Raw genomic sequence first — 115,343 nt, 5'->3', positions numbered from 1 at the left:
CTGCCATTAGTTGATATCATAATTGACGAACAACGCATTAATGACATCAGCTGGGCAACCGGCAAAACCTTACGCGATACCTTAAAAAACATGTCGCGCAATATGCTTAGGCCCAGGCCATGGTTTGAGCCAGGCGTGTGGGGCGGCCAATGGATAAAAGATAATATCGACGGTTTAAATACCGATGTGGTAAACTACGCCTGGTCCTTTGAACTTATTGCTCCCGAAAACGGCATCATCCTGCAATACCAGGATACCATGCTGGAGGTATCGTTAGATACCTTGTTTTTATACAACAGCAAAGCTATTTTGGGCAAAGCAGCCGAAAGATTTGGCGACGCCTTCCCTATCCGTTTCGACTTTTTGGATACTTTTGATGGCGGCAATCTTTCCCTGCAATGCCACCCTACCGTAGCCTATACCAAACAGAATTTTGGCGAAGATTTTACACAGGATGAAACCTATTACATACTCGACGCCAAGCCAGATGCCGAAGTTTATTTAGGCTTCCAGGAAAATATTGATAAACAAGCGTTCAAAACAGCTTTAGAAGATAGTTTTAAGAACAGCGAACCGGTGGAGATTGGTGATTATGTGCAGATCTTCCCGGCCAAAAAACATGACCTGTTCCTGATCCCTAACGGCACGGTACACTGCTCGGGCAAAAACAATATGGTACTGGAGATAAGCGCTACCCCCTATATCTTTACCTTTAAAATGTACGATTGGCTTCGCCCGGATTTGAACGGTAACCCGCGTACGTTGAATATCGACAGGGCATTTGAAAATTTAGACTTCGGCCGCAAAGGCGAAGTTGTTGCCGATACACTGATATCAAAACAAACCGTAGTAAAACGGGGTGACGACTGGCAGCTGATAAATCTGACCACCCATCCCGATCATTTTTACGCCGTGGAGCGGTTTGAATTTGACACCGCAATTGAAGAATACACCAATAACCAATGCCATGTACTAAGCCTTGTTGAGGGCGAAAGTATTACGGTAACAACCAATGGCCTGCAACAGGTAATTCACTACGCCGAAACCTTTATTATACCTGCCGATGCTGTTAAATACATGCTTAAAAACACAGGTAAAAATAAAGCCAAAGTAGTTAAAGCCTTTGTTAAGGACGAATGCTGCTAATACGAATACTATACTAAACCGATATATAACCAATTTTATGAGTAAGGAGCGCTTAAAATCTGTAAACAACAGGTCCACCTTGTTTTTGGTGGCTATTACTTTGGTGGCCACATTAGGGGGCTTGCTGTTTGGGTTTGATATGGCGGTAATATCGGGCGTGTTGCCCTTTGTTAAAAGCCAGTTCGCGCTTTCAGATGTTATCGAAGGATGGTTTGTATCATCGGCTTTAATAGGTTGTATTATTGGAGTAGCATTCTCTGGCGACTTAAGCGATCGCCTTGGCCGCAAAAAAATGCTGATGTTATCGGCTATACTGTTCCTGTTATCGGCTGTAGGTTCGGCATTATCATCCGGCTTTACTTTGCTGATTTTGGCCCGCATGCTTGGCGGCATGGGCGTTGGCGTAGCTTCTATTGTAGCACCGCTGTATATATCAGAAATAGCCCCTACAAATATCAGGGGGCGCCTGGTTACGTTTTACCAGTTAGCTATTACCGCGGGCATTTTGGTTGCCTATTTAACCAATTCGGGTTTGCTGAGCCTTTCGCTCCATTATAAAGGTGCCGGCCTGGGGCATGTTTTAAACCTGATACTGGTGAAAGAAGTATGGCGCAGTATGCTTGGTTTAGGTGTAATACCCGCCCTGTTGTTTTTTACCGGCCTTTGCTTTGTGCCCGAAAGCCCACGCTGGCTTATTCAAAAAGGAAAAACCCAGGAAGGCATCGTCATTTTAAACAAAATAAACGGCGGCGAAGCGGCTGAAAAAGATGCACTTCAAATCAAAAATATAAATGCGCAGGAGAAAGGATCGTATAAAGAAGTTTTTGCGCCAGCCATGCGTAAGCCTTTAATTATTGGTTTGTTGCTGCCTTTATTTTCGCAGTTCAGCGGCATCAACGCGGTTATTTACTACGGCCCCCGCATTTTAAGCGATGCAGGGATAAACATTACCAACGCGTTGTTAGGGCAAATCATTTTTGGTCTGGCCAACTTCATTTTCACCCTCATAGCCATCTGGAAGGTAGATAAAATGGGCCGCCGGCCTTTGTATATTGTGGGTGCTTTAGGCGCTACGGTTTGCTTGTTTTTTACCGGGGTTTGTTTTTATACCGGCGTTACCGATAGCATTATGCTGGTTGCAAGTATCATACTATTCCTGGCCTGCTTTGCGTTTTCTATCGGTCCGCTTAAGTTTGTGATCGCGTCTGAAATTTTTCCTACCAAAATACGCGGCCGGGCAATGGCCTTGAGCATCATGACCATGTGGGTAGCCGATACCATTGTTGGCCAGCTTACACCTATATTTTTAGGATCGATAGGTCCGGCGGTTACTTTTTGGTTCTTCTCGGCCTGCTGCCTGCTCTCCTTTTTTGTGGTTTACAAAATGGTGCCAGAAACCAAAGGCAAATCATTAGAAGAAGTGCAGGAGATTTGGGGCGGTCATTAGATGGCGAGGAAATTAATTTCAGACTTTGATAGTTCATTTTGGCTAAAGTCACCTTGCTTATTGTTTTTTTCCGCCCCATAAATGGGGACGGCAATGAATTTTCAAATGGTTTGCCAATCTGATTTTTAATTCATTGCCGTTTTGGCTTTAGCCAACGGTCAATGGCAGCAGCCCAAAAAGCCGGCTTTAGCCAAAAAAACGCGAAATTGGAATCTAAGAGCGATTTTCCTGCATTAATTAGCGGATTAATGTTGGGTTAACACTTCCTCCGTATCTTCGGCCTGTACAAAAACTACCGAATGAATAACTATCTAAAAACAATTGCTGTTGCCATCCCTGTATTATTTTGCAGCATATTATCACAGGCGCAGGTTGACAACATCATAAAGCAGCTCCATAACCCTAACGATAAAAATGTACTGGTTACCGCCCACCGTGGCGATTGGCGTAACGCGCCGGAAAACTCCCTGCGCGGATATCAGCTGGCCATTAACATGGGTGTTGACATTATCGAGGTAGACTTGAACAAAACCAGCGACGGTGTAATTGTAATTATGCACGATGGCACCATCGACAGAACAACAAACGGCAAAGGAAAACCATCTGATTATACCTTTGCCGAACTAAGAAAATTTCACCTTAAAAACGGCTTAGGCAGAGTAACCAACAACACCATCCCAACCTTAGAAGAAGTGATGCTGCTGGCCAAGGGCAAAGTTTTGGTAAACCTGGATAAAAGCCTGCCCTACTACGAAGAAGCTTACCAGATTTGCAAGAAAACCGGCACCCTAAACCAGGCCCTTTTCAAAGCCGAAGCCGCTTATCCCGAAGTAAGGAGCCGTTACCCAAAACTATTGGACAGTCTTACGTTTATGCCGGTAGTAAGCCTGGATAAGCCAGAAGCCGAACAAGTAATTAATGAATACCAAAAGCAAATTAAACCTGTAGCATTTGAGCTTATTTTTAAAAGCGATACCTCGCACGTATTGGTTAAAAATAGCTTTATACCGACACATGGTTCCAAAATATGGATCAACTCATTGTGGGCAAGCCTCAATGGCGGCCATGAGGATGATATGGCTGTTGAAGATGGCAACATCAAAGACAGCTGGGATTGGATCATTAACCACGGTGCCCGCATCATACAAACCGACCGGCCAAAAGAACTTTTAGCTTACCTGCGTATACGGAAACTGCATAATTAAAATTAAGTAAGCATGAGCATAACTACTCGTTCGGCTAATTTTAACTTGCTACCAAACTACATTGATTTTACTCATCATAATATTCTGCTAATCGCAGGAGAATAAGCGCGACAGCACTATTTTTTCTGGATCACAAAAAAGCTCCGTTCAACTTACATCGAACGGAGCTTTTTAACATCGGTGTGTGAAACGGTTGTTTAAGACGCTTTGGCCAGTTTATAACCTGGTTCAACTGTTAATGTACGTTTAACAGTTGGTACGCTGGCTTCTTCGTATTTGGCTTTCAATTTTTTAAATATCTCGAAACTAAAAGCATCCTGCATTGGCAAATTGTATTTAGCTATCGATGCAGGGTGTAATTGCAAACTTTCAGTCGGAACTTTTAAATCCATGTGATTAATATGCGTTAAGCCGGCTGCGATGTCTGTATCAAATACAACAAAGGTATCTATCAACCTGCCTTCGGCATCGGTATAGATCACTGATTCATGTTCATTAAAAGCTTTCATATTGGGAAGATATATTAACAATAACATCCACATCTACTAAAAGTTTTATATTAATAGTTAAAATATCTAAAAATAAATTTATACAATAGCGCTATTGTAAATATGTTATGATGATGTTGCCAAAGTGATAAAGTCGGCTATTTTTGCCTTTACCTAAAAATAAGCCCATGAAACGTACACTTTTGTTATCTGCATTGATCTTTTTGATGATTAACCTGAATGCGCAAACCAAAACGGATACGGTAAAAGAAGATTTTAAGGATGATTGGGCAGCGTTATCGCACTATAAAAAAGAGAATCAACAATTAGGAGACCCAAAACCAAGCGAAAAACGAGTAGTATTTTTAGGCAGTTCTATCTTTGAATTTTGGAAAATGAAAGTGCCGGAATTTTTTAAGAACCGCCCCTATCTTGACAGGGGCATTGCCGGGCAAATATCCCCGCAGTTATTAATCCGTTTCAGGCAGGATGTTATCGATCTGAAACCCAGGGCGGTGATCATTCTTGCAGGCAGTAATGATATTGCCGCTAATACCGGGCACGTGAGTAATGAAACTATTATGGATAATATAAAATCGATGGCCGAGTTAGCTAAACTACATGGCATTAAGGTTATTTTATGTGCATACCTGCCGGTTTTTGATTACCCTTGGCGCAAAGGTTTGAAACCTGCCGAAAAGATCATCTCACTAAATAAGCAAATTAAAGCATACGCGACAGCCAATAACTTTACCCTGTTAGATTACTTTACACCGCTTGCAGATGAGCGCAATGGCCAAAGACCCGAATTAACCATCGACGGTGTACACCCCAACGTTGCAGGCTATCAAATAATGGCTAAGGTTACCGAAGAAGCTATTGCCAAGGCATTGAAATAATATTTTTACAGCGTTTTAAACATTAAACGAATAATTTAAGCGGCATTTTTGTATATTAGGGCAAACAGCGGTTTTAACACTGCAATAAAAACTTTTACCTTAAAACTTACATCATGCCTAACCACCTTTCCCCCCTTGGTATCTTCCACACATCCATTAGTATTTTAGCAGTACTTACCGCATTGTATGCATTATTCCGTTCCGGCAAAATTGATCCTAAAACCGGCGCGGGTAAAACTTATGTAGCGTTAACATTGGTAGCTTGCCTTACAGCTTTCCCTATTATGAAAACCGGCCATTTTAGCGCGGGGCATGGTTTAGCTGTTATTGTTTTGCTATTATTACCTATCGGAGTTTTTGCCAAATCAATTGTTTTTTTTGGCCGGAAGGCAGAGCATATCCAAACCATTGTAATGTCGGCAACATTGTTTTTTTCCATGATTCCGGCTACTATTGAAACTTTAACCAGATTACCTATCTCCCACCCTTTGGCAGCCGGCCCTAATGATCCTATTGCCAAAACGGGACTGATGATATTGGTATTACTATTTGTAGTCGGGGTGCTTTATCAATTGATAAAACTTAAATCGAGGAAAAAGATAGTAACGCAATCAACAGTATCTTAAGCGATTGCACCATCCGTTTAAATGCCGGTTTTATTATGTGCTTTTTGCCATGATAGGCGCATTATATTTTTCGCCAAGTCGCAGGAAAAATACTTAATAAAGAGGGGTACCAATCAATATAGGATGATTAAACCGGGGTTATACTAATTAGCCGAGCGGTATTCCAACGGTGACTGACCCACTTTTTGCTTAAACAGCCTGGCAAAATGTTGCGGGTATTTAAAACCCAGGTCGTAAGCAATTTGGCTTACAGTTTTGCCCGTGTCAAAAATCCGTTCTTTGGCAATATCAATTAGTTTTGACTGGATGTATTCGGAAGCGGTTTTGCCGGTTTCCTTTTTCACCAGGTCACCAAAATAATTGGCCGAAAGATATAGTTCTTCCGCGCAATAGCCTACCGATGGCAAACCAATGGTTTGCGGCTTATCGGTTTCAAAGTAAGTGTTGAGGATTTTTTCAAATTTTTCGAGTATTCCACTATTCAAATGATCGCGGGTAATAAATTGCCTGTCGTAAAAGCGGACGCAATAATCAAGCAAAAGTTCGATATTGGCTACAATGAGCCGCTTGCTATGCTTATCGATAGACTGATCCAGTTCATCATCAATTTTGTTCATACAGTCCAGGATCGTATTCCTCTCTTTTTCGGATAAATGCAATCCTTCATTTGACTGGTAGCCGAAAAAACTATAGTCGGCAATATGTCTGCCAAGTGAAGTTCCATGAATCAAATCCGGATGAAAAACAAGGCCATGGCCTTTGGGCTGGTAAAATTCACCATTACTGTTCACACCTGCCACCTGGCCGGGAGCCATAAATACAAGCGTGCCTTCCTGGTAATCGTATGTATGTCTGCCATATACCATATCACCACATTTTACATCCTTCAAAAAGATGGTATAAAAGCCGAAATACATTTTATTGCCCTGCCGGGGTGCGGCCTTCGTGAAATCCACCACGCTTACCAAAGGGTGTTTAGTAATATTGTTATTGAAAGCGTTGTATTCGCTAATGGTATTAAACCTAAGCATCTCTCCCATATCCGGATCTTTTGTTACTCAAAATTAGCACTTTATATTACAACAGCTTACGATGATCAAGTGTATCGGTAAAAATGGTATAATCTTCCGTAATCTGTATCCTATTTGCTAACGCGATAGTTATGAACTTTGTACTATCGAATAAAAAAGTAAAAATGGAAATAGCAAAATTAAATAACGGTGTTGAAATGCCCATCCTTGGCTTTGGTGTATTCCAGGTTACCGATTTGGCTGAATGTGAAAGAAGTGTGATTGACGCGATTGAAACCGGTTACCGGTTAATTGATACCGCGGAGTCTTATATGAACGAGCAAGCCGTAGGTAACGCGATTAAAGCGAGCGGCGTAGCGAGAGAAGATCTTTTTATCACCACTAAATTATTTATCAAGTCCAATGGTTATGAAGGCGCTAAAAAGGCGTTCGAGAAATCGCTAAAAAAACTACAATTGGATTATCTTGATTTATATCTTATTCATCAACCTTATGGCGACGTGTACGGTGAGTGGCGGGCGTTGGAAGAATTGTATAAAGAGGGAAAGATCCGCGCGATTGGGATTAGCAATTTTCAACCAAACAGGTTGATGGATTTGATTATCCATAACGAAATTGTTCCGGCTGTAAACCAGGTAGAAACGCATCCTTTCCATCAGCAAATTGATACACAGCAATTCATGGTTGAAAATAATGTGCAGATTGAATCGTGGGGGCCATTTGCCGAAGGTAAGAACGGCATATTTACCAATGAACTGCTAAAAGGTATCGGTGAAAAGTATAACAAATCAATTGCGCAGGTGGTACTACGATGGCTTACACAACGCGGTGTTGTTGCTATCCCAAAATCGGTTAAAAAAGAGCGTATGGCAGAAAACCTGAACAGTATTGATTTTAAACTGACTGCTGAAGAAATAGAGCAAATTAAAACACTTGATACCAATGCCAGCAGCTTTTTTGATCATCGTGACCCGAAGATGGTGAAATGGCTGGGCGAACGTGAATTAAAAGATTAATTATTATCATCTATCTAAAACATGAAAACAAGACAATTAGGAAAAAGCGGCTTAGAAGTTTCAACACTGGGTTTCGGTTGCATGGGGCTAAGCTTCGGTTACGGTCCGGCAACTGATAAAAGTGAAGCCATCAAATTATTACATGCTGCCGTGGAACGCGGCGTAACCTTTTTTGATACCGCTGAAGCTTACGGCCCATTCGATAATGAAGAATTATTGGGAGAAGCCTTAGCACCTTATCGCGACCAGGTTGTCATCGCTACTAAATTCGGTTTCAAAGAAGGGAGGCCTGATTTGGGTACCGATAGCCGTCCCGAACGTATCCGTGAAGTAACGGAGGCGGCCTTGAAACGTTTACGTACCGACCGGATAGATCTACTTTACCAACACCGGGTAGACCCGAATATTCCAATAGAAGATGTGGCGGGCACCGTAAGGGATTTAATAGCCGAAGGTAAAGTGAAATATTTCGGCCTTTCGGAAGCAGGTGTGGATTCGATCAGGAAAGCACATGCCGTGCAACCTGTAGCAGCCCTTCAAAGCGAATATTCCTTATGGTGGCGCGAACCTGAAGCGGAGATTTTGCCAACGCTTGAAGAACTGGGTATAGGGTTTGTTCCTTTCAGTCCGCTGGGTAAAGGTTTTTTGACCGGGGCAATCAACGAGAATACCTCTTTCGACAAAACGGATTTTCGCAATACGGTGCCACGTTTTTCGGAAGAGAACAGAAAAGCAAACCAGGTATTAGTTGAGAAATTGACGCTGATCGCTGCTGCTAAAAGCGCGACACCTGCGCAGATCGCTTTGGCCTGGTTACTTGCACAAAAGCCTTGGATCGTACCAATTCCGGGGACTACTAAACTTCATCGTTTAGAGGAAAACCTCGGCGGGGCAAACATTTCTTTATGCGATGCCGATCTAAGTACCATACAAGCAGCTTTGAACGAAATTGAGATTTCCGGCCATCGCTATTCTGCCGATGCGCAAAAATTGCTTGGCCGCAAATAGCCACAAACTATTGGCGGGTTTAATTTCAGTTCGGCTATAATATCATAGAAGGTAAAAAAACACCCAATTTTTAAAACTTAAATATACAGATTATGAAAAAAACACTTATTACGCTTCTGCTACTTGTTTCTTGTATTCGCTTATGTTTTGCCCAGGCCAATTTACCCAGCGTGGCAAAAACTCCAACCAAAGAGGAACAGGAACTACTCGACCTTTCCAAAAACAAATGGACATGGATGGCCGACAAAAAAACAGACGAACTAAATACCCTGTTTACAGAAAAGTGCGTTTTTGTGCACATGGGCGGCAGTTGGGGTAAGACCCAGGAGCTGAATACGATTAAAGGCGGCTTTATCTGGTATAAACAAGCTGAAGTATATGGAGCATCTGTAAATGTTTTTGGAAATACAGCCATTTTATTAAATGACATTGACCTGTTGGCCGTAGTTGGAGGCAACGAGGTGGTTCACGCTTTTATGGTAACGGAGGTTTATTTAAAAGAGGATGGAAAATGGAAGATGGGTTCCCTAACTTTCTCAACATTGATTAGGCCGGTTAAAATGAAAACCAATATTCCTCAACCGGCGCAGCCACAACATTAATACCAAACTGTTCGACGTGTCGGACTGCGGTAAAAGTTGCCCTCTTACCCTGCATCATCGACAAGAGCAATAACATACTATTATTCAACCACTTAAAAATTATGTTATCAATCCGGCCCGGCTGTTCCCGTTACTATGTCCCCGGCGCGTTGATAATCGGCAAAGATTACTCCAGTTGTTGTGGTGATGCTTGATGTTAAGGTAAACGTTCTCGGGAAAGCGTCATCGCCAAATATCTTTTTGCCTTTGCCAAGTATTACCGGGTGGATGATGAGTGAAAGCTCATCTACTAAGTCGTGTTGCAAAAGTAATTGAACCAGTTCTGAACTGCCCCATATCTTAATATCAGCGTCGCCCGTATTTTTGAGCGCGCGGATGTCATCTACGTTTTGCAGGAATACGGTATTTTGCCAATCAGATTGGGTACGGGTGGTTGATAGTACATATTTGGTAACCTCATTAATACCCGGCCAGTAGGCCGTGTGTGCAGGCCAATAAGGTTCCCATATATCGAAGGTTTTACGACCGAGCAACAGGTCGGTGGGTTTCATTTTTTCCAGCATAGCTTTTCCAGACTCTTCATCACCAAAAGGTGCCACCCAGCCGCCGAACTCAAAACCGCCCGAAGTATCTTCCTGGGGGCCACCGGGTGCCTGCATAACCCCATCAAGAGAAATCATGGATATAACGATCAACTTTCTCATAGCTTTTTTTATTGCAATATCGGCATCATCAAACAATTATGGGCGGTGTAATTGCGACAAATGAAGATGGTGTATGCGATAATATGAGCGTATTAAACTAAAAACGAGGGACGCATACATCGACTGGAATACGATATTGTTGATATTCAGTTTGTGATCGATGTTTTCACCGTACCACCTTTCCTTTAACGACGGTATTTGGTTCGCCGGGTGAAAACGCCGGCCAAAATTTCATTTTTTTATTGTTAAAATAACACTTATTAATTTATTTTTCTTTTCTTTACTGCATAAACCAGTTTCCAATATGAAAAGAAATTTGCTCTCCTCGCTCGGCATTGCCGCGCTATGCCTTATTTCGGCGCGTGGTTATAGCCAAACCGCAACTTTAAGTATCAGTAACGATTCAAAAACAACCATCAGCAAACACATTTACGGTCAATTTGCCGAACACCTGGGCCATGGCATTTATGGTGGCTTTTGGGTTGATAAAACATTACCGGTGAAAAAGCAGGACCGCATTCGCCTTGATGTGGTTGACGCGCTTAAAAAAATAAAGATCCCCAACCTGCGGTGGCCGGGCGGCTGTTTTGCCGATGAGTACCACTGGCGCGATGGCATTGGCGCTACAGCATCGCGCCCCCGTATGGTAAATACCAACTGGGGTGGCGTTACGGAAGATAACAGCTTTGGCACCCACGAGTTTTTAGAACTTTGCGACCTGTTAAAGTGCGAACCCTATATTGCCGGCAACGTAGGCAGCGGTACGGTTGAAGAAATGTCGAAATGGATTGAATATCTTAACTCAAACAGTACCAGCACTGTTGTGCAGGAACGCGCTAAAAACGGCCATCCTGCGCCATACAAAGTAACTTTTTGGGGCGTGGGTAATGAAAGCTGGGGCTGTGGCGGCAATATGACACCAGAGTATTATACCGATCTGTTTAAACGCTATGCCGCTTTTGCTAAAGATTACCCCGGCGCGCACCTTAAAAAAATTGCCAGCGGCCCAAATGCTGATGATTACCGCTGGACAGAAGTATGTATGAAAAATATTCCCAACTGGATGATGTCGGGCTTATCAATGCATTATTATACCATCCCTACAGGTAACTGGGGTAAAAAAGGTTCGGCTACCGAGTTTAGCGAAAAAGAATATTTTGGCACCATGGTTAACTGCCTTAAAATGGAAGAACTGGTTACCAAACACTCGGCCATTATGGATAAATATGATCCTGAGAAAAAAGTGGCTTTAGTGGTTGATGAGTGGGGTGTTTGGACCGATCCTGAACCCGGCACTAATCCAGGTTTCCTGTATCAGCAAAACAGCCTGCGCGATGCTTTAATTGCGGGAACAACACTTAATATATTCAACAACCACAGTGATCGTGTACGCATGGCCGCCCTGGCCCAAACAGTAAACGTTTTACAATCATTAATATTAACCGATAAGGAAAAAATGGTGCTTACCCCAACCTATCATATTTTTGATATGTACAAAGTACACCAGGATGCCAAATACCTGCCCATCAAATTAGATGCTCCTAACTACGAGGTTGACGGTAAAAAGATAGAAGCTGTAAATGCCTCGGCCTCACAGGATGCCGAAGGCAAAGTACATATCTCGTTGGTAAACCTTGATTTGCATAACGCTATCACCATCACTACGGATGTAAAAGACGTAAAATGGAACGCGGTAAGCGGCCAGGTACTAACATCGGCCAATATTACTGATATCAACACTTTTGCCAATCCAAACAAACTACACCTGGTAAACTTTACCGGTGCTAAAAAAGATGGCGATAAACTGGTAGTTACCTTGCCGGCAAAATCGGTGGTTACGCTGGAGTTGAAGTAGTAGAGGCCCGGAGTTCCTTCCCACAACGTCATTGCGAGGCACGAAGCAATCCCCGTTTAGTAGAGCAGCCTTTTAGGTTCGCCCTGTATAGTTTGGGATTGCTTCGTACCTCGCAATGACGGGATTTTACAATAAAAGAATAAAGCCATTGTGATGCTTACAATGGCTTTATTCTTATCCCCCAAATATCCCTCAGCGCCCTCTTAGCCGCATGCCACCCGCACATGCCATGCACCCCGCCTCCTGGTGGTGTTGATGAGGAACATATATACAAACCTTTTGCTGATGTTTTATAGGGCGATGCCCGCAATACCGGGCGGGTAAACAGTTGCCCAAGGTCAATTACACCGCCGTTGATATCGCCGCCTATGTAGTTGGGGTTATATTCTTCTAACTGTTGGGTGTTAAAGGTGTGTTTAGCCAAAATGGTATCACGGAAACCGGGGGCGAAACGCTCAACCTGTCGCTCAATAATGCTGGTCATGTCCCTGGTTGATCCATTGGGTACGTGGCAATATGCCCAGGCTGTGTGTTTGCCTTCGGGGGCTCGGGTATTATCCAGCATACTTTGCTGGGCCAGCAGTACGTAAGGTTTATCGGGGTGACCGCCGTTCCAGATCAATTGCTCGCCATTGGCTATTTCATCAAAAGTGTTACCAAGGTGAACTGTACCCGCTTTTTTAACCGCTTCGGCTTTAAAAGAAATCGGGGCATCTAAGGCCCAATCAACCTTAAATACTCCTGCGCCGTAACGGTAACGCTCCAGCTGCCATTTGTAGATAGATGAAAATTTATGCCCGGCTATTTTTAACAGTTGCTTTGGTGTTACATCAAACAAAACAGCATGAGCGGATGGCAGCTGATTTAAATTCTCTACATAAAACCCGGTCTGGATTTTACCGCCGATCGAGGTAAAATATGATGATAAAGAATTAGCTATTTGCTGCGAGCCACCTTTGGGTACCGGCCATCCTTTCAAATGTCCCTGCGCCATCAGCACCAAAGCTATAGCTGATGTAGCCAGATTATCTAACGGTTGGATGGAATGTGCCGCCATACCGGCTATCAGGCCTTTGCCTTCCGTGGTTTTAAACTTTTTAGCCAGCATGGTTGATGCCGTTAGTGCCGGCAAACCAAACTGCGCCATCAATAAAGGGTGTTTTGGAAAATGCAGCGGGCCAAGTACATCGGCCGCTATCAGCGGCCAGTTTTTTACCACCGGCTTCATCAGGTTAAGATAAGCCTGTTCATCAGCACCAAGCAGCCGCGCCGTTTCTTCAACGGATTGAAGCAAAACAGCAGCCGTACCATCATCAAAGGGATGTGCGGCTGCTATTTCCGGATAAATATATTCGAGGCCATGCTGTTCAAGCGGCAAAGTTTCAAAAAATGGCGAAGCGGCGGCAAGCGGGTGAACGGCCGAGCATATATCGTGCTTAAACCCAGGCAGGGTAAGTTCGGCAGTACGCAGCCCTCCTCCTATCTCATTTTTACCTTCAATGAGCAAAACAGCTAAACCTTGTTGTTGCATTAAAATAGCGGCGGCTAACCCGTTGGGGCCTGCTCCAATTACAATGGCATCATAGTCGCGCTTTTCAAGCTTCATGTATAAGTTCAAGAGGTTTCTGTACCTCTAAGGTATTCAAATTAACAGTTTTTAAGGCTATCTGCTTTAATTTAAAACCTCGCCGGCATGCGTAGCAGCTGCAACTTCAATTAATTTACCGCTGCGCACGTCATACACGTAACCATAAATAGGAATATTACCGGCTACCAAAGGATGATGCCTGATGCGTTCTACATCTTCAACAACACTGGCTTCCAGGTTTCTGAAAGTAAGGAACGCGATATGATTGGCTTCGTCAGATCCGCCTTCTTCTTCGGTATTGCGCCAGCCGTGTTCATCAACTGTAGCGGTTGCCAAACTGGTTGATAATAAATCGCGGATAATGCTATCGGTAAACAATCCCATCCCGCAATCGGTATGGTGAATTACAAACCACTCCTTAGTCCCTAATAATTTATGAGAGATCACCAGCGACCGGATAGCATCATCGCTCGCGCGGCCACCGGCATTACGAATTACGTGTGCATCACCTTCTGCAAGGCCTGCATATTTTGCCGGGTCGAGCCGGGCATCCATACAGGTTAAAATGGCAAACTGACGCGCCGGCGGTATGGTTAATTCACCCTTATCGCCAAAATGCTTTACGTACTCGTTATTGGCCGCAAGTACCTGTTGATGTACCCGGGTCTTTACCTTTTCAAGTTCTAAAATTGTGTTTGACATAGCTTTACTTTTTAGATGTAGGGTAAATTGTGCCTAAGCAGATTTCCTGCTGTTGGTAATTAATGAAGACTCATAAACTGATGATATTACATCCTCAGCGTCAAAAGTTCCTAAAAAATCATAGTCGATATGATTATAGATCACCTGCTTATTGGCGTCAATAATATAAGTGGCCAACAAAGGCGCGTTCACATCAATACCCGAAAACCTGTTCCAAACCGGATCATGATCAGAGTAAACCCTAAAAGTTTGCGCTATATTTTTTTCCTCATCGTGATAAAAATTCAGCGTATAGCTATTTTCCCAGGCTTTTTTGGCCAACTCATCGGTACGTTCATCACTGATGATAAGCAAATTACCGCCATTGGCTTTTATTTCCTGTTGGATGTTGTTGAGTTGTTTTAACTGATCAAGCCCATGCTGGCCCCAGTGACGAGAATAAAAGGCGATAACCAGCGGCTTGTTAAGAAATTGTCTTAAAGACACCGGACCATGAGTTTGCGCGCCATTAAAAAATGACTGCCAGCGAGTGTAATCATTCAAAAATTTAAGATCGGGAATATAATTGCCGGCTTTAATAGGTTTAAGAGCCTTGTAAGGTTTAAAAGGGATATCGTTATCAGCAACAATTTCTGAAAGATCAAAAAACGGGTATTTATTATTGGTAGTTAACATGATGTATTTGGTAATGGTATGTGGATTATTTTTGGGGGCGATGACTAATACTCCGGCCTCAACAACGGCATAATCCATAAATTACCTGGCTGTAATGCAGCATCCAAAGCGCAGATGCCCTATTGGTTTTAGTTGACAGATAAAGGTTCATAAAATATATTAAATAACAAGGTCAGTAAACTTTTTGGTTGATTATAGGTTGGAGTAAGAGGTTACTCAACAACAGCAGCACATGCACATCATCCCTTTAAAATCATAGCGATTTAAAGTATTTTTTGATGTATATTTTGGCGTGCTTGTTAACATGTTTTTGATTTAATGAAACAAATATACTATGAAGTCTATAAACTTAGTATACTTTATTTAAAATATTTTTATTTTCAATGTAGAGACGCGAAATATTGCGTCTCTCGCAGGTAAATCGAACATGCATATTCGTCTTACAAGTGCACTCTGTATAGTTGGAGACGCAAAATTTTGCGTCTCTACAAAAAAAGAGCTCCCGACCAAATAGAACTATGAAGAAAACACCATATATCTTATTAACCGCACTTATCCTTTTAACCGCGTTTGGTTGTAAGCAAAACGCTACGCCAAACAAGCAATCAAAAGCCGATTCGCTGAAAAAGAAAGCCGCTAAAGAATGGACCAAAACTATCCCCGGTAGTTTTAGCGACCAAACGAAGGCTGTTTTTGACAGCTCGCAGCTGGTGGTCTTCCTAAAAAAATATCCCGACTTTGGCCCCTATGTTAAAGACATCAACCTTTTTTATAGTAAGCGCAAGTTTGCCTATGCCTGGTACGCCGATGGAAAATTAATTGAACAGGCGGGTAACCTTGCCGATAGGTTAAACAACCTGCAAAACGAAGGTGTATTTAAAGCCATCCCCTACCCAAAATCTTTAGACTCGTTAACTTTTGAGGCTGACCCAAAAGCAGCAAACCCTAAACCTAACATCAACACGGAATTGATGCTTACGGCGCAATACTTTGTATTTTCGAAATTAACTTTTCAGGGTATGAGCGATTCCACCAGCAAAGCAGTAAACTGGTTTTTGCCCAGGAAAAAGATCGCTTATGACGACTATCTGGATACGTTGCTAAAGCAAAAAGGCAAATCAGACAGTTCATTAACCGAACCTGTTTACCGGCAGTATGGTTTACTTAAAAACTTCCTGGCTAAATACCGGGCTTTGGATGCTAAAGAAAAGTGGACGGCAATTCCATCGGCAAAAGGGATTAAACCGGGCGATTCGTCGGCAGTAATTTCCAAACTCAAAACAAGGCTGTATAAATTAGGGGATTTTAAGGGCGATACCAGCAGTAAAGTATTCGATGCTGATTTACAAAATGCCTTAAAACAGTTTCAGCAGCGATATGGATTAGCAGTGGATGGACTGCCGGGACCGGGCACTATTGCCGAAATGAATGTACCCTTAAAAACCCGCATCAGGCAAATCATCGTAAACATGGAACGTTGCCGCTGGCTACCGGTTAGCCTGAGCACCGATTACCTTGCCGTAAATATTCCTGAATTTAAACTACATGTTTACCATGCCGATAGTTTGCTATGGAGTTGCAATGTGGTGGTTGGCCAAAAGGTACACCAAACGGTGATATTCTACGGGCAAATGCAGTATGTAGTATTTAGTCCGTACTGGAACTTGCCCGAGAGTATTGTACGCAATGAAGTGTTACCTGCCATGCGGCATAACCGCAATTATGTGAATGAGCATAATATGGTTATCACGGGAAAAGAGAATGGCTTGCCGGTGATCAAACAAAAACCGGGGCCTGCAAATTCATTGGGCCTGGTTAAGTTTTTGTTCCCCAACAGCTATAGTATTTACCTGCACGATACCCCGTCGAGATCATTATTCGGCGAATCCTCACGGGCTTTCAGTCACGGCTGCATCCGTGTTGGCGAACCGGCTAAACTGGCCTCCTTCCTACTCAAATATGATAGTACCTGGACCGCGGCTAAAATCAGCAAAGCCATGCACCTGGGTAAAGAGCAAACCGTAACTCTTAAACAAAAGGTGCCTGTATTTATTGCTTATTTTACCGCCTTTACCGATAGGAACAACCTATTGAATTTCCGTAAAGATATTTATGGCCGGGATGAGCAGCTGGCATCGATGATATTATCGGGGAATGGGAAGTATTAGGAAGCAAACAGATAGAATGCAAAAAACTATCGGCTTATTACGAGACAAAAACCAGACTTCCGAAGTTTTGAAAACTTCGGAAGTCTATCATTCGTCGATTACCTTCAAGTCTTTCGCCCGTCGATTACTTATAAATCCTCCCCATCGTATCATCATTAAAAATCACTTTCTTTAATTCTTCAATATCAATAGGTCCCTGGTGCCGGTAAACAACTTTACCATCGGGGTTAACCAGCATGGTGTAAGGCAAAGCGCCATCCCATTTGGGATCAACAGCCTCAATCATTTTGTATTTATCGTCGCCGGTGTACAGATAATTAGGGCCAGATGCTTGTTTGCTTTTAAGAAAGCTGATTGCTTTATCTTTACGGGCGGGATCATCAGCGCTGATACTTACAAACTCAAGGCCACGATCCCGGTATAGGTGCATTACGGTAACCAGGTCCGGAAATTCGGCGACGCAGGGACCGCACCAGGTAGCCCAAAGGTTGATGAGCCTCAGTTTGTCTGTTTTGTTTTTGATGAGGTTGGTAATACCGGCGGCATCGACTGTATCCAGCTTTACAGGTTCATTTGCCCAGGTGACGGCGGCTTTTTTGATCCAGTCCTGTTTTTCGGCCCATTTTATGGAGCAGCCAAAGGTTTTGGTAACCGGCGTAATTACTTCTTTGCCTGCCAGCAAGGCATCAATAGCGTTACGGGCATCCAATGATTTGGGTGTTTTGGCAGGATTTTCCATATCATCTATCCTGCCATTGTAGCGCAGTTTTCTGTTTTGATCAAAGATGAAAATATGAGGCGTAGCAACCGGGCCGTATTTGGTAGATGTAATTTCTGTTTCGCCATCATACAGGTATGGGAAGTTAAAATGACGGTCTTTGGCGCGGATTTTCATATCTTCAAATGAATCGCCCACATCGCTGTATCCCAATTCATCCAAACGCAGGGAGGCGGGGTTATTGGGGTTGATAGCTACCACGCTAACACCTTTGCCGGCATAATCATTGGTTAGTTTTATCAACCTATCCTCATAAGCCTGTGATGTGGGACAATGGTTACAGATGAAAACAATAGCCAGTATTTTAGCATCTTTAAAAGACTGCAACGTATAGTTTTTACCATTGATACCCGGCAAATTAAAATCGGGGGCCGCGCTGCCTGTGGCAAGCGTAGTACGGTTTATTTGTGCCGATGCCAAATGTGTTATACACAGCAGGCAGAACAATGAAAATATTTTCGGGATAGGTTTCATAATGTTTTGAATTGGTTATTCGTGCAAGGCAACGGCTAACAGGTACCACGCGGTATGAGGCAGCCATTGTTCGGCCCAGCGCCAGTCGTAATCTTTATGGATTTGGGCGTAGGATAAGTTAAAGTCGATATCATTTTCATCATTGAGGCCCGATGTAATACCGTTTACAATGCCGCCCGGCGCGTTGGTATACTCAAAAGTACCAAAGAAACCGTAGGCCGGGTTGTTGTGCCCGGTGCCTTGAAGCATACTGGCATCAAAAGGGTTTAAACCCAAAACCCAGTTAAGCTGATCGATAGCGAAACCTTCTAACTGATCATGGAATGGCTTATCATCTGTGAATAAGCCGGCTGCAAGGCGCGCGGCTGTGGCCATTGATGATAAGCGCGCGTTCTCTCCCTGCCACCATGGCGAAGCATCGCTACCCTGCGGGAAGAAAAACGACGTGCGCCTTTTACCCAACGTATCCTGCACCAGTTGGCGGCTGTAACCAAATGGGTTATTTACTTCACGCGTTAGCTTCAACTCAAATTCAAGCGAGCTTCTGATAGCTTTTTTAATATCCGCTTTCATTTTCTCGTCGGCGTAAGGATAATAATAAATAAGACTGGTAACAGGCAGACCCGCATCTGATGGATGGAAGAATGGCCTGTCCGTACTATCGGCCCGCCAGTAATTTTTATAATTGCTCCAAGATGATAACCTGCCTAATAGGTTATTGGCACGCTGGGTAGCGGCGGTTAAATATTCGGGCTTGTTGCTGGCTTTGTATAACTCAGTAGCGGCACTTAAGGCACAATAATCATCAAGGATATTTTCCTTCCCATCAAAAGTCATGAGTTTATTATTGGCCTCCAGAAATTTAAAAGCATTTTCGGCAGCCTGAAGGTATTGAGCGTTACTAAAATCGCCGCTGGCTTTTGAGGTTGAGGCCATAGCCAGCGCTGCTATAGCCATGCCGCCGCCCGAGCGGTAACTTGCCTGGTAGCGATGCCAATCGCTGTTTTGGGCGTCGTTTTTTAAGGTTTGATCTTTGGTTTGTTTGATACGATAAGAAGCGTCCTCGGCACGGATCACCCTATCCTTAGCCAGCTTACCCGGACCAGGCGCTGATACCGACCGGTAAAACGATCCGTTTTTAGCCTGCATTCTAACTAAATAATCGGCACCATAAATGGCTTCATCCAATACCCGGCGGTTGATCTGCCTGAAATCGGTAACGGTTTTTTTATTGAGCAATTCGTTGGTTTTAAACAGGCTCCAAACCACCAGGGGAATTTGCTGTGGGTTAAAATAAAGTGAAAAAGACAGGTGAGACAGGTGTTTACCGTAATCGCCGGTAGCATCGTACCAACCACCATGCGCGTCAATGGTATCTTTGGTAAGCCCGGCTAATAACAGGTGATGATCTGCCCTGTCAATTTCACCCGCGCTGCGTTGCCCTTTAAAGTAATAAACTACATCGCTCATGGTAGCCTGTTCCAATACGTTCTTACCAATTTTAAAAGGGTAAGAGGAAATCTTTTTACCCTGAACGTTTACCACGATTTTAAAAACGCCATCCGTATTAAAGGCGCTAAAATCAAGCGTGTAAAATTCCCGGCCTTTCCATCCCTTAACTTTGCCGCTGTAAATGGCTTTTGCATTATAAACTGTTTTATCAGCCTCATCTACCAATGTAAACGAATTGATGGAATACCGCTTATCAGTAACTATAATGGCTTTTTTTGCCTGTGTATCCTCATAACCTACCTGGTTGGTAACTACTTTTATATTTTGAGCCAAGCCCATGGCAGGCAGTAGCATCGCCATCAATAAAAACCTAAATGCGTTGTTCATCATATATCAGGAGCAATCAAAAATTGAAATACGTGTTAAGAAACTTAAAGATAGACGCGTTTTAAACTCAAACAAAAGTCATTATTATTATTTGGCGCTGCTATTTGAAAAGCACTACATTACCACTACCCATATCAATATTGCAAAGCCGTTTATCTGGATTAATGCGCCTTCGGTTTTAAACATACTATCAACTTATTATTTAAATGACGCAGTTGCCCGCTGTAGTGGTGCAATCCGGTGTTTTATTCATATTAAATGGCTATAATAAAACACTTTAAGTTTTAAGTAGTGGTGATGTAGGGCGCTCAAAATTCCTTTTGGTTCAACTTTGTAGCATACTTGTAAAGAATTATAAACCCAAAATAACCTTGCCCGACAGCGATGGATTTAAAAACCATCGCTGTCGGGCAAGGCCTCAATTACCGATATGAGAAAGTTCCTGATTGCCACACATGGTGCATTTGCACAGGGCATAAAATCGTCGTTGGAGATCATTACCGGCGAAACCGAAAACCTGTTCCTTATCGGGGCTTATTTAAACCAGGATATTTCTGTGGAGGATGAATTAATGCCCGTACTTAACGGCCTGTCGGAAGATGACGAGCTGATCATTTTTACCGATTTGCTGGGCGGTAGCGTTAATAATATTATGATAAGAGAAGCGCTGAGGCCAAACGTGCACCTTATATCCGGTTTTAACCTGCCCTTACTTATCGAAATTATTTTGTCCGATGCTGACACGCCTATCGAAGACGCCATTTCCGGCGCTATCATAAACGCCCGGGAGCAAATGGCCTACGTAAATAAACTCATAGAACTGCAACAACAAAACGATTTTGATAATGATTAAGCTTACCCGCATAGACGACCGGCTGGTACACGGCCAGGTTGCCTTTACCTGGACACCCGCCATCAGTGCCGATTGCCTGGTAGTGGCCAATGATAAAGTTGCCCAAGATGAGTTTATGAAAATGACGCTCGGTCTGGCCAAACCGGCATCAACCAGGCTTATTATTAAATCGCTTGCTGATGCTGCCACTTTTATCAACGATGCCAGGGCACAGCAAATGAAGATTTTGCTGATAGTAAACTCGGTAAAGGATGCCTCGGTTATGGCCAATACAATAGCCGAAATAAAATCCATAAACTTTGGCGGTATCCGCACAAAAGAAGATTCAAAGCCGATATCAAAAGCCATAGCCCTTACCGATGAAGATATCACCATTATTAAAGAAATGCTGGCCAATGGTTTGGAGCTTGAAGTTAGGCAGGTGCCTACTGATAAAAAAGTATTGATTGAAACTTTAATTTAAAACACTGCAAAGTGCTGCTAACATTTTTATTGCTCACGCTGATAGCCATATTTGGGCATTTTGAAGATTTTTTGGGAACAACTCTACTTAGCAGGCCGCTGGTATTAGGTCCGCTGGTTGGTTTGGTTTTGGGCGATGTAAGCCAGGGCGTCATGATTGGAGCCACGCTTGAACTAATTTTTATGGGGAACATAAAAGTTGGCGCTGCTATCCCCCCCGATATTATTACCGGCGGTGTATTGGGAACCGCGTTTGCCATACTTGCCCATAAAGGCCCTGCCATAGCGCTGGCCCTTGCTGTACCAATCTCTATTTTAGCCGAGTTGGTGATAAGCGCGCTATTTGTATTTAGGGCGGTATTCAATAAAAAGTTCAACCAATACGCCCAGGATGGTGATTATAAAAGCATTCAACGGTTGCACATTTTATCGGGCTTATTGAAACCGGTATTGATGGGCATTATTGTTTTTATCTCTTTAGAAGTGGGCGCAACAGCCATCAAATCTTTTTTAGATTTAATTCCCGCCTGGGTGCAATCGGGCTTGCAGGTGGCAGGTAATATGTTGCCCGCATTGGGTTTTGCGCTATTGATGAACCTGATGTTTAATAAAAAAGTAGCCCCTTATTTTTTCCTGGGCTTCATACTTGCCGCTTTTTTAAAGTTGCCTGTAATAGCTATTGGCGGGCTTGGAGTAATTATAGCATTAATAGTTACCCAAGCCCCGCCTAAATCTGCTGCCGCCAATGATGATTTCGATTTTGACGACGCACCAACAGAAGCTTTGCCTGTACAGAATCAACACAAATTGAGCAAAGGAATATTACGTGCCATATTTTTCAGGTCATTAACCTTAGAGGCCAATTTCAATTTTGAAACCTGGCAAAACACAGGATTTGCGTTTTCCATAATCCCGGCTTTAAAAAAACTGTACCACACCCAGGAAACTATGACATTGGCCCTGAAAAGGCATTTGCAATTATTTAACACCAGCCCCTATGGTTCAACTTTAATTATAGGCATTACGGCCGCCATGGAAGAGCAAAACACGACGGATGCCAATTTTGATGAAGATTCCATCAGTTCGGTAAAATTAGGTTTGATGGGACCGCTGGCAGGTGTTTTCGACTCTCTTTTTTGGGGTACTTTCAAAGTAATAGCCGCCGGGGTTGGTACATCGCTGGCCATTAAAGGCAATATTTTAGGGCCGATATTGTTCATGCTGATATTTAACATTCCGCATTTGCTACTTCGTTATCATCTCACATTTATAGGATATAACACGGGCACAAAATTTCTCCAAAACCTGGCTCAAAACAACGTGATGGACAGGCTAACCGCCGGCGCTTCCATTTTAGGGTTGATGGTGGTAGGTGCCATGCCCGCCACACTCATGAATATAAAAACGCCGCTAAGCATGGGAGGCGGGGCTTCATCGGTACAGGTACAGGTTATTTTAGACCAGGTTGTACCTGCCATTATCCCGCTCGCGCTTACCTTTTTGGTATTTTATTTTGTAAAAAAACAGGTTAAAACTACCTGGTTATTACTGGGCTTGCTGGCCCTGGGTTTTGCAGGCAGCATAATTCATTTATTTGTATGATAAACGGTATTGGTGTATCCGCGGGCATAGCCATAGGCAAGGCTTTTGTGTTGCACAGGCAGACAAATGCATTAACGGGTCTTTTATTAGCCGATGATTCGATGATTGCCGCTGAAATTGAAAAATTCGATATCGCGGTTACACAATCGCTCATCGAAGTAAATATCCTGATTGATAGCTATGATGAAACCAATGGTAGCGATGGCTTGGAAATACTGGAAGCCCATATTGAGTTGTTAAGCGATCCGCAGATTAAAGAGGACGTAGCTGAAAAAATATCGGCAGAAAAAAAGAATGTAAATGACGCCGTTATTGAAGTGATTGCAATTGCTGTAGTCATGTTTAACAGTATGGATGACGAGTATATGAAAGACCGCGCGGCGGATGTGCAGGATATCGGTCGGCGTATTTTAACCAATTTAAATTCTGCCGGCAAAGCAACGGGTCAAACCTACCCGCCAGACACCGTTATCATTGCTGCAGATTTAAGTCCCTCTGATACCATCAGTATGGATATTATGCGGGTTGTGGGTTTTGCTACGCAGATAGGGAGCAAAACTTCGCATGCGGCCATTGTTGCCAAATCGAGGGGAATTCCGGCCATTGTTGGGTGTGGAGCTGTATTGCAGGAAATTAACAATGGCGACCTGCTGATACTTGATGGCCAGACCGGCAAAATTTTAATTAATCCCGATAGCGAAACCCTTTTTGAGTACCAGTTAAAACGGGAAATTTGGCTGGTAGAAACAGCATTGCTAAAATCGCAAAAAGATAGGCTCGCCATTACTACCGATGGCACCACCATAAGCCTTTTTGCAAACATTGCCAATGCTCAGGACATGGAATTGGCGCATGATTTTGGAGCAGAAGGAAGCGGCTTACTACGTACCGAATTGTTGTTTATGGGGCGAGATTCGCTACCCGGTGAAGATGAACAATTTGAATTTTATAAAGCCGTAGTGCTAAAGGCAAAAAGCAAACCTGTAATTGTGCGCACGCTTGATATTGGCGGCGATAAACAACTCCCCTATTTTGATTTCCCTATTGAACAAAACCCTTTTTTAGGTTATCGTGCTATCAGGATTTGTTTAGATAGGCCGGAACTTTTCCTCACTCAACTAAAGGCCATTTTAAGAGCGAGCGCCTTTGGTAAACTAAAAATCATGTTCCCGATGATTGCCAATGTACAGGAGATTAGGGCTGCCAAGGTGATTCTAAACCAGGCTATTGAAGAACTCAACGAGGCCGGGATCGGTTTTGACCGCACAATAGAAATCGGTATCATGATAGAGATTCCCTCTGCCGCCGTAACTGCAGATCTGTTGGCCAAAGAAGTTGATTTTTTCAGCATCGGCACCAATGATCTTTGCCAGTATACTTTGGCGGTTGATAGGATGAATGAGAAGATCAGTAACCTGTATGATCCCTACAATCCCGGCGTACTCCGTTTGATAGATAATGTGATTAAACAGGCGCACAAAAACAATATTGAAGTTGGCATGTGCGGAGAACTTGCCGCCGACCCCGACGCTACCCTCCTGCTGATGGGTATGGGTTTAACCGAATTTTCTATGAGTGCCGCAGCTATCCCCCACATTAAAAACATCATCATTAATAACCATATGGCTTTGGCAAATCAAATTTACCAACAGGTTATGGCCATGGACAACTCTACCCTTATTAGCGCTTACTTAAAAGACACAACAGCATGATCAGCAAAGATTATATCATCAACGCGGCCGAGGGCATACATGCCCGGCCCGCTACCGCATTGGTAAAACTCACCAAAAGGTTTAAATCAACCATCAGCATGAAAAAGGGACCCCGTACGGTTAAAATCAACAGCCTGCTTAATATACTTTCGCTGGCGGCGAAGGGGGGCGATACCATTACCATTATTGTTGATGGCGAAGATGAAGTGGGCGCTTTGGTAGCTATCGACCTGTTTTTTCACGAAGAATTAAAACACTTATAATATTTATAATGAAAATCACGATCACCAAAAACGAGCGCGAATTTAACGAAACTGCTGCATGGCGTATTATTGGCCAGATGCTGGAAAAACCAACATCTGTAATAGGTCTTTCAACCGGGCAAACCACCATGGATATGCATCGCATTGTTTCTGATATTTACACCCAATATCCGTTTGACGTATCGCGCATCACCCTGTTTAACGTTGATGAATTAACCAACCTGCCACGCGAATATGCCGGTAGTTGCTATACCATGATTTTGAACCAGATTGCAGGCCCACTGGGGATACCCGATGAAAACTTTATTATGCCACCTACCATGAGCGATGATTTTGAGGCCGAAAGCCTGCTGTTTGAACAACGCCTTGCCGAACGCGGCGGTGCCGATTTGCAGATGCTGGGCATAGGCAGCAACGGCCACATAGGCATTAACCAGCCCGGTACGCCGCTTGAAAGCGAAACCTGGGTATCACCAATGGACCCAGACTTTGAGGCCCGTGTGCGCCGCGAAACGCAGGTACCTGATGATGTTGTTTTAGGCGGACTAACCCGGGGCATTAAAAACATTATGCATACGCGTAAACTTATCCTTATTGCCAAAGGCGCGCACAAAGCCAGTATTATTGAGCAAGCTATATTAGGCCCGGTGGGTACTGATATCCCCGCATCGGTAGTTCAGTTGCACCCTAATTGTGAAATTCTTTTAGATGCCGAAGCCGGGGCTTTGATTTATGAGCGGGCCAAGGCAAGGGGATTTAATTTTTAAGGCGTTGTTTTAAATCTAAAACAATCATCATTGCATGGTATGTCCCTGCGGTAAATCGCAAATCCAAACTTGCGAAGTTTTTAAAACTTTGCAAGTTTTTCATCGCTTTGTTATTTCAAATTTTCAGAGCCCCCGGTTTTATTGTTCGAAATTAGGGATATTTTTCACCAATCCCAGCCGTGCCATTCATCTATACATAAGCCCGGTTCACCGATAAACCTTTGCCTTATAGGGCATTCTTGATCACCTTTGAATCGTTGATCAGGCTACCGGGACATATCCTGTTCATAATGTTCTGTTTTTTTTATTAGGTTATAAGCGCCCTGTAGCAGTATAGGGCGCTTATTTATAAAGCAGGTAAAATAAAAAACAGGCAAACCTTATAGTAAAAGCGTAATTATTTTTGATTGATATCTTATTTGACGCCGTACTACTATATTTAATAAATTTTTTAACCAGATGATCGTTTCCAAAAAAGCAACCAACATATTCATACACGCTGCAGGTTGGCTGGTATTTTTTGGATTTCCGCTTTTATTCATGAATCGTACACAACAAAGCAGTAGCAGTACTTATGCGGTTATCCAGTCGCCGTACTACTGGTTGTTTTGTCTTACGTATATTTTCATGTTTTACTTTAATGCCTGGTTCCTGGTACCAAGGTTTGTATTCAAAAAAAACTATTTCGTTTACGGCCTTATTGTCTTGCTCTTATCGGGCTGCGTGTACTTTTTGCAGCCTTTTGATAACCTGCTGTTGCATAATCTGGCTAAAGAAAAACAAACAGCTACCGCAACTATCGGTCCGCAGCTGATACCCAACGCCGATAGCGGAACCGTAGGGCCAAAAAACCTGCCCTTTGGGCCCTTGCCTCATGAGGATTTGCGAATGCAGGACCCCAGCTTAAAAAAGCCGTCCAACCAAATCATTTTTATACACCAGTCGGGCAATATTGATATGGTGGGCTTGTTCATTTTTATCATTGTAATAGGTTTGGGTATAGCCATGAGCACAGTACAAAAATGGCAGCTTACCGAGCAAATGGTAATCAGGGCCGAAGCCGAAAAGGCCCATGCCGAGTTGTCGTTCCTTAAAGCGCAAATTAACCCACACTTTCTGTTCAATACGCTCAACAATATATACGCCTTATCGGTTACCGATAGCGAGCATACATCGGAAAGTATCATGAAACTCTCCAATATTATGCGTTATGTTACCGATGAAGTAACGGAGGATTTTGTTTTACTACAAAGCGAGGTTGATTGTATAAACGACTATATCGACCTGCAAAAACTTCGCCTTGGTAAAAAAACGACGCTCGATTTTACTGTATCCGGCGATATCAATCATCAAAAAGTACCGCCATTGGTATTGATGACGTTTATTGAAAACGTATTTAAATACGGTGTAAGTAAACATGAGGCATCCAATATTAATATTATCCTCCAAACATCACCCGGAAAAATCCTGTTCGCCTGCGAGAACACCATATTTGATAACCGCCCTGCAAGCGGTCGTAAAGGCATCGGTATTAGTAATACCCGCCGACGGCTTCAGCACATTTATCCCGGTAAGCACCGGCTCACCATTACACAGGATAATTCAACCTTCCGGGTAGAGTTAGAGATCGACATTTAAATTAAATCATGTTTTTTTAATAATAACGACGGGATAAAAACCTGCCGTATTGATAGTTAATGCTTTTTATTAAGCTTTTTATTTACTTAAATAATAGCAATATGCAGTTAAAATGTGTAGCCATTGATGATGAACCGCTGGCGCTGGAGATCATCAAAAAATATGTATCAGATTATCCCGCTCTAAAAATGGTAAACACCTTTGAAGATGCTATATCTGGTGCCGAGTATTTAAAACGTAACAAGGTAGATGTGCTTTTCCTGGATATTAATATGCCCGATATCAGTGGTGTAGATCTTGTGCGCTCGCTTGATGAAAAGCCCATGATCATATTCACCACAGCTTATAAAAAGTTTGCTTTTGAGGGCTTTGAGCTGGAAGCATTGGATTACCTTTTAAAACCCATCAACAGTAGTCGTTTTGGCGCGGCCATACATAAAGCCATTGACCACTACCAGTTTAAAAATACCGACCATACCGGTGAGGACGAATACATTTACGTACACTCAGAATACAGGGTTATCAAAATTGGCATCCGTGATATTGAATATATTGAAAGCATGCAGGATTACATTAAGATACACCTGTTAAGCGCAGAAAAACCTGTGCTCACGCTGATGTCATTAAAAAGCATGATAGAAAAGATTCCGGCTGCCCAGTTTATCCGCATTCACAGAAGCTTTGTGGTTGCCAAGGCCCAAATCAGATCGATATACAACCGCAAGGTTAAACTGCGTAACATTGAGCTGCCAGTAGGTACCAATTATGCCGATTTTATAAAAGACTGGGCAAAATAATGTATTAACCGGGTTCATCGGCACATTTAAGGTATTGAACGACACATTGTTTCAGGCGTACGGGAAATAGATCACCTTTATATTATTGAGAAAGAATCAAGAACCAAGAGTCAAGAATCAAGACTTTTGCATGAAGTAAAAAATGCACACCAGGAAGTTTTTCTTTTATCTTGATTCTTGACTCTTAATTCTTGACTCTAATTAAACAAAATATGAAATCCCTTAGCACCAAAAAAAAGATCCTGATTTTGGATAAGAACAGTAGGATGTTATCCGTTATTGACGACATTATGTATCACGGTAATTTTGATGTTCATCTTACTTATGACCCTAACGCTATTTACGATAAGGCTAAAGTTATAAACCCCGACCTGATCATTTTAGATTACCTGCTGCTTGATGTTGATTGCGCTTTGGTATGCCAGGGTTTTAAGGATGACGATCAGCTGCGCCAGGTGCCAATTATCGTGGTAACATCTTTCAAAACAAAAAAAGCGCAGGAAGAATCATATAAATGCGACGCCCTTTTTGTAAAACCATTGGATATGGAATTACTGGCATCGCGTATGGAGTATTTAATGGCATCATAAACAGGGTTTTATTAAAAAACTTCAGTTTTGTAAAACCCACATAAACCCATTAAGTTTAACCTTTATTATTAACGGTACCTGCAAACAGTTAAATGAAGATCAAGAGTAACATAGCCACCAGCGAAAACGGGTTTATTTTTAACCCCGCTACCGGCGATTCCTTTTCTGGTAATACCATGGCAGCGGCCCTGTTGCTGGCTATGAAAAGCGGAAAAACCGAACGGGAAATTAAACAGGAAATTCTTGATCGTTACGATGTTAAGGCCGACCAGCTAAACCGCGACTGGGAAGACTGGATGATACAACTGAAAGAAGCAAACCTGCTTGAACTTGAAGGATAATGGCCAACAAATACGCTAATTTATGTATTGCCGTTACCGGGCTTAATGCCAATGATAATCCCGGACCGGGGATGGCTGTGATCCGTTCTTTAAAAGAAAGTTTTGGCGAAGATTTAAGAATAATAGGCTTATCCTATGAATCATTAGAGCCAGGCATTTACCTGCGCAACCTGGTAAATAAAACTTACCAGGTACCCTACCCAACTGAAGGTACAGCAGCTTTATTAGATCGCTTAACTTATATCCATCAGCAGGAAAACATTGACCTGGTGATTCCTAATTTCGATTCGGAACTATTCAATTTTATCAAGATAGCGCCGCAGTTACAGCAAATGGGTATCGCAACCTTTTTGCCAAGCCACCAGCAATTAAGTTTTAGGGATAAGGTTCATTTAAAGGAATTTGGCGAGAAAAACAATTTCCATGTACCTGCCGATCATAAACTATTCCAGGCAGAGGACCTGAGAAAGGCCACGGACGATTTCAATTTTCCGTTGATGGTTAAAGGAAAGTTTTACGATGCCCATATTGTTTATACTATGGATCAGGCAATTAAGGCATTCCATCAGCTTAGTGTCACGTGGGGCGTACCGGTAATAGCGCAACAGTACATTAAAGGAACCGAAATTAATATTGCCGCCCTTGGCGATGGCAAAGGTGGCAACGCGAGCGTTGTAGCCATGCGCAAACTATATATAACCGAAAAAGGCAAAGCCTGGGCCGGTGTTACCATCAAAGATGATAAACTGATTGACCTGGCCAACCAGTTTGCTGCCGCTACCAATTGGAAAGGCGGCTACGAAATGGAAATAATGAGTAATGATAAAGGCCATTTATATATTTTAGAGATTAACCCCCGTTTTCCGGCCTGGGTTTATTTAACGGCAGCGGCAGGGCAAAACCAGCCGGCTGCTCTTGTAAAAATGGCTTTGGACGATGAGGTGGAACCTTTTGAAGATTACCAGGCAGGCAAATTATTTGTAAGATATTCCTGGGATCATATTGCCGATATAACCGATTTTCAGCAGATGTCGGTATTTGGCGAATTATAACCTAAAGCATAATGGAAAAGCTCCCATACGAAAAACCATATATAAAAAAACTGCACGGCGGTGTAATGAACAAGTTTGGCGGCCGTAGCGGCGTACAGCCTGTTAAAAGCATTGATGGGGTTTTGGTTAGAACGCTGATTGAAAATTATGGTTCGCCGGTGTTTGTATTGTCAGAAAAGCAGATCCGTAAAAATTACCGTTCAGCATACCGGGCTTTTAGCACACGATACCCTAAGGTACAGTTTGCCTGGAGTTATAAAACCAATTATTTAAAAGCCGTTTGCCAGATTTTTCACCAGGAAGGTAGCTGGGCCGAGGTAGTATCGGGTTTTGAATATCAAAAAGCGATTGGTAATGGCATACCGGGTAATAAGATCATTTTTAACGGCCCCGGTAAATCAAACGATGAACTTAAAACAGCCATTGAAAATGATTCGCTCATTCACATAGATCATTTTGAAGAGTTAAACCAGTTACTGGCCCTAAGTGAGGAGTTAGCCAATAAACCACGCGTTGCTATCCGTGTAAATATGGATACCGGCGTATATCCGCTTTGGGACCGCTTTGGCTTTAACTATGAGAACGGCGAAGCCTGGACGGCCTTAAGCAAGGTTGTTGATTCGGGAAAATTACAATTGGTGGGGCTACATTGTCACATAGGCACATATATGCTCACTACAGATGCCTATGGCATCGCTGCAAATAAGCTTTGCGCTTTAGCCTTTAACTGCCAAACCCAGCTAAACCATAAAATAGACTATATTGACATGGGCGGCGGCTTTCCATCAACCAATACTTTAAAAGGCGCCTATTTACCGGGTCAGGATACTGTACCATCGGTAGATGATTTTGCAGAGGTGATCACTTCCACCCTGCTCAATTTTGGGTTTGCCAATGAGGATTTGCCTACACTGATCCTTGAAAGCGGGCGCGTTTTAATTGACGATGCCGGTTATCTTTTAGGAAGCGTGATAGCCAACAAGCGTTTAAGCGCGGGCAAAAAAGCTTTAATTGTAGATTTTGGGGTGAATATCCTGTTTACCTCATTTTGGTATGAGCACCAGGTAAGCCCTGCACAGGATTTTATGCCCCATACCGAAAATATGGCGATATACGGCCCGCTTTGCATGAATATCGATGTAATACGCGAAAGTATTAACCTGCCGCTGCTTAACCCCGGCGACCATGTAGTAGTGCATAAAGTTGGTGCCTATAACATGACGCAATGGATGCAGTTTATTACACTGCGGCCGGCGGTGGTATTGATAGACGAGCAACAACGCACCCACCTCATCCGCAGCAATGAAACTTTGGCTTATATAGAGGAGCAGGAACTTGTACCTACTCATTTAAAAAATACGAAGTGAAGCATATCCTGGCATTTATAAAATCGATCATCAATTCCTATTCGGTACTGTTTTTTTCGCAGAACCGGGTATTGGGGATCATTTTGCTGCTGGTCTCGTTTTTTAATCCAATTTCGGGTGTAGCAGGCCTGGCCTGCGTAATAATTTCGCTGTTAGTTTGCCGGGCATTAAAGTTTCATGGCGATGACTTGCAAATGGGTATTTACAGTTTTAACAGTTTGCTGTTGGGGATTGCCTTTGGCGCATTTTACCATTTAAACCTCATGTTTGTTGTTTGGCTGCTTACTACCTGTGTTATGGTAACCTTTGCCGCTGTAATTATTTCAAAACGGCTGGCAAAATCGGGCTTACCTATGCTGTCGTTGCCATTTATCCTTATATTTTGGATGGTGCTGCTGGCGGCAAACAGCATTTTTAATACCGGCCTGCAACAAAAAAGCAACTACCTGTTAGCAGAAATTTATACCGGAACGGGTAATCTTGCCGGTGTTGAAGCGTCACTTGCATTAACACTGCCTCAATTAATCAGTTTGTTTTTCAGGTCACTAAGCGCGGTGCTTTTTTTGCATAGCATTATTGCCGGCATATTAATCAGTGTAGGCATGTTCATCCATTCGCGCATTGCCTTTAGCCTGTTGGTTATAAGCTTTACAGCATCCTGCTTTTTAAACAGCATTACCCACACCTACCCCGAAGGAATTAGCTACTATCACTTAGGGGCAAACTTAATGATGGCCTCCGTGGCAATAGGGAGCTTTTTTACTATTCCTTCCCTGCGCTCATACTTATTGGCTGTGTTAAGCATTCCATTAGGTTTTATCATGATTAATGCTTTCACCAGTTTCATGAGTGTGCATGCCCTCCCCATATTTTCATTACCGTTTTGTGTTGTTAACATAGGCTTGCTTTATTTACTGCTGCTGCGCAAATTACCTGGCAGATTGCAGCTGGTACCGGTTCAGCATTATTCGCCCGAAAGAAATCTTTACCAGTTTTTAAATCACCAGCAACGGCTGAACGATTTAAAATACGTGCGACTTCATTTGCCCTTTATGGGCTTCTGGACCGTTTCGCAAGGCTACAACGGGAGTATTACCCATAAAGATGATTGGGCCCAGGCACTTGATTTTGTAATAACAGATGATGAGCAAAACACCTATCAATATCCCGGCATTTTACCAGAGCATTTTTATTGCTTTAATAAACCTGTGCTGGCCTGTGCAGATGGCGTAGTTGAGGTAGTTGTTAGCCACATTGAGGATAATGCAATTGGCAAGCAAAACCTTAAAGAAAACTGGGGCAATACCGTTGTAATAAAACATGCCGATGGCTTATACTCAAAGGTATCACATCTCAAAAAAAACTCCATTAAAGTTAAAATTGGAGAAGTAGTAAAAGCCGGGCATCAGTTGGGATTATGCGGTAATTCCGGGCGTTCGCCAGAGCCGCATTTGCATTTTCAATTGCAGGCTACGCCTTACATCGGATCAAAAACATTGAGTTACCCCTTTGCCAGCTACTTTAATAAACACAATGGCAAAACCCAGCTTGACGCATATGCAATACCTTCCGAAGGATCTTTAATATCCAATGCCGAAGTAAATCTCCCATTAAAAAAAGCTTTCGATTTTCAACCGGGTTATATTGTTAAACTGAAAGATAACAACGGCAAAACCGAATGCTGGGAGGTCTTTAAAGATGCTTTAGCACAATCATACATTTATTGTAAAGAAACCAGCTCGGCCGCGTATTTTATCAATAACGGCTCTTTATTTTATTTTACCAGTTTTTATGGTGATAGGCAATCATTGTTATATAAATTTTATATTGCCGCCTATAAAGTAATATTTAATGATACCGAAGACCTGGGGGGTAGCGATAATTTTCCGTTACAGCTAACCAATAATAAAGGATTACTTTGGTTACAGGACGTAATAGCACCTTTTTATCGGTTTATTAATATCAGTTACCAAGGCAACGTAACAACTCAAAAGAACAGCTTAAACATAACGGCAAAACAATTTATTGTTATAGGCGACAAAAAAACACAAATGGCAGAAACTTCGATTGCAATAGATTATGGCAACTTGCAAAGCTTTACTATCAATATAAACGGAGAACACACTGAAGTACAATGGAATATAGAAAAATAATCATATTTCTGGCTTTGCCATTTATTTTTCTGAGCGCCAGGGCACAGGATAATAAACGTGTGCTTACCGATAGCATTGCCGAAGAGCTTTATAACGCTGGCGATTGGAAACAACTGGTTACCTGGGGAAATAAACCGATGGCCGATACTTCAGATTTCAAGGCCCTCCATTTTAAAATAGGTTACGCCTACATGGTTACCGGCAATTATAAAGCAGCCATCAACGAGTTTGATTTTGTTTTGAGTAAAGAACCTTCTAATTCAACAGCCAGGCTTTATCAATACTATTGCAACAACTATTTAAATAATAACGCGGGGGCTGCCTACCAAGCCGGCTTCCTGGATAAGGAAACTTTACGCTCCATCAAACTTTCGCCGTTTGGGGTAGTAACCGCGGATGTTGAAACCGGGATAAAGCTGCCTAACAGTAACGAACGTGATAACGGTTTTTTTGAAAGGGCCGGAATTAGCACAAGGCTGTGGTGGCGTTTTCAGTTAGATCAATCGTATATTTCCTTTAACCAAAAAATATTCAGGGAATTTTACAGGGATAGGTACGGTGATAAATTTTTGTTCGGTAAAACAGATAAACAAAAAGAATACTTTGCCCGGCTGCAATTTACCATCACCGATAAGCTTAGCGCCATAGGCTCCTATCATTACATTTACACCACTTTCAGGGGCAAAACCGACTATAGTAATTTAGGGTTGTTCGGCCTTACTTATGCCTCACAATATGTTAATTTGCAGGGAGACATCAATTGGGGCAATTTAATTGGTAAAACTTTAAAACAATATGATGCCAAAGTGGATTTTTATCCATTGGGTAACCTTAATTTTTACACCACAAGCCGGGCTTCATTATTGGATTTAAGCGGCGCTAAGAGTTTTATTTACAACCAGGCAATAGGGTTTAAAGTTTTAAATAATACATGGATAGAAACAGCGGCAACATTTGGCAATGAAGACGATTATCTTGATAGCGACGGTTTGTATGTTTACAACTCCATCGATCCAACAAAATTCAAATGCGGCGAAACCCTGTTTTACCAGGTAAGCAAACACGCGTTAGTTAGATTGAATTATCTTTATGAAAAGAAAACCGACATTTATCGGGATGTAAACTATAATCAAAATTCTGTTACGTTAAGTATAACATGGAAATTTTAAAAAAGACGTTCATAACAGCATTTTTATTTTTTCTGGCAATTGGCTTGCGGGCGCAAACCGGCGCTGCCCTGCAAAAAGCTTTTCGCAACAGCTACTCTGACGAACAAAACAAAAACTACGTTGCGGCAATCAATGATATATACCCTTATTTAAGTGATGCCAATTACGAAATTAATATCCGCTTAGGGTGGCTGCATTACCTTAATAAAAACTATACCGCATCACAGTCTTACTATCAAAAAGCCATCATTTTAAGGCCCATGTCTATAGAGGCCAAATTTGGTTATGTTAAACCCCTTTCCTTTTTACAAAGCTGGGATAGGGTGATTGAGCAATACCTGGCCATTTTAAAAATTGATCCTCAAAATACGCAGGCAAACTACTGGGCCGGTATCATTTATTATAACCGTAAGCAATATGATGCCGCAATAAAGTGTTTTAAGGTTTTAGTTACGCTTTATCCCTTTGATTACGATGGTAACCACATGCTGGGCTGGAGTAATTTGATGGCAGGTAAAAAGAACGATGCCAAAACCTTTTTTGAAAAAGCCCTGGTAATTAAACCTTCAGATGCTTCCAGTACAGATGGTTTAAACCGATGCAATTAAAACGCTTATCGATTCAATAATGCAGTTTATCGATTTTCGCTTTAGTTTAAGGCGTCGATTTTTACTTTTGATTGCGTAAATAATTTATTATTCGCTCAACCCAACAAGTATTATAACCGTATATACAACTACATGAAAATAAAACATATACTTTTTAAAGCGCAAATAACGGGTTGCCTGCTGCTCATGGTAATTTCCGCTTCATGCAAAAAAGATAAAACTACGCCTGCTGTTACAACTGCCACGCCCACAACCCTGGGTTTATATGAGTATGCCAGCGATGTAAATAAAAGGGTACTTATTGCAATTACCAAAATAGGTACGCAAACCGTGAACTACGGAAGCATATTTGATACAGGATCGCCAGGTATGACCATGGATGCAACAAACATCATCCCGGCATCAATGATCACATCATCGGGCTTTGCATTTACTACTGATTCCGTCGTTGTAAACGGCATCACTATTACATCAAAAAAGGATTCAATCAGCTACGGCGATGCCACCGGTATCACCAAAGAATATGGCAACCTTGCATACACCAATGTTACTGTGGGCAACTCACTTGGCAGTATCGAATTAAAGCGCGTGCCCTTCTTTTTATATTATAAAATTATTGACAGTAAAAAAAATAAATTAGCAGCGCACTCGGCAGATGTTTTTGGTGTGGGCCCTGGTTTAAGCACTAATATTACAGCTATATCAAGTCCGCTAAGGTTTTTCACCTATGGTACAGGGCTTACCAGCGGTTTTAAGCTTGCTACTTTACCTACCGCCAGCTTTTTAACCACCCCAACATATGTTGCCGGCCTGCTTACCGTAGGTTTAACAACCAATGACCTTTCTTCCGCCGGTTTCATTATGCACCCGCTTACGCCTACTATACTTTACGGTTATTCGCCCAATTTGGCTGGCACCATAACTTATGGTACTACTACTATTTCAGCTCAATTCCTGTTTGATACCGGTACCCCATCAGTTACAACTATTGAAAACCGGCTTGCTTCTGTAGGGGCGCTTCCAACAAATACTACGGTAACCTTAACTACAACCCGGGGATTTACCTATACCTACGTAACATCAAGCACCGGCAATCTTACCGAAGTTCAAAATCCTAATAACACGCAGGACTACCGTACAATATTGGCCCTTGATTTCTTTATTAAAAACGAGTACCTTACTGATTATGATAACCATCAAATTGGTTTAAAGAATAATTAGCACTTAAACTTCATTCATCGAGTTTAAATGCCCATTCATCGACACAAAACCTCACCAACCGTACACCTGAATTAATTTTATATAACAAAACCCGGTAATCAAAACGGGTGCTAATTATTAATCAAAATTAATTCAGATGAAAACGAAAATTACTTTTCCATGGTTGTTGATGCTGGCGGCAATGATTGCTTTAGCTTCATGCAAAAAAGAAAGCAGCTCTAAATCGGCATCCAACACCACCTCAACAGTTAACGCAAGCGGCGCATTAGCAATTAGCCTGGCATCGGGCAGCACAACAGATACCATTTACATAGTGGGTTGCTATGGCAAACATCAACAGCCGGATAGCGTTGCATTTAGCGCTTTACCCACAGCTATTGGTACATACTTAACCGCAAATTACAGCGGCTACACCTTTAAAAAAGCGTTTACTATTTTAGATAGTTCAAAAGCTATCGTTAATTACATTGTTATTATAAAATATAACAACGCCTTAATTGGTCTTAAATTTACTGCCGTGGGCGTTTTTGTTGCTGCCCTTGAGCAAAGAGATGGTCATGACCTTGGCGGCGGACCAGGCTGGCACCATGGCGGTCCGTTTGATAACAGAGATGGCCTGCACCGCGACACTGTTGCCATATCGGCATTACCTACAGCGGTAAGCAGCTATTTTAAAACCACCTACCCTACTGATACCTTGCTACACGCCGCGATAACACCAGATAGCGCATATGTATTGATCAGCAAAAACAATGGGTTATTTGCAACCGCCGTTAAAGCAAATGGCACTTTAATAAAACGTACTCAAATTGATTTGCACGTAGGTAAGCATACAGCCATTACTGAAGCAAGCTTACCGGCCGCGATTACAACTTATTTAACAACAACCTATCCGGGTTATGTTTTTGACAAAGCGTTTTCGCATAGCGTGGCGGGTGTTGTAAATGGTTATGATGTAGTGATCTCCTCAAACAATACCAAATATGTGGTGGTGTTTGATGCTACGGGAACTTTTGTAAAAGCCTTCGCGGTTCACTAAAATTCTTCGAGTAATATATAGTAAAACCGGTAATCTTTGAGTAGATGCCGGTTTTTTTATGAACTATTTTTTAGGCTGATACAACTGGTTTAAAAAAATGCTGATGCCATGTTTGGCCCCCTTCCATTTATCATCCAGCTCTTTAGGTACCGCGCCGGGGCTTTGGGCAAAATTGCCCGCAATAATATCCATATCGCCGTCGCCATCAATGTCTGCGGCTTCTAAGGTTAATGATTTTATGGGCACCTCGCTTTTAAGGATATAAGACTTAAAGGCAAATTTGCTTTGATCAATATTTTCAAGGTAAACAAACGATTCATCTACCAGCTTCCCAAAATCCGGAAAGAAAGCGCTGCAGGCCAGGTCAATATCGCCATCTTTATCAAAATCGGCCGCTACAACACGGGTTACGCCATACATCGGGTAAAAAAAGCGTTCTTTAAAAATACCGTTACCCTGATTTATATTAATCCTGATACCGTGGTATGGTTTAAGTATTTGTGAGTAATCGGCATTATCGCCGTGCGCGGTAATAATATCGGTTAGCCCATCATGGTTATAATCAACCAGTGTCATATCCGTAGTTCCATAATTTGGCGGGAAACGGAGTACACGTTTAGCTTTGAATTTAAGGTTACCTATCTGGTAAAAAATATAAACACTTTCATCGCCCTGCGAAAACATGGCTACTATATCTTTTTTGCCGTCGCCATCCATATCCTTTATATAGCACTTAATGGCACCTGCAAGCGGCAGCAAAACATCCTCGGTATACCTTCCCTTATTATCCTTTTTAAAAAGCGATAAGCCACCGGTTTTGTTACCAAAGTTGCAAACAACAATCTCGGGAATACCGTCGCCGTTTAAATCGTCAATTTCGGCATGTACCGGGCGATGCAAAGGTTCAAGCAAGGTAGTACTGGTACTATCTTTATAATTAACATACGATCCTAAGCTTAACTCCGTTGGATAAAGCTTACCTATCTCAGTAAAATAAGTACTGCCTTTATAAAAATTAAAATCGACTACGGGACTTTGGGTTTGGATGGTTTTGGTTACGCCAATGTTATACTGCCAGGTAAGCACTTCTTTAAAATAGTTGCTTATCCAAAGGGTTTGGGTTTGGCTATTAAACTTTAATCCGGTAATCATGGATGGACCTTCGGCACTAACCTGAATGTCTTCGCGTTTAAATTGGGTTAAGGGGCTGTTGCGCGTAAGCCTGCTTTCGTCTTCAACAACGGTATCAGGCGCAAGTGAAATGACGTATTTAGTGAGTTTATCCCACTCGTCCTGCGTTAAAACCGGGCTTGTGGGAATGATGTTATTTTTATTGACGATAGTCCGCTCCTCCGGCGATAAACCACGCAAAGGATCATAATTAGGATAAATAATACCCATGCGGGCAGCCATAACAGGCAATACGTGCAAACGCCAAACTTCTTTGGTTAAACTCGCCGGATCGGGCAGCATATGACAGCTGGCGCAATAAACCGTAAACAATGCTTTGCCGCCATCGTCGGCTTTTATTAAAGTAGATGCTGTTACCGTTTTTCTTACGGTAAAAGAATTCAGGACGATCACTAATGTTGCAACAAAAAGAGATATAAAAATGATCGTCCTGAATTTCATTTATTATGGTTCAATAGTTATAGTGCGGTTTGAAGGTCCATTCCATCCATCAATACTTACCACCAGGTTTTTCTTTCCGGCCGGAAGATTGTAGTCAATGGTCACCTTTTTTTCTTCGCCCGGCAAAATGGTTACATAGTTATCGCTGTAAAAAGCAGGTAAAATCCTGGTTTTAGTATCAGCATCAACTAATGACACACGGTTAAAAAATGCCAGCGGATTATGTTCCTTGTTAACTAACGTAACTTGTACCTTCCCCGGTTTTATAAACTTCGCGGTGGCGGTTAAGTCTCCCGTCTTCATTTTTTGCAAACCAGAAAAAGCGCCCTTACTATCAGGAATCCAATAGGTATTATCGGTAATTACTTTTTTATCCTCATCCAATAATTGCAGGGACAGGAAAACACCTTCTTTAGCTGCTGCTTTATCAATGGTTTCTTTTATGGAGAAGTATTTTTTAACCGTAGTTGCGTTGATATCGGCAAAAACCTGGGTGAGCAGTTTCTCGTTGCCCTCCATATCATAGGTTTTAACCACCATCATCATGCTGCGGCGGGCTTTAAAGGTGTTGTTAGCAACCATCACCATACCGTTTATAGGGTTATACATAATGTGGAAAGGTGCGCTGCCGTTGTGCAAACCGTATAAACAAGCGTTAGGATCAAGATAGTAATCGTACATCTGTCCGCGCATGGCTGTCCATGGGTTTTGGGTTTTCCAAATAATGAAACCGGTATACCAATCCCACATGTGCGATGTAAAACCTTCGGCAAGGCCGCGGTACTGATCATAGTTAACCAATTGCGCTTTTAAAGCAAAATCGGCCGCGTTTTTAGCTTTACCATATTTATTGATGCTGGTATCATAGCCAATGTACTTATGGTAATCCCAAACACTATCCACTTTATTTTTATGTGTATCCTCGTCGTAAACAGGCGGCACCATATTGGCGGTAGGAATAAACCTTTTCAAAGATTCGTAATCGCCTACACCAACAGAGCCAACTTCGGAGTTAAACGGATAAGTTTTATGTTCCCAAAATACCGATAGCGGCTGAATACCGTAAGGCCCATCGCCGTTACCGCCCAATTCATTGTGCGACATGCTATCAGAGTTTGAGTAGTCAACAAACCAACGGGTGTTATCCAGCTTAGGCAAAATGGTATCGCGCAAAGCAGTAAGGATATCTTCGGGTGGGGTAATTTCATTGCCACCACACCAAATAGCCAATGAGGCGTAGTTGCGCACCATTTTAATCTGATCAATTGCCGAGCGCAGGAACAAGCCATGATCGTCCGGATATTTACGACGGGTCCATTGATCATCCAGTTTTTGAGGATCTTGCCAGCGGCCATTACAATCACCAGATCCCCAAAGATCCTGGAACACCAGGATGCCATATTTATCGCAGGCTTCGTAAAACTCGGGCCGCTCAATCATTGCACCGCCCCAAACCCTGATGAGGTTAAGGTTCATATCCCGGTGATAACGTACCTCGGCATCATAACGCATATCTGACAGGCGCAGCATAGCATCTGATATTACCCAGTTGCCACCTTTAATAAATATCTTTTGACCATTTACATAGGTTTGGCGGCTGCCGGTATGCTCGTTAAAATCGCTGGTAAGCTGTCTCACCCCTATTTTTTGAGCATACTCATCTGAAACTGCTTTGCCATTAACCGCAAACTTCAATTTAAAGTTGTACAGGTTTTGTGGCCCGTAGCCATTTGGCCACCAAAGTTTGGGATTAGCAAGGCTATAATCGCTAAAGCTTACCTCACTGGTTGTATTGGCTTTTAGGCTAACGCTTTTTGAAACGGTTTTTCCATCCAACTCAAAGCTTAATAAACCTGTAACTGTGGCCGCGGTAGGATTGCTAAGCAAAGCGGATACTTTAATAACAGCAGGCTGTTGATTGCCTTCTGGCATGCGCGCACCAGGTACTAACGTTACAATATGTTCATCAGCAATGCGCACGGCACCGGTTTTTTGAATAGTTACCTTGTCCCATATACCCGTATTTCTATCGCGCATGGGTTGTATCCAATCCCAGCCGGCGGTATATTGCAAGCCAACATTACGGGCAATGGTACCATCGCCACCCTGGCCACCGTTGGGATTACCTACCACATCTGGCGGGTGCACCAATACAGCTAAACGGTTGTTGCCGCTTTTAGCCAAAAACTGGGTAATGTTATAGCTAAAGCGTAAAAACATTCCTTTTTGAATGGTTTTATTGAGTTTATGCCCGTTTAAATAAACGTCGCAGCTATAATTTACCCCTCTGAAATTCAGGTAAACCTGGCCGCCGTTTTGAGCAGGCAGCTCTTTAAAGTCTTTGGCGAACCAGTAAGTATAATAATCGGACCCGGTTTTGTAAATATCGGCAATGTGTTCATTGTTCATGCCCCAGAACGGGTCGGGTACTTTTTGATTATTTAACAACGTAGTTAAAACTGTGCCGGGCACAGTTGCGGGCATCCATGATGCGGTATTAAAGTCGGCCGCAGATAATGTGGCACCGTTATCTTTTACGGTGCTGATAGGTGCGCACTTCCAGCCGGAGTTTAACTCATAACTGTTTTGTGCCATTAATCGGTTACCGCCTAAAAGAAGCCCAAGCGTAAAAACACACCTGGCTTGATAAGAACTGAAGAATGATATTGAGGACATTGTTGGTATATGTGAATAGTATATTTATACTTTTAAACAATCAATATTGAATTTTAAAAACTGCAGCATGTTTTAAACCGTTTTGCGTTTGTAAAGATGCGGGTATATTTATATTAATTGCACCCTGGGCTACTGTGTATTTTATTTTTTGATTGGTACCCAGCAAGGTTATTTTTTTCACCCTGGCCATATCTTTTAAATGAATAGTCAAAGTAGTTGGTAAAACAACGGCATCTGTATCTTTTGGAGCCAAAACAAAGGCGTAAACAGCTTTGCCGGCTTTAGTATAATAGGTGTTTCCTTCTGAGTAAGGTGCTACAGCATCAGAACCGTAAATACCTTCGCCGTTAATTTTTATCCAATCGCCAATTTGTTTTAAGCGACTGTAAGCTACCGGGTCCCAATCGCCATCGGGGCCGGGGCCAATATTCATTAACAGGTTACCGCCGCGCGATACAATCTTAACCAACAAGGTAACAATTTCATTTGCCGATTTATAATGGTCGCTGGGAACATAACTCCAGGAATTGCCCATGGTGATACAGCTTTCCCAGGGATGATCAAGCGGTTCATTAGGTACCTGCTGCTCTGGCGTAGTATAATTTTCATATTGGCCGGCAACGGTACGGTCAACTACAATTAAACCGGGTTGCTTTACCCTGGCGGCAGTGGCAATTTTAGCCATATCTATATCCTGGTCATAAGGGATAGTTTTTTGCCAATCAACACTTGGGTCGATGGTACTTTTGGGGCGTACCCAGCCGCCATCTAACCATAATATATCAATATTGCCATAACCGGTCATTAATTCCTGTATCTGGTTAAAGGTAAAATCCTTAAATTTTTGCCAGCGTTCGGGGTATTTGGCCGGATCATAATTTACATTTCTATCCTTTGGCGGAAAATATGGCCACCAGTAATTTTCGGTATGCCAGTCGGGTTTAGAAAAATAAGCGCCGATCATGAAATTTTCTTTACCGAACGCGCTGAAAATCTCTTTGGCCACGTTGCTCCTGGGATTGGTTGAAAATGGCGTTTTGGGACTGGTTATCTTATAATCCGACTGTTTGGTATCAAACATGGCAAAACCATCGTGATGCTTGGTAGTGAACACCACGTACTTCATACCGGCATATTTAGCAGCGGCCACCCATTTTTCGGGATTGAATTTTGTAGGGTTAAAGGTAGTTTGTAAATTTTCATAGGCTTTTTTATAGGTATAGTAATCTGCACCGTAAAGACCGCGGCGTTGTGTCCAACCTTCATCTTCGGGACAAATGCTCCAGCTTTCAACTACACCCCATTCACTGTAGGTTCCCCAGTGCATAAACAACCCAAATTTTAGTTGCTGCCACTTATGAAGCTTCTTTTGCACCAAAGAATCCTGCGGAACAATGTAATCTTTCGACATATTATGTTCCTGAGCAGCTATTTTACCGGCGAGCAAGATGCACGCTAAAAAAAACGTTAGTTTTTTCATTTATATGTTTTTTAGAGTAAGATTTTTTAATTATTGTGTCAAAAAGACATATTAAAGCCTTTTTTGGATAATTTTCGTTAATCAAAAGATAAAATACTGAAAATATTTATGGCAAAATTTTCATAAATAGGATACTTAGTGTACACATTACATAAACTACCTGAGAATTGAATTAAACCTACAATCAAAAAAATTCAACTATTTTGGCGTAATCATAAGCAATAATGACATTAAAAATGTCTACTTTACACTTTTGCAGCACCAAAATCAGCGTTCAGATACCCTAATGACAACTTTTTTATCGGTTTTGCCTACACACTAAGTAAATAAATTTCAAGAAGCATGAGGTTTGGATTAAAAAGTTGACAACTTTAAAATAAATGCTTCTTTTTGTTATCAAATTGTTAGATTGCATTATATTATTGTTTCGACAACACTTAACTAAAAACTATTGAAAATTTCTAAAACGGATACTTCGGGTTTATGGATGCAGGTATGTTTTAATGACGATATTAAAGCATTTGAAATGCTTTTTCATACATTAAATACCCGCCTTATTAAGTTTTGCGTTTTTTACATCCGCAATAAAGAAGCAGCCGAAGAAATTGTATCGGATGTGTTTATTAAGTGCTGGGAATCCCGCAAAAACCTTACAGAAATTGCCAACCTGGAAACTTACCTTTTTGTTGCCGTAAAAAATCAATCGTTCAATTACCTCAAAAAATTCTCCAATATCCATCTTGTACAAATAGAAGCTTCGGACGAAGTGGAATTTGTAAACACCTTTGATCCCGAAAAAGAAATGGAGCGTAAAGAACTTCATTTTTTATTAGATAAGGCCATAGCATCACTCCCTCAACAAGCATGTATCATTTTTAAACTTATTAAAGAAGATGGCATGAAATACAAAGAGGTTGCCGAGATATTAAACATATCCCCACGCACTGTACAAACCCAGTTGTTCAGGGCTATGAAAAAATTAAGTATCATTCTATCCGCTCATCAGCTGGCTTCAAAATCAGCCGAAAAAGCATCTTCTGGTCAACAGATTATAGGGCTTCCGTTGTTATAGACTTTCTTTTTAAATTTTTTTTCAAAGATTACGAGCTATTTTAAAAAAGCGCGTTTACTAAGTATTAAAAACGGCTTAAAACTCTTTTAAACTTTCTATACTGAAATCCTTTCCTCACCAACGGGTTTCAAAATGTTCAAAGCAGCGTATTTTGATCTACGGATCACAACATTTTAAGTTTGATAGAAATTTCTTTTACTTTTTTTAAAACGTTGTAGGCAATTTTCAAAAAAATGTTGTCCTACCTAAAAAGAAGCTCTATTTACGCTTATAAATGGTTACGGAAAGATTTACTGAACTGCTTACTAAAAAACTCGCTGACGAGATCGATGCACAGGAATTGGAGGAATTCAATTTTTTGATAGCAAACGATGAGGATTGCAGGCAGCAAAATAATTTCTTTAAAGCCTACTGGATAAAAAACGAAGAGCAGTACTCAAACTCCGATTTGATGTTTCAACGAATAAGGAGTAAAATCATTGTTCCGGAGGCTGATGAACCGGCAGAAATTGAAACTACCTTTTTCAAGCGCAGCAGTGTTGCTTTATGGTGTAGCATAGCCGCGTTGTTAATAGTTGGCATAGGCTTATTTGCAGGATATTATTTGATCAACAACGAGGCAAAAAAAAATGAAACCGCGCTATTGCAGCAAAAAGAAACGCCAAGCAGGGTAAAATCAAAGATCTATTTAAGCGATGGATCAATTGTTACTTTAAATTCAGAGACAACTTTGAAATATCCGCCATCTTTTAAAGGCCCCACACGCGAAGTTTACCTTACCGGTGAAGCCTTTTTTGATGTGGCTAAAGATCACCAGCATCCTTTTATAGTACACGCGGGTAATATGAGCATTAAAGTTTTAGGTACCGCATTTAACGTAAAATCGTACAAAAACGATATAGCCAGCGAAACTACGCTAATCAGGGGAGCTATTGAAGTAACCCTGGCCGACAGACCATCTGACAGGATTATTCTTAAACCCAATGAAAAGCTCATTTTAAAAAGCTCAACATTTAAAAGACATACCCTGTATCGCCATTTAGTGGCTCAAACGCCAGATAGCGCTAAAACCAGCTATGCCTTAACCAATTTAACTTATTTACGATCAAACGATACCACTGTTGTTGAAACTTCGTGGGTGAATAACCGGCTGGTATTTAAAGACGAGGACTTTACCGAGATAGCCAACAAAATGGAGCGTTGGTACGGCGTTAAAATAAAATTTAAAAACTCGGCCGCCAAAGACTTTCATTTTACCGGGGTTTTTGAGCGGGAAAGCGTTACACAGGCGCTAAGCGCCCTGCAACTCATCGAATCATTTTCATATAAGTACAAAAACGAAACCGTATATATTTATTAACCAAACGCAGCTATTAAACAAGCCTATGACATAAAGAAAGCTTTACATACCCCAAAACAAAACGGGAATTACCAGTGGTAACTCCCGCGAAGATGAAGATCTGTTAGTTAATCATGCAATGCGCTCTCGAACAGCACATTGCCATTTAATCAAGTCACCTTTAATAAGTAAAAGTATGAAATATTTTAAACACCCCAAGGGTGTAAGAGATAACTATTGGCTATTTAAGTCCATAATAATAATGAAATTGACATTTATTTTAACGGTATTCTTTAGCCTGCAAACCATGGCAAAAGTGTACTCACAACAAAAAGTCACCTTTGACATGAAATCTGCTGATTTCAAGAAAGTTATCTCTGCTATTCAAAAGCAGACTAACTATCACTTTGTTTTCAGCGAGCGCAAAATCCCTTCAACACAAAAGATAACTTTAAGTGTACAAAACGAAGAAGTTACCTCTGTATTGAACAAGGTATTGGCAAACACCGATTTCACTTATACCCAACTTGAAAACAACCTGATAGTCATTACCGGCAAAAACGAAGCTCCGGTAGCGGCTACCACTGTTAAAGGTAAAGTGTCTGACGAAACCGGTGCCCCTGCTCCGGGCGTTTCTGTAAGGGTAAAAGGCAGCACCACTGGTACTGTAACAGATTCAAATGGCAATTTCTCATTAACTGTTCCTGATAATGCAGTATTGGTTTTCTCATTTTTAGGTTACGAAAACCAGGAAGTTGCAGTGGCTGGTAAAACTACCTTAAACATCAGAATGACTGTTTCGGCAAAAAGCCTTAATGAAGTTGTGGTAACAGCTTTGGGTATCAAAAAAGATGAAAAGAAATTAGGCTACTCTGTAACCACAGTAGGCGGTGGCGCTTTGGACAAAGCAAAAGAAAGTAACGTTGCTTACTCATTAGAAGGCCGTGTTGCTGGTTTAAGTATCAGTGGTACAAACGGTGGCGCGGGTTCATCTGCACGTATCTTACTACGTGGTGTAACCAGTACAACTGCCGGCGGTCCGTTATTTGTTATCAACGGTGTACCGATGGATAACACACAACGTGGTCAATCGGGCGAATGGGGCGGTGCCGATTACGGTGATGGTATCTCAAACATCAACCCAGATGATATTGAAACCATGACTGTTTTGAAAGGTCAATCAGCATCTGCATTATACGGTACACGTGCGGTTAACGGTGTAATTTTGATCACTACCAAATCTGGTAAAAAGAACTCTGGCTTTGGCGTTGAGTATAACACCAACTACCAAGCAGATAAAGTTGTAAACAATACAGATTTCCAAACCCAATATGGTCAGGGCGAAAATGGTGTTAAACCTAATAATGCCGCCGACGCGTTAAGTTCTGGTAGCCTTGCATGGGGTGCTAAACTTGATGGCTCACAAGTGCCGCAATTTGATGGTAAAAGCTATGCTTATTCAAAAACCAGTGATGACTGGACAAAATTCTATAAAACCGGCAATACCTTTACAAACACAGTTGCTTTAACTGGCGGTAATGAAACAGGTGCTTTCCGTTTGTCATTATCAGATATGAATAACCATGCTGTCACTCCAAACAGTGGTCTTAACAGAAAAACCTTCAACTTTAACGGTTCACAAACTGTAATTAAAAACCTGGACATTAACCTGGTTGCCAATTACATTTTGGATAACGAGAAAAACCGTTCTGGCTTGAGCGATGGACCAGGTAATCCTAACAACGTTCAGTTCTTAGCGCCAAATGAGGCCCAAAGCATCCTGGCCCCAGGAACAAAAGCAGATGGTACCGAGCAATCATTTACTAATGATACTTATGTAACTAACCCTTACTTTGCTGCTTACAACTTTGTAACCAATACTAACAGGGAGCGTTTAATATCATCAATTTCGGCAAAATACGCTATTACACCGTGGGCTTATATCCAGGGCCGCATAGGTTATGATAAAATACATGATAACCGCTTAAGCATCACCCCTACCGGTACAGCTTATAACAGCAGCAACGGTAGCATGCAAACGCAAACTACCCAGATCACCGAGTTCAATACAGACGTGTTAGCAGGTGCTAAACATGATATCATCAAAGATTTCTTAAATTTAGATTTATCTGTTGGTGGTAACATCCGTAAAAGCAACGCTTCCGGTACCTTTATTAATGCTAACAATTTTATCATCCCTTATTTCTATGACCTATCTAACGGTTTAACAAGAGATAGCGGTAACCAGGGCATAACTGCTTTACAAGTTAACTCAGCGTACTACACCGCAGATTTTTCAATTAAAGACTTCCTTGTTTTAGGTACAACCGGTCGTTATGACTACTATAGCACAATTTCAAGCAAATTAGGCCCAGGTATATTTACACCATCAGTATCTGCAAGTTTCATCTTTTCAGATTTAACTCATATTGAGGGCCTTGATCTTGGTAAATTACGCTTGTCATACGCCAGAACAAGTAACGGTGCACAACCATATAAGAATGCTGTTTATTACAGTGTTGCAAATTCTGTTAACAGCGTAAGTGCAGGAACATTTGATGGCACACTTGCAAACTTATTCCTTAAACCATATTTACTAAGCGAATTTGAAATTGGTACATCATTGAAATTTTTTAATGACCGTTTAGGATTAGATGTTTCTTATTTCACTAAGAAAACTAAAAACGAGATTGTTCAGGCTACCCTCGATCAATCAAGTGGTTATACTTCAAACTACATTCCCACCGCGCAAGTACAAAACAACGGCATTGAGGTTGAAATTCACGGAACACCTATTAAAACCAGTACTTTTAGCTGGAATCCATCGTTCAACTTTACCTACGTTAAAAACAAAGTTCTTTCAACAGATAATTCTGGAGGTAACTTAGGTTTGGGTACTTACCGCCCATTAAATGCAACTACTGCATTTGTTAAAGGCATGTCTGGTCCGCAAATTTTAGCTAACGATTACAAACGCGATGCAAGCGGCAACATCATTTTTGATGCAAGCGGTAATGCAGAGGCAACCGGTCGTATAGCAATGGGTAGCGTAACTCCTAAGTTTTATGGTGGCTTTAACAACGAGTTTAACTTCAAGAACTTTAACCTTGCGTTCCTTATCGATTACCGTTTTGGCAACAAAGTATTATCAGCAACTAACTATTATAGCATCTTCCGTGGTTTAAACAAAATGACTTTGGTTGGCCGCGAAACTGGTGTAGTTGGTGTTGGTGTTACTGAAGCCGGTACTACAAACACTACCAACGTACCAGCCGAAACCTACTACCAGAATTTAGCACGTAACGTGTCTGCCCTTAACGTATTGGATGGCAGCTTTATCAAACTTCGCCAAGTAACTTTTGGATACTCAATTCCAAAAACTACTATCGCGAACACTCCATTCAATTCAATTACAGTTTCATTGGTAGCACGTAACCTGTGGACTATCATGAAACATACTGACAACATTGATCCGGAATCAAACTTTGCTCCAGGCATTAATTATGCCGGTATTGAAGGTACCAGCGTACCTGCAGTAAGGACTTATGGTTTAAACGTGAACTTTAAATTAAAAAAATAACAAAGATGAAAAAACGACTTATATATAGTTGCCTAATTGCAGGTACCACCTTTATGTTGGGTTGTACTAAAAACTTTGACAAGATAAACACCGATCCTACTAAAGTTAATGCTACCCTATTTAACCCTAACTTTTTGTTAGCACAGGCACAAATAAAGTTCTCTAATACTGGTTATGATCAATTGCTTTACCAAAGCATGTGGTCGCAGTCATTAGCTTCAACTTATGATTACTACGGCAATGGTGATAAATACATTTACGCCGGTAGCGGCAGGGATTATTATTCAAGAACATGGAATACAAGCTACGGCTCATCTACCTTAATTGATGAGATGAAAAACCTTGTAAAAGGTAATGCTTCGTATACTAACCTTGATAATGTTGGCACTATCTTCCGTATGATGATTTTGCAACGTATTACAGATGCTTACGGCGATTGTCCTTTTTCACAAGAAGGGCAGGCAAAATCTGGTGTTACTACACCAGTATTTGATAGCCAGCAAAGCATTTACACGTCTATGCTTGATCTGTTAGATAAAGCTACAGCGGCTTTAGACGTATCAAAGGATAAACCAACATCTGATCTTTTTTATAGCGGTGATATCACCAAATGGAAAAAATTAGGTTATTCTTTAATGTTACGTGCGGCTATGCGCCTTACCAAAGTTGACGCTGCTACAGCTAAAACTTATGCAGAAAAAGCATATGCAGGTGGTACTATGGCATCAATTGACGATAACGCTAAAGTAAAAGCAGATAATGCCAATGGTAACGGTAACAGCGATGCAGCTGCACTATTGGTTACGGATGATTTCAGAGAAGTTAGATGGTCAAAAACCCTTATGGACTTCATGCAATCAAGCAACGATCCAAGGATCAGCGCAATTGGCGAGATTTCTGCCGGAACTGGTAAAAAAGCTAACGAAACTCAGATAGCCGGTGTTAACACTGCTTCATTGCAAATTGGTATGCCAAACGGCTACGACCAAAAAGGTGGCGCCACTGATATCTCAAAAGCATCAAACTACCCAGGCACAAGCCCTGCTAACCCAGCTGTTGATAAAGATGCGGCTGCACCAGATGGTAAATACTCACGCCCGCAATTTGCAGTTTATGACGATCGTAACCGCTACAACTTCCTGTTAACTTATGGCGAAACAGAATTATTATTGGCCGAAGCAGCGGTTAACGGCTGGGCTACCGGCGTTGCGGCTACCCACTATGCTAATGCCTTAGCAGCAGATATGCAAACGCTGAGCCAGTTTGGCACTACATCAGTGCCTGCTGCAAGCATTACAGCGTATGTTGCATTACATCCATTAGTTGCTGCAACCGCTTTACAGCAAATTAACATGGAGTATTATGTTGAAACATCGTCAACATTTAACTTCAATGAAACATGGGCTAATTGGAGAAGATCAGGCTACCCTGTAATAACAGCGGTTGTTTATCCAAACCAGTTTGATACTTCAATTCCAAGAAGAATCCCTTATCCATTGGGTCTTCCGGCAACCAACGGTGCTAATTACACTGCTGCTGTTGCTAAACTTAGCGGTGGTGATACCTTTGCCGCCAAAGTTTGGTGGGATAAATAGTATCCATTTTATATTAACAAACAGGGAGACAATATTGTCTCCCTGTTTGTTTTATTCTATTTATAAAGTTTATTTTTAATAAACCGCGTGCCCCCGATCATGAGTTTTTATTTAAAGTGCTTATGTCCATTTTTACTTTCTCTTTTTTTAAACGCGCAGCCAGTCCATCTGCTATAATAGTAGCGGCATTTTCCTTTATTGCGCTTCCCTCCTATGCGCAGCAACCGCTGTTTAAGCTGCTGAACAGTAAAGAAACCAACGTTAAATTCAGTAACGATATCAACGAGACAGAATCGCTCAACGTGTTATCATATGAGTATTTTTACAATGGTGGTGGTGTAGCTGTGGGCGATATCAACAATGACGGCCTGCCCGATTTAATGTTTACCGGTAACATGAAGCCTAATAAACTTTACCTAAACATGGGCCACATGAAGTTTAAGGACATTACCGATAGCGCGAACCCCGAGCTTGGCGGCCGGCCAGATTCATGGAAAACCGGCGTTACCATGGCCGATGTTAATGGCGATGGCTTATTGGATATTTACGTTTGCTACTCGGGCAAAACTGATAACGCCACCCGCAGCAACCAGCTATTTATAAACCAGGGAAATAATAAATTTAAAGAAGAAGCTAAACAATACGGTTTAGCCGACCCGGGATATAGCACCCAGGCTGTATTTTTTGATTATGACAATGATGGCGATCTGGATATGTTTTTGTTAAACCATAACATTAAAAAGATCGACAACATGGAGCTGGCCCGTTACAAGGATCAAACAGACGATTTGGCCAGCAATAAATTATTCAGGAACGATGGCGGCCATTTTACCGATGTATCAAAAGCCGCCGGGATAGTACAAAACCCACTCACCTTTGGTTTGGGAGTGGCCATTGCCGATATCAATAAAGATGGCTGGCCCGATATTTACGTTACCAACGATTACAACGAACCAGATTATATCTACATCAATAATCACGACGGTACTTTTAAAGAGAAATCAAAAGATATGCTGAGGCATATGTCGCACTTTTCAATGGGTGTTGATATTGCCGATTTTAATAATGACGGCCTGCCCGATATTATGACCCTTGATATGTTGCCCGAGGATAACCACAGGCAAAAATCACTACAATTAGAAGAAAACTATGAGTCCTTCGCGTTAATGCAAAACCAGGGGCTTTACAAACAATATATGCGCAATATGCTGCAGCTAAACAATGGCGACGGTACATTCAGCGAAATCGCACAGCTTGCAGGTTTATCCAACACCGACTGGAGCTGGTGCCCGCTCATTGCCGATTTTGATAATGACGGCTATAAAGACATTTTTATCAGTAACGGCTACTTAAGAGATTACACCAATAAGGATTTTTTACGCTACTGGGGCGATTACAAGATCAAAAAAGCCATGGCTGCCGAACCTTTCCGCCTGATGGATTTGGTTATGGCGATGCCATCAACAGCCGTACCCGACTATATTTTCAGAAATAACCACGACCTTACCTTTAGCAATAAACAGGTAGAATGGGGCTTAAACCAACAAAATATTTCAAGCGGCGCCGTATATGTAGATCTGGACAATGACGGCGACCTTGACCTGGTGGTAAATAATATCAATCAACCGGCATCCATCTATCAGAACACCAGCCGCGAAATAAACAATACTTCCTACATCGCCTTAAAACTCAAAGGTACCGGCAAAAACACTAACGCAATTGGTGCTAAAGTGACGATATATAATGGTAAAAACATCCAATACCAGGAAGTGAATCCTAATCGCGGCTATCTGTCATGTGTATCAACCACCTTAAACTTTGGTTTGGGAGATGCTAAAGCTGTTGACTCAGTACGCATAATTTGGCCGGATAACTCATCGCAATTAATGAAAGATGTTAAAGCGAACCAATTACTCACCATCAAATACCAGCCGACCGAAAAAACATTCATGCAGGCCGCTGTAACCAGCAAGCCTGTTTTTAAACGCGCAAATCCAATCATCGATTTTAAACCGGAGGAAATCATCTTAAATGATTTTAAACGCCAATTGTTGATGTTGTTTATGTATTCAAAAACAGCGCCTGTAATTGTAAAGGCTGATGTTAATGGTGATGGCCTGGAAGATTTGTTTGTAAGCGGAGAAAAAGATAGTCCCGGTAAAATTTACCAGCAACAGGCCGATGGCAAATATGTAGCTAAAGATATCGTTCGTGGCAGCACAGATAATATCGGTACTACATCAGCAGCAGCTTTTTTTGATGCCAATGGCGATGGCAAACCCGATTTATACGTTGCTAAGGGTGGTTATTCGTTATACGAGCCTAATACGCCCGATTTGCAGGATGAACTTTACTTAAACGAAGGCAATGGCCGCTTTGTGCTCGCTCCTACTGCCCTCCCGGTGTTAAACGCCAACAGCAAATCGGTTGTAAAACCTTTTGACTTTGACGGCGATGGCGACATGGATATTTTTGTTGGCGGCAGGGTAATTCCTGGTCAATACCCGGTTGCGCCACAAAGCTACCTGTTGGTTAATGATGGTAAAGGCAAATTCACAGCGGCAACTATTCCATTTAACAAAATTGGTATTGTAACCGATGCCCAATGGATTGACCTGAATAGCGATGGCCGTAAAGATTTGGTTTTATGTGGCGAACTAATGCCGATAACCATCTTCATTAACGATAAAGATGGCTTTAAAGATAAGACTACCGATTACTTTGGTACGCTTCAGAAAGGTTTCTGGAATAGGATCACATTTGCCGATGTTAACGGCGATGGCAAACCTGACCTGATTGCAGGTAACCTTGGATTAAACACCCAGATTCGTGCTACTGATAAAGAGCCGGGCGAAATGTACTTTGCCGATATTGACGGCAATGGCTCTATCGATCCATTCTTTAACTTTTATATCCAGGGCAAAAGCTATCCTTTTGTAAGCCGCGACGAATTGAATGAGCAGATTTACCCGATGCGCCGACGCTTTAATTCTTACAAAGCCTATGCGGATGCAACAATCAATGAAGTTTTAACACCCGAAGAATTAGGCAAAACACACAAACTATCGGTAAACACTACCAAAACCACGCTTTACATTAACCAAAATGGCAAGTTTGTTGAGGCAGCCCTGCCTACCGAAGCCCAGTTTGCCCCCGCCACGCAAATTTTAACCGGTGATTACGACCACGACGGACATGTAGATATTTTGTTATTGGGTAACCACTCTGATAACCGCTTAAAAATTGGCAGTATTGATGCTAATTATGGCTGCCTGTTGAAAGGCGACGGTAAAGGTGGGTTTGTGTATGTTCCTCAGCCAGCATCCGGCCTATCGGTTATCGGCGACGTAAAATCGGCCGTTGAGGTTAACATCAACAAAACCCCTTATTTATTGATTGGCGTAAGCGATGGCCCGCTACAATTTTACCAGGAACAATGAACTATTTTAAAAGATCATTTATAATACTTTGCGTATTAAGCATAAACCACTGCTTTGCGCAAACCAATACTAACAGCTACCCGGATTATTTACAACCAGATCATGCGGTAAACGCTGTAACCATGGTAATGGTACATGATGTGGTTAGTCCGCCGGTTGCTGCGCGTTACTATGCTTATACCATGATGGGCGCTTATAATATTGTTGCGGCCAATAACAAAAGCATTCCACAGCTACAAAAGTTTGTAAAGGATTACAAGGCGAACACCACTTTAGATACCATCACCTTTAAATACGATTATAAGATTGCGGCTTTTTACAGCATTTTAGAGACAGCCAAACTGATGTTGCCATCGGGCTTTATGTTAAAGGATGATGAAGACGCTTTTGTGCAACTGCTGCAAAAAACCAATGTAGATAAAACCATTATTGCCAATTCTGTCAAAGTAGGCGAAATGGCATCCAAAATAGCAGTTGGGTTTTCAAAAACGGATCATTATAGCCAGCTTAGCGCGCTAAAACGATATACGCCTATAAAAGACGAAAGCAAATGGTACCCTACCCCTCCCGGCTATTTTGAAGCGGTTGAACCCAACTGGCGTACCATTCGCACTATGGTTATTGATTCGGCTACACAGTATAAACCGGCAGCACTGATTCCTTTTAGCAAGGATACTACGTCGGCATTTTACGCGCAGGTAAAGGCGGTATACAATATCTCAAAACACCTTACTACCGACCAGTTAAACACAGCCTTGTTTTGGGATTGTAATCCTTTTGCAATCACCACATCGGGGCACATGGCTATAGGCTATAAAAAGATAAGCCCCGGCGGGCATTGGATGCATATCGCAGGGCTGGTGACCAAACAAGCCGGACTTGATTTTGATCATTCAACAGAGGTGATAACCCTGGAAAGCTTAACCCTTATGGATGCCTTTATCAGCTGCTGGGAAGAAAAATTCACCAGTAACCGCATCCGGCCAGAAACTTATATTAACCGTTATATGGATGTGAAATGGCAGCCCGTGTTGCAAACTCCCCCATTCCCGGAGTATACCAGCGGCCACGCGGTAATTTCCAATGCATCAGCCGAGATACTTACGTATTTATTGGGTGATAACTTTGCCTACACGGATAATACCGAGATTCCGTTTGGCAGCAGCCAGCGCGATTTTAAATCGTTTAAGCAGGCAGCTGCAGAGGCCTCCATGTCAAGGTTTTACGGTGGTATCCACTACATGCAAAGCATTGAAAATGGCAACGTACAAGGCCAAAATGTAGGCAAAGGCGTAATAGCAAAAATTAAAAAAGCGGGGGTTATGCCCCTTGTTAAATAAGTATCGTTTATTTGCATAATACTATCACCACATATTAATGAAACACATTGCACAAAAAATGATAAAAGCAAGCGCGACCTTCCTGTTGGGTGGCGTTTGCTTTTTTACAAGCCAGCCTGCTGCAGCGCAGGATAAACCTCTTTTCCGTGACAATTCGCAATCGATTGAGCTAAGATTAAAGGACCTGATTTCAAAGCTTACTTTGGAAGAAAAGGTATCCCTTTTAGGTTATCGCAGCAAAGCCGTTGACCGCCTTGGCATCCCTGCTTATAACTGGTGGAACGAGGGTTTACACGGTGTGGCCCGTGCCGGCGAGGCTACCATATTTCCGCAGGCTATCGGCTTATCGGCTACATTTAATGAAGCGCTGGTGGATTCTGTGGCCGATGCCATCTCTACAGAGGCCCGTGCAAAGTATAACCTGTCTACAGGCATGGGCAGGCATTTACAATATATGGGGTTAACCTTTTGGACGCCCAACATTAATATCTTCCGCGATCCACGCTGGGGCCGCGGACAGGAAACTTACGGCGAAGACCCGTTTTTAACAGCTCACATCGGTTCGGCATTTGTTAAGGGGATGCAGGGGACCAATCCCCGTTATTTAAAGGCATCGGCCACCGCCAAGCACTTTGCAGCACATAGCGGTCCCGAAGCTACCCGCGATTATTTTGACGCCATTGTTGATGAAAAAGATATGCGCGAGACGTACCTGTACGCTTTTCACGCGCTGGTGAACAATGGTGTTGAATCGGTAATGACGGCGTATAACAGTATCAACGGCGTGCCCAATTCCGTTAATAAAAACCTGGTTACCGATATTTTAAGGAACGAATGGGGATTTAAAGGGCACGTAGTAACCGACTGCGGCGCTTTGGATGACGTATTTTTAACCCATAAAACCATCCCTACCGCTCCTGAGGCTGCCGCCGCAGCAATTAAGGCTGGGATAGATTTGGATTGTTCGTCTGTTTTCCAGAACGATATTATCAAGGCCATCCAACTTAAGCTTTTAACAGAGAAAGAAGTTGATGTAGCGCTGAACCATTTATTAAAAACCCAATTTAAACTGGGCTTTTTTGACGATGCCGCTGCAAGTCCATTTAAAACTTATGGAGCCGATAGCCTGCACAATGCAACGCACATTAACCTTGCGCGTAAAGCAGCCCAACAAAGCATGGTATTGTTAAAAAACGAGGGTAATATCCTTCCGTTTAAACAAGGCCAATACTCCAGCTTTATGGTTTTAGGACCAAATGCCGCGGCTTTAGATCCTATGATTGGCAGCTATCATGGTGTAAGCAGCAAAGTGGTAAACTTTGTTGAAGGTATTACAGCTGCCGTTGACCCTGCCACACGTGTAGAATATGATTTGGGTTGCGACTATCGCGACACTACACACTTCGGCGGTATCTGGGGTGCCGGCAATGCCGATGTTACCATAGCGGTATTGGGCTTATCGCCGGTATTAGAAGGCGAAGCAGGCGATGCATTTCTTGCCGAATCGGGCGGTGATAAAAAGAACCTTAGCCTGCCTGCAAGCGAAATTGCTTTTATGCGGGAATTGCGTAAAAGCGTTAAAAAACCAATTATAGCGGTAATTACTGCCGGTAGCGATGTAGATGTATCGGCCATTTCACCGTATGCAGATGCCATCATATATGCCTGGTACCCCGGCGAACAAGGTGGCAACGCTTTGGCCGATATTGTTTTTGGTAAGGTAAGTCCATCGGGGCACCTCCCACTTACGTTTTACAATTCGGTTAACGATTTGCCTAAATATGAAAGCTACAGCATGAAAGGCCGCACCTACCGTTATTTTGGTGGTGCTGTGCAATATCCGTTTGGCTTCGGTATGAGCTACAGCAGTTTTGGTTACGATGCGGTATCTGCTCCATCAAAACAATACGCCGCCAAAGATACCGTCACTGTACAGATAAAAGTTAAAAATACCGGCAACATGAACGCCGATGACGTTGTACAGGCTTACATCAAATACCCCAATGTAGACAGGATGCCGCTGAAAGAGCTCAAAGGCTTTAAACGAGTATCTGTTGCAAAAGGTGGAGAGCAATTGATCACCATAAAAGTCCCTGTTAAAGAACTTCAAAAATGGGATTTAATCAAACATAACTGGAAACTTTATCCAGGCGACTACAAGTTAATTATCGGAGAGAACTCTTCCGATGAGAAACTTGCCTTTGGCTTTAAGCTGAGCGGCAAATAAAATTATTTAACAGAATAGCTGTCGATTTAATAAATAGAGATAGCTATTCTGTTTTTTTCTTCCTCATCATTTTCCGGATCAAAATTCGAACGAGACCTTTCTCTATCCTTCTCCTGAATGCCTTATTTAAAAACGCGATTAATAGGTAAAGCAAGGTTATACATCCAAAACCAGCCCAGCTTGATCTAAACAACTTACCCAGAAAAAAGCCCAGGGTTAGCGTCAAGAACACAAAAGCCACAATAAATATCAAAACCACAGCTAAATCCGCAGCGGTACTGGCAACGGCAGTACTACCCTTTGCTATCGCTTCTAACTTAAACAGCTTGTAGCGGGTTTCAAAATACCGTTTTAATTGCTTTACAATAGGTTGATAAGTATCGTTTGTTTCCATAAGCAGGTATAGATTTACTTAAGAAACAGCTGACTATAAAAATGGTTTAATAAATTAATTAAAAGGAAACAAAATTGTTTTTCATTGAGGGGTGTATCAGGACCGAAAAACTTGCGAAGTTTTGAAAACTTCGCAAGTTTGCAATGCTACATCACTTCCTTAAGTATTCTTATAACCGCATCGCTCAATTCTGTTTGCTGATACTTACCGCTTTCAAACACAGCCTTAACCCATTGCAATACCTTATCGTTGGGATATTGCTTTAATTCGTCATTAAGCCAGTTGGCCGCCGCTGCCCTATTCTGCAGTTTTTCAATAGCCCAGGCCGTTACCAAATCATTGGCGGGAAGAAAATTGCTGACTGTATTTTCTATTTTAGGTTTAAAGGCGATGATCTTTTGCAAATACCGATTGGCTTCGCTGGTGTTGCCTTGTTTTAAATAACACTGATAGCTCATCCAGTCCTCCAGGCGCTCGTCAACATTTTCGGCATAAGGCTTGCCTGCGCCAAGATTGGCGGGCCATTTTTTTGCTTCGGCTATGAAACTTAAAGCTGCTGCGTAGTTTTTGGCTTTTAGTTTTTGTACGGCCTGCATCAGTTCTGTTTCTCTATACAATTCCCGGCCAATAGTAGCCCCCTCAAACGGAAGGATGTTGATACCGGCTAACAGTTTACCACAATTGTTATAATGCTTATTAAGCAACAGCGTTTTGGCATACAATATGCCGATAATATAGTTATCGCGGTGAGCCTTGTAAAATGGTTCAACCGTAGTCAGCGCCTCTTTGTATTGTTGATGCGTTAAATAATATTCGCCAAGGAGTTTATTGTAACGCCAGCCATTATCCAATTTAACAGCCATCGTTAAGTCGGCCAAATCTGTTGTTGCCATTTGCATGGCGGCACGTGCGGCATAAAATGGGGCAAAATCCGGCTCATTACCACATTGAGTAAATAGTTTCTTACTTTCTTCAACACGGTTTCTATCCCGATATAATAATGCCAGTAAATATTTAGGTTTCCAACTGTTACTTTGCTTCATTGCCCATTGCAATACCTCTTCGTCGTTGTTTCGGAAAGGAAATACAAACGCAGGAGTTAAAGTATTTGCCTGGTTCAACAAATCCTGGTATGGTTTACCCTGCAAATGCCGCAAAAACGCCAGTTTATAATCAACCAATACATTACCCGGCGATAACCGCAATACCTCTTCACTTTCTGCTACACAGCCATTCTTGTAATAACTATCAGCCAGCTCCAGATAACTTTCAATCGGTTGCTCATTACGAATCATCGAGCTGAAAGCTATTTTATTTGCATCAGTAGGATTTAACAAATAGCGCTCAAACGCCGCGAAATGGCTAAGCGGCTCAAAATTTACTATTGCATTCAAAATCTCGCCTGCGCTTTTATCGTCCTTTAGCATCCGGTAAGCAATCGCCTGCACCTGCAAAGCGCCAATATCAAACCTGTTAAAATCAAGTGCCCTTGAAGCAAATTCCAACGCTTTATTGTAATCCTTTTGCTTTAAATACAAACTACCCAATGCCGAATATGCAGCATTCCTATATTCCACCGATAAGGAAGCGATATCAAAGCCATCTTTAGCATCGGTGGCGTTGCCTAACTGCGCGTTGATCACCCCATAATAATAATTGGCAGCCCCATCATTGGTATTGATGCTCAGCGCGGTTTTAGCGTAGCTTAAGGCTTCGGGATAACGCATATTGCGGTACATGAGCATTGCGCTTTGTACCAACGCAGGCAAGTAGTAGGGATCTTTATTTAACGCGTCCTTCAGCTTGGTTTCCGCTTCGGGGTACATTTTCTGATCCATCAATTCCTTACCCTGGGTATACAAGCCGTAGGCGCTGTTCCAATCAAAATCTTTTGGTAAATCAAGCGGGCGACTTAAATTATCCGCATATGGTTTTGAGTTATAAATAAGCTTATTTACTCCTAAAGTTACTATCACATCCTTAGCGTCGGCTTTTATCGAATCCGCAAAGATCTGCAAGGGATTCAGGCTTAATTTTTTACTATAAATAACATGATCGCCTTGCTTAACCTCCAACACATCGTCTGTTTTTTGAACCGGGCTAAAATACAGTTTAAGCCAGCCATCGGTTGCCTTTACGTTTAAAGCGCCGTAGTTATTGGCCTGCACAAAACCTTTTGTTTTCATTACCGGGTACCAGTACTCCGTCCAGGTATCAGATGCGCCCGGCGCAAAGCTTTTGTGTTTAAACGGTGTTAAGGTACTTTGTGGCGATGTTTGATTAAATAACCTGCCCGATTGAATCTCTGAATACTGCCCGTCGTTATCGGTAAGCAGTTTTTCCCATATCATGCCCTGGTCTGATAATCCCCATATCCATATCTTTTTGCCGGCTTTATCTTCATGACCACCGTATCGGGCCATGCCAAAATCATCATCGTGCCAATAGGCGCCAAAAAAATCGGTGTACTTACCAAACACGTGGTATGATTTGTAACCACCAAAGTTGTTGTTGTCATAAAACGAGATATCTTTCCCATTTTGCTTGTTAACAGGCCAATCACTGTACTCGCCCTGATGACCGAGATAGCTTGTTCCCGGAAAAATGTATTGCAGGTTACCTTTTGTTTTTATACCGGTATTCATCCAATGGTAATAGGGTTCTTCTATCGGGGTTGAGTTATACCAGAATGACTTGGTGGTAAAGTATGCTTTATCTACTGGCAGGTTAACCTCCATTGTCCAGGTGGTGCTGGTAAGCAAATCGAGCACACTGATAATACAGCTTACACTGCCATCGGCATTTTTACGGGTAAGGTAATCAACCGGGGTTACAGAGTTTGGGGTATGCCCGATGATGCCGTAATTGGGTTCGATACCACCGCTCGTCCAGGGACCGCGCATGGCAATATCCCTGAATTTGATCACATGGTTTTCATAAACAATAGGCTTACCTGTTGATTTTTCGATAGCCGACCAGATTTTGCCCCCTATCTGCGGCATAATAGTAAACCTGATGTACTGATTTTCCAGCTCAACTATCTTCCACTCCTTTTGTACCGGCTTATCCGTAAATCCATCATAACGGAAATACGGATAAACATTGGTAAAATTGGGGATGGGGTTTGGATCAGAGAAAGGGTAACTAACAATTGTTTTGTTATACTCCTTTATACTTGCCTCCTGTTGGGCAAAAGCACTCCCCGCTCCCATGCAAATGCACAGGGCTATCAGCCATTGTTTCTTCATCAGTTAACTTATTTAATGATCAACAACCAGCCCTTACCTTTTTCAACCGGGATACGATCATTTAAACCAAAAGTTTTACCGGGCTGAAAGCTTTTGATCTCGGGAGCCGTGATGGTGGCTTTTGCCGGATCGATGCCTAATTTTTTCCAGTCTATAGTCAATTTAAAATCGGTATCTGCATCTTCCCAGCTTGCTATGGCAACCATCATCGCGCCTGCCTTTTTGTAAACCGTAGCAATTACTTTCGCTTTATCGGTTTTTACAGGGTTATCATCAACCCAATAGCCAATCATTTTGGTTCCTTTCATTCCAAAGTTATCCCAGGCTTTCCAGATTGGACGCGGATCGGCACCGTCGCTCCATGGCATGCGGTTAGTCATGCCGTAAACCATACCACGCCATTTATTGCCACCGCCCTGAAGCATTTCGCCCATTAAACCAAATGGGATACCGCTTACCTCGGTCAGGAAAAAATCGGGGTCATTTTTTTCGTAATCAAAATACTCGCCAAACCACAAGCGGTTCAGGTACGGAAAATGCTCCATGTACAGGTTAGCGCTGTTATTAAAACCATCGCTTTTGTTGTATTGATTGGCCGAGTGCAAATCGATAATACCGGGGTGACCATCTTTAGTCAACACACGTTTAACACGTTTCATGGTTACACGGTCAAATGCCACATCATCTAAGTAAATGCCATCAATGCCTACGTTTTGGGTAAGCCAGTTCATGCCTTCCACATAGTAGTTATGCCAACGGTTCATGCCGCTGTTAATGATGGCCGCGTCTTTAATTTCGGGAACAAACCAGGCGGCAATATAATCGTCGCCAACGTGCTCTTGTAACCAGCTAAAGCCACCGCCTTTACCCGGCGAATAAATTTCGTGCCCTAAACTCCTTAAAGCAAAGGTTTCATAAGCATGGTTTGATAACTCGCGGATGGTATTATAAATTTTCACCTTTAAACCCGCCGCATGAGCCGAATCATCATAAGCCTTCATTTTATGCCAGGCGATAAACGGATAGTTTATTGTGGGATTGATAGCTGTAGCATGGTGAATATTGATTAACGTAGCGCCAGCTTCTTTAATGGTATCAATAGGTTTGTACGCGTGATAAAAGCGGGTAGCCCACTGAAAATCGGTATTGATGGTGTGGAATGGTGTAACAAGCAACGTAAAGTTGTAATACAACTCCTCGCCTTTTTTCAAATCCCGGGCACCGCTGTAATTATTTACCAATACAGCTTTGCCGTCATCGGCTATTTTGATGCCGCCTTTATTGTCGTTACCCCATGATGATGGCAATATCAAAGGTTTTTGCAAATAGAAATTAGTATTCAGCGGACGAACGTATTTTTCATCCCGAAGCGAATACTGCAAACCACCATTTACATTACCAACCCATGCACCATCTTGATTTTTATGGGCAACGTCCCATTTCCACTCAAAATTCTCAGGACGGTAGCCGCCTTTCTGACCAAGGCCCATCATGTATTTGGCATAGTCCTTTTTGAAGGGGATATGCATGGTAATATCTTTTAAGCTTATGTCCTGTAAAGCTTTTACTTTCACAGTGTAAGCTATAAAACCATCAAACTCCAACGATGCGCTCACCGTCATTTGCAGGGAATCATTCGCGCTAATGGCTGTCCACTGTACGGTTCCTGCTTCTTTTTTAGTAAACTGAACACCCTGACTTTTCAGGCTGATTTTATTACCGGCGGCATTCAGGAAATGAAAGTGAATACCCTCGGTTAACAGGTTGTTTGGCGTAGTTGCATACTCCGCCATTTCGGGCGTGAAGTAAGTTTGGATTTGCTTGGGGAAACCATCATTGTTAACTTCTACTTTCCGACCTAATAAACTCACGGTATTGCCGCTTACAGCCAATGGCGTATAGGGTGCAATAACAGTATTTTGTTGCGCCATGGTTGAGTTTAACCATCCCAACCTGGTCATTTTATACGGTTCGCTTACGCCGCCATCTTTTGATATTTTGCTATCTACCTTAATTGAAATTGATATTACTTTTGGTGCCTGGCCTGCCACGCTGATGGTAGCTTTACCTGTATAAGTTGATGGTAAAGCCGTCGCCGGCACATCAACACCACACCATAACGCCTGAATTTCTCCTTGTGCTACGTTTACTGTTTTGGTTAACGGTTTAGCATCATACGTAGTACCACCTGTGTTGATACAAAATAAAGCAGATGCAGGTATAGCTTTGCCTGCGGGAGATGTAAGATTGCTAAAAGTAACTTTTACATCCTGAATATTTTGCAAAGCGTAAATACCCAATTGAAATGCAAAGTTTTCACCACGGGCCGCGATACCTGTGTATTTATTTTGCGGACCAAGCTCTATCCAACGTTGCGGCAAATCCTTGGTCATGCGGATGGAGTTTAACCTATCTTCCGGGAAAACCAGAAAGGCAGCAGAGCGATTTTTTTTGATCAACGCGTCGGTTTCTTCTTTTGTGGCGATAACTTCCATAGGGTAAAAGCTATTGAAGGCATCTATAGATTGAAATTCCTTAACCGTAGCCGTGGTAACAACATCAAGACTTGCTCTTTTTTGCAACCATTCGGCCGAGGCTGTATTTTCTGGCTTTAAGTATACGCCCTTCGGGTAATTTGACCTACCCTCGTTTTTATAGGGCATATAGTACACATAGTAAGTACCCGTACCAGATGTTGGCTGAAAGGTGATCCTTCCACTTTCACGAGTAATGTCATCAAAGGCTACATTGGTTATCTTCTTATTGGTAGTGCCATCTACCAAAATAATGCGTTTATTTTGCGGGTTTTCATCGCGCCTTCTCCAGGGAATATTAGCCACCGCTATATTAGCCGATGAACCTTTAAAGGTTAACACCACACGGTGGTTACCCAATGAATCGGGCAGCCAGCATTTTTCGCAGTTGGTGTACGGTATTTTTTGTGCCGAAGCAGTAAAACCGGCTAACAGGAAAATGGCGGCAAAAAATTGTTTTTTCATGGTATAAATTTAATCAGTACTTCTGTAATATTATCCGATTGGTTTAAATCCTTAGCGTTCGAAAAATCAAATTCCCTTCCAACGGGAGGGGTGCGGCTGGTATGAGCGCAAACGCAGGGAGGGGTTTCTGTAAGCGATTACAACCACATTGACGAACGCCTAATTAAACCCCTACCTCCTCCTTCCCCAAGGAAGGAATCGCACACGCCTCGCGCTTTTTCTATTCAAATACATCAGCTTGAAACGCATCATTATGCCTAAATCGTCGGCGTTATCCCTTTCCCTTCCCAGTAATCAATAATGGGTTTGTATGGGCCATATTTATGTTGTTGCTCTGAGAAAGGATCTTTAAAAGGGCCTTTATCATAATCTATCGCTTTTTCTTCGTGATTGGGGTAATCCTCTTCTTTGGTTGTTTTGGCGGCAGGGCGCTGATGGATCTTATCATCATTTACAAAAGCTGCTATATCCAAAGCCTCCGCATCGGTAAGAAATGGTTTGCCCGGTGTTGTTTTATCGTAAGGCATATTACTTTTTAGCCACTGTGCCAATTTAACCACCCGGTGCATGCTTGAGCCTGGTCTGTAAGCCAATAAACCCCATACCGGTGGATATTCGTAGGTTACTTTATCAAACCTCATTTTGCCTTCGCCGTTGGCCGCATGACAGCGCTGGCAATGGGTGGCATACAGCTTTTCGCCATTCTCCGGCGAAGCAGCATGATCCGGCAGTTCTACTGCCATATTTTTAAGTCCTTTTGTTTTCTCGCTGATTTGGGTAGAATCGCTCAAAAACTTCAGGTAAGCCATAATCGAGATCATCTCCTTACCATCCAAAGGTAACGGTCTTCCTAAATTAGGCCGCATCACGCAATTATTAATGCGCTCGGCTAAGGATAATATCCGGCCTTCACGGGCGCGGTATTGCGGATAATCTTTAAATGATCTTACCAGGTTAAAAGCGTAGGGCCTTGTACCTGCATCACGGTGGCAATTGGTACAATTCATTTTATTACCGGTATAATGGCCGTTGATCCCTTCGGGGCCAATATAATACGCCGTGTGCAGCATCAACTCGCGACCGTATTTAACAGCCGCGCCATATTTGCCACCGGGCATTTTGGTGGTATCTACATTAACCACACTATCCGCATGGGTAGCTAATGAATCTGTTGCTGCTCCTTCTGCTTTACCTGCGTTGCAGGAGGTAAGTAACTGCGTGGCATTGGCAAGTATCAATATCCCGAACAGGAAAAATATATAAGTATATGTCTTTTTCATCCGTTAATTAGCTAAGGGTTTTAAATAAGGATTGAGCTGGGCGTACCTGATAAAACCGGCACGGTAAGTTGGCACGGAGGTTTCCATCGTCCACTGCAAAACGCCTTTATTATTGGCCAGTACAATGATGTGCCTTTTGGAACAGCAAACCAGTGTTGTAGTATCGTTAATTAAATAAGCGCTACCCATACGGCCGTTAAAAATTTGCTTGGGGAGTTGAAAGTGCATGTCTATTGCAGCGCTTTTAGCCGCTTCATTTATTTTCATGGCAAATACACCACTTTGGTGCTTTTCAACACCGTTATCAAAAAACATAAGGTCGCCATGCTGATTGATGTGCGCGGCATGAGCCTGGGTAAAATTACATTCGGCAGGCAGAGTAATGTCGCCGCCTTTGCCAAATTTGTAGATTACTTTGCCCGTAGCAGCGTTAATTTTCCAAATCTGGCCGTTGTTGTAAAACGACATGAGGTAGTTACCGTCAGTATCATAGTTAAGGCTGTTGGCATGCATCCAGTCTTTTTTTGTTTTAAGTAGATGCGGATCTTTTAACGGATCGAGCACATTAAACACGCTCCATCTATAAATTTCTTTACCGGTTTTATCCATCACCAGGATGCCATCGCCATTAACAGTATCTTTTTTACCGCCACCAACTGAAGTTAAATCCATTATTTTTTGATCAACAAATAGTGTTACCAATTGACCTTTATTATTTTTCGAAATTTCGTGATGGATGGTTTGTTTAAAATCACCATCACCCTTTTTTAGGTGCAGTAAAGTATCGCCTGCCAAATTAATTTCTAATATCTCGCTGCCATAGCTGGTAGGTTCATCGTTACGCCCAAGGATGGATAGCAACGTGTTATCTTTTGTAAAATTGATTACCTTAAAGCCCAACCTGTCAATCATATGATACCACCTGATGCGACCCTTATAGTCAACCAGGTAGGCAACACCAGGGGCGTACCGTTTATTGATAAGCATTAAACCATCTTTAAAAACAGCCGGTAATATGGCTTTATCTGCTGTTTTAGCATTAAACTGATCTTGCAAAAACAGCGGTAGCTCGTGCGATTTAAAAGTGTAGATCTTACTTACCGTTTTTTTACCACCGGTAACCGTTACAATATTATAAGAGTAGGAAGTATTTGGGGTGATATTGCATAACACAAGTGAATGAGCATCTGCATCTTTAGATACTACAGAAATATATTTTGTATTTGCGCTGCTATCAGCCCAATACTCGGCATAAACATCGGCCTTTTCGGTGGTGGTAACATTAATCTCAATCTTCAGATCATTATTTTTATGCAAGCCTAAATGAATTTCCTTGACCGCTACCGGGCCGCTGCAGCCTGCTAATACAACGGCTGTAATCAACGTTATAAAATAACTATAATAATATCTCATTTTTAACTCGTTGTAAATCTTAATCTATCCGTCGTTTTACTTTTAATGTCATGCCGAACTTGTTTCGGCACCCCACTTGCCGGATGTGCTTCATGTAGGCTACCTGTCTTATGGGTTCCCGAAACAAGTTCGGGATGACCTTCATTTGCCAGGAAATACCTTTCTTTCCCAAAAATAGCGATGGGCCTAAACCCATCGCTAAAAACAACTCAATCAATCAAAAAAAGCTTATTGTTGCCTGCCCGCGTTGCTCAAATTAGGATTAATTTGAGTTTGGCTAAGCGGGTAAGGGAAAAACTCATCGCGCGGCAATTGTACGGTTTGCGTTTGGCCGGTACGTTTTAGGTAGCCATTTACAACAACATCATATTTGCCAAATCTTTTTAAATCGGCCCGTCTTTTGCCCTCATAATATAACTCCCAGCCACGTTCCTGTAACAGCGCGTCGCGGAAGGTAGATTGGGTAAGTGCCGATGCTACCAATTGTTTGGCATGTGAACGGGCTTTTACCATGTTTACCAATGCAACAGCCTCTGCAGTTGGGCCACCTAATTCGTTCAGTGCCTCTGCCCTGCTTAATAGCACATCGGCATAGCGTAAAATATCAACACTGTGCCCATCGTAATACGTATTAGCTCCATTTGGATCAGCATACTTCATGGTAGCCACATCCGGCATATATAAAACACCAGCCGGCGCGGTAGCACCCTGTGTAGGCGCTTGTTTATGGGTTAAACCATCAACACCATCGTACTGGGTAAAAAACATTTTTTTACGGTCATCTTCATCCCCATAACTGTTATAAAAATCCCAGGTTACGGCGTAGTACTGCCATCTATCGGTAAGTACCGGATGGCTCAACGGACCAAAGTGATTCAATAACTCAGTACCATTCACATTAGCGTCGCTCAATACCGAAAAGATATTTTCAGAACACCAGGTATTAGCCTCTTTAAATAAGCCGGCATAGCTTGGATAAAGCTGGTAAATGTTTAAATCCATTACCTGCTTAGTTAAATCGGCGGCTTTTTGCCATTGGTGCTCACGCAGGTATATTTTTGCTAACAAAAACATGGCGGCCCCTTTGGTGGCACGGCCAACATCATTGGTAGTATAAATGTCGCTTTTGCTGTAATCTATTGGCAATACAGTGATGGCATTTTGTAAATCGGCAATCATCATGGCATCAACATCGGCAATAGGCGATGGTGCTGTTTTAGCCTTATAATCAGGGTTAGCAATATCCTTTTCTGTATTTAAAATTACCGGGCCCCATGAATCTGTTAAATCAGAATAGGCGATGGCACGCAAAAATTTCATTTCGGCCAGGAACTGGCTTTTTTGAGCCGCGCTGATAGATGTCATTGCCGAAATGTTATAGATGGCATTGTTAGCATTAGCAACCAATTTGTAAATCTGCCTGTAATCTTCACCTATCAATCCGTTAGCAGAGTTCCATTGAACCAGTGAAAGCTGACCAGGGTCGCCGGTGTAACTGCAATGGCCAACATCGGTAGTTAAATCTGTAAGTGCGAAGTGTCGCACGGTCCAATAGTCAAAATTATCGCCAACAGCCGGTCCTTTTAAACGGGCATAAACCGCGTTAACTGCCGCAATAGCGTCTGATTTGGTTAAAAACGCGTTTTGGCTGGTTAAACTGCTATAGATCTTTGGCTCCAGGCTGGATTTATTGCAGGAAAAAGTGCCGAACACCGCTGCTGCCAGGAGAATTATATAATGTTTTTTCATTTGAATTATCTTTATGTTGATCCGTAAAATGGATTATTATCATTAATGAACAGAAACTTTAATACCGAATGTTACCGTTTTAAATGCCGGGAAAGAGTTAAAGTCCAAACCGCCGCTGGTTGCGCCCGAGTGAACGTTTACCTCTGGGTCGGTTCCTTTATAACCGGTAATAGTAAACAGGTTTTGCGCTTCGCCATATATCCTTATACCCTGGATAATTTTCATATGCTGAAACAATGCCGACGGGAAGTTATAAGCCAACGTTAGCGATTTTAGGCGCACATACGAAGCATTTTCAACAAAGCGCGAGTTTACATAGCTGCCGTAGGTACTTAAATAATAACCTTCGCGGGGTATAGATGTATTTTCGTTTTTACCGGCTACAAACCTGTTTAACGCAGCAACACCGGTTGTTGATTCCAATACCATGGCGTTCATGTTATACAGGTAATAATCAAACGCTCCCTGGAAAAAGATGCCCAGATCAATGCCTTTGTAATGAAAATCATTACCGAAGCCAGCCATGTAATGCGGATTTGAATTACCGAGGTAAGTACGGTCGGCCGGAGTAATTACGCCATCGCCATTAACATCCTTATATTTTGGATCGCCTGGTTTTGATTTTGGTTGCGGGCCATAAGTTTCGCCGGTTTTAATAACACCTTCGTAAACGTAACCGTAAAGTTCGCCTAATTCAATGCCTGGTACCACTCTTGCAAATTCCTGTGCCGATACGGTACCGCTTGGGTTAGCTGTATTTGAGCTGATAACGCTTACACCCGGACCTAAATCCAAAGGTTTTTGTTTGTTAAAAGCAAAAGTTACATTACTGTTCCATGAAAAATCTTTTGTACGAACATTGGTGGTGTTTACCGATAGCTCAATACCCTTGTTTTGGATAGAGCCACCATTTACATACTGGCTGCTAAAGCCCCACTCCTGACCTATCGGAATCTGGATCAACAAGTCGGTGGTTTTTTTGCTGTAAAAGTCAATGCTGGTATTAATGCGCCCGTTTGCAAAGCCCATATCTAAACCGGCATCAAACTGCGCGGTGCTTTCCCATTTAAGGTTAGGATTAGCCAAAGTTTTAGGTTCGATGCCTGGTTGTAACTGTCCGCTGCCATTGATCACTGTGTTATAAGGGCCAAAGGTTGAAAGGTACAAGCTGGCCGGAATACGGTCGTTACCGGTAACACCATAACTTACCCTTAGTTTTAAGTTTGAAAAGGTGTTAAGATTTTTAATAAAATCCTCATCGGTAAATTTATAAGCTACTGCACCCGCCGGGAAAAAGCCCGAACGTTTTTTTGAACCAAAATTTGAAGACCTGTCATCCCTGTATGAAAAAGATGCCAGCAGCTTATCTTTGTAAGCGTAGTTAAGCCTGGTATAGTATGAGGTTAGCAAAGCTTCTGTTTTACTGCTGCCATACCCGTTGGTTAACGAGCCCGCTCCTAAATTGTAGTACAGGAACGCGTCTGTTGAAAAGCCTTTAGCGCTGGCACTCAATCCATCGGTAACATCTTTTTGGTTTGAATTACCCAATAAAACGGTAAAGTCGTGATCTTTATTGATGTTAAACTTATAGGTAAAATAATTTTCAACTATCCACCTAAAAGCCGATGAGTTTTGCTCACTCGCAACACCGCCCTGTTTTGCACCGGCGATAGTTGTTGTAGGCAAATATTGCCCGGCAGTATTTTGGCTATACTCGCTACCTGCTGTAAGATGGTAGGTTAAGCCTTTTACCAGTTTATAATCTAAACCGATGTTGGCGTTTACCAATTTGGTACCGCTATTATTAGTAGGTTCTAATAAACCTGCCAACGCATTGCTCTTGGTACCTTGTATAACGTAGTAATTATAAGTGCCATCGGCGTTGTAAGGCGCATAGTTTGGTGGTGCTGTTAACAAGCTAAACAATGGCGCGGTAATATCGCCACTGTACGATTGCAGGGTTGAGTTTGAACTTGCACCATAAAAATTAGCGCTCAGTTTTAAATTCTCATTCAATGTTTTTTCGGCCCCTATTCTTGCAGTATATCTTTCATAACCGGTATGTTGTAAAACACCTACCTGTTTAATATAATTACCAGACGCGTAAATTTTTGAGTTTTGATCGCCGCCGCTTAAGCTAACACTACGATTTTGTACTGTAGCATTCTGAGTTGCCAGTTTTAACCAATTGGTATTGGCGGGTACAAAGCTGGTTGGGAACGGTTGCGGTTTGCCGTCTTCAATTGCCGTGGCATTTTGGATATCGGTATATTGCTGACCTGTTAGCAAACCCGGTTTATAAGTTAAGTACTGCGTACCGCCAGATATATCCGCATCAAGTGAAACAGTACCATTTTTACCTTTTTTGGTAGTGATTAAAACTACGCCATTACCGCCCCTTGCACCGTAAATGGCCGTGGCCGATGCATCTTTCAAAACCTGGATATCTTCCACGTCGTTAGGATTCACCTGGTTACCATTATCACTGATAAAACCATCAACCACATATAATGGCGATGTAGAAGTATTGATAGAGTTACCACCCCTTACAGTGATATTAATACCAGAGCCTGGTGCAAAGCTTGATTGCTGCACCTGTACACCGGCCGCTTTACCTTGTATGGCCTGGCCGATATTGGTGGTAGTACCACCAAGCGTAAGGTTATCGCTTTTAATAGAACTTACAGAGCCGGTAAGGTCGCCTTTTTTAACAGAACCGTAACCTACTACTACTACTTCGTTTAGCTTGTTAAGGTCTTCCTGTAAAACTATGGCTACTTCGCTGCCTGTAACGTTAACTTCCTGTGGTTTATATCCTATATATGATACAACCAATACATGGGCATTACCTTTAAGCGTAAGTTTGAATTTGCCGTTCAAATCTGTCGAGGTTGTATTTTTGATGCCTTTTTCTGTTACCGTAGCGCCAATAATTGCCCCGTCTTTATCCTTTACGGTACCGGTTACTATTGTTTGCGCGCTTGCCAGTGCAGGCAACAATAAAAACAGGAAACAGCAAGCCACCTTAAAAAGAGAATTGCCAAATCCTCCCTTTTTTGAAGTACTTCTGAAACCTGGGTCGAGGTGTGAGTAAACTTTAATCATACATTTCTTGTTTTAGTACCAATTAATTAATTGTTAGATTTTTGTTAGTTCTGTGCTTGTTTCGAATATTGGAAGTTAGATATACAACCTTAAAAAAGCTTGTTTTTACACAGCGCAAACGTTTGCTTAAGGGTAAACTAACATCACGCAAACGTTTGATAAATAACATTTTGCGCTTTTAATACTCACCCAAACCGGGTGGTTTGATGCTACTTACAGATGATTTAACAGCCTGTTAACATGGATAATCAGAAGATTCTGCGCGTTTTTAGGTGATGGCTGATTTTTTTGATTTACAGGGTATTAGAAAGTGAGTTGGCACAATATGTAAACATTGTACTCCCGCGAGCTTTCAGTTCGTTGGATGCCATGGTTGCAGCTTTCAGTTGCCGGGATGTAGCTGATAAATGGGCCTAAATTCCGGCTTTTACATAATTAAAGTTGGAAACTTAAATTATGCAAGCCACGAGTTACGCTGCGCTAAACTCGCGGCAGCAGCGAGAGCAGAGGTACATAAAAACAACAAGCCCTGTGCAACAATTGCTACACAGGGCTCAATATTAGATTAATGGAGTATTAAAACCCGCTATCGTCTAAAGCAAAAGCATTCTTCCTATCCCTCCATTTACCTTTGGTAAAATCAGGAAACTCAATTGAGGCATTGCCTTTTTTAAGCGATTGGGTTGATAGCGGCGTGATCACGCTCATGGTAACAGAATCATATACGTCAATTGGTGTTTGTTTCTTTTGCTTTACCGATTCAATGAAAGCATTAAACACAAACCAATCCATCCCGCCATGACCGTCGCCCTGAGCAAGTTTTTCGTATTTTTTCCATAACGGATGGTCGTATTTATCAAACCATTGCTGTGCCGGCTCCCAGGAGTCGTCCTCTTTTGATTTATGGTCGATGTAAACGCTTTTGTTCACATCCATCCACAGGCCTTTGGTGCCTTGCACCCTAAAACCCAGGGAATATGGGCGCGGCAAATGCGTATCATGGCTCAGTATTACTGTTTCGCCGTTTGCGCAGTTAATCATGGTGGTGGTTACATCACCGTTCTTATAATTGATCTTAGCATTCGGGTGACCGGGCGATAGTTCTTCAATGTAAGCCCCCAAACCACGTGCCTTCGAGCTAAATGATACAAGGTTGGTAAAACGGTTACCGGCATTGATATTGGCATAATGCATACATGGCCCGGCACCGTGAGTAGGGTAAATATCACCATCCACATCAATATTAAACTGGGTGCGCCATTGTGCTTCACTTAAAGCCTTAGCACCAAACTCAACACCTGTGTTGCCATAGCTACCTTTACCATCGTTAAACAACACTCCTCTTAAATTATGCTGATAGCCGCCTTCAAGGTGAATAATTTCACCAAAAAGGTCCTGCCTTGCCATATTAAGCGCGGCCATTACGTCCCGGCGATAACAAACATTCTCCAGGGTCATGTAAGGCATGCCCGTTTTTTCAGACGTGTGTACAATATCCCAGTGATCTTCTACCGTGAGGCCCGCAATAACTTCGCAGCCTACGTATTTACCGGCCTTCATGGCATCAATAGCCTGCGGATGGTGAAACTGCCACGGAGTAGCGATAATTACGGCGTCGATATCTTTATGATCTAACAGCTTTTTATAGGCATCCAATCCGCCGGTGTATTCTTTTACCGGGGCATGACCTTTTTTGGCGATGTATTCCCGGCAAATCTTCAACGAATGTTCCTGTGTATCGCAAATAGCTACAACCTCTACATCATCGCGCAGCAAACCTTCGGCAATATGGCTCATACCGCGGGCACCTACACCAATGTAACCCAACCTTACTTTGGCCTGGGCCGATGCAAAAAGGCTACCCGTTGGCAAAATACTAAACCCCGCGGCTGCAATAGCGCCGTTTTTTATAAATTCTCTTCTTTCCATATATGTTTTTATGATTGGCGGCAATTATATGCCTATGGTTTATTTTAAGGGTAACTTATCAAAATCGATAACGGGTTTTACACCAAGTGGCTTTCTGTCTATAATGGTGCGTAAAGGCTTATAGTTGTCAAAAAAGCCGCCGTTTTTCAAATAAAAATCCGTCGCGTCCGCGCCACCGGCATAATCTTTCCTGTAGTTGGCGTTCGCGGTAGCATCGCCGGTATACATGGCTTTAGTCAGTTCAATCCAGTTGTTATCTGTATCAGCTATCCACTGGTTGGTGAAAAATGCTTTACGGGTCTTATCACCATAATCGGGGTCAAAATTTTCAACAAACGAATATAAATCGCTTAAATAGGTGGCTACTTTTGGGCGGTTAAAGCTGGCTATCAGCATCCATTTATTGGCGCTTACATCTTTAAACCATGCCGTAAAAGTGGTTGAATTTGTGGCCGCATCTGGTTCTGCTTTTAACAAAAAGGCGTAGCTTTGGCCGGCAACCCAGGGGTAGTTCATATAGCTTTGACCACCTGAACCCTCATCACCAAATTCACCAATGTGTACGCCTTCTCCACGGAGTAAAGGCTTGATGCGCATATTTTCGGGGATGCTTTTAGGATCTTGCGTATCATACGGGCTCCATACTGAAAACAGCACCCTCCTTTCGGTAGGCGAGTTTACCTGCATACCAAAGTAACCCTGCCCAAAACCATCGGCCATAAAATATGAACCTAAAATATCGCCTCCTTTAGGTACATGAATCTCGTTGTAAAACCATTTTACCTTTCCCTGAACATTCCGCGGAACATCAAACCTTAAATGTACAGAAGGACCTCTTTTGCCGAAATAAAACGAACTGCCCTGCTTTACGTAGGCCATATCATTATCAGCTTTATTGGTTTTAATAATTACGTCGGTTACATCAGCATATACATCGCCCGCTTTGGCAATGCCCTGCAGGTTTACCTTAACGTGGCCCGGCCGCGCCACATTTATTTTACCAATGGCGATGGTATCAAATACTGTATTGTTTATTTTTTTGTCGATAATTTTGTTACCAAACGTCACCCTGATGGTACTTTCGCCCTGATGTACCCTCAATCTTAAAAACAACTGAATGGGTTGCTTTACCGAAACCCTAAAGTAAATAGTGCTTACCGATGCAGCGCTTGTCCAATGAGTAAGGCCCTCGTCGGTAATTATGGCCGGCGCGCTTGTCCAGGCGTTACCACCCACCGGGATAATTTTGCGCAGGGTAGTATCGGCAGATGCCCGCGTTTTAGCCCCTGCCGCGTTACTAAAAAGTAACACACATATAACCGGTATATAAATATTGATTACTTTTTTCATGCTTGAGTTTTAGGTGTAGCGAATTTGTTTGGTTTTATAAATGTATTAGCAATTAAGCGCTTTAGCGAAAAAAGGGCGATTCAATTTAACGCAAACGTTTGAAAACTGGTCATTTTTATCCCTTAAATGGCGTTTGTTGTAAACTCAAAAATGGTTTTGCTTTTAAAAACCGCTCCGGGTTTTAACACCGTTGATGGAAAATGCTCGTGGTTTGGCGCATCAGGATAATGTTGTGTTTCTAAACAAAAGCCGCTGCGGTGCATATACTGAGCGCCGTTTTTACCCGGCGAGTTATTTTCAATAAAATTGCCGGTGTATAAATGGACCGACGGCTCGGTAGTATATACATTCATTACCCTGCCGCTTACCGGCTCGGTTACGCTGGCGGCCATCAGCAAGCCCTCAAAATCTTCGGCTTTGATTACAAAGGAATGGTCATACCCTCTGCTTAAAATTAGCTGTTCATCTTGGTTTTCTATCCGTTCGCCAATCCGTGTGGCTTGCCTGAAATCAAAAGGAGTTCCGTCAACCGGTGCAAGCTCACCTATTGGCACTTGCTTCGCGCTTACGGGTAAATAACTTTGCAGGGGCATCATCAATTCATGGCCCAAAATGGAGCTACCAGCCTGCCCCGATAAATTAAAGTAGGCATGCTGAGTTAAGTTAACCAGGGTTGTTTTAGTGGTGATTGCCTTAAAATCAACAATCAATTGATTTTTGTTATTCAAGGTATAAGTAACCGTAGTAGTCAGTTCTCCCGGGAAGCCTTCTTCGCCATCCAGACTAACATACACCAGCGTTACCCCTGTTTTACCATCCTGCGCAAAATGCTTTGCCGACCATATTTTTTTATTAAACCCAATCGCCCCACCGTGATGATGAAAACCACCTGGCTTTATAGTTAACTGATATTGTTCGCCATCCAGCGTCACCAGGCCGCCATCAATACGGTTTGCAAACCGGCCCACAATGGCACCGGTAAAATATGGATCATTAATGTAGCCTTCCACATCATCGTACCCCAAAACAACATCGGCCATATTACCATCCTTATCGGCCGTGGTGATGGCCTGTATAGATGCACCGTAATTGGTTATGCAAACCATCATTCCGTTTGCGTTACAAAGCTGGTAAAGCAAAATATCTTTTCCGTCTGCTTCGCCCCAGTTTTTCACTGTAATAGTATTGGCATTCATATTTAAGGCTTATTGAGGTTTTAATTTAATAAATTGTGGCAAAGTTTTGTTGCCGTTATGAAAGTAGCTATTAAGCCCTGTAAACCGATGATTTATATGCAAAAACAACACGCAAACGTTTGCAATACCTTGCCTGCAAAGCGTAATTACATAATAATGTCCTAACTTTAAATTTATAATCAATACCCTACAGGTTCCATGCAATCAAAACCAACTACAATAAAAGAGATAGCGCAGCTGCTTGGTATTTCGGTATCTACGGTATCAAGGGCATTGCATGATCACCCCAGTATTGGCTTAACCACAAGGGCAAAAGTCAAAAAACTGGCAGGCGAGCTTAATTACGAACCCAACCAAACCGCTATATTTTTACAGAAAGGTAAAACCCATACCATAGGCGTTATTTTACCCGAACTTTCAGAAGCTTTCTTTTCATCAGCGATAAGCGCTATTGAGGATACCGCTTATAAAAAGAACTATACTGTTTTGCTGGCCCAATCGCACGATGATGAGTTGAAGGAAAAACAATTGGTGGAGAAAATGAAAAATCACAGGGTAGATGGTTTGCTGGTATCCGTTGGCAAAAACACGTCATCCTTTCAGCATTTCGAAAATCTCAAAAAATACAATATCCCGGTTGTTTATTTTGACCGCATCCCTAATATTCCCAATATTCATTATGTAGCCTGCAATATGGAAATTGGCACCATTGAGGCCGTAAGCTTTTTGCTAAAAAAAGGCCACCGGGCAATTGGTATGATTAACGGCCCCCAAACCATGGTTGCAACCGGCGAACGCAAAGAGGGTTATATTAAAGCCATGACAAAAAACAGGCTCAAATATGATCCATCGCTTATTGTATCCTGCGATTTGACCGAAGAGGGCACAAAAAAAGCGTTAGACGAATTATTGGCCAACAAACGCAAGCCAACCGCAATTGTAACCTTTAATGATTACGTGGCACTTTTCGCCATCAAATATGCCCAGAAACTTAATATAAAATTAAACCAGGAGCTTGAATTTGTAAGCTACGCTAACCTACCTTTGATCAATTATATGGAAAATATCCCCGCGGCTTCTGTTGAGCAATTCCCCTACCTGCAAGGGCAAAAAGCTACTGATATTTTGATGGATTTGCTGCATCACCAGGATAAAGGCAGCAACGAGCAAAGCGCTTATTACAAAATCATCATTGAATCGCAACTCATCGAAAACAAAAAATAAACCAATATAAAAAACGGTCAAACGTTTGCGCATGGGTTTCATTAACCTATTAAGTATGTTTGATACTGTTAACCACGATAATATGTTTGATGATATACTAAAACGCTTTGGACTAAATGTTGCCGAGTACCAAACCAGCCCTTTTGGCTCCGGTTTAATAAACCATACCTATAAGGTTACCGGTAATAACGAAGCCTATATTCTTCAGCAAATTAATACGGCGGTTTTTACACACCCGGAAAATATTGCTGATAATTTAGCTGCGGTAAAGCGATATCTTGGTAAAAACAACCCGGATTACCTTTTTGTAGCTCCCTTGCAAACAACTGATGGTGAATTGATAGTTAAATCATCGGATGGAGCTTTTTACCGGCTATTTCCATTCATTGAAGGATCACATACTGTAAATTTTTTGCAGGATAAAAATGAGGCTTTTGAAGCAGCCGTGCAGTTTGGCAGGTTTACCCTTTTGCTAAACCACTTTGATATTAAACAACTTAAATATACCTTATCAGATTTTCACAATCTTCAACTAAGGTTTGATCAGTTTAAAACGGCATCGCAAAATGCTGATGCTGCTAAATTGGCCCAGGCGGGTGCCGAAATCAAGGAGGTTTATAATCATTTTGATATTCTGCAAACCTATAACCAGGCGGTAAATAATAACGAAATACCGCTAAGGGCAGTTCATCACGATACCAAGATCAACAACGTGTTGTTTGATGATAACCACAAGGCCCTTTGCCTGGTTGATTTAGATACCGTTATGCCAGGTTATTATTTAAGCGATGTAGGCGATATGATGCGCACCTATCTTTCGCCGGCTAATGAAGAAGAGAAGGATTTGAATAAGATACATATTCGTGAAGATTTTTTCAGGGCGATATACAAGGGCTACATGGCCGAAATGGGTGATATTTTAACGGAAACCGAAAAGCAGCTTTTCATTTTTTCGGGCAAGCTGATGATTTATATGCAGGGGCTTCGCTTTTTAACCGATTTTTTAAATAACGATGTCTATTATGGTGCCCAATATCCCGGTCATAATTTAACCAGGGCTAAAAACCAGTTTAAACTACTTACCGAATATGTAAATGCCGAACCGGTATTTAAAAATATGATTGGCAGCGTAAACCGTGAGATTTTAGCCGCTGCCAATCAAAAATAGTTACCGTTTCTTTTCGGCAGGTACAAATTCGTTCATTACCGCTTCCCTGATCAAGGCGGGCGGCAATAAACCTTGCGACAGGATAAAATCATGAAAGCGTAAAGCGCTAAATTTATCGCCTAAAGCAGTTTCCGCATCTTTGCGCAAGGCCAGCATTTTGATGTAGCCATAAAAGTAGCTGTTAGCCTGGCCTGGAGACTTCAATGAATAGCGATCGACCTCCTGTTGGGCAAAAGCTTTCGATTGTACCACGTCGGTCATTAAAATATCAAGCGCCTGTTGTTGCGTAACTTTACCGGCCTGCAATTCAGGATCTAAAAAAGCGCGGGCTGCTCTTAACAACCTGTAATCTAAAGAAACCAGTTGCCCTTCAAGCGGCATATACGGGCGAACAATGTATTCCGAGTATAATCCCCAACCTTCGGCATTGGTAGAGTTAAAGGCATATAAAGCACGCGCCTTTGAAACCCCTTCTTCCACCATTTTATCAAACTGTAACTCGTGACCCGGACGGGCTTCGTGGGCGGTGATAGTCCATGAAGCGGCATCGAAAGTAAAATCGTCATACTTGGCACCACTTTTTTCGCCTGGCGCCGGTGGCATATTCAGCGGCAATACAAATACACCACGCTGACCGGTATTATTCAAAAACGGCGGCGGCACCATGTGCGGTGCAGGACCCTGCGCGGTTTCGGCAGCAGTTGCTAAACGAATAATTGCCGGGCGGTTAGGCAAAGTCACCAACTGATGTTCGCGAATAATACCCTCTATATCTTTCAAGTGCTTTTCATAAAGCGGGATAATTGAATCGCCATGAATCTGCTCTTTCTTCAGTTCCTTAATCACGTCACGATAATCTGCCGAAGCAAGGTGCCTGTTTTGAGCCACCTGCGTCGCGATAGGCTGCATTTGGGCCTGTATATCGGTAAACGCGGCATGAGCAAGTTTTGCTAATTCGGCAGGTGGTAAATCAACGCCGTAATCTTCCAGGTTTAAGGCGTACTCTTCCGGGGGCAACCTAAAATCGGTACGGGCTTTTACCAAAACGTTATCGCGAGTCCATTGGTTATAATCTTCAACCTGTTTTTTAAGCTTGGCGTAGGGTTCTTCCCAGCCTGTCAGGTTAAACTTTTTGCAAAGCTCAGGGATACCATCCATGATACTGGCACTACGGGATAGGTCAAGCTCCATTTGTTGTTTAGATGGATAAATCATATCTCCCTTGGCAATCTGGGCGGCAACACGCTCCTGGTAAATGGCAGTAAGGGGTCTGTAGCCAGGTTCGATACCGGCGTATTTGCGTAAACGGGCAATGGTAGCTGGCCTACGTTCGGCAGGTGTTTGATCATCAAGCAAAATTTCCAGTCCACTGTAAACCGCGTCTGCGGCGTTGTAAAAAGGCACTTCGCGTTTTATTCCAAAATCCTGCTGACGGAAACCTAATTTCAAATGCGCTATCAGAATTTTAAGATCCTGCGCAACCCTGGCATCCTTTTCTGTTTTAAGCGCCGCCGTAAATCTGGCCACTAAAGTTTCCTCTTCTTTACGTTCGGCTAACTGGTTTGCCAAAGTAGGTACACCTATTTGGGTATCATAAATAGTAACACCTTCTGTTGAGCCAAACTCTGGCGAGTATTTCTCATCAAGATCTATAAGCAACTGGGTAAAACTATCCGACCGTTTAACCCATTCTTTACCGCTACCTGCCTGATCTTGCGCTTTGCCAGCAAGCGGTAACAACCCGATGCCGGCAAACAACACGCAGGGTATCCATTTTTTCTTCATATCAACTTAAAAATTTTATAGCGGCAATTTAGCTATATGTTTTCATTTTCAGCTGATCACTCCTGGTTAATCATTCGGCAAGTTGGCCAGTTTATCGGGTTGGATACTCCCGATAGGTATTGGTATAGCTTTATTAATTGGGTGTTGTGGCAATAAGCGGCACAAATTCGGTGATAAAAACCTTGCAAAAAAACATCACATTGCGTTTGGGCTTGTTACAAGCATTAAGACTGCTAAAATGCTGCTGAAAAGTTTTAAGCAAATACAAACGATCTTCTAAATTCATAGTGCTCCAGGCAATCCAGGCCTGCCGGTACTCATAAAAATTAGTATTTTCCTGCACCGCCGTAAGCTTTAACAATTCGTCGAAACAGCTTTGTTCGTCGTTTGAGGCTGGTATCTGCTCATCTAAAAAAGCTTCATAACCATTTGCGTAAAGTTCGGTAAGTTTTGTTTCCAACCGGTCCCGCAATAAACATGATACCAGGTTATTATCAATTATGAATGATCTACTTAACTTTTCAGGATACATCGGCCGCGGTATTAAGTTTACAAACCAATGTGGCTATTTTGGCGGTTAATAAAATACCTTTTTGCCCGCAACCTGTATCAATTGTATGGAGGTATTTAAAAGAGTGGCTTAGGTTATCATACCCCTGATCTATCAACCTAACCAACACATTATCAAAGTTAAACAGCCGGTTATCCTGAAGGCATAGTAAATCCTTTTGCCCTTGTAACTGAAAATCATGATCGTAACCGGTGTTGTGCAATTCAATCACTTTGTTTGTTAGTGAACTGTTTAGCTTACGTACGTTGAATACATGTTTGATTGTTTTCATAGCCTGATCTTTTAAAGTTTAAATACCTCATTTTAAAACCATTGTAAATTGTACAAGCCATATAGTAAACATTATGCCAAACCAATAAAGTATTGATTCACAACACATTAACACAAATTAACTTTAAATAAACTCAACGATATTTCGTTTATTAATGATTATTTCATTAAATATCGCAAGCTGTTAATGGGGAAAATTATTGAAGGGTAATACTGTAGAAACTGGTAATAAGTTGTTTAAAAACATATAAAAGGTGTCATAACGAGATACGAAACAATCCCTAAGAGGTAGATTGGCTAAGCAAATCCGCCCTGTACAATCGGGGATTGCTTCGTACCTCACAATGACGTATTCGTTTTAGCCTAATGCCGTGGGTTTGAACGCTGACGACGACTCACCCCGGCTACGCTTCGCTGGCCGACCCTCTCTGCGGTTAAAACCGCAAAGAGGGTAAAAACATTCCTTTTGTTTCCCCGCCCCTCTATGCGGCTTTAGCCGGAGGAGGGGCAGAACAAGCGTAGCGATGTTCGGGGTGAGTCGTCTGCGCCATGCAATATACGTCATTTCCACTTTCACAGTCCGCCGGATTTTACAACCCGCAATGACGTTGAGGATATAGTAGTTTTATTTGATCTTTTTTAAACAGCTTCTAACAAGAAAAGTTTTATTGCACAAATTCTTGAACAGTCTATTTGAACCAGATAGTTTGCGTAAATGCCCCGTCGACAGCGGCGTCCCAAACTTCCAATCGGGCCCATTTACGGCCTTTCATATTTTCAGTTAAAGAGATTAATTGCTCACCAAAGGCTTTGGTGTAATCAAGGTTGATACGTTTGCGGTAAACGTTATTACCATCGCCAGAAATGATCTCCGCAAAATTGAGCGGGAATGTCCAGTTAAGTTTTACATTAATTTTGCATTCGCCGTTTGCCGGTAAAGTAATTGTTTCGCCGGATGCGTGATTGTTGATCTTAAAATCCTCAATCAACACCTCGCCGGTGGTGGAGAAGAATTTGCCCTGCTGCAATACATCTAAAACAGGTTGCCAACCAGCATTAAATTCCGGCTGTTTATCAAGTTTTAAATAGTTGATATTCATGTGAGCATACATTTCGTTTTCCGGCTCTATGCTAAACAGATCGGCCTCGGATAAAACTTTTTTATGGAGCCCCCAATTGTTCATATCGTCCATCAGGTCGAACGCGCGTTTGCCCAATCGCTCTTGCGATAAGTCGGCAGGTAAAGCTTTCCAGGCAGCACCTAAAAAACTGTCGGACAGGTAAAAGTCTTCCGTTTTATAAGCGTCAGGGAAACCTGTTGAACCTTTAGTACGGGCATGCGCAGTCCATGCTAAACCGTTTTCGGCTTTGAGCAGGGCCAGCATATCATTTTTATCGCCAATGTGATAAATCTTCCCGTGTTTGGCGTCCGTGGTTTCAAATGGAGTACCGGGCTTACGTGCCATGATCCAGTAAACCGGTTTAGGAAAAAATCCCAGCCAGTGACCGCCAAAAAACTCGTTAGGCTCTTCGCCGGGCAACAGTAAAAAATTGGAGTTGGATAAACGGCTGCATTGTTCAAACAAGGTTTTAAGTTCCAGCAACCGCTGCTCATCCGGTCCTTTGGGGTGGGCGGTGTAATGAAATTCGGCCAGGTGAACAATGTTCACGCCCAATCTTTTGAAAACTTTTACAAAGTTAGGGCTATCTGGCACAGCTTTGCCTTTGAGCACCACACTCATAATAAACTCATTATGAAAATGACTGGCCATGGTTTTATAACCGGGCAAGAATTTGTAACTATCGTTATGCGTAAACCGCTTTACATTACTCAATAAAGCCGGTGCATCGCCGGTGCTCAATAAGCAGAAAAAATTGAGTCGCTGTTTGGTGCCCGGTGGGGCGTTGTACCATGGCACATATCGGTTATCGCCGTTTAACTCCTGCCTTATGCCCAGGCCATAGCCATCAAACATATAACGGTAGTTGTTCCCGTACCAAACAAATTTAAGGTTAAAGGCCTCATCAAGCGGGTAAAAATATTGGTGTGGTGCCGGGAATACGGCGATGCTTCCCTTGTCATTGCTACCGATAATGGTACGGTATTTTACGGCAATATTTTTAGCTGTATCTGCGATACTGATGTTGTCGGTTTGTATTTTCTCATAAACATCACTGTAGCTAATACTTTTTACAGGTTGCTGTTTACTTACCAAGCCGGCATCGTACAATATTGCCGTTGAATCTTTTTGGGTTGATACAACAGCGGCTATATTAAAAAGTGGCTGCCCGTTATACAAGGTAATTTGCAAGTCGCCTTTAAAATCGGGGGCTTCTATCCCACTCATTGTAATGATTGTTCTGGAACCGGAACCCCTCACGTTGATATCGCTTTTATGAAAATCAACTTTGTAAGATTGATGGGGCTTTAACGGTACCTTATCAAAAAAGATATTCCAGCCATTTTGGGAGATGAGATCGCGTTTGCCTTCGGTAAGTATAAACTGCGGATCGACATTTTCGATAACCGTTTGATAAACTCCGTTTTTACTTAGCCCTATACTATTGAATAACGCCTCACCATTTTTTAAATTCAATACCAACCTGCCTTTATTATTTAATCCCGCAGGCCATGTTATGGTAAACTTTGTACCTGTTAAACCGGCTTCGACGCCTGGTTTAGTGTTAAACTTTTTATTGATAACAATATTTTGCGCAAGCGCCATATTTCTGCCTGCAAACGTTGCGGCAATGGTAAATACAATTGCTAAAAAGTTCCACTTCTTTACCATTTTATTACAATTTTATTTAACAACCTGTGGCCAACCGTTTATATACCGAATGGGGCTGATACACATCACACGTCCCTTCTCTTTATGCGCTATTTCGATGGCATGATAAGCGATAAACTTATTGCCTTTATCGTCCATAAATATAGAATTGTGACCAGGCGCGGTATAAATGCTATCTTTTACAAGGATGGCACTATTTAATGAATTGTTGCTTTCGCCCAATCTTACAAACGGCCCAAAAGCATCGGTTGCCTTGGCTATCATCACCGCATAATTAGCATTATCGCCACAGCAGTTATCACCCGAGTAATAGAGATAATAAGTACCATCCTGATAATCAAGCCATGAACCTTCTATAAGATTGCTATAGCTTTTGTCCTTGCCGGGAAAAACAACCGCGGTTGCCGCAGATCCGGCCTTAAAATCCGACCAGTCGTCATTCATTTCCCTAACCCTTAATGGTTGAAAATCAGAACCCCAATACAATAAATGTTTGCCGGTTTTAGGATCTACAAAACCTTTGGGATCGATACAGTGAAAATCAGGGCCTTTCATTAAGGGGCTGCCTTTATCTATAAAGGGGCCGAGTGGGTTATCGGCGTAAGCAACTCCCATCCATTTTCCTGTAAGCTCATTCGGATCGGCAGAAAAAATCATCACAAACTTATTCATCCGGGCATCAAAGAACACATCCGGTGCCCAAAAACTCTGTGTATTAGAAGCCCAGGCTGGTTTTTGTGGCAGGGCCTCACCTTCATAAGTCCAATGAATATGATCTGTTGACGATGCCACCTGGATATTAACCATTTGATTACCATTTGGCGATTGGGTGGCATAGGCATAATATTTCGATCCGACTTTAATTACAGTTGGGTCAGGAAAATCACGATCAAGCACCACGTTGATAACACCCTTAACAGCTGGTGGCCGAGCGGCAGGTTTTGGCTGCGCATTGCCACAGGCCGCCAAAAATAAAGCCGGTGCAAGCAATAAATATCTATAGGCCTTTTTCATACTTTTTATGATATTTTTCTGAACTTCTCAAAGAAAACAGCTTAAAACGCTGATAATCAAAACAAGATGGCGTTTCATGCAAATCCGCTCTAAAAACCCATAATTCACTCACTATCAACAACAAATACGTACCGGATGTTCCACCGTTCCAGTGGAACACCGGGTACTAATGCTATATTTTACCAGAACAAACACATTCAAAAATTGCGCATTTTGAGTGTATTCCCTGCAAACTACTTCCCTCTTGCGGTCAGGCTTTTTATCAAATCAGTTTCTTCTGATTTGTAAGGCGTACCATCTTTATGAAAAATATCGTGGAACCACAATTTAGGTTCGCTGCCATCGGGCATTGGGGTGTCCCAGGCGTAAATGGTATTGGTTTTACCGGTCACAAATCCCCAGTTAATAGCACCAACATTTTCCTTTTTTAGCATAGGCAATACGGTTGCAAACGTACTGTTACGCGGACGGGCCATGTATTCGGTACAAATTAACGGGCGGCCTGTTATTTTCAGAAACTGAACTGTTTTTAAATGATCATTAACCGGCGAGTAATCATGGTAGGTAATCACATCTGAGTTTGTCGCCTGGAAACGGTTAAGATCCTCCAGGTTCCAATCCCATAATCCCGCGCTTATAGGCTGGCCCGGATTTACCTCCCTTGCCCATTTAAAAGTATTTTTTAACAAGGGTAATGATTTATTGCCTTTGCCAGAGTTACCTGGTTCGTTATACAAATCCCAAAGCAGGATGCGTTTATCAGTTTTAAAATGAGTTAATACATCTTTAACATATTTTTGCAGCACAGGTGAGTTAGCCATTTCTTCGGATGCCGGCTGACCTGGATCTTGCGCCCAGCCAGAATTGTGGATACCCGGTTTTGGCTCAGGCTGTTTACCTGTTTTAGGTACTTTGTTCCAGCAATCGTCAAAAAATACAAACATGGTTTTAATACCGTGTTTGCTTGATATAGCCAGGTACTGATCCATACGTTTTTTAAAGCCCTCGGGGTCTTGCTGCCAGGCCAGGTGATGTAAAAACACACGCATCACATTCATTCCTATACCCTGAGCGTATCCTAATTCGGTATCAATAGTTTTAGGATCAAAGGTATCGGCCTGCCACATTTCCAACTGATTGATGGCCGTACTTGGTATAAAATCGGCACCCACCAGCCATTGGTTTTGGGCGTACCATGTTTTGGCTTTTTCCTGGCTCCATACTTTGGCTGGGGCCTTTTGCTGCGCCGCCAGTTTCATGCTCAATGGCATCAAACAGGCCACGGCTAATATTTTAAATTTTGATTGCATGTATAAGTGTTTAATAGTTTAATTCAATTTTTAAGTTTCAAATGGCCCTTTATCATCCAGATAGCATTGCTTCCATACGCGTTGGTTGACGTAAGCGCGATGATGGTATCATCATTAAGTACACATAACGAGTTCCATAACCCGTGTTTATTTAGCGGCATTGTAAAGGGCTGGCTCACGTTTACAAAATTTTTGCCCTCGTTATCTCCTACCGCCACTTGCATACAAGCCAGGTCGCCGTTATTGATTCTGTTTTGTGTACTTTGGTACGATAACAAAGTTTGCCCGCTATGCAATTGGCGTAAATATGGCGCGCCGGCGTAAACTGTATCCGGCAACTTCGGTATTAGCGCGTAATTGCGTTCGGTATCATTAGGGCCGACTGCTTTTGCCCAATTTTGTTTAAGGCTGTTACGAATGATGGATGGTTTAAACTGCCCGCCAACGTTATCTTCAATAGCGTACAAAACTTCGCTTGTACCAGCAAGGAGAATCGGCACCGGCATACCATCACGATGGCCGGGAGTAAATGAGGTTATCTGTGGCTTTAACGTCCAGGTTAAACCGCCATCTGTTGATCTGAAGATGGATATATTTTGCTCGTTACTATGCGTGTAAACGCCTTCATCAGAGTAAAATAATTGGATTTCGCCAGATGGTAATTGCAATTGTGCCGGCTCCCAGCAGCCATTTTCAAACCGGTAATCTGCCTGGTATATCACTCTTTCATCTTTCCAGGTTTTGCCTTCATTGTAGCTTTTTTTAGTGACGATAGCAAAGCGTTTGGTAGTGTCCCACACGCCGTTTATTTTATGCGGACGAGGATTATAGGACACCAGCAAAGAATGATCTTTCAGCTCCAAAATTTCGGGTACAGCCATGTTAACCCCGGTGATTGATGAAGCTACCTCCACGGGTGCAAACCAGTTTTTCCCTAAATCGGTACTGATTGTACATTGTACTCCGCTATGATTTTCATAAACGCAAAGTAAATGACCATTATGCAACTGTATCATCCGGGCATAATTGCCACCACCTACTGATACCTGTTTTAATGACGATTGATCCCAATATATATCAACCGGAGCATCAGCCTTTGCCGGAGTATTTTTTTGCGCGCAAACACAAAACGGAATAAATAACACCACACAAAACAACTTCAGCACTTGCTTTATCATCCCCACAATCAGTTTAAAATATCATCAAGCCAAAAGTTGAACGGCTTATCCCTGTCACAAACCAAAGTACCATCGGCAAATTCCAGTTCGGCAGCATGGATTGAGGTACGTTTGGTTGAATAAGAATATGCGCCATCTTTATCCAACCCGCCATCTTCTCCATGAGTTTTGCGGCCGGGATGGGTAAAGTAAATGATGTAAGCATGATCGCCATTCACCACCACATCTGCGTGGGCGCCGGTTGGGGTATCTTCGGGGCGGTGACCGGGTTTATCTAAAACCAAACCCTGGTGCTCCCAGGTTTTGGCATCTTTTGAACGATATACCCGCTGGCCCTGCCATTCGTCGGTAATCATCCAGTAATAGTTTTTAAACCAGAATATCTTTGGCCCTTCATGAGCCCGACCAGCAATAGCAGGCTTATCATCGGCTTGCCAGTTAACCAGGTCTGTGCTTTGGGCAGTCATGGTTATGCTGTTTAGTTTTTGATCCTTATACCACATATGCCATTTGCCATCGGGCAGTTTCATCAATGTAGGGTCGATGATATTATGATCGGGCAAATTCAACAGCCCCTCATATTTCCAATCCCATAGGTTTTTACTGGTATAATGTACCAGGTGCGAATCGCCGCCCCATTGGCTGTAAACACCTTTAATGTAAACTACAAACATGTGATATATGCCTTTTTCATAAACTACATCTGGTGCCCAAAAGGTGTTTTGCCCCTGCTCATGCTCCAGGTTAAGCGCGCCTTTATAAACCCAGGTGTGCCCATGATCTTTTGACGTAGCTACCCCTATAGCTGTACCGTAACAAAAAGCCACACCCGGCGATTGCACATTGGCCCTGCGCTGGGTATACATCATCGTCCACTCTTTTTCGCCGCGGTTATAAACAAGTACCGGGTCTGCAGCACCGTCATATATAGGGTCACGGTAAAGGGGCGATGGTGGTGGCGAACCTTTACCACCGTCTTTAGTTTGGGCTACAGCGCCCAAACTTAGCAGTATTAATCCCAAACAAATATTTCTAATCTTTATCACACTTATCAATTTTTAATTTGATACAAAAGCATCATATTGCTGTTGCGTTCGCAACAGGAGAAACAATATAAAAATCACATCTATTTAACAATCAACAAATTGCAATTTGTCATAAAATACAAAACGCAACAAAACCGCAACAGCTTCTTTTAACAGGTTGACTACAGTGCCGCAAGCAAAACTTATTCTGCTACCGGGAACGATGAAATCCTTAGCCTTGCGCCGCCCATAGGAACCAATGTCAAATTGGCCAAAGGCGCTTCCGTTTTAACGGGGCTTTGAGGTAGCACACCGCAAAGACCATATTGATCAATTGTCCAACCAGCTATCTGCTTTCCTTTAGCTTTAAGTTCTATTGGCGCACCAGCGTTGGTAAATGGATTATTGTCCTTTGGCCAGGCACGGCGAATTACTTCTATAGATTTTTCGGGATGCTCCTTATCTATCACTAAACCGTAATTCCAATCAGATGCAGGATGAATTTCATACGAAGGCCACTTTTGCGGATCGGCAGTTGCCTGCCAGTGCGAATCGCCCTGGGTAGTGGTGCGGCTATCTTCCTTGGTATACTTTTCATCAATTTTCAGGGAGTAAGTTAACGGACCATAATTTACACTCACGCTGTTTTTATTTTGCTCCCACTCGCGCACCTTCAATTGCATAGGTAAATGCAGGGTTATTTTATCGCCATTTTTCCAGCTTTTAGCTAATTTGATATAATCGCCGGTTGATGTGTTCAATTTAACGGAAATACCGTTAACTTTTACCGATGCATCTTTACACCACTCCGGTATGCGTAAGTAAAGCGGAAACGCTACAGTTTTTGAGGTATTTACCACAAAGCTAATCTGATCCTGGAAAGGGTATTGCGTTGTTTCTACAATGCTTACCGCCGCGCCATTACCAACCTTGGCTGATACCTGTCCTTGCGTGTACAACTGTGCTGCTAAACCGTTATCCGGTGTAGCCATCCAGCTGTTCTCGGCATAGTAAACCCAGCCGGCGGCATGGTTATGCTGGCAGCAACGGCTGCTGAAAGGGTTCATCATTAAAAAGGGACCTTCATTGGCAATACCGGGACTATGGTTTTTACCATCGCTTACCACCATGTTAGGGGCAGTTAAATAACGTAGTGAACGGTAATCGGGCATAAAAGCTGCCGAGAAGGTATTGAAGGCAACATCTTCGCAGTTTTCGGCCCAAAGGCGGTCGCCGGTATCGCCTAATAGCAATTGGTCTGAGGTCATTTGCTCCACCATGCCACAGGTTTCCACAGCCTGGCGCGGATCATCATAACCTTTACGTGCGTTTTCATCGGCACCAAACATACCACCCGGCACCTGGCCGTAAATTTTACGGATGAGGTTAAAATCGTTATAAGTGGCAGCCAGATCTTTAGGGTCATGACTTTGCAGGTAAAACGTAGCCGGCTCCCTAAAACACTGGGCAACGTTTACGTTATGCCAGTTAGGCAGGTTATTAGCCTGCCGCCAGTTAGCCGTGTTTTTATCCAGTTTGGCAGCCAGATCAAGCAAAAACTTATCGCCGGTACGGTTGTACAACCAGTAAACACTCAGCATATTATCACCACCGCGACTGTTTTCCCAATAATCTTCTAAGAATTTATCATCCGGCACCGAAAGCTCATACCTGAAATATTTAGTCATGAAGGGGATTACCCTTGGGTCTTTTGAATACTCGTAGTACGATTGCAGGCACCACAGCATTGGCATATTAGTCCACAAATCGCGGTTGCCCTTATTAGTACGGGCAGGACCAAAATCGCCATTATCACGTTGGTTGTTCAATACTGCATCAATCCAAAATTTTGCTTCTTTGATAATCTTTTGATCGCCCAACATGTAGCCAATGTTGGCGTAGCCTTTAAGCCAGTACGGCAATTCTTCCCAGCCGTATTCGCCGGTACCCTCTTTATTTAACCAGGCGTTGTTGGTTTTGGATAGCCACACGCTGATCTCGCCCAGGTTGCCGGTAAGGCCATCGCGTTGCAATTCCAGGGCTTTTTTTAACCATCCACCGGCTTTTATGCTACCTACGGGAAGTTTTTCAAAATACTCCCGTTGTAATGGCGCACGGTTATTAATATAATTAGCATTTAAGGGTTGATTGTTAACTTTTGTAACTGTTGTAGCTTTTACAGCCTGTGCCGATGCTGCATAAACACCAGAGCATACCAGCGCGGCTGTTAAACAAATCCCCTTCCCTATCCTGTTTAAATTATTCATCATGTTAAATATTAGCCTCACCCTCCAATGGAGAGGGTTCTTAAATATCAAATTTGCAAATTAAAGTCCTCTCCTTTGGCGAGGATTTAGGTGAAGCGGTTATTATTTTACTAACGCCTCGTTATACAGTTTCACATTCTCTTTATGTAACAATTCTACCGGCATTTTAATCACCTTGCGATCATAAGTCATAAAACCGTTCACCTCGCCCTCTACATCGGTGGTTTGGGTATAAACAGCGGCCGAAAGACCGACTTTGATCAACTCCTGCAACCTATCGGTAAAAGTGGTATAGCGTTTTAGCAAATCTTCGCCGTTTTTAAAATTCTGGTAGCCCCAGTTTTTATTAGCCTGCCAGGTGTGGCCATCTACAGGCCAACCCAAACCACCAAACTCGCCCAAAACAACGGCCTTGGTTTTGCCAAAAATTTCTGGCCGCGGCATGGCCGGGTGCGGGTAATTATGCAGATCGACAATGTTACCAGTATCGTAAAAGTTACCACCGCTTGCGCTGTTCACCAATCTTGAGGGGTCTTTTTTCATCGTCCACTCGGTAATCTCCACAGTTTTAAACTGTCCCCAGGCTTCGTTAAATGGCGTCCACACTACAATACAAGGGTAGTTATATAACGAGTTGATAATAGCGTTCCATTCCTTACGGTAATAACCTTCAGACTCCGGCGTACGCTGCTGATCGGTAGCTTTATCTAATACACCGGGGCGGTTTTCCCAGTGATTACCTAAATCGCCGCTCGGCATGTCCTGCCATAGCAACATTCCTGTTTTATCACAATAATTATAGTAACGTGCCGGTTCAACTTTAATGTGTTTACGGATCATGTTAAAGCCCATCGCTTTCAACTGGTCAATATCATAAGCCATCGCTTCATAGGTTGGCGGGGTGTACAAACCATCCGGCCACCAACCCTGGTCAAGCGGGCCGTATTCAAAAACAAATTTGTTATTCAACAACATACGTTGTATGCCATTGGCATCGGCACCAAGCGAAATTTTGCGCATGGCAAAATAACTTTTCACCACATCAACAGGTTTGCTGTTACGTAACAGGGTTATCTCCAAATCATAAAGAAAAGGATCGGTTGTCGACCATAATTTTTCGTCTTTGATGTTTAAAACCGCTGTGCCACCGGCATCAACCGTTTTTTCATCAACCTGGGTTTTACCATCCCAGGCGGTTATCATTAATTTATCGCCAGGCTGGCTATTGCTAACTTCGGCCGAAACCGTAAGTGTGTGATCGTCAATATTGGGGGTTTGTTTGGTGGCTTCAATATGGGTTTTGGTAACACCTTCTAACCATACTGTTTGCCATATACCGGTTACAGGTGTGTACCAGATCCCTTCGGGATTTTTTACCTGTTTACCACGTGGCTGCGGGCCGTCATTTGTTGGGTCCCACACGCTCACTTTAATTTCTTGTTTAGCACCACTTTTTAGATAAGGGGTGATATTAAATGTAAACGGGTCAAAGCCACCTTCGTGTTTACCGGCGCTAACACCATTTACAAAAACTTCGGTACGCCAGTCAACAGCGCCAAAGTGTAGCAGTACATCTTTACCTTTTAAGGTTTTATTGAGGGTGATGGTAGTTTTATACCATAGTATGCTATCCTTACCTACAGTTTTTCCAACACCCGATAAGGCCGATTCAACGGCGAAGGGTACCAGGATTTTACCGGCATAAGCAGTAGGTTCTTTTTCATTTTTGGGTACGATGGCGTAATTCCAAAGACCATTTAAGTTTTGCCAGTTGCCCCTAACCAATTGCGGACGCGGATATTCAGGCAACGGTGCTTTAGGGTCAACCTTATCGGCCCATGGGGTAGTTATATGTGTTTTGATAAGATGCCAATCGCTTTGTTGCGCATTAGCTGATAAGGATGCAGCAAACAAAACTGCCAGGCAAAAATTAGTTTTTTTCATTAGTTTTTATAAACAGATCAATAGAGGGCAATATAAAATTAATACAGGATAGGAAGAAAAAAAGGGGCCATACCACCACAGTACGGCCCCAACCAATTATTAACTTAGAAGGTCACTTTAACCAATGGCGAGAATATCATATCCTCCACCCCGGCTATACGGATACCCACACGGGCATAAACATAGTTTTGCGTAATGGCAAACGTTGGTTTTGCAACGCTTAACGAAATGTTTGACATATCGGTAATTGCCGAACCATCCAAATCGGCTTCGGCAGCATGATCTGCAGGTGATACAAACTGGGTTTTATTTACAAATAAACTTACGGTTTGTATATTTTTAGCCGTAGCATCGGTAATGATTTTTTGGATGCCAAACTTAGCAGCAACATTATTTCCGGAAGCAGTTATAGCCGAATTGGTAATCATGTAATAAGGAGTAACTTCGATATTTACTGTTTGATTTCCTGTAAGCGCGATTGCTATTGTATCCCTGCCACCAGATGGAAGCTCTTTCCATTGGAAAGGTCCCTGGCCGCCTGGAATTGTAAATTTATAGTTGCCGTTAAAGGTTAATACCGAATAATTTCCTTCCTGGTCAAACGTACCAGTTATGGGCGTGTTACCAGCGTAACCTGTTTGATACAGCCTGAAAGGCACCTGGTTATATTCAACGCCTATGGGAGTTCCCTTATACATTAGCTGCCCTTTTAATGTTGTTGACGGTGGCTTAATATTATCCAGCTTGCTGCAAGACGAACCTGCAAGCATGGCGGCTAATATGATGATGTGATGAAATTTGATTTTCATGTGATTCAATTTTTTATTAAACTTATTGATTTGGTTGCCTTACAATTTTAGGGTTGGCTGTTATTATTCCATCGTTAATTTGTGAATAATAGTTTCCTAATCTAAAATTAAGCACACCTGTTACGTTTGATGGCAATACCTCTCTAAATACCCATTTACCATTATTCGCATTACCCGGGTTGTAGTATTTGTAAGGATATAAACCCCATGGCTGCGTGTTTCTTTTTGTTGCAGCACCAATGTTGCTGGTTAAATCGGCCAATGATTCGGTATTACCATCCCAAACTTTGGTCGCTATCCTCCAACGTTTCATATCAAACAGGTTAAGGCCTTCAAATGAAAGCTCGGCACGGCGTTCATGCACAATACGATCAAAATAGTTAGCGCCCGTTAACACCAAAGGTGTTGTAAGGCCGGCCCTTGAACGTACCTGGTTGATATAAGTGGTTGCTGTTGCGTAATCACCTAATTCGGCAGAAGCTTCGGCGGCGTTCAGCAATACTTCGGCATAACGGTAACGGATAAAGTTAACATCGCTACCACGGCCACGGCGACCAGAACCTGTAGTTGGATCAATGTATTTACGGATGTAAAAGCCTGTTTGTGTGCGCAATGGCTCGCCTGTTGGTGTCGGGCCATCTTTACCTACTACTTGTACTAAAGCGTCTGTACCTGGTAGTTTTGCAAGGTGGGTTGCATCATCACTTGATAAAATTGAGCCATCGGCTAAAAGGTAGCCACCCCAAATATCAATAAAGGCTGTTTTAAAGAAAGAGTGTGGCAACATTACTGTACCACCCAAACGCGCGTCGCGGCCGGCAAAAGGATCTTGCTGATCTGTATAATAAATTGGATTGCCGGCGCCATCTTTTGTAGGGATAGGTGCAAATGTATTATCCAGTTTTTCAAAAGATTCAACTAAGTTCAAAGAAGGATCTAAACGACCTGCGTCAGAAGCCTCATCAGATACTGAATATGGCTGATCGCTGGTTGTAAAACCATGGGTTTTACCTGCAAGCGCTTTAAAATCCTCCACCCAGATAGACTCCTGGTTAACAGAACTTTTATCTAAGAAAACAGCTGCAAAATTATCTGAAAGATTTGGCAATACTTTATACAATTTATAAGCACCGGCAGCACCATTGATAATTGCCTGTGCCGCGGTGAGCGCCTTAGTATAATAACCAGCTGCCATGCTTGCCGGGATACCTACTTCGCCGCCGGTTAATGACACCTGCGGAGTAGTAGCGCCGTATTTAGCAATTGAGCCTGCATATAAAGCTGCACGGGCTTCCATAGCAAGCGCGGCGGCTTGTGTAGCTCTTGATTTTTCGCTCGGATCTGTCGGTAATGAGCCTTTAATAGCTTCAGCCTCACTGATCACAAAATCATAAACCTCAGATTCTTTAGCACGTGGTATTTGTAACCCTACTACGTTACCGCTGTTATCATAAGTAAGGGTTTTGGTAATAAGCGGTACACCGCCCATACGTTTAACCATTTCAAAGTAGTAGTTGGCACGTAAAAAACGACCTTCGGCTAAAAACCTGGCTTTATCGGCCGCTAATAATTGGGTGGAGGCATTAAGGTTATCAATAAAAAGGTTAAGGTCGCGGATGTAACCATAATCCCATATTGCCCATGTACCGTAATTCCAGTTACGATTTTGAACAAAATAATACGCGCCGTTGTCTGAAGGGAACGATTCGCCAAAATCGGCAAATGTTGCCCAACCATCGTCGAGGCTCGAAAAGTCTTTTTGCCTGTTATATAAATCGCCTATCACAGATAATACCAACGCCGGATCTGAAAAGGCAGTTTGCGTTGTGATTACCGATTTTGGGGGGACAGTTAAAAAATCGCTATCCTTTTTGCATGATCCTGTAGTTAGCAGGGCTGCAAAACCCATTATTCCTAATATCTTTTTCATGAATATCTGACTTAAAATTTTTATTAAAAGGTTAAGTTAACTCCAAAGTTATAAACCCTGTTTTGCGGAGTCTGCAAACCGTTATCGTCGGCAGTTTCCGGATCAACACCATACTGATGCAGGTTATCAATTGAAAACAAGTTGTAAACGTTGGCGTAAAACCTTGCTCTTTTAATTTTAACCTTTGCTAATAATGATGTTGGTAGTGAGTAACCTAACTCAATTGTTCTGGCTCTTATGTATTTTACGTTATGCAGCCAAAAGGTTGAGTTAACGTTATAATCATAATGGTTGGTGCCTATGTTATTCCTGTTCACAGGGTATTTTCCCGGAATCCAAGTGCTGTTTAAATCGGTAGGATTACTTAGGTGCCAGCTATCGTTAAAAATGGTATTTAAGTTACCATTGTTCTGGAATGCCCATCTTGATTCCCAGTTTTGGTTCCATGAGTAGCCAGACGCGCCAGAAAAATCGGCGTGGAAATCAAACCCTTTATAAGATGCGCCTAAAGTTAAGCCAAAGTTAATGTTTGGCTGAGCGCCTAAACCATACCCAATTGGGCGCGCGTCATTGCCATCAATTTTACCATCGCCGTTTATATCTTTATAAATCAAATCGCCGGGTAAAACGCTGCTGTTGCCTTTGCCATCCTCATTTACTTTATAAGCATTAATCTGCGCTATTGACTGAAACTGCCCGATAACTTCATAACCCCAGGTTTCATTAGCGGTTCTGTTAACCTGCGAGTTTGCGTACTCATCTAACGAGTTACCGAAAGGGTTACTTTTGTTAATGATCGTTTTTTTACGGCTGTAAGAAAAGTTACCACCTACGTTATAACTAACATCACCCACTTTATTAAAGTAAGCTAATGAAATTTCTCCACCGCGCTGCTGATCGCTGTTTTCATTGATACTTGGCAGGCTATAACCTGTTTCCTGTGGCAAAACTACCGCGTAGTTTGTGCCTACCAGACCGGTACGTGCCCTGTTAAAGTAATCGACAGTACCGGTTAAATGGCTGTTAAATAAGCTGAAATCGGCACCAATGTCAAGTATCTTACTTTTAAGCCATGATACGGTATTAACAGGTACGCCTTTGCTTTGTGATGTTGAAACCGCATTACCATCTAATATGGCTATGCTGCCCGCCGCACCTGTATTGTAGTTGTAACCAGATAGGTAACCATAAGGCGCGGTAATTGGGTTATTAGGATTGTTTGGATCACGGTCATCCCCTAAAACACCGTATGACCCCCTGAATTTCAAATCATTAAGCACACTATTATCACCCAATAATTTTTTCATGAAACCTTCCTGGGTAATTCTCCATCCGATAGAGCCGCCTGGGAAATAACCTACACGGTGGGCCGGATCAAATAAATAAGAAGCATCTCTTCTGGCTGATCCTTCAAAATAGTATTTGTTATCGTAGTTGTAGTTTAAACGTGCTACGTAACCTATACGAGCTTCAGAGTCATCACTATCCTGGTAAGTATCTACCGTTGGCAAATAAATTAAAGGCAGGTTGTTTGAAATAGGGCTGGCGTGTAACCAGTTCCTTAAATGCTCAAGGTGGGTGCGTTCTGCAACAAAAGTACCGCCAACAGTGCTTTTACCAAAAGTATTGTTATAGCTTAACTGGAACTGAGTGGTAGTATTCAGTTCTTTACGTTGCTCACGCTCTCTCCATGGATTAGTCACCGCGTGGGTGATGTCGTAATTTTTGGTAGTTTCGTTATAAGTATAAGCATTATAAGTATACTCGTGGTTGTTTAAAAGCTCATCGGCTATGTAATACGAGTAATCATATTTTGCTACCAGGCCTTTCAGGAACGGAGCCGCGTATTCAACGCCAAAGTTGGTTTGCAATACCCTCCAGTCCTGATGGTAAACACCCGATAATTTATCATTTAAGAAAGCATAGTTAGCTTCTGTATGTGGGCCATTATCTCTTAAGTAAGCTGGATTGTCATTAGCATATGGCCTGTCTAACGGGGTGTTTTCAAGGATACCTAATTTAGCCAGAAAATAATCATCGCCGCCCGGTACACCTGGGTTTTCGCGGGTTTCAATACGACCGTTAATGTTTAAGCTAACAGAGAGACCTGAAGCCACTCTTGCTTTAACGTTCGACTGAATGTTTGTTCTTCTGAAATAATATTCAGAACCAGCCTGATCATTCTGGTATAGAGTAGTACCAGCAACATAATAAGTAACCCTGTCATTACCACCAGTCATGTCGCCGTGGAATGAATTTAAAGGAGCACCGTTGTTTTGCAAAATAAACGGTTTCCAGTTAAAGCTTTGGTAACCCGGTTCGGTACCTGCTTTGTACTTAGCCAATTCGGCATCGGTAATAGAAGTGCTTCCGTTGGTTACAACCTGTGCTGCCTGCAGGGCTTTCATATAATCATATGAATTGGTTAACACGTTGGGGAACCTATCCCAATATTGGAAACCTAAGTAAGAGTCAACGTTAATTCTGCTTTCACCCTGTCCTTTTTTTGTGGTTACTACCACAACACCATTACCTGCACGTACACCATATATAGCGGCCGATGCGTCTTTCAACACGGTAACGCTTTCAACGTCGTTTGGTGCAAGATTGTTAAACTGGCCTTCGTCCTGCTGTATACCGTCAATTACGTATAGCGGTGTACCCATGTTACGAATTTGGATACTGGCGCTTGCTCCGGGCCTGCCTTCTGCCTGCCTGAAAGTTACACCAGGAATTTTACCCGCCAAACCAGTACTCACCGTTGAACCGCCGTGAACACGACCAAGATCTTTGCTGGTAACGCTGGAAATGGCACCCGTAATTGATTCCTTTTTTTGCGAGCCGTAACCCGTAACAACAACTTCCTGTAAAGCCGAGTTGCTTGATTTTAAACGCACCCTAATGTTGGTTTGTCCGTTTAGCGGATACTCCAATGCATTAAAGCCAATGTAGGTGAATACCAGTACAGCGTTTGCGTTTGGTACGCTAATGCTAAAATTACCTTTTACATCAGTTGTAGTACCGCCCTGGGTACCACGTATCCTGATAGCTACACCGGTAAGTACCTCACCGGTAGTATCAGAAACGGTACCACTTACTTTCACTTGTGCCGATGCACTAAATGAAACCAGCAGACATGTCATGATAGAAAATAAGATTAGCGTTACTTTTTGGCCCCACTTACTGGGCGGCCATTGCATGCGGGAAGGCCCCCCATGCCTGAGTAGTAAAAATTTTCTCATAAATGATTTATTATTGGTTAATTGTTAATTTTAAAAATGTAAGATTGACATATCTAAAATCACGTTGTAAAGAAAGAGGATTTTGGGGGCTCTTAATTAACCAAAAAGTATCAATAATTAGTCAAAACGTATCATTTTTGATTGTGACGAAAACACCGTTAAGGAATGGCTATATTTGTTTTAAGCTAACCGTTTTGAAACCGATATACTTCATTCTTTTACTATTCATTATTCCCTGTACCCTATGTAATGCGCAGCCTTATTACTTCAGGCATTACCAGGTTGAGCAGGGCTTATCAAACAATACTGTATATAGTAGTATACAGGATAAACAGGGTTTTTTATGGTTTGGCACGCGCGATGGCCTAAACCGTTTTGACGGATACACTTTCAGGGTTTTCAGGCATAACCCCAAAAACAATAAAAGCATCTGCAACAACATGGTGCATGCTCTTGCACTTGATAACGATGGTAATTTATGGGTGGGTACAGATGAGGGGATTGATAAATTTGACAGTAAAACCGAAAGCTTTTCGCAGATTAACCCCCTAAACAAAAATGGTGTAAGGGCCATAACTTTTGATAAATACAACAATTGCTGGTACGTAGCCGGAGCATCGCTCATCAAGTACGATCAAAAAACGCTTAAAATTACCGATTACTATAACCAGCAGCATTTTGATGCCACGGGAATCACTCAAAACAATAATGGTTATTTATGGATTTCATCGGCAAACGGCACCATCGAGCGCCTGGACACCGCTTCCAACCGGTTTAGAAGCTATAGTGTTATTAACCATTCAAACTGGGCCCCTACAAACTTTATCGAAAAACTGTTTAGTCCGGCCAGCAATAAAATATTTATAGCAACATCGGGCCAGGGGTTTAAAATTTTTGACTGTACCACCGGCACTTATACCGACGCGCTTACCTATAACCCCAATAAAACCGGGGTATATGTAAGGGATATTGCAAAATATAACGACAACGAATTTTGGCTGGCGACAGAGTCAGGTATATTTATATATGATGCCCAACATGGCACATTTACCAATTTAAAGAAAAAGTATAACGATCCTTATAGCATATCAGACAATGCCGTTTATACCCTTTGCCGTGATGTTGAAGGAGGCATATGGGCCGGTACTTATTTTGGCGGCGTAAATTATTATCCCAAACAATACTCCACCTTTAACAAAATTTATCCCGGCGATGAAAAAAACTCGCTTAAAGGCAACGTTGTGCGGGAAATTTGTAAAGACGATTACGGAAACCTTTGGATGGGTACCGAAGATAACGGCTTGAATAAACTAAGCGCCGATAAACGTACCTGGACGCATTACCTACCCGGCGGCGAAACCGATATTTCAAACACCAACATTCATGGCCTGATGCCCGACGGTAAAGATTTGTTCATAGGCACATTTGAACGCGGGCTTGATGTTATGGATATACCAACCGGCAAAGTTGTTAAGGTTTATCTTGCCGGTAAAGACAATAAAACGCTCAAGAGTAATTTTGTGATCTGCTTTCGTAAAACGCGCAACGGAGATATTTATGTAGGGGCTACCAGGGGCTTTTACCTGTACAACCGCAAAGCGCATGATTTTATACCGATTGACAAAATTCCCCCATACGATTTTATCTATGATATTATTGAAGACCACGCCGGTAAAATTTGGGTGGCCACCGTACGCGATGGAATTTATACTTATGATCCTGTAAAAAACACCAGTATCCATTTGCAGGATACTTACCCTGTTAAAAATGCCATAAATGGATCTACCGTAAATGGCGCGTTTGAAGATAGTAACCATACCCTTTGGTTTGCAACAGACGGGCTTGGCTTGTGGCGCTATAACCCGGCAAAAAAGGTGTTTAAATTTTACGATCTGGATAATGGCTTGCCAAGTAACTACATCTTCCGGATGTTGGAAGACGACAACAAAAACCTGTGGATCAGCACTTCCCGCGGATTGGTTTGTTTTAACATCGTTACCGATGCCATTAAAGTTTACACCAAGGCAAACGGCTTGTTAAGTGATCAGTTTAATTACAACTCGGCATTTAAAGATACCGATGGCACCATGTATTTTGGCTGTGTTAAAGGCATGATTAGTTTTAACCCTTCATCCTTTAGCGTTAATAATTACATAGCACCGGTGCTTATTACCGGTTTTCAAGTATATAACCAGGAAATTTTGGTAAATGGTGCCGACTCCCTACTGAGTAAATCAATCATCTACACTTCAAAAATTAACTTAAATCATAACCAATCCTCCTTCAGTATTGATTTTGCCGCGTTGAGCTTTCCTTCGCCCGAAATGACGCAATATAAATACATGATGAAGGGGCTTGATAAAGGCTGGACAGATTTAAAACGAAACCGGAAAGTGTACTTTACGCAACTACAACCGGGCCATTATACCTTTATTGTTAAAGCGGCCAGCAACAATGGCATCTGGACATCAAAAGAAACTTCGCTCGAAATAGATATCGCGCCACCATTTTGGGCAAGTACACTGGCTTATATGCTCTATTCTTTGCTCCTGGCATCAATAATTTATTACCTGCTCAGGGAATACCATCACCGGAATAAGCTTAAAAACGACCGACTTATTGAAATTTTAGAAAGCGATAAGGAAAAACAAATTTACAATGCCAAAATTGAGTTTTTTACCAACGTAGCCCACGAGATACGCACACCGTTGACTTTGATAAAAGGGCCAATGGAAAAGGTGATCAAAAAATCTGAGCACGTACCGGATATTCAAAACAATTTGAAGATCATGGAAAAAAATACCAACAGGCTGCTCGATTTAACTAACCAACTGTTGGATTTCAGAAAAACGGAAACCAATGGCTTCAGCCTTAATTTTGTAAAATCGAACATAGCCGAGCTGCTTGACGATGCCTTTTTAAGGTTTAAGCCAATGGCCGAGCAGCGAAATCAAAGCTATACATTGCAACTACCTGTGAAATGTCTTTACGCCTATGTAGATATTGAAGCTTTTACCAAGATCATAAGCAACCTTATCAACAATGCCATAAAATACGGCAATTCTATTATTGAAATTGAGTTGTTAAAAGCCGAAGATACCGATAACACCTTTACCATTGAAATACGGAACAATGGCTACATAGTGCCTTATGAAATGCGAGAGAAGATTTTTGAACCGTTTTTCAGGATGAAGGAATCTGAGAAACAAATAGGCACAGGTATTGGTCTTTCACTATCCCGATCGCTGGCCGAATTACACAAAGGGCTGTTGGTGTTGAATAAATCTATTAACAATTTTAATATATTTAACTTAACATTGCCGATACACCAGGAAGAGGAGTTTGATCTTAACAACACTCCGGATGATTACGAACCGATTGATACCGTTAAAGAGGAGAATTTTGACTTTATGAAACCGATTATACTTTTAGTTGACGATAACCCCGAAATATTGGATTTTATTGCCGATGACCTGAGTGATAAATATGCAATTATAAAGGCGGTTAATGGCCAGGAAGCCCTGGATATGATTGAAATAGAAAATATTCAACTCATCATCAGCGATGTGATGATGCCGGGTATTGATGGATTTGAACTATGTAAACGCATCAAAACCAATTTTGATTACAGCCACATCCCTATCATACTGTTAACCGCAAAAAATACGTTGCAAAGCAAAATTGAAGGTTTGGAAGTTGGTGCAGATGCTTATATAGAAAAGCCGTTTTCGCCAGAGCATTTACAGGTGCAGATAGCCAACCTGCTTATTAATCGTAATAAAATAAAAGATCATTTCGCGAGTTCGCCGCTGGCCAATATTAAAACCATGGCCTACTCCAAGCCCGATGAAAGCTTTTTAGACAGGCTGAATGCGGTTATTAACCACAATATTCAAAACCCCGATCTGGATGTTGAGCATATCGCCAATCTCATGAACATGAGCAAGCCAACGCTTTACAGAAAGGTAAAGGCTATATCAAACCTTAGTATTAACGAATTAATCAACATAACCCGCTTAAAAGCCGCCGCTAAACTTTTGGAAGATGGAGACTATAAGGTTTACGAAGTAGCCAACATGGTGGGTTACAGCTCTCAATCGCACCTGGGCCGTAACTTTTTAAAACAGTTTGGCACCACCCCTACCGAGTATCAGCAAAACAAAAAGAATCAAAAGATTAAAACTTACTAAGAGAGACTGTTTAAGCCCTCATGAAATACCGATAGTGGTCAGGAATATAAAGCGATGAGAGACTTACGAAGTTTTAAAAACTTCGTAAGTCTGTTTTTTTTAAAACTTCGCTTATACGCTAAATTGCGGCATATCTTCTACTTACGTGTTTTCAGCTTTGTAAGCGCAAACTCCCCTATCCTGTTACCTTCGTCAACGCCGTTTGTTATAGATGGCATGTAGTGTATACCGCCATAAAACCTGCTGATAGAAGCTTCCGCCGCGGCATCTTTAAAAGATTTGAACTTGCGTGGCGGGATACTAAATTCAACCTCTGTAGAATCGGTAAAGGCAAAATTATCGCCAAACAATTTGGTCAACACCACTGCCGACGCGTTTGAAACCACGCTATGCCCGCTGGTATACTCCGGGAAAGGCGGAGTTTGCAGTAAGGGCATCCAGTTTTGATCAATATATTGGTTAATATAAGTTTCGGGGCGAATTACACGGCTTTTATATTTTTCGTCCCAGCAATTGATAAAACTATCTGCAATAACAGCCGACATGAAGGCATATATTTGGGCTGTGCGCACATAATCGGCTTTGGCTTTGCGGCAAACTATACCCGTAATGTTGATCCAATGCCCCCCCGGCGAAATCTTTTTGGTGGCGAACATGGTGTGCCCGTTGTTATTAACTTTAAATGGGTTATCATCCCAATATGTTGCAATAGTTGATTGCTGTTCTGTTAAATGCAAGCCGGTATCGTGTACAGCCATGGCCAGTTTATAAAAATAGCTCTCGGGCTTCATTGAAAAATCAACCGCTTTGGCAGGCTTAAACTGCTGCGCCGAATCGAGCAAAAAAGGACGAATCTCGTTCCAGTGCGGCTCAACGCCCTTCATATAGGCGGGCGGCGTCGGTTTCCAACTGGCATCATCGGTTTGCACATCGTATTTTGATAACGAACGGGTGTGCTTGTAGTTATCTTTAGCAGCCCATTTTAAAATTCTATCGGCTATTAATTTACCGTAGGTTATGGAATTATCATAAACATCGCCTGGCATGCCCGTATTTTTAAATTCCTGCATTAAGCCATCGTGAAATGTCTCAATGCGGCCTTCAGACATAACCAGTATTTTGCCCACCGTTAAAATAGCGTGAGCCGCCGCCAAGGTATAACAATATTTTTTGCCCGGCTCTGGTTGGGGAATAGAATCCAGCCCTTTTAGCTGTCCGGCTAAAGAGAGGTAGCTTTTATCACCGTTCCTGGCCGCCTCATAACCGGCAACGGTAATATACGCGTAAATACGGCTGGCCACCGGCGGCGAATAAATATCGTGCAACATCACCTCGGTAACCTCCTTAACCGAGCGATGGATATACTCGGCACTCTCCGCCGGTTTTTTCCATTGATTATTGGAATTACATGAACTGGTTAATAATAAAACAGTAGTACAAACTGCAAGGTAAAGTTTCTTCATATGTTGGGTAACAATGTTTTAAATCAAGGTTAATTGGCCCCGAATGGGGTAGCTGTCAAAGCTAATAGTAAATCTATAAACAAATATTAAGCGATACAATTTGACGAAGTTTTGATACCATTTGCAGAATGGATAAATTTAAAATCAGTTTTCTTTACGTACGCTTACTGTATAACGTTCAGTAAGTTAAAGCTTAACCAAAGCATAAAACCAATTTAAACCATTACGGCATTTATATGGATAAAACTTTACCAAACAAGTTTAAACTTTTTGTCACATCGTTACTTTTTTTAGCATCGGGTTGTTCGCATCAGCAAGACGGCAATACCCTTTTTAAACTGCTCCCCGCATCAGAAACCGGCATCGATTTTAAAAATACTTTAACACCAAGTGATAGTATCAATATTCTTAATCACCCCTATTTATACAACGGTGCAGGCGTAGGCATAGGCGACTTTAACCACGATGGCTTGCCCGATGTTTATTTCGCGGGCAATATGGTGGCCAACAAATTATTCCTCAACAAAGGCGATCTGAAATTTAAAGATGTTACCGACATAGCCGGTGTAGACGGCGAAGGCAAATGGAGCGCTGGCGTATCTGTTATAGATATAAATAACGACGGTTGGCCGGATATTTATGTTTGCGCCTCGTTTAAATCGGACCCCGAAAAAAGGCGCAACATGCTGTACATAAACCAGGGGAATAACAAAGATGGTGTACCCACATTTAAAGACGAAGCTAAGGCCTACGGACTTGATGACGACGGTTATAGCACCCAGGCCATATTTTTTGACTATGACCATGACGGCGACCTGGATATGTACCTGCTTACCAACTTTTTGGGCAAAACCACCCCTGTTGCCTATCGCCCTAAGCTCGTTGATGGCAGTGCAGAAAATAACGACAGGCTTTACCGCAACAATGGCAACGGCACCTTTACCAATGTAACCAAGGAGGCCGGCATTTTAATAGAAGGCTTTGGCAATTCAGTATCGGTAACGGACATTAACAACGATGGCTGGCCGGATATTTATGTGGGTAACGATTTTATATCAAACGACTTACTTTACATCAACAATAAAAACGGAACTTTTACCAACCGTGCCGGCGAATATTTTAAACACACCGGATGGAGTGTTATGGGTAGCGACATTGTGGATATTAACAATGACGGCTTGCCAGATTTGGTTTCGTTAGAGATGCTGCCCGAAGAAAATGTACGCAAGAAAACTATGCTGATGGGTGATAATTACATCACCTACATCGACAATGAAAAATATAAATATGAACACCAATACATTCGTAACGTATTGCAGTTAAACCAGGGACAAACGCCCATGGGACATACCCAATTTAGCGAAATTGCCTACATGGCCGGCATTTACCAAACAGATTGGAGCTGGACGCCTCTTGTTGCCGATTTTGATAACGATGGTTTCCGCGATATGGTGATTACTAATGGCTATCCGCGTGATGTGACTGACCTTGACCACGCCCTTTACAGTAACGACCAAGGGCGTACGGTTAAAGAAAATCGCAATCTTGCAGCAGCAGACTCTTTCCCGGTTGTAAAAACGGCCAGCTATGCTTTTAAAAACCAAGGTGGTTACATGTTTGCCGATCAATCTAAAAACTGGGGTATTGTTAAACCCACATTCTCAACCGGTGGTGTTTATGCCGATCTGGACAATGATGGCGACTTAGACCTGGTAATCAATAATATAGACGATGATGCTTTTGTGTACGAAAACACCGCTAACAACAAAAAACAGGTTGCCAAGGATCATAATTACCTTACGGTTAACTTACAGGGCGATAGTAAAAACATTGGCGGCATAGGTGCAACTATACGCGTTTATTACCAGGGCAAACAACAGTTTTATGACCAGCAGCCTTGTCGTGGTTATATGAGTACCGATGATGCCAAAGGGCACTTTGGAATTGGCGCGGCTACAAACGTTGATTCATTGCGCGTTCGCTGGGCCGATGGCAAAACGCAGTTACTTCAAAATATTAAAGCCAATCAAACCATAACGCTGCAATATAAAAACAGCGCGGGGAATTATCCGGTAATAAACATGGTAAAAGAAAAACCGGTGTTTCAGCAGGCATCAAACCAGCTGGGTATTAAATATGTACACCAGGAAAAGGATGCCATAGATTATAATATTCAGCCTACCCTACCCCACAAGTTAAGCCAATACGGGCCGTGTATTGCCGTGGGCGACATTGACAACAACGGCTACGACGACTTTTTTGTAGGCGGTGCGGCCGGTAAAAAAGGCGTATTTTTTATGCAAAGTGCCGATGGTAAATTTACCATGGATACCAAACGCTTCATCAACGAAGATTTGAAGGAAGAAGAAGATATGGGTGCTTTACTGTTTGACGCCAACAATGACGGTTTTCTTGACCTATACGTGGTAAGCGGCAGCTACGAGTTCCCTAAAGACCATACCACCGCCCAGGATCGTTTGTATATCAACAATGGTAAAGGAATGTTCAAAAAAGATTTCAGTGCTGTACCTGTTGAGTATGACAATGGTTCATGCGTTCGCGCTGCTGATTTTGATCGCGATGGTAAGCTTGATCTGTTTGTTGGCGGTCGTTCTGTCTCCGGTGCTTATCCTTCATCGCCTGTAAGCCATATACTACACAACGAAGGAGGCAAATTCACCGACGTTACCGCGCAGCTTTGTCCCGATCTGGTTCATGGCGGTATGATTACCGATGCTTTATGGTCGGATTTTGATAAAGACGGCCTGGTTGATTTAATTGTGGTTGGTGAGTGGATGCCCATGACTTTTTACAAAAATACGGGGCATGGCTTCACCAAAATACAATCGGGTATTGATGACCACGTAGGCTGGTGGAACAGCATCGTTGCCGGCGATTTTAACAATGACGGCAATATTGATTACGTAGCCGGCAACCTTGGGCAAAACTCCAACTACAAAGCCTCGTTTACCCAACCTATGACTATTTTGGGTAAAGATGTTGATGGCAACGGCTCATTTGATGCCATGATATTTTGCTACATGAAAGCAGACGATGGTTCTCAAAAACCTTTCCCGATGCATACCAGGGACGATTTGATCAGTCAGCTTATCTCTATCCGTAAAAAATACCCCACCTACCGTGGCTTTGGCCAGGCTACCATGGATGATTTATGGAGCGCGACTGATAAAGAGGGGGCCGTAATTTTAAAAGCTACCGATATGAATACCAGCTTTATTGAAAATAAAGGCAACGGTAAATTCAGCATCAAAGCTATGCCGCTGGCAACCCAAATGGCTCCTGTATACGGCATGGTAGCAAAAGATATCGACCACGATGGCAACCTCGACCTGGTAATGGTTGGTAACGATTTTGGGATGGAACCCTTTACCGGGCGCCATGACGCATTTATGGGTTTAATGATGAAAGGCAACGGTAAAGGTGGTTTCGCGCCGCTGTCCATAGCCCAAAGCGGTTTATTTGTTAATGGCGATGCCAAAGGACTGGCAACCATTCAATCGGCAAACGGAGGTGATATTTTTGTAGCCACCCAAAACCAGGATAGCCTAAAGGTTTACAAGCCTGTAAATAACACCCGTAAAAGATCAATTAAACTTAAGCCAGATGATTTTTATGCCGATATCGTTTATAAAAACAACAGCAAAAAAAGGATTGAATTTTATTATGGTTCAGGCTACCTGTCACAGTCATCACGAAGTTTTGAAATTGATGCTGACGTGGCGAAGATTACCATAACAGGATATAGCGGAAAGAAAAGAGAAGTAAATTATTAATACCGTAGGGTACTGTGGCTAAAGACTTACGAAGTTTTGAAAACTTCGTAAGTCTGGCTATACAGCTTTACACCGCATTCAATTATTTCACCTGCGACGAATAGCTTGGTTTTACCTCGAAGCTAAAGGCTTGGCTACCAGCTTCGCCCGTTGGTGTGATTCCCTGTACTACTCCTATGTACTTCCCCGGTTGATCTGATGTATAAAACGAAATTTGCTTTTTCCCGTCCGCGCCTGTATTAATTGAAGGCGACCAATATAGCACATTCCTAAAATCGGGCATGTGGCTGGCGGCTTGCTCATCGGTAGCATATACCGGCGAATAAAACTGGCGTTGCTGTTGTAATCCTTCATAATCCAATACAACGGCATGCGGATCAATTTCGGCACCGGCCAAATCCCCTTTGTAACTGGTTAAACTAAAGATGCCGTGTTCATAAGAAGCTCCAAGCGAATAATTATAAGGAACATCTTCTAACTTGCGAATCTTAAGGGGATCGATCGCGAAAACCTTGTTCAGGTTGAAAAATGGTACACCATCCACCAGCATCATGGGGTCCTCATCAGATAAATAGCCGATACCTACGCCGGTAACTGTATGTACGTGAAACTGTTTGCCGGTATGTACCACATTGGCTTCCCTGATGTATTCCCGCATCACTTCTTCCATGGTGGTAAACCGTGTATAATTATCTAAAAGGTAAGTTTTATAAGGATGACCATAAAAAGCCGCGCTATCAACTTTTGGAGTGTCAAACTGCTTCATTCTGGTGCCGTTATAAATATTTTGTACCTGCATAGCTAATGCCTGATCTTCAAAAGTATTTTGCATGGCGGGCGTAATATTTAAACGGGGCACTATCAATTTAACGTACTGCTCAGAAAATGGCGTCAGGATTTCTATACGATAGTTGGTATCTACATTAGTATTAGTTTCGGCTACAATTTCATTTTGCCCGTAAAACTTTTTGATATTAAATACCAGCTTGCCACGGGCATCGCTTTTTGCTGCAGTAAGTTGTACATGTTTGCCAGGAATACCGAGATAGGCAATGATATCTTTTGCGGGCTGATTGGTTATTTTATCTGTTAGTTTTCCTGTAATAATTGGCCCATTAAACTCGGGTAAAAAATTAAATACGGGCATCTTACCAGCCAAAACATCATCCCATGCAAAACTACGCCATCCTTGTGTAAGCATCAGGTTATCGGCGGCTTCGTCTGTTACAGCATTCGCATTGCTGAAATAATACCCTGGCGATTCAATACTGCCTCTCAAATCGGCCCTTAACCATAAATAGCTTAAAATATCTTCCTGATCATTACGCTGTAGCGAATCGAGCTTATAAACCGAGAAAGAGAGATCGGCAAGAGCGGGTTTGCCACCCGGTGCTCTTGTATCTAAAGTAACATTTACTTTTTTACGAATAGCGTAATCAGGGGCATTGCTAACCGCGTTGATGGTTAGCTTTTTTGCCGGACGTTTAAAAAACAAACGCTCGCAAACGGGCTTTTTGTCTGCATTAAAAATAGTGATCTGCGAAATTCCTTCGCCAAGTTTGCTCTTATCTATTAAAAAACTGGCAACACCATTTGATACCGCGGCGCTTTCAACCCTTTTAATTAGGTTATGGGTTTGTGCAAACAGGTAAACATTTTGATCCGGCAAATTTGTATTCACGGTAACAGTTAGTTGACCGTTTCCACTATCTTTCAAGCCCATTACGTAACCTGTTGAATTAATAGCAGGGAAATCTTCGTTTATTTTTTTGCCGTCTATAAAAACCACCGCATGGTAAACAGCATTGCTTTCGGGCTTAAAAATAAAGTGCCCTATACCAAATTTAAGCGGTACAAAACGCGCCACGGTATCATTCTTTTGATTTAAAACGGCTCCTCTAAAAGCTACGCTTTTGCCGTATTGATCCGTGGCCTTTACACCTACCACACTGCTAATGCCGCTAACAAGCTTACCGCCTTCGGGGAAAAACTGGATATCAAAAGAACTTTCAACTGGTTTTCCGGCAGCATCCGGACTTTTGAGTGGGTTGATGATAGCCAGTTGTTTGGAAAAATAACAATCGGCACTAAAATTTTTCATCAAACTGGTATATGCCCTTAGCGTAAAATTCCCTGTTGATAGATTAACAGGTATATAAACCGAGCCACTGCCCGTTCCGGCTTCTAAAGCTACCTTAGTTTGCAATACGGGGTTCTGTTTATCATCAAGCAGCTCAACATAGGCAACTTTGCTTAAATCGAGCGGTTTCATAAAAATCCCGTCAACATCATATATTTTAAACCAAAGTACCTCGCCTGCTGTATAGCCATTTTTATCTGTGTGCAGGTAAAGCTTTTCCTGCAAAACATCCGCATTGTAATTATTAAAACCTTGCTGCACATCGGTAAGCACCTGCGCATGAAGTTTTATAGCAGTTAACAATACAAAAGCGAGAAAAAGAAGGTTATTTTTCTTCATAACTATTCATTTCTTTTATTTCCAATACAACGGTTTCTTATTAGTGCCTCTTAAGGTGCAATCAACACAATAAGGTTTTGCCGATTTCATGGCATAGGGCTTGGTAATGGTATCGATGGGCGTTTCTATGCCTGTATATATAAACTCCTTTACCTGTTTTTCGATATAGGGTGGAAAGCCACCTGGCAAGGGGTTGTCGTATAGTTCAACAATAATAGCGCAGCCGTCATAAAAACTTAAATCGGGGAGCCAGCTTGCAGGTAAATTTTTATTGTAAATAAAAATACGTTTTTGCGTTACAGCACCTATGGTTACATAGCCAATAACAGGCTCTGCAGAGTTAGTAACACTATGAATATTACCCGTTAACTCCGAGGGTTGCGGGTCAAAAACCCCACCTACCTGTCCCGAGTTTTTCTTTAAAAGGTCATAGTAATTGAAGGCATCGCTGGTTAAAGCATATTGTTTAACCAAGACGCTTAACTCAATCCGTAGTTTTTCTGAGCTTGGCAGGATAAAAGCCACCTCCTGGTTACTTATCTTATCTTCAGATAGTTTTGCCGATGATCCTAAAATAATAGTACTCGATGAATCTGTTACCCAGCAGTTATAAACCTGCTGCTCCGGCGTGCGTAATGCCGAGGTATCCGGCTGAACAACAATATATTTAGATTCGTATTTTGACTGAACCTGGTAAGTGTTAATATAATCCCAGCGGTAATATTTTGTATTATTGGCGGCATCATGCGTATTAACTTTAATACTTAAACCACTACCTTCTATTTGATAATTTACGCTATCAACCGGCGGAGAATTTTTTACAGGCACGTAATCTGACAGGTACTGTTTACCACTGCTGGTAATAATTTTTAACCTATAGGTTTGACTACCTGATAAATTCAGCGGAGCGCATACATAGCTACCCTTATCTTTGGCTGTTAAGGCATAACTACTTCCGTCCTTGCCCTCAACCGATACCTTTGCACCAAGTTCGGGGCTTGCCTTTGCATTGCCGGTTAAGCTTACCGTACGGCTAAGGGTGATAAAAGTACTATCGCCTACAGCAATATGCCCGTCAAAAACCAAATAACTTGTAGATGTTACCGCAACCGGTACAGGAATTTGTTTTTTGCAGGCTGTAATAATTGTTATACCTATTAATATATATAATGCCTTCTTCATAACTTAACTGTTATCCCTTCAATTTTCATATCCATAACTTAAAACCTGATATTATAATTTATAAACGGTATTGGCCTGGCAAAAATGGACAGCTGGTATGAATTGATAGCTCCGCCCTGCTGCTGATAAAAAGTTGAATAAGCATTTTGCCTGCCTGTTAAATTGTACACGCCTACCGTCCACGAGTTATGGAATTTTTGGTGCACCTTGTGGTTACCATCTATATTGATCGAAAAATCCGACCTGAAGTAATCTGGTATCCGGTATTCGTTCCTGTCTGAATAAAAAACCCGCTCGGCGCCGTTTGAGTAGTATTTTGCTATAGGCAGGGTTATCGGTCGCCCGGTGCTGTATGTTACATCAAGCGAAACACTGTAACGGTGCGTTATGCGGTAATTACCTGTAAAATTAAAGCTATGAGGTTTATCGTAGTTAGCCGGGTAATAAGCGCCACCGTTGATAAGCTGGCCCGCTGTAGGATCATCCTGCCTTAAAAACGTGCGCGAATAGGTGTAATTGATCCAGCCGTTAAGTTTACCCGTGGTTTTCTTGACAGATAACTCTACACCATAAGCCTTGCCCTGTGTATTTAATACTTCCTGCTCAATGGCTTGACTCATAATTAACTTAGCGCCGCTTTTATAATCAAGATAGTTATCAATGCGTTTGTAATAAACTTCTACCGAGGTTTCTATAGCATTTTGCATTGCATTTTTAAATATCCCGAATGATACCTGGCTGCCATATTGCGGTTTGATATTGGGGTCGCTTAATTTATAGATATCAATGGGCGATATGGCAGTAGTGTTTGATAGCAGGTGGATGTACTGCGCAAGCGTATTGTAACTTGCTTTCAGTGAAAGGTCGTCGGTAATATTATAACGGGCGGATACCCTGATCTCGGGCCGCGTATAGGTTTTAATAGTTTTACCACCGCTATAAGTGGTGCTATCAATTACATTAAGCGGTGTGCGTGGCAAACCAGGCGCGTAATTGCGAATGGTTTGCGCGCCAAGGTAGTTAAACATAGAATACCTGATACCGGCGCTGATGCTAAAATCGGGCGTAATATCAAATTTATCCCCAAGATACAGCGCGCTCTCAAGCCCTTGTTCGTTATCAACTTTATCAGGCACAATTAATGATGTTGCACTGTTTGGTGTTTCGCTGCCAGGATTCAGTTTATAATAAATTGCACTTAGACCAAAATCGAGCGTGTTGTTACGATTGAGATAGTAAGTAAAATCTGTTTTAAAATTACTTTGGTTAATACCGAATTTAAGTTTGTAGGCATTTACCGGGTTTGCGCTGCTTGATATATCATAATTATAGCCATCATACCCAAAGCTTATGAGGCTGAATAGTTTACTGTTAAAATTATGTTTCCACTTAATATTGGCGTTTTTATTACTGTAGTTATAGGTGGTATCGCTGTTTAACCTAAAATTATCTTTACTTAAATAACTGGTTACATAAATATTATTATCCTTATCAATTTGATGGCTTATATCAATGTTAAAATCATAGAACGAGGCGTGACTATGCTTATACTCTTCGGGCAGAAGTTTCAGCAGCCAGTCTGAATAACTGGTTCGACCGCCAAAAATAAACGACGTTTTATCTTTAACAATGGGGCCTTCAATATTTAACCTACTGGTAAGCAGCCCAATACCTGCAGATCCGGCAAAGTTTTTCTTATTGCCTTCCCTATCCGTAACTTCCAATACTGATGACAGGCGGCCACCAAATTTTTCGGGAATGGTACTTTTGTAAAGTTCAATTCCCTTTACAATATCTGGGTTAAAGGCCGAAAAGAAACCGAAAAAATGCGCAGGGTTATAAATTGTTTTATCATCCAACAATATCAGGTTTTGATCGGCAGCGCCTCCACGTACGTTAAAACCGGTTGTGGCCTCTCCTACGCTTTGTACGCCCGGCAAGGTTAATACAATACGTAGCACATCTGCCTCACCAAAAACAGCTGGCACCTGCTTAATACTCTTAATATCAAGCCGGCTTACCGCCATTTCGGTACTGCGAACATTGGCTACCTTTTCGGCAGATATTTTAACTTCCTTTAGGGTAGTTACCTGTTCTTGTAACTCAATGTTCAAATCGCCATCAGTATATAACATAACCTGCCGGCGGGCATCTTTCATACCTACACCTTTAACTATTAAAAGCTGTTTACCCCTCGGTAAGGATAAGGTATAATAGCCAAACTGATCTGTAGTTACGCCAACGCCAGAATTGGCTACATAAATTCCCGCCCCCGCTACGCCTACACCCGATTTAGCGCTTTTTACGTAGCCCGATATAGATGCTTTACCAGCCTTAAGCTCATTGGTTTTTATACCAACCTCATACAATTTATTTTCAACGGTTGATTCAATAACCGGCGCTTTAACTGGTGCTACAGTAAAATCAATTACCGGCGTGGCGCTTGCCGCAGGTGGCGCCTGCCCCGGCTTAACGTTAAAATAACCTGCCGCGGGCTGCGTTCGAATTTCTTTATCACGGGTTAAAAAAACCTGCATTTTAGATTCAAACAAAGCGTAATGATAAGCGGTATTATGAAATGCCTGGCTAAGCACACTTTCTAAAGGCTGGTTATTAACCTGTACGCTTATCTTCAGGCTATCAAATTGCGCGCGGTCATAATAAATATGATAACCGCTTTTTGACTCCAATTCAGCAACAAATTGTTCAATGGTAGCTTGCTTAAAGTTTACGCTGATATTTTTTGATACCTGAGCGTGCAATAATTTAACCGCGAA

At 42.2% G+C, this 115,343-nt stretch carries 76 protein-coding genes (2 of these 76 running past the window's edge); 38 read left to right on the top strand and 38 right to left on the bottom strand.

Annotation, left to right across the window (positions count from 1 at the left end; all coding sequences use genetic code 11):
- From QWZ17_RS20180 to QWZ17_RS20170, 3 genes are all read left to right on the top strand, one after another.
- A protein-coding gene (locus QWZ17_RS20180) for a class I mannose-6-phosphate isomerase (protein ID WP_290307111.1) crosses the window boundary here: on the top strand, positions 1-1,146 show its 3' portion. 666 nt of this gene lie to the left of the window's left edge; 1,146 of the gene's 1,812 nt are visible here — the last part of the coding sequence; its start codon lies beyond the left edge, outside the window; its stop codon occupies positions 1,144-1,146.
- 37 nt (positions 1,147-1,183) lie between these two features.
- Positions 1,184-2,593, top strand: a complete 1,410-nt coding sequence (locus QWZ17_RS20175) for a sugar porter family MFS transporter (RefSeq protein WP_290307110.1) — start codon at positions 1,184-1,186, stop codon at positions 2,591-2,593.
- Positions 2,594-2,892: 299 nt separating this feature from the next.
- Positions 2,893-3,798, top strand: coding sequence for a glycerophosphodiester phosphodiesterase family protein (locus tag QWZ17_RS20170; RefSeq protein WP_290307109.1), 906 nt, complete (start codon positions 2,893-2,895; stop codon positions 3,796-3,798).
- Positions 3,799-3,995: 197 nt separating this feature from the next.
- Here the strand turns inward: QWZ17_RS20170 and QWZ17_RS20165 are convergent, their stop codons facing one another.
- Positions 3,996-4,307: a hypothetical protein gene (locus QWZ17_RS20165; protein WP_290307108.1), complete on the bottom strand. Its 312-nt coding sequence runs from the start codon at positions 4,305-4,307 to the stop codon at positions 3,996-3,998.
- A 167-nt stretch (positions 4,308-4,474) separates the two neighbouring features.
- Between QWZ17_RS20165 and QWZ17_RS20160 the strand changes: the two genes are divergently transcribed.
- Together QWZ17_RS20160 and QWZ17_RS20155 are read left to right on the top strand one after the other, a co-directional pair.
- Entirely contained in the window at positions 4,475-5,185 is a 711-nt protein-coding gene (locus QWZ17_RS20160; protein WP_290307107.1) for an SGNH/GDSL hydrolase family protein, read from the top strand.
- Positions 5,186-5,298: 113 nt separating this feature from the next.
- Entirely contained in the window at positions 5,299-5,811 is a 513-nt protein-coding gene (locus tag QWZ17_RS20155) for a DUF2306 domain-containing protein (protein WP_290307106.1), read from the top strand.
- 143 nt (positions 5,812-5,954) lie between these two features.
- On the opposite strand, the gene QWZ17_RS20150 is transcribed toward QWZ17_RS20155, so the two are convergent.
- A complete protein-coding gene (locus QWZ17_RS20150) occupies positions 5,955-6,851 on the bottom strand; it encodes a helix-turn-helix domain-containing protein (protein ID WP_290307105.1) in 897 nt (298 codons plus the stop codon).
- Between the two features lie 155 nt (positions 6,852-7,006).
- Here QWZ17_RS20150 and QWZ17_RS20145 point away from each other — a divergent pair, with 155 nt between their 5' ends.
- The 3 genes from QWZ17_RS20145 to QWZ17_RS20135 all read left to right on the top strand — a co-directional run bounded on the left by QWZ17_RS20145 (position 7,007) and on the right by QWZ17_RS20135 (position 9,468).
- Positions 7,007-7,858: an aldo/keto reductase gene (locus QWZ17_RS20145; RefSeq protein WP_290307104.1), complete on the top strand. Its 852-nt coding sequence runs from the start codon at positions 7,007-7,009 to the stop codon at positions 7,856-7,858.
- A 21-nt stretch (positions 7,859-7,879) separates the two neighbouring features.
- Positions 7,880-8,866, top strand: a complete 987-nt coding sequence (locus QWZ17_RS20140) for an aldo/keto reductase (RefSeq protein WP_290307103.1) — start codon at positions 7,880-7,882, stop codon at positions 8,864-8,866.
- A gap of 92 nt (positions 8,867-8,958) precedes the next feature.
- Entirely contained in the window at positions 8,959-9,468 is a 510-nt protein-coding gene (locus QWZ17_RS20135) for a nuclear transport factor 2 family protein (RefSeq protein ID WP_290307102.1), read from the top strand.
- A gap of 107 nt (positions 9,469-9,575) precedes the next feature.
- On the opposite strand, the gene QWZ17_RS20130 is transcribed toward QWZ17_RS20135, so the two are convergent.
- A complete protein-coding gene (locus QWZ17_RS20130) occupies positions 9,576-10,172 on the bottom strand; it encodes a dihydrofolate reductase family protein (protein WP_290307101.1) in 597 nt (198 codons plus the stop codon).
- A gap of 304 nt (positions 10,173-10,476) precedes the next feature.
- On the opposite strand from QWZ17_RS20130, the gene QWZ17_RS20125 reads away from it, so the two are divergent.
- Positions 10,477-12,027: an alpha-N-arabinofuranosidase gene (locus QWZ17_RS20125; RefSeq protein ID WP_290307100.1), complete on the top strand. Its 1,551-nt coding sequence runs from the start codon at positions 10,477-10,479 to the stop codon at positions 12,025-12,027.
- A 157-nt stretch (positions 12,028-12,184) separates the two neighbouring features.
- Here QWZ17_RS20125 and QWZ17_RS20120 read toward each other — a convergent pair whose 3' ends face one another.
- The 3 genes from QWZ17_RS20120 to QWZ17_RS20110 all read right to left on the bottom strand — a co-directional run bounded on the left by QWZ17_RS20120 (position 12,185) and on the right by QWZ17_RS20110 (position 15,070).
- Positions 12,185-13,633 (bottom strand): phytoene desaturase family protein, encoded by a 1,449-nt coding sequence (locus QWZ17_RS20120; RefSeq protein ID WP_290307099.1) that lies wholly within the window; start codon positions 13,631-13,633, stop codon positions 12,185-12,187.
- A gap of 66 nt (positions 13,634-13,699) precedes the next feature.
- Positions 13,700-14,317, bottom strand: a complete 618-nt coding sequence (locus QWZ17_RS20115) for a beta-class carbonic anhydrase (protein WP_290307098.1) — start codon at positions 14,315-14,317, stop codon at positions 13,700-13,702.
- A gap of 33 nt (positions 14,318-14,350) precedes the next feature.
- Positions 14,351-15,070 (bottom strand): redoxin domain-containing protein, encoded by a 720-nt coding sequence (locus QWZ17_RS20110; RefSeq protein ID WP_290307097.1) that lies wholly within the window; start codon positions 15,068-15,070, stop codon positions 14,351-14,353.
- 440 nt (positions 15,071-15,510) lie between these two features.
- On the opposite strand from QWZ17_RS20110, the gene QWZ17_RS20105 reads away from it, so the two are divergent.
- Positions 15,511-17,160, top strand: coding sequence for a L,D-transpeptidase family protein (locus QWZ17_RS20105; protein WP_290307096.1), 1,650 nt, complete (start codon positions 15,511-15,513; stop codon positions 17,158-17,160).
- A gap of 124 nt (positions 17,161-17,284) precedes the next feature.
- On the opposite strand, the gene QWZ17_RS20100 is transcribed toward QWZ17_RS20105, so the two are convergent.
- Both QWZ17_RS20100 and QWZ17_RS20095 read right to left on the bottom strand, forming a co-directional pair.
- Entirely contained in the window at positions 17,285-18,412 is a 1,128-nt protein-coding gene (locus tag QWZ17_RS20100; RefSeq protein ID WP_290307095.1) for a redoxin family protein, read from the bottom strand.
- A gap of 15 nt (positions 18,413-18,427) precedes the next feature.
- Positions 18,428-20,254, bottom strand: coding sequence for a glycoside hydrolase family 9 protein (locus QWZ17_RS20095; protein WP_290307094.1), 1,827 nt, complete (start codon positions 20,252-20,254; stop codon positions 18,428-18,430).
- Positions 20,255-20,681: 427 nt separating this feature from the next.
- Between QWZ17_RS20095 and QWZ17_RS20090 the strand changes: the two genes are divergently transcribed.
- The 17 genes from QWZ17_RS20090 (at position 20,682) to QWZ17_RS20010 (ending at position 37,885) form a co-directional block, all read left to right on the top strand.
- Positions 20,682-21,104, top strand: coding sequence for a PTS sugar transporter subunit IIA (locus tag QWZ17_RS20090; protein ID WP_290307093.1), 423 nt, complete (start codon positions 20,682-20,684; stop codon positions 21,102-21,104).
- Positions 21,097-21,567 carry a PTS sugar transporter subunit IIB gene (locus tag QWZ17_RS20085; RefSeq protein WP_290307092.1) on the top strand — a complete coding sequence of 157 codons (471 nt, stop codon included), beginning with the start codon at positions 21,097-21,099 and terminating at the stop codon, positions 21,565-21,567. The genes QWZ17_RS20090 and QWZ17_RS20085 overlap by 8 nt, the downstream gene beginning before the upstream one ends.
- An 11-nt stretch (positions 21,568-21,578) precedes the next feature.
- Positions 21,579-23,168 carry a PTS system mannose/fructose/sorbose family transporter subunit IID gene (locus QWZ17_RS20080; protein WP_290307091.1) on the top strand — a complete coding sequence of 530 codons (1,590 nt, stop codon included), beginning with the start codon at positions 21,579-21,581 and terminating at the stop codon, positions 23,166-23,168.
- Complete coding sequence (ptsP, locus tag QWZ17_RS20075; protein WP_290307090.1) at positions 23,165-24,880, top strand: phosphoenolpyruvate--protein phosphotransferase; 1,716 nt, start codon at positions 23,165-23,167, stop codon at positions 24,878-24,880. Before QWZ17_RS20080 ends, ptsP begins: the two co-directional genes overlap by 4 nt.
- Positions 24,877-25,143 carry an HPr family phosphocarrier protein gene (locus QWZ17_RS20070; RefSeq protein ID WP_290307089.1) on the top strand — a complete coding sequence of 89 codons (267 nt, stop codon included), beginning with the start codon at positions 24,877-24,879 and terminating at the stop codon, positions 25,141-25,143. The genes ptsP and QWZ17_RS20070 overlap by 4 nt, the downstream gene beginning before the upstream one ends.
- A gap of 8 nt (positions 25,144-25,151) precedes the next feature.
- Positions 25,152-25,910 carry a 6-phosphogluconolactonase gene (locus QWZ17_RS20065; protein WP_290307088.1) on the top strand — a complete coding sequence of 253 codons (759 nt, stop codon included), beginning with the start codon at positions 25,152-25,154 and terminating at the stop codon, positions 25,908-25,910.
- Between the two features lie 459 nt (positions 25,911-26,369).
- Positions 26,370-27,548 carry a sensor histidine kinase gene (locus tag QWZ17_RS20060; protein ID WP_290307087.1) on the top strand — a complete coding sequence of 393 codons (1,179 nt, stop codon included), beginning with the start codon at positions 26,370-26,372 and terminating at the stop codon, positions 27,546-27,548.
- Between the two features lie 101 nt (positions 27,549-27,649).
- Positions 27,650-28,345, top strand: a complete 696-nt coding sequence (locus QWZ17_RS20055; RefSeq protein WP_290307086.1) for a LytR/AlgR family response regulator transcription factor — start codon at positions 27,650-27,652, stop codon at positions 28,343-28,345.
- Positions 28,346-28,557: 212 nt separating this feature from the next.
- On the top strand, positions 28,558-28,935 hold the full coding sequence (locus tag QWZ17_RS20050; protein ID WP_290307085.1) for a response regulator: 378 nt from the start codon (positions 28,558-28,560) through the stop codon (positions 28,933-28,935).
- A 92-nt stretch (positions 28,936-29,027) separates the two neighbouring features.
- Positions 29,028-29,276, top strand: a complete 249-nt coding sequence (locus tag QWZ17_RS20045; protein WP_290307084.1) for a PqqD family protein — start codon at positions 29,028-29,030, stop codon at positions 29,274-29,276.
- Positions 29,276-30,328, top strand: a complete 1,053-nt coding sequence (locus QWZ17_RS20040; protein ID WP_290307083.1) for an ATP-grasp domain-containing protein — start codon at positions 29,276-29,278, stop codon at positions 30,326-30,328. The genes QWZ17_RS20045 and QWZ17_RS20040 overlap by 1 nt, the downstream gene beginning before the upstream one ends.
- Positions 30,329-30,339: 11 nt before the next feature.
- Positions 30,340-31,695 carry a type III PLP-dependent enzyme domain-containing protein gene (locus QWZ17_RS20035; protein WP_290307082.1) on the top strand — a complete coding sequence of 452 codons (1,356 nt, stop codon included), beginning with the start codon at positions 30,340-30,342 and terminating at the stop codon, positions 31,693-31,695.
- A complete protein-coding gene (locus QWZ17_RS20030; RefSeq protein ID WP_290307081.1) occupies positions 31,692-33,848 on the top strand; it encodes an urea transporter in 2,157 nt (718 codons plus the stop codon). The genes QWZ17_RS20035 and QWZ17_RS20030 overlap by 4 nt, the downstream gene beginning before the upstream one ends.
- Positions 33,830-35,017 (top strand): hypothetical protein, encoded by a 1,188-nt coding sequence (locus QWZ17_RS20025; protein WP_290307080.1) that lies wholly within the window; start codon positions 33,830-33,832, stop codon positions 35,015-35,017. Before QWZ17_RS20030 ends, QWZ17_RS20025 begins: the two co-directional genes overlap by 19 nt.
- On the top strand, positions 35,005-35,625 hold the full coding sequence (locus QWZ17_RS20020; RefSeq protein WP_290307079.1) for a tetratricopeptide repeat protein: 621 nt from the start codon (positions 35,005-35,007) through the stop codon (positions 35,623-35,625). Before QWZ17_RS20025 ends, QWZ17_RS20020 begins: the two co-directional genes overlap by 13 nt.
- A gap of 132 nt (positions 35,626-35,757) precedes the next feature.
- On the top strand, positions 35,758-36,846 hold the full coding sequence (locus tag QWZ17_RS20015; protein ID WP_290307078.1) for a hypothetical protein: 1,089 nt from the start codon (positions 35,758-35,760) through the stop codon (positions 36,844-36,846).
- Between the two features lie 136 nt (positions 36,847-36,982).
- Positions 36,983-37,885 (top strand): PepSY-like domain-containing protein, encoded by a 903-nt coding sequence (locus QWZ17_RS20010; protein WP_290307077.1) that lies wholly within the window; start codon positions 36,983-36,985, stop codon positions 37,883-37,885.
- Positions 37,886-37,948: 63 nt separating this feature from the next.
- Here the strand turns inward: QWZ17_RS20010 and QWZ17_RS20005 are convergent, their stop codons facing one another.
- The 3 genes from QWZ17_RS20005 to QWZ17_RS19995 all read right to left on the bottom strand — a co-directional run bounded on the left by QWZ17_RS20005 (position 37,949) and on the right by QWZ17_RS19995 (position 43,673).
- Complete coding sequence (locus QWZ17_RS20005; protein WP_290307076.1) at positions 37,949-39,517, bottom strand: FG-GAP repeat domain-containing protein; 1,569 nt, start codon at positions 39,515-39,517, stop codon at positions 37,949-37,951.
- 3 nt (positions 39,518-39,520) lie between these two features.
- Positions 39,521-42,112 (bottom strand): glycoside hydrolase family 2 protein, encoded by a 2,592-nt coding sequence (locus QWZ17_RS20000; RefSeq protein WP_290307075.1) that lies wholly within the window; start codon positions 42,110-42,112, stop codon positions 39,521-39,523.
- Between the two features lie 121 nt (positions 42,113-42,233).
- The gene (locus QWZ17_RS19995) at positions 42,234-43,673 is read right to left on the bottom strand and encodes an alpha-L-fucosidase (RefSeq protein ID WP_290307074.1); all 1,440 of its coding nucleotides are present in this window, start codon (positions 43,671-43,673) and stop codon (positions 42,234-42,236) included.
- 451 nt (positions 43,674-44,124) lie between these two features.
- On the opposite strand from QWZ17_RS19995, the gene QWZ17_RS19990 reads away from it, so the two are divergent.
- The 7 genes from QWZ17_RS19990 (at position 44,125) to QWZ17_RS19960 (ending at position 58,266) form a co-directional block, all read left to right on the top strand.
- Positions 44,125-44,745, top strand: coding sequence for an RNA polymerase sigma-70 factor (locus tag QWZ17_RS19990; RefSeq protein ID WP_290307073.1), 621 nt, complete (start codon positions 44,125-44,127; stop codon positions 44,743-44,745).
- Positions 44,746-45,019: 274 nt separating this feature from the next.
- Complete coding sequence (locus tag QWZ17_RS19985) at positions 45,020-46,105, top strand: FecR family protein (RefSeq protein WP_290307072.1); 1,086 nt, start codon at positions 45,020-45,022, stop codon at positions 46,103-46,105.
- 241 nt (positions 46,106-46,346) lie between these two features.
- Positions 46,347-49,664 carry a SusC/RagA family TonB-linked outer membrane protein gene (locus QWZ17_RS19980; RefSeq protein ID WP_290307071.1) on the top strand — a complete coding sequence of 1,106 codons (3,318 nt, stop codon included), beginning with the start codon at positions 46,347-46,349 and terminating at the stop codon, positions 49,662-49,664.
- A gap of 5 nt (positions 49,665-49,669) precedes the next feature.
- Positions 49,670-51,259: a SusD/RagB family nutrient-binding outer membrane lipoprotein gene (locus QWZ17_RS19975; RefSeq protein WP_290307070.1), complete on the top strand. Its 1,590-nt coding sequence runs from the start codon at positions 49,670-49,672 to the stop codon at positions 51,257-51,259.
- Positions 51,260-51,381: 122 nt separating this feature from the next.
- Entirely contained in the window at positions 51,382-54,699 is a 3,318-nt protein-coding gene (locus QWZ17_RS19970; RefSeq protein WP_290307069.1) for a VCBS repeat-containing protein, read from the top strand.
- The gene (locus tag QWZ17_RS19965) at positions 54,696-56,039 is read left to right on the top strand and encodes a vanadium-dependent haloperoxidase (protein WP_290307068.1); all 1,344 of its coding nucleotides are present in this window, start codon (positions 54,696-54,698) and stop codon (positions 56,037-56,039) included. The genes QWZ17_RS19970 and QWZ17_RS19965 overlap by 4 nt, the downstream gene beginning before the upstream one ends.
- Positions 56,040-56,076: 37 nt before the next feature.
- Complete coding sequence (locus QWZ17_RS19960; protein ID WP_290307067.1) at positions 56,077-58,266, top strand: glycoside hydrolase family 3 N-terminal domain-containing protein; 2,190 nt, start codon at positions 56,077-56,079, stop codon at positions 58,264-58,266.
- A gap of 43 nt (positions 58,267-58,309) precedes the next feature.
- On the opposite strand, the gene QWZ17_RS19955 is transcribed toward QWZ17_RS19960, so the two are convergent.
- The 10 genes from QWZ17_RS19955 to QWZ17_RS19910 all read right to left on the bottom strand — a co-directional run bounded on the left by QWZ17_RS19955 (position 58,310) and on the right by QWZ17_RS19910 (position 76,929).
- On the bottom strand, positions 58,310-58,660 hold the full coding sequence (locus QWZ17_RS19955) for a phage holin family protein (protein WP_290307066.1): 351 nt from the start codon (positions 58,658-58,660) through the stop codon (positions 58,310-58,312).
- Positions 58,661-58,806: 146 nt separating this feature from the next.
- Positions 58,807-61,908 (bottom strand): DUF5107 domain-containing protein, encoded by a 3,102-nt coding sequence (locus tag QWZ17_RS19950; protein WP_290307065.1) that lies wholly within the window; start codon positions 61,906-61,908, stop codon positions 58,807-58,809.
- A gap of 8 nt (positions 61,909-61,916) precedes the next feature.
- Entirely contained in the window at positions 61,917-64,907 is a 2,991-nt protein-coding gene (locus QWZ17_RS19945; protein ID WP_290307064.1) for a glycoside hydrolase domain-containing protein, read from the bottom strand.
- Between the two features lie 257 nt (positions 64,908-65,164).
- Positions 65,165-66,187 carry a c-type cytochrome gene (locus QWZ17_RS19940; RefSeq protein WP_290307063.1) on the bottom strand — a complete coding sequence of 341 codons (1,023 nt, stop codon included), beginning with the start codon at positions 66,185-66,187 and terminating at the stop codon, positions 65,165-65,167.
- A gap of 3 nt (positions 66,188-66,190) precedes the next feature.
- Positions 66,191-67,600: an aryl-sulfate sulfotransferase gene (locus tag QWZ17_RS19935; RefSeq protein WP_290307062.1), complete on the bottom strand. Its 1,410-nt coding sequence runs from the start codon at positions 67,598-67,600 to the stop codon at positions 66,191-66,193.
- Between the two features lie 228 nt (positions 67,601-67,828).
- The gene (locus QWZ17_RS19930) at positions 67,829-69,349 is read right to left on the bottom strand and encodes a RagB/SusD family nutrient uptake outer membrane protein (protein ID WP_290307061.1); all 1,521 of its coding nucleotides are present in this window, start codon (positions 69,347-69,349) and stop codon (positions 67,829-67,831) included.
- A gap of 42 nt (positions 69,350-69,391) precedes the next feature.
- Entirely contained in the window at positions 69,392-72,454 is a 3,063-nt protein-coding gene (locus QWZ17_RS19925) for a SusC/RagA family TonB-linked outer membrane protein (protein ID WP_290307060.1), read from the bottom strand.
- Positions 72,455-73,030: 576 nt separating this feature from the next.
- Positions 73,031-74,383, bottom strand: coding sequence for a Gfo/Idh/MocA family protein (locus QWZ17_RS19920; RefSeq protein WP_290307059.1), 1,353 nt, complete (start codon positions 74,381-74,383; stop codon positions 73,031-73,033).
- Positions 74,384-74,422: 39 nt separating this feature from the next.
- Positions 74,423-75,733 (bottom strand): DUF3472 domain-containing protein, encoded by a 1,311-nt coding sequence (locus tag QWZ17_RS19915; protein WP_290307058.1) that lies wholly within the window; start codon positions 75,731-75,733, stop codon positions 74,423-74,425.
- A gap of 122 nt (positions 75,734-75,855) precedes the next feature.
- Positions 75,856-76,929 (bottom strand): aldose epimerase family protein, encoded by a 1,074-nt coding sequence (locus tag QWZ17_RS19910; RefSeq protein ID WP_290307057.1) that lies wholly within the window; start codon positions 76,927-76,929, stop codon positions 75,856-75,858.
- A gap of 198 nt (positions 76,930-77,127) precedes the next feature.
- Here QWZ17_RS19910 and QWZ17_RS19905 point away from each other — a divergent pair, with 198 nt between their 5' ends.
- Positions 77,128-78,153: a LacI family DNA-binding transcriptional regulator gene (locus QWZ17_RS19905; RefSeq protein WP_290307056.1), complete on the top strand. Its 1,026-nt coding sequence runs from the start codon at positions 77,128-77,130 to the stop codon at positions 78,151-78,153.
- A gap of 55 nt (positions 78,154-78,208) precedes the next feature.
- The gene (locus QWZ17_RS19900; RefSeq protein WP_290307055.1) at positions 78,209-79,321 is read left to right on the top strand and encodes a phosphotransferase enzyme family protein; all 1,113 of its coding nucleotides are present in this window, start codon (positions 78,209-78,211) and stop codon (positions 79,319-79,321) included.
- On the opposite strand, the gene QWZ17_RS19895 is transcribed toward QWZ17_RS19900, so the two are convergent.
- The 13 genes from QWZ17_RS19895 to QWZ17_RS19835 all read right to left on the bottom strand — a co-directional run bounded on the left by QWZ17_RS19895 (position 79,322) and on the right by QWZ17_RS19835 (position 99,458).
- Complete coding sequence (locus QWZ17_RS19895; RefSeq protein WP_290307054.1) at positions 79,322-81,106, bottom strand: DUF885 domain-containing protein; 1,785 nt, start codon at positions 81,104-81,106, stop codon at positions 79,322-79,324. It lies immediately after the preceding gene.
- Positions 81,107-81,239: 133 nt separating this feature from the next.
- A complete protein-coding gene (locus QWZ17_RS19890; protein WP_290307053.1) occupies positions 81,240-81,638 on the bottom strand; it encodes a hypothetical protein in 399 nt (132 codons plus the stop codon).
- Complete coding sequence (locus QWZ17_RS19885; protein ID WP_290307052.1) at positions 81,628-81,948, bottom strand: hypothetical protein; 321 nt, start codon at positions 81,946-81,948, stop codon at positions 81,628-81,630. The genes QWZ17_RS19890 and QWZ17_RS19885 overlap by 11 nt, the downstream gene beginning before the upstream one ends.
- A 688-nt stretch (positions 81,949-82,636) precedes the next feature.
- A complete protein-coding gene (locus QWZ17_RS19880) occupies positions 82,637-84,739 on the bottom strand; it encodes a CehA/McbA family metallohydrolase domain-containing protein (protein ID WP_290307051.1) in 2,103 nt (700 codons plus the stop codon).
- Positions 84,740-84,751: 12 nt separating this feature from the next.
- On the bottom strand, positions 84,752-85,753 hold the full coding sequence (locus QWZ17_RS19875) for a glycoside hydrolase family 43 protein (RefSeq protein WP_290307050.1): 1,002 nt from the start codon (positions 85,751-85,753) through the stop codon (positions 84,752-84,754).
- 233 nt (positions 85,754-85,986) lie between these two features.
- On the bottom strand, positions 85,987-87,063 hold the full coding sequence (locus QWZ17_RS19870; protein ID WP_290307049.1) for a cellulase family glycosylhydrolase: 1,077 nt from the start codon (positions 87,061-87,063) through the stop codon (positions 85,987-85,989).
- A gap of 23 nt (positions 87,064-87,086) precedes the next feature.
- Complete coding sequence (locus tag QWZ17_RS19865; protein WP_290307048.1) at positions 87,087-88,241, bottom strand: sialidase family protein; 1,155 nt, start codon at positions 88,239-88,241, stop codon at positions 87,087-87,089.
- Positions 88,242-88,249: 8 nt separating this feature from the next.
- The gene (locus tag QWZ17_RS19860) at positions 88,250-89,287 is read right to left on the bottom strand and encodes a family 43 glycosylhydrolase (RefSeq protein ID WP_290307047.1); all 1,038 of its coding nucleotides are present in this window, start codon (positions 89,285-89,287) and stop codon (positions 88,250-88,252) included.
- 182 nt (positions 89,288-89,469) lie between these two features.
- A complete protein-coding gene (locus tag QWZ17_RS19855) occupies positions 89,470-91,536 on the bottom strand; it encodes a beta-L-arabinofuranosidase domain-containing protein (protein WP_290307046.1) in 2,067 nt (688 codons plus the stop codon).
- Between the two features lie 99 nt (positions 91,537-91,635).
- Positions 91,636-93,477, bottom strand: a complete 1,842-nt coding sequence (locus QWZ17_RS19850) for a glycoside hydrolase family 2 protein (RefSeq protein ID WP_290307045.1) — start codon at positions 93,475-93,477, stop codon at positions 91,636-91,638.
- A gap of 104 nt (positions 93,478-93,581) precedes the next feature.
- Positions 93,582-94,286: a DUF3823 domain-containing protein gene (locus QWZ17_RS19845; RefSeq protein WP_290307044.1), complete on the bottom strand. Its 705-nt coding sequence runs from the start codon at positions 94,284-94,286 to the stop codon at positions 93,582-93,584.
- 22 nt (positions 94,287-94,308) lie between these two features.
- Positions 94,309-96,216, bottom strand: coding sequence for a RagB/SusD family nutrient uptake outer membrane protein (locus QWZ17_RS19840; RefSeq protein ID WP_290307043.1), 1,908 nt, complete (start codon positions 96,214-96,216; stop codon positions 94,309-94,311).
- 23 nt (positions 96,217-96,239) lie between these two features.
- Positions 96,240-99,458, bottom strand: a complete 3,219-nt coding sequence (locus tag QWZ17_RS19835) for a SusC/RagA family TonB-linked outer membrane protein (protein ID WP_290307042.1) — start codon at positions 99,456-99,458, stop codon at positions 96,240-96,242.
- Positions 99,459-99,652: 194 nt separating this feature from the next.
- Here QWZ17_RS19835 and QWZ17_RS19830 point away from each other — a divergent pair, with 194 nt between their 5' ends.
- A complete protein-coding gene (locus QWZ17_RS19830) occupies positions 99,653-103,648 on the top strand; it encodes a hybrid sensor histidine kinase/response regulator transcription factor (RefSeq protein WP_290307041.1) in 3,996 nt (1,331 codons plus the stop codon).
- A gap of 137 nt (positions 103,649-103,785) precedes the next feature.
- Here the strand turns inward: QWZ17_RS19830 and QWZ17_RS19825 are convergent, their stop codons facing one another.
- On the bottom strand, positions 103,786-105,111 hold the full coding sequence (locus QWZ17_RS19825) for a vanadium-dependent haloperoxidase (RefSeq protein ID WP_290307040.1): 1,326 nt from the start codon (positions 105,109-105,111) through the stop codon (positions 103,786-103,788).
- Between the two features lie 236 nt (positions 105,112-105,347).
- Between QWZ17_RS19825 and QWZ17_RS19820 the strand changes: the two genes are divergently transcribed.
- Complete coding sequence (locus tag QWZ17_RS19820; RefSeq protein WP_290307039.1) at positions 105,348-108,905, top strand: VCBS repeat-containing protein; 3,558 nt, start codon at positions 105,348-105,350, stop codon at positions 108,903-108,905.
- A gap of 82 nt (positions 108,906-108,987) precedes the next feature.
- Here QWZ17_RS19820 and QWZ17_RS19815 read toward each other — a convergent pair whose 3' ends face one another.
- The 3 genes in view from QWZ17_RS19815 to QWZ17_RS19805 are tightly spaced (at most 38 nt apart) and all read right to left on the bottom strand, a layout consistent with a single transcriptional unit that may run on beyond the window.
- Positions 108,988-111,384 (bottom strand): hypothetical protein, encoded by a 2,397-nt coding sequence (locus QWZ17_RS19815; RefSeq protein WP_290307038.1) that lies wholly within the window; start codon positions 111,382-111,384, stop codon positions 108,988-108,990.
- 15 nt (positions 111,385-111,399) lie between these two features.
- Entirely contained in the window at positions 111,400-112,566 is a 1,167-nt protein-coding gene (locus QWZ17_RS19810; RefSeq protein WP_290307037.1) for a DUF4249 domain-containing protein, read from the bottom strand.
- Between the two features lie 38 nt (positions 112,567-112,604).
- Positions 112,605-115,343, bottom strand: the 3' portion of a protein-coding gene (locus QWZ17_RS19805; RefSeq protein ID WP_290307036.1) for a TonB-dependent receptor. It continues 33 nt past the right edge of the window; the window shows 2,739 of its 2,772 coding nt (coding positions 34-2,772); the start codon falls outside the window, past its right edge; its stop codon occupies positions 112,605-112,607.

Source organism: Mucilaginibacter flavus, from assembly GCF_030409315.1.
GTDB classification, from domain to species: Bacteria; Bacteroidota; Bacteroidia; order Sphingobacteriales; family Sphingobacteriaceae; genus Mucilaginibacter; species Mucilaginibacter flavus.
The sequence above is the reverse complement of the archived record's forward strand: the minus strand, read 5'-3'. Positions and strand labels throughout refer to the sequence as shown.

Bases quoted from the DNA above. Each gene is read 5' to 3' on its own strand.
- QWZ17_RS20175 (WP_290307110.1), top strand. From the start codon at position 1,184: ATGAGTAAGGAGCGCTTAAAATCTGTAAACAACAGGTCCACCTTGTTT.
- QWZ17_RS20170 (WP_290307109.1), top strand. From the start codon at position 2,893: ATGAATAACTATCTAAAAACAATTGCTGTTGCCATCCCTGTATTATTT.
- QWZ17_RS20165 (WP_290307108.1), bottom strand. From the start codon at position 4,307: ATGAAAGCTTTTAATGAACATGAATCAGTGATCTATACCGATGCCGAA.
- QWZ17_RS20160 (WP_290307107.1), top strand. From the start codon at position 4,475: ATGAAACGTACACTTTTGTTATCTGCATTGATCTTTTTGATGATTAAC.
- QWZ17_RS20155 (WP_290307106.1), top strand. From the start codon at position 5,299: ATGCCTAACCACCTTTCCCCCCTTGGTATCTTCCACACATCCATTAGT.
- QWZ17_RS20150 (WP_290307105.1), bottom strand. From the start codon at position 6,851: ATGGGAGAGATGCTTAGGTTTAATACCATTAGCGAATACAACGCTTTC.
- QWZ17_RS20145 (WP_290307104.1), top strand. From the start codon at position 7,007: ATGGAAATAGCAAAATTAAATAACGGTGTTGAAATGCCCATCCTTGGC.
- QWZ17_RS20140 (WP_290307103.1), top strand. From the start codon at position 7,880: ATGAAAACAAGACAATTAGGAAAAAGCGGCTTAGAAGTTTCAACACTG.
- QWZ17_RS20135 (WP_290307102.1), top strand. From the start codon at position 8,959: ATGAAAAAAACACTTATTACGCTTCTGCTACTTGTTTCTTGTATTCGC.
- QWZ17_RS20130 (WP_290307101.1), bottom strand. From the start codon at position 10,172: ATGAGAAAGTTGATCGTTATATCCATGATTTCTCTTGATGGGGTTATG.
- QWZ17_RS20125 (WP_290307100.1), top strand. From the start codon at position 10,477: ATGAAAAGAAATTTGCTCTCCTCGCTCGGCATTGCCGCGCTATGCCTT.
- QWZ17_RS20120 (WP_290307099.1), bottom strand. From the start codon at position 13,633: ATGAAGCTTGAAAAGCGCGACTATGATGCCATTGTAATTGGAGCAGGC.
- QWZ17_RS20115 (WP_290307098.1), bottom strand. From the start codon at position 14,317: ATGTCAAACACAATTTTAGAACTTGAAAAGGTAAAGACCCGGGTACAT.
- QWZ17_RS20110 (WP_290307097.1), bottom strand. From the start codon at position 15,070: ATGGATTATGCCGTTGTTGAGGCCGGAGTATTAGTCATCGCCCCCAAA.
- QWZ17_RS20105 (WP_290307096.1), top strand. From the start codon at position 15,511: ATGAAGAAAACACCATATATCTTATTAACCGCACTTATCCTTTTAACC.
- QWZ17_RS20100 (WP_290307095.1), bottom strand. From the start codon at position 18,412: ATGAAACCTATCCCGAAAATATTTTCATTGTTCTGCCTGCTGTGTATA.
- QWZ17_RS20095 (WP_290307094.1), bottom strand. From the start codon at position 20,254: ATGATGAACAACGCATTTAGGTTTTTATTGATGGCGATGCTACTGCCT.
- QWZ17_RS20090 (WP_290307093.1), top strand. From the start codon at position 20,682: ATGAGAAAGTTCCTGATTGCCACACATGGTGCATTTGCACAGGGCATA.
- QWZ17_RS20085 (WP_290307092.1), top strand. From the start codon at position 21,097: ATGATTAAGCTTACCCGCATAGACGACCGGCTGGTACACGGCCAGGTT.
- ptsP (WP_290307090.1), top strand. From the start codon at position 23,165: ATGATAAACGGTATTGGTGTATCCGCGGGCATAGCCATAGGCAAGGCT.
- QWZ17_RS20070 (WP_290307089.1), top strand. From the start codon at position 24,877: ATGATCAGCAAAGATTATATCATCAACGCGGCCGAGGGCATACATGCC.
- QWZ17_RS20065 (WP_290307088.1), top strand. From the start codon at position 25,152: ATGAAAATCACGATCACCAAAAACGAGCGCGAATTTAACGAAACTGCT.
- QWZ17_RS20060 (WP_290307087.1), top strand. From the start codon at position 26,370: ATGATCGTTTCCAAAAAAGCAACCAACATATTCATACACGCTGCAGGT.
- QWZ17_RS20055 (WP_290307086.1), top strand. From the start codon at position 27,650: ATGCAGTTAAAATGTGTAGCCATTGATGATGAACCGCTGGCGCTGGAG.
- QWZ17_RS20050 (WP_290307085.1), top strand. From the start codon at position 28,558: ATGAAATCCCTTAGCACCAAAAAAAAGATCCTGATTTTGGATAAGAAC.
- QWZ17_RS20045 (WP_290307084.1), top strand. From the start codon at position 29,028: ATGAAGATCAAGAGTAACATAGCCACCAGCGAAAACGGGTTTATTTTT.
- QWZ17_RS20040 (WP_290307083.1), top strand. From the start codon at position 29,276: ATGGCCAACAAATACGCTAATTTATGTATTGCCGTTACCGGGCTTAAT.
- QWZ17_RS20035 (WP_290307082.1), top strand. From the start codon at position 30,340: ATGGAAAAGCTCCCATACGAAAAACCATATATAAAAAAACTGCACGGC.
- QWZ17_RS20025 (WP_290307080.1), top strand. From the start codon at position 33,830: ATGGAATATAGAAAAATAATCATATTTCTGGCTTTGCCATTTATTTTT.
- QWZ17_RS20020 (WP_290307079.1), top strand. From the start codon at position 35,005: ATGGAAATTTTAAAAAAGACGTTCATAACAGCATTTTTATTTTTTCTG.
- QWZ17_RS20015 (WP_290307078.1), top strand. From the start codon at position 35,758: ATGAAAATAAAACATATACTTTTTAAAGCGCAAATAACGGGTTGCCTG.
- QWZ17_RS20010 (WP_290307077.1), top strand. From the start codon at position 36,983: ATGAAAACGAAAATTACTTTTCCATGGTTGTTGATGCTGGCGGCAATG.
- QWZ17_RS20005 (WP_290307076.1), bottom strand. From the start codon at position 39,517: ATGAAATTCAGGACGATCATTTTTATATCTCTTTTTGTTGCAACATTA.
- QWZ17_RS20000 (WP_290307075.1), bottom strand. From the start codon at position 42,112: ATGGCACAAAACAGTTATGAGTTAAACTCCGGCTGGAAGTGCGCACCT.
- QWZ17_RS19995 (WP_290307074.1), bottom strand. From the start codon at position 43,673: ATGAAAAAACTAACGTTTTTTTTAGCGTGCATCTTGCTCGCCGGTAAA.
- QWZ17_RS19985 (WP_290307072.1), top strand. From the start codon at position 45,020: ATGGTTACGGAAAGATTTACTGAACTGCTTACTAAAAAACTCGCTGAC.
- QWZ17_RS19980 (WP_290307071.1), top strand. From the start codon at position 46,347: ATGAAATTGACATTTATTTTAACGGTATTCTTTAGCCTGCAAACCATG.
- QWZ17_RS19975 (WP_290307070.1), top strand. From the start codon at position 49,670: ATGAAAAAACGACTTATATATAGTTGCCTAATTGCAGGTACCACCTTT.
- QWZ17_RS19970 (WP_290307069.1), top strand. From the start codon at position 51,382: ATGTCCATTTTTACTTTCTCTTTTTTTAAACGCGCAGCCAGTCCATCT.
- QWZ17_RS19965 (WP_290307068.1), top strand. From the start codon at position 54,696: ATGAACTATTTTAAAAGATCATTTATAATACTTTGCGTATTAAGCATA.
- QWZ17_RS19960 (WP_290307067.1), top strand. From the start codon at position 56,077: ATGAAACACATTGCACAAAAAATGATAAAAGCAAGCGCGACCTTCCTG.
- QWZ17_RS19955 (WP_290307066.1), bottom strand. From the start codon at position 58,660: ATGGAAACAAACGATACTTATCAACCTATTGTAAAGCAATTAAAACGG.
- QWZ17_RS19950 (WP_290307065.1), bottom strand. From the start codon at position 61,908: ATGAAGAAACAATGGCTGATAGCCCTGTGCATTTGCATGGGAGCGGGG.
- QWZ17_RS19945 (WP_290307064.1), bottom strand. From the start codon at position 64,907: ATGAAAAAACAATTTTTTGCCGCCATTTTCCTGTTAGCCGGTTTTACT.
- QWZ17_RS19940 (WP_290307063.1), bottom strand. From the start codon at position 66,187: ATGAAAAAGACATATACTTATATATTTTTCCTGTTCGGGATATTGATA.
- QWZ17_RS19935 (WP_290307062.1), bottom strand. From the start codon at position 67,600: ATGAGATATTATTATAGTTATTTTATAACGTTGATTACAGCCGTTGTA.
- QWZ17_RS19930 (WP_290307061.1), bottom strand. From the start codon at position 69,349: ATGAAAAAACATTATATAATTCTCCTGGCAGCAGCGGTGTTCGGCACT.
- QWZ17_RS19925 (WP_290307060.1), bottom strand. From the start codon at position 72,454: ATGATTAAAGTTTACTCACACCTCGACCCAGGTTTCAGAAGTACTTCA.
- QWZ17_RS19920 (WP_290307059.1), bottom strand. From the start codon at position 74,383: ATGGAAAGAAGAGAATTTATAAAAAACGGCGCTATTGCAGCCGCGGGG.
- QWZ17_RS19915 (WP_290307058.1), bottom strand. From the start codon at position 75,733: ATGAAAAAAGTAATCAATATTTATATACCGGTTATATGTGTGTTACTT.
- QWZ17_RS19910 (WP_290307057.1), bottom strand. From the start codon at position 76,929: ATGAATGCCAATACTATTACAGTGAAAAACTGGGGCGAAGCAGACGGA.
- QWZ17_RS19905 (WP_290307056.1), top strand. From the start codon at position 77,128: ATGCAATCAAAACCAACTACAATAAAAGAGATAGCGCAGCTGCTTGGT.
- QWZ17_RS19900 (WP_290307055.1), top strand. From the start codon at position 78,209: ATGTTTGATACTGTTAACCACGATAATATGTTTGATGATATACTAAAA.
- QWZ17_RS19895 (WP_290307054.1), bottom strand. From the start codon at position 81,106: ATGAAGAAAAAATGGATACCCTGCGTGTTGTTTGCCGGCATCGGGTTG.
- QWZ17_RS19890 (WP_290307053.1), bottom strand. From the start codon at position 81,638: ATGTATCCTGAAAAGTTAAGTAGATCATTCATAATTGATAATAACCTG.
- QWZ17_RS19885 (WP_290307052.1), bottom strand. From the start codon at position 81,948: ATGAAAACAATCAAACATGTATTCAACGTACGTAAGCTAAACAGTTCA.
- QWZ17_RS19880 (WP_290307051.1), bottom strand. From the start codon at position 84,739: ATGGTAAAGAAGTGGAACTTTTTAGCAATTGTATTTACCATTGCCGCA.
- QWZ17_RS19875 (WP_290307050.1), bottom strand. From the start codon at position 85,753: ATGAAAAAGGCCTATAGATATTTATTGCTTGCACCGGCTTTATTTTTG.
- QWZ17_RS19870 (WP_290307049.1), bottom strand. From the start codon at position 87,063: ATGCAATCAAAATTTAAAATATTAGCCGTGGCCTGTTTGATGCCATTG.
- QWZ17_RS19865 (WP_290307048.1), bottom strand. From the start codon at position 88,241: ATGATAAAGCAAGTGCTGAAGTTGTTTTGTGTGGTGTTATTTATTCCG.
- QWZ17_RS19855 (WP_290307046.1), bottom strand. From the start codon at position 91,536: ATGATGAATAATTTAAACAGGATAGGGAAGGGGATTTGTTTAACAGCC.
- QWZ17_RS19850 (WP_290307045.1), bottom strand. From the start codon at position 93,477: ATGAAAAAAACTAATTTTTGCCTGGCAGTTTTGTTTGCTGCATCCTTA.
- QWZ17_RS19845 (WP_290307044.1), bottom strand. From the start codon at position 94,286: ATGAAAATCAAATTTCATCACATCATCATATTAGCCGCCATGCTTGCA.
- QWZ17_RS19840 (WP_290307043.1), bottom strand. From the start codon at position 96,216: ATGAAAAAGATATTAGGAATAATGGGTTTTGCAGCCCTGCTAACTACA.
- QWZ17_RS19835 (WP_290307042.1), bottom strand. From the start codon at position 99,458: ATGAGAAAATTTTTACTACTCAGGCATGGGGGGCCTTCCCGCATGCAA.
- QWZ17_RS19825 (WP_290307040.1), bottom strand. From the start codon at position 105,111: ATGAAGAAACTTTACCTTGCAGTTTGTACTACTGTTTTATTATTAACC.
- QWZ17_RS19820 (WP_290307039.1), top strand. From the start codon at position 105,348: ATGGATAAAACTTTACCAAACAAGTTTAAACTTTTTGTCACATCGTTA.
- QWZ17_RS19815 (WP_290307038.1), bottom strand. From the start codon at position 111,384: ATGAAGAAAAATAACCTTCTTTTTCTCGCTTTTGTATTGTTAACTGCT.
- QWZ17_RS19810 (WP_290307037.1), bottom strand. From the start codon at position 112,566: ATGAAGAAGGCATTATATATATTAATAGGTATAACAATTATTACAGCC.